Source organism: Pseudonocardia hydrocarbonoxydans, from assembly GCF_006539565.1.
In the GTDB taxonomy this organism is placed as follows: Bacteria; Actinomycetota; Actinomycetes; order Mycobacteriales; family Pseudonocardiaceae; genus Pseudonocardia; species Pseudonocardia hydrocarbonoxydans.
Window position 1 is genome coordinate 1 of record NZ_BJNG01000020.1, and the last position, 111,049, is coordinate 111,049.

A 111,049-nucleotide genomic window follows, 5' to 3' on the forward strand; every position below is an offset into this window, starting at 1 on the left:
GGGGGTGAAGCAGATCAGGTTTGTCGAAGAGGTTCGCGCAGGGGTTCTGTCAGGTCCGCGAGGCCCGATCAGGCGCTCGGTGGGGCAGCTGAATGTGCCCCAGACAGGCCTACCTCGCGGGCCAGGCCGCAACCACAGCGGACACCTGGGCATGAAGTGCGCACGACGGTGGCCAGATGTTTCGGGGTCACGCTGGGGTCACCGGCACCGATCTGGTGGTCTTCACCCGGAGCACCGATAGGACACCCACAGGTGAGTTTGTGCAATGCCTTGACCGGCTTGCCACTCGATCATCATGTTTGCGCAGTTCAGGACGCACGAGAGGGGTTCAGGTGGTGCCCCCGGCAGGATTCGAACCTGCGGCACCCGCTTTAGGAGAGCGGTGCTCTATCCCCTGAGCTACGAGGGCGGCGGATCGATCGTAGTGCCCCGTCGTCCGGCCCCGGCCACCCGATGCGGGCACGCGGAGACCTCCGGGTCACGACCGGCCGGATCGGGTCGACAGGCGCCCCCCGGCCGGGCAGGGTTCCGGTCGTGAAGATCCTGGTCCGTGCGCTGGTGGTCCTCGGGGTGCTGGTGCTCGTGGCCGCGCTGGTGGTCGTGTGGACGGTGCGGCAGCCGTTCCCGCAGGTCGACGGCGAGGTGGCGCTGCCGGGGCTGTCGGCCGAGGTGACCGTGCGGCGCGACGCCGCGGGCGTGCCGCACATCTACGCCGACACCAGCGCCGACCTGTTCGCCGCGCAGGGCTACGTGCACGCGCAGGACCGGTTCTGGGAGATGGACGTGCGGCGGCACACGACCGCCGGGCGCCTCTCGGAGCTGTTCGGGGAGGCCACGCTCACCGAGGACCGGGTGATCCGGACGATGGGCTGGCGGCGGGTGGCCGAGCAGGAGCTCCCGCTGCTCGACCCGCGGACCCGCGCGTACCTCGACGCGTACGCGACGGGCGTCAACGCCTGGCTCGCCCAGCACGACGACGCCCGGGAGCGGGCGCTGGAGTACGTGGTGCTCGGGCTGACCGGCGTCACCACCGAACCGGAGCCGTGGACGGCGCTGGACTCGCTGGCCTGGCTCAAGGCGATGGCCTGGGACCTGCGCACCAACCTCCCCGACGAGCTCGCCCGCAGCGCCGCCGCCGACACCCTGCCGCCCGAGCGGGTCGCGCAGCTCTACCCGGAGTACCCGTTCGACCGGCACCCGACGATCGTCGAGGGCACCGGCGACGGCCCGGGGCCCGGACCCGCCGTCGTCCCGGCCGGGCTGGGCGAGCTCGGCGACGCCCTGGACGCGGTCCCGGCGACGATCGGCGCGGAGGGCGGCGGCATCGGCTCGAACTCCTGGGTGATCGCGGGCGAGCACACCGCGTCGGGGCGGCCGCTGCTGGCCAACGACCCGCACCTCGGCTCGTCGCTGCCCTCGGTGTGGCACCAGGTCGGGCTGCACTGCCGGGTGGTCGGGGAGGCGTGCCCGTTCGACGTCACCGGCTTCTCCTTCTCCGGGCTGCCCGGCGTCGTCATCGGGCACAACGACCGCATCGCCTGGGGCTTCACCAACCTCGGTCCCGACGTCATGGACCTCAGCCTGGAGCGCGTCGACGACACCACCTACGAGCGCCTCGGGGCCCGTGTCCCGCTGGATACCCGCGTCGAGCGGATCGAGGTGGCGGGCGGCGAGCCGGTGGAGCTGACGGTCCGGTCCACCGACGCCGGACCGATCGTCTCCGACGTGCTGGCAGACGGCGTCGCGGGCCCGGACGGGTCGAACGCGGTGGCGCTGCGCTGGACCGCGCTGGAGCCCGGCCGCACCGCCGACTCGCTGTTCGCGCTCAACACCGCGCGCGACTGGCCGCAGTTCCGCGAGGCGCTGCGGACCTTCGACGTGCCGGGCCAGAACGTCGTCTACGCCGACGTCGACGGCAACATCGGCTACCAGGCCACCGGCCGCGTCCCGATCCGCGCCTCGGGCGACGGACGCGCGCCCGCGCCGGGCTGGACCGGTGCGCACGCGTGGACCGGCTCGATCCCCTACGACGCGATGCCGTATGTCCTCAACCCGCCCGAGGGGTACGTCGTCACGGCCAACAACGCCGTCGTCGACCCGGCCGCCTACGGCACCGCGCTCACCTACGACTGGTCGCGCGGTTACCGCGCCCAGCGGATCCGCGACCTGCTCGACACCGAGATCGCCCGCGGCCCCGTCGACGTCGCGACGATGGGCCGGGTGCAGTTCGACAGCCGCGTCGCGTTCGCCGACGACCTGGTGCCCGCCGTGGCCCGCGTCGACGACTCGCCCGCGGCCGATCTCCTGCGCGGCTGGGACGGCACGCACGGCGCCGACTCCGCCCCGGCCGCCTACGCCGAGGCCGTCTGGCGTCACCTGCTGCTGCGCACGTTCGACGACGAGCTCACCGGCGACGCGCGCCCGGGGGGCGGCGACCGCTGGTTCGAGGTGGTGCGCGCGCTGCTGACCACGCCCGAGGACCCGTTCTGGGACGACGTCACCACGCCCGCCCGCGAGACCCGCGACGACATGCTCCGCGCCGCGGTCGCCGACGCCAACGCCGAGCTCACCGAACGGCTCGGGGCCGACCCGCAGTCGTGGCGCTGGGGCGACCTGCACCGGCTCGAACTCACCCACGCCACGCTCGGCACCTCGGGCGTCGCGCCGATCGAGTGGCTGTTCAACCGCGGCCCGTACCCGGTCGGCGGCACCCGTGACGCCGTCGACGCGACGTCGTGGAACGCCCAGGTCGGCTACGAGGTGACCGCCGTGCCGTCCATGCGGATGATCGTCGACCTGGCCGATCCCGGCGCGTCGCGCTGGGTCGACCACACCGGCGTGTCCGGGCACGCCTTCCACGAGCACTACGCCGACCAGACCGGGACCTGGTCGCGCGGGGAGACCCTGCCGATGCACGATCCGACGGCGCGACACACCCTGGTGCTGCGGCGGTGAGGTTCACCGCCGTCACCGCCGACGCCGGGCGCGGGCGGATCGCGATCCCCGTGCCGTTCGACCCGGACGGGACGTGGGGCGCCAAGCCGGTGCACCGCGTGCACGGCACCGTCGACGGCTGCGGTGTGCGCGCCGTCGTCGAGGCCGACGGCGACGGGTGGCGGATCGTCATGGGCCCGGCGTGGAACCCGGGGATCGCACCCGGGCGCACGGTGGAGGTCGAGCTCGCACCGGAGGGCCCGCAGCGCGGCGACCTCGCCCCGGACCTCGCCGCCGCGCTGGCGGCGAACCCGGCGGCCGGGGCGTTCTTCGACTCGCTGGCGCAGTTCTACCGCCGCGCCTACCTGCGCTGGATCGACGGCACGAGGCGCCGCCCCGACGAGCGGGTGCGGCGCATCGCCCACGTCGTGGAGCTGCTGGAACAGGGGATCAAGGAGCGGCCGAGAGGGTGACCCGGTGCTCGCGGCGCGCCGCCAGCGCCGCGTCGGTGTCCTGCGTGACCAGCTCGGCGTTGATCTGCGCCGCGGCCCACATGCCGGCCGCCGCGGCCGTCACGACCTGCGTCATCGGCTCCGCGACGTTGCCCGCGGCCCACACGCCCGGCACCGACGTGCGGCCGGTCGGGTCGGTGACCACCCGCGTCGCGATCGCCGTGCCGCCCATCTCGACGTCGGCGGTCTCGACGCCGAGCGCGGCGAGCAGCCCGTCCGTCGCCCGGACGAACCCGGCGGTGAACACCGCCTCGCGGGCCACGACGGTGCCGTCGGCGAGCCGCACGCCGGTGAGCCGGTCGTCGGCGACGACCACCCCGGCGACGCGGCCGGCCACGACCCCGATCCCGCGCGCGGCCAGGCGCTCCCACTCCTCGTCGGTGGGCTCGACGGCGTCGTTGAGGAACAGCGTGACGTCGGCCGACCACTGCCGGATCAGCAGCGCGTGGTGCACCGCCAGCGGGCCGGTCGCGAGCACGCCGAGCGCGCGGTCGCGCACCTCGTGACCGTGGCAGTAGGGGCAGTGCAGGACGTCGCGGCCCCAGCGCTCGCGCAGCCCGTCGATGTCGGGGAGCTCGTCGACGACCCCGGTCGTGACGAGCACGGCCCGCGCGCCGACCGTGGACCCGTCGGCGAGGGTGGCGGCGAAACCGGGCGCGAGTGCCGTCACCGTGCCCTCGACGATCTCGCCGCCGTACCCGCGCACCTCCGCGCGCCCGGCCGCCAGCAGCTCGGCGGGCGGCACCCCGTCGCGGGTGAGGAAGCCGTGCACGCCCGCGGCCGGGGCGTTGCGCGGCTCCCCGGCGTCCACGACCAGCACGCGGCGCCGCGCCCGGGCCAGTGTCAGCGCCGCGCTCAGCCCGGCGGCCCCGCCGCCCACCACCAGTACGTCGTATGTCGTCATGCCACGACCTTGCCCCTGATCCGCGGATCCGACAAGCAATGTTGCCGCTATGGCAAGATGGCGCCATGTCCGACGACGACGTGCTCACCGAGGTCGGCCCCCGGCTGCGACGGCTGCGCCGCCAGCGGGGCGTCACGCTCGCGGGTCTGGCCGAGCTCACCGGCATCTCGGTGAGCACCCTGTCGCGGCTGGAGTCCGGGGGCAGACGGCCCAGCCTGGAGCTGCTGCTGCCGATCGCGCGGGCGCACCGGGTGCCGCTCGACGAGCTGGTCGGCGCGCCGCCGGTCGACGACCCGCGGGTGCGGCTGGAGCCGTTCGAGCGGGGCGGGGTCGTGTTCCAGGCCCTGACGCTGCAGACCGGGCCGCTGCAGGCCTACCGGATGACGATCCCGGCCGACTCGCCGCGTTCGGAGCCCGATCCCCGCACCCACGAGGGCTACGAGTGGCTCTACGTCCTCAGTGGACGGTTGCGGGTGATCCTGGCCGAGCACGACTTCGTGATGCGCGCGGGGGAGGCCGCGGAGTTCGACACCCGGCTGCCGCACTGGTTCGGCCGCGCCGACGACCGGGCCGTGGAGATGCTCAGCCTGTTCGGCAAGCAGGGGGAGAAGATGCACGTGCGCGCCTCACCCCGGCGGCGATCGGCGTGAGCGCAGGGTGAGCACCGTGATCTCCGGCGGGGAGCCGACGCGCACCGGCGGCCCCCAGAACCCGGTGCCGCGCGTGACGTAGAGCCACGTCGGGCCGACGCGCACGAGCCCGGCCAGCACCGGCTGGTCGACGAGCGCCACCTGGGTGAGCGGCCACAGCTGCCCGCCGTGGGTGTGCCCGGAGATCTGCAGGTCGACGCCCGCGGCCACGGCCCGGTCGACCATCACCGGCTGGTGGCACAGCAGCACCACCGGCTGCTCGGGGTCGCGGCCGGCGAGCGCCGCGTCGAGGTCGAAGCCGTGTCCGGGCACGCCCGACGCCGCCGCGGTGCGGTCGTCGCAGCCCGCGAGGTGCAGCACGGCGTCGCCGCGGCGGATCTCCTCGCGCTCGTTGCGCAGCACCCGGATGCCCAGCGTCGGCAGGAACGCCACCCACTCCGCGGCGCCGGAGTAGTACTCGTGGTTGCCGGTGACGAAGTAGGTGGGTGCGGCGATGTCGGCCAGCGGCGCGGCGTAGCCCCCCAGCTCCTCGACGCTGCCGTCGACGAGGTCGCCGACCACCGCGACGACGTCCGGTGCCGCCCCGTTGATCATCGCGACGAACCCCGCGGCGTCGGCCCCGTCGACGAGCGGGCCGAGGTGGATGTCGGAGATCGCGGCGATGGTGAAGCCGTCGAAGGCGGGGTCGAGGCGGTCGAGCAGCACCTCGCGGCGCTCCACGCGCGGCTGCCGGGCCACGATCGCGCCGTGGGTGACGGCGCCGACGGCCGTCACCGCGGCCGCCCCGGCGATCACCCGCGCGAGGAACTTGCGGCGCTCCGGCGACGGGCGGCCGCGCACGAACCGGACGGCGAGCCGTACCAGCTCGCCGAGCGCGAGCACCATCCCGACGTAGACCAGCAGCGCGAACCAGAACCAGCCCAGGTAGTGCAGCGGGCGGGCCGTGTCCGGCGGGAGCGCGGTGCGCGTGAGCAGCGCACCGGCCACGGCGAGCCCCAGCACGGCGACGACCGCCGCTCCCACCCGCCGGGCGCGGCGGCCGTCGGTCACGTCGTGCACGGCCCGGCGGTAGACGTACAGGTGCAGCAGGGCGACGAGCACCAGCACGAACGCGACGTAACCCACCGGCCGATCCTGCCCGTCGATCACCGGGGTCGTAGCGTCGGGGCATGACCGAGACACCCACCGTCGCACTGCTCGGAACCGGGATCATGGGGGCGGGCATGGGCCTGAACATCCTCGCCGCCGAGCTCCCGCTGCGCGTCTGGAACCGCACCGCCGACAAGGCGCTCGCCCTCGGTGAGGCCGGGGCCACCGTCGCGGAGACCCCGGCCGAGGCCGTCGCGGGCGCCGACGTGATCGTCACGATGCTCGGCGACGGGTCCCACGTCCGCGAGGTGATGGAGCGGGCCGAGCCCACGTCGGGCCAGGTCTGGGCCCAGATGACGACCGCGGGCGCCGACCAGACCGCGCTGCTCGCGATCGCGTCGGAGCGCGGGCTGCGGTTCGTCGACGCCCCCGTGGTGGGCACCCGCGCCCCCGCGGAGTCGGGTCAGCTGCTGGTGCTCGCGGCCGGGTCGCCCGAGGCCCGCGCGGCGGTCCAGCCGGTGTTCGACGCCGTCGGCCGGGAGACGCGCTGGGTCGCCGACACCGCCACCGGGCTCGCGGCGAGCCGGCTCAAGCTCGTCGTCAACAGCTGGGTGCTGGCGATCACCGCGGCGACCGGCGAGGCCGTCGCGCTGGCGGAGGGGCTGGGCGTCGACCCCCAGGCGTTCCTCGACGCCGTCGGCGGCGGCCCGCTCGACCTGCCCTACCTGCAGGCCAAGGCGAAGGCGATCCGCGCGCGGGACTGGACGCCGAGCTTCTCGGTGGCCAACGCGGCCAAGGACGGCGACCTCATCACCGCCGCCGCGCAGGAGGCCGGGATCCGGCTCGACGTGGCCCCCGCGGCCGCCGCCCGTTTCCGTCGCGCGGCCGATGCCGGGCACGGCGACGACGACATGGCGGCCGGATACCTGGCGTCGTTCTAGGTGTCTCTCAGCCGGGTCTCAGACACGGCGTCCAGACTGGCCGTCATGCGCATCCTCGTGGTCGACGACGATCGGGCCGTGCGCGACTCGCTGCGGCGGTCACTGGCGTTCAACGGCTACCAGGTCGACCTGGCCGAGGACGGTCAGGCGGCCCTCGACGCCGTCGAGCAGCAGCGCCCGGACGCGATGGTGCTCGACGTGATGATGCCGCGCCTGGACGGCCTGGAGGTGTGCCGGCGACTGCGCAGCGCGGGGGACACGCTGCCGATCCTGGTGCTCACCGCCCGCGACGCGGTGTCCGACCGCGTCTCCGGGCTCGACGCGGGCGCCGACGACTACCTGCCCAAGCCCTTCGCGCTGGAGGAGCTGCTGGCCCGATTGCGCGCCCTGCTGCGCCGCCGCACGCCCGAGGACGTCGCCGCCGCGGCCGGGCAGAGCGCGGTGCTGGAGTTCGCCGACCTGTCGCTGGACCCCGACACCCGTGACGTCCGCCGCGGCGAGCGCCCGATCAGCCTCACCCGCACCGAGTTCTCGCTGCTGGAGCTGCTGCTCGCGCACCCGCGCCGGGTGCTCTCGCGCGGCCAGATCCTCGAGCAGGTGTGGGGCTACGACTTCCCGACCACCGGCAACGCGCTGGAGGTCTACATCGGCTACCTGCGCCGCAAGACCGAGGCCGACGGCGAGCCCCGGCTCATCCACACCGTGCGCGGCGTCGGGTACGTGCTGCGCGACACCCCGCCGTGAGCACCCGGCCCGACGGGTCGACCCCGCGCGTCGAGATGCTCGACCGGTTCTCCCTGCGCTCCCGGATCGGCATCCTCGCGGCGCTGGTGGCGGCGATGGCGGTCGTGCTCGTCTCGCTCGCCGCGTTCCTCACGGTGCGGTCCAACATCCTCGCCACGCTCGACAGCAACCTGTTCCAGCGCGCCGTCGCCGCCGCACAGAGCGAGCTCGCCGACCCGCTGCAGCTGTCCACCATCCCGCCCGAGGTGATGGGCGCGGGCGACATCCGGATCGCCCTGCTCGCCGCGAACGGCAGCGCGCAGTCCGCGGAGGGGCAGCTCTCGGCGCCGCCGATCGAGGGGCCGGAGCTCGACGTCGCGCGCGGCCTCGCCGCGTCGTCGGTGCGCACGGCGTCGATCGACCGCGACCCCTACCGCGTCGTCGCCGTCCAGGCGGGCCCCGGCCGCGCGCTGGTGATGGGGCAGCGGCTCGACCCGACCCAGCAGGTGCTGACCCGCCTCGCGTTCGCGCTGCCCCTCGTCGGGCTGGTGGGGGTGGCGGTGGCCGGGGTGGCCGGGATCGCGGTGGCCCGGGCCGGGCTGCGGCCGGTGCAGCGGCTGACCTCGGCGACCGAGCGGGTGGCGGCCACCGGCGACCTGCGCCCCATCCCCGTCGACGGCGCCGACGAGCTGGCCCGGCTGACCATCAGCTTCAACGAGATGCTCGGGACGCTCGCGGCGTCGCAGGAGCAGCAACGGCGCCTCGTCGCCGACGCCGGGCACGAGCTGCGCACCCCGCTGACGTCGATGCGCACCAACCTGGAGCTGCTGGCCGCCGCCGACCGCCCCGGCGCGCCGACGCTGCCCGACTCCGACCGCGCGGAGATCCTCACCGACGTCCACGCGCAGGTCGAGGAGCTCTCCACGCTGGTGGGCGACCTCGTCGAGCTGGCCCGCGACGACGCCCCGCTCACGGTGCACGAGCCGGTGGAGCTGACCGACGTCGTCGAACGGGCGCTGGAGCGGGTGAAGCGGCGCGCGGGGGACGTGCGCTTCGACGCGACGCTGGTGCCGTGGACGCTGATGGGCGACGCGACGGCGCTGGAGCGCGCGGTGTTGAACCTGCTGGACAACGCGGTCAAGTGGAGCCCCGCCGGTGGCACGGTGACGGTGCGGATGCGCCCGCTCGACGGGTGGTCGGTGCTGCTGGAGGTGGCCGACGAGGGTCCGGGCATCGCCGAGCAGGACCTCCCGCGCGTGTTCGACCGCTTCTACCGCGCCGACCGCGCCCGCACCATGCCCGGGTCGGGGCTCGGGCTGGCGATCGTGCGGCAGGTCGCGGTGCGTCACCTCGGCGCGGTGTGGGCGGGCCGGGCCGCCGGGGGCGGCGCGCTGCTCGCGTTGCGGCTGCCCGGCCGCTCCCCGGGACGGGTCCCGCCGGGCGGGCAGTAGCGTCCGGCCCGTCCTACGCTGGCGGGGCGGGTCCGCGTCCGGCGAGCCCCCCGATCGTGGTGAGGTCATGTCCAACGACACCCCCGGCTCCGACGGCGAGCCCCGCCCGGACCGCTCGGCCGAGACGACCTTCCACCCGCGGCCCGCCGACGTCGACCCCGCCGCGCGGCCGACCGCCCAGCACGACCCGGGGACCCGGCCCGACGAGGGGACCCGGCACGACCCTGCGACCCGGCACGACCCTGCGACCCGGCACGACCCGGCGGCCCAGCGGGACCAGGGGACGCCCTTCGACCCGGCGACCGGCAAGCCCGCCGGCGGCGGGTACGGCGGCGCGGCGTCGACCGCGCAGTACGGGGCGCCGTCCGCGCAGTACGGGACGGGGACGGGGCAGTACGGGCCGGGCCAGTACGGGACGGGGCAGTGGGGGCCCGGGGCGGGGCGGTACGCGCCCCCCGGATCCGGCGGGGGGCAGGGGACGCCGGCCGGCCACGGCGCCGGTGGCTTCGGCGGCTCCCCCGGGGGCGGCTCCTACGGAAGCGGCTCGTACGGCGGGCAGCCCGGGGGCGCCCAGGGCGGCACCGGGGTGCACGGCAGCGGCGCCTACCCGCCGTACGGCGGATCGGCGCAGCCCGGGCCGGCCCCGCGGGAGGGGCGGCGCACCGGCCGGGGCGCGCTCCTCGCGGTCGGGCTGGTCGCCGCGCTGCTCGGCGGCGGGGTGGGCGGTGCCGTCGGCAGCACGCTGAACGCGTCCGGCGGGAGCGGCGGGTCGGCCGGGGTGCTGAACTCGCCCCTGCCCGCCCCCGACCCCTCGACGACCCCGCTCGGCCCGGTGGAGGCGGTGGCGCAGCGGGTGCTGCCGTCCGTCGTCCGGCTGCTGGTGCAGGGTCCGGCCTCGTCCGGGGAGGGCTCGGGCATGGTGCTCTCCGGCGACGGCCTGATCCTCACCAACAACCACGTGGTGGAGGCGGCCTCCGGCGGCGGCTCGATCCTGGCGGTGTTCCAGGACGGCACCACCGCCCCGGCCGACGTCGTCGGGCTCGACCCGGGTTCCGACCTCGCGGTGATCCGCGCCCGCGGCGTGTCCGGCCTGACGCCGATCGAGTTCGGCGACTCCGACGCGGTGCGGGTCGGGCAGCAGGTCGTCGCGTTCGGCTCGCCGCTGGGCCTGGGCGGCACGGTGACGACCGGGATCGTCAGCGCCGTCGACCGGGCGGTGAGCGTGGGGGAGGGGTCCGGGGCCAGCGAGGCCACGGTGCTCAGCGCCCTGCAGACCGACGCCGCGATCAACCCGGGCAACTCCGGCGGTCCGCTGACCGACCTGCAGGGCCGCGTCGTCGGGATCAACTCGGTGATCGCCACGACCGGCGCGGAGGGCGGCTCGATCGGCGTCGGGTTCGCGATCCCGGTCAACCAGGCCCGCCGCACCGCGCAGGAGCTGGAGACCACCGGCCGTGCCACCCGCGCGATCCTCGGGGCGGGGGTCAACGCCGGGTCGGCGCAGGAGCTCAACGGCGCGGTGCTCAACAGCATCGTCCCCGGCGGCCCGGCCGAGCAGGCGGGGATCCGGCAGGGCCAGGTCGTCACGCGCGTCGGCGACCGGGTGGTGACCAACGGCAACGACCTGATCGCCGCCATCCGCGAGAACGCACCCGGTGACCTGGTGACGCTGGTCGTCGACGGGCAGCCGGTCGACGTCACCCTCGGGGCCGAGACCGGCTGATCGCTGCGTTCGGTAGTGCCCCGATCGGCGCAATGCGGACGATCGGGTGGTCCTGGTATGGGCGCGTCGACCCTGCTCACACACGGTCGTGCCCGCGTTGGGCCCCTGGGGTGGTGATCCATCCGGGGGTTGCGTGTTCGGTACCGGGATGGTCTGGTGTCAGCCGGTCCCCCCGTGGTGCCCCGCGTTGCGGGACCAGCGGGCCGCGCCGGTGCCGACACCCCCTCCCGGCATCGGCGTGGCCCCGCGCCCCCCACGCGGCGCCCGGCCAGCGGGATCATCGATCGGCCGGGCCGCTACGGTGATCCCATGGAAATGGCGCCACCCCAGATCGGTCGGGCCCTGGTCGTGATCGTCGACGACCGTGTGAGCCACGGTGAGCGCGAGGACACCATCGGGCCGCTGGTCACCGAACTGCTCGAGGAGGCCCGGCTCGTCGTCGACGCGGTCGTGGTCGTGCCGGGCGACCCGGTGGCCATCCGCAACGCCCTCAACACCGCGGTGATCGGCGGTGTCGACCTCGTCGTCACCGTCGGGGGCACCGGGGTGTCGCCGCGCGACGTCACCGCCGACGCCACCGCGGGCGTCCTCGACCGGCCGATCCCGGGCATCGCCGAGGCCATCCGCGCGTCCGGCCTGGCGGCGGGTGCCGTCGACGCGGGGCTCTCGCGCGGGCTGGTCGGGGTCTCCGGCAGCACGTTGGTGGTGAACCTCGCGCCGTCGCGCGCCGCCGTCCGCGACGGGATGGCCACCCTCACGCCGCTGGTCGCGCACGTGATCGCCGAGCTCTCCGGCCTCGACGACTGACACGACCGTGCCCGACGTCGCCCCGCCCGACCCCGCCGACCGTCCGGAGGGCGGCGGGGCCACCGACGACGGGCCGCCCGACGGTGCGATACCGGAGGACGGGCCGCCCGCCGCCCCGCTGCCGGACGCCGTGCGCCGACGCCTCGCGGCGGTGTTCGGCGACGCCCTTCCCGACACCACCGGTGACGAGCGCGACCCCGCCCCCGACGGCAACGACGCCCGGCTGCTCGCCGACCGGCCCCCGCACCACGACCGGTGAGCGGCGTCAGCGCTGCTGCTGCGCGCGCAGGAGGTCGCGGATCTCGGCGAGCAGCTCGACGTCGGTCGGCTCGGCCGGGCCGGGCTCCTCGCCCTTCTTGCGGCGCTCCTTGAGGGTGTTGAGCGGCAGCACGATCACGAAGTAGACGACCGCGGCCACGATCAGGAAGTTGATCGCCGCGGTGATCACGGCGGAGAAGTCGATGTAGGTGCTCTCCTTGCCGGGGACGATCGGGAAGCCCAGGCCGGTGCTCTCCGGCGGTGACACCGCGTTGATGAGCGGCTGCACGATGCCCGCGGTGAACGCCGAGACGATCGCGGCGAAGGCGGTGCCGATGACGACGGCGACCGCGAGGTCGACGACGTTGCCGCGCAGGATGAAGTCCTTGAATCCCTTGAGCATCAGCGCAGTGTAACGGCGACCTGGTCGGACAACGCGGCGGCGGCGACCCGCGTGGCGACCCCGCGGGGCATCGAGACCAGTACCAGCGGACCGGGCAGCACGGTGACCACCTCGGCGTCGGAGGCGAGCACGAGCGGCTCGCCCGCCCGCTCGCCGAGCGTGACGACGTCGACGCGGCGGCCCGCGACCAGCAGCGGGGCGACGTCGGGGTCGGCCAGGCGGACGGGCACCGCGGCGGCGTCGCCGGGCAGCGCGGCGCCGCCGGTGAGCCGGGCGTCGGTGAGCGGCTCGCCCGCCCGCGCCGCGCCCACCAGCACCCGCCCCGCCGCGTCGGCGACGGCCGGCACGGCCCCGGCGGGGACGAGCTCCGGCGGCCACTCGCGGACGGTGAGCGCCACGGCGTCCAGCGTGGAGCCCGCCGCGAGGTCGGCCGCGGCCACGACGACCGGGGTGCCGCGGGCCTGCGGGGCCAGGGCGAGGGCCAGCGCGAGCGCCGTGAGGAGCCCCGCCCCGGCGCGCCGCAGCAGCGTGGTGCGCCGCCAGCCGGGTGCGGACAGCGGGAGCCGGAGGCGCCGGGCCGGGTCGTCGGTCATGCCGACGACGCTAGGGCGGGATCAGCCCCGCCGGGCGACGGTCACCGAGCCTGTGGACGGAGCGACCGCGATGTGGACAACTCAGGTCTTGGCGGCCGCCGCGGCGGGGGTGCCGGCGGAGGATGAGCCGGTGTCCTTCTTGCTGCTCTTCTCCGCGGGCTTCTTCTCGCCGCCGCCCTTGTCGGCCGAGCCCGAGCTCTCGCCGGAGGAGGCGGCGGGCTTGGACTCGCCGTTCGGCACGGCGCCGGACCGGCTGTCGGTGCGGTAGAAGCCGCTGCCCTTGAACACGATCCCGACGGAGGAGAAGACCTTGCGCAACGGACCCGAGCACTGCGGGCACTCGGTGAGCGACGCGTCGGAGAACGACTGCACGGCCTCGAACCGGTGGTCGCAGCTGGTGCAGGCGTACTGGTAGGTGGGCACGCTCGTGGTCCTTCCGGGGGCGTCCTTGGCACTCTCACGCACTGAGTGCCAGCATAACCCGGCGGGGTCAGCCGTTCTTCCCGAGAGGTGTGAGCCCGGCGCGCGGCAGCAGCGCGGCCGACACCGGATGGTCGTACGGCTCGGCGGGCAGGGCGTCCACCAGCTCGTCGTCGTCCAGCACGACGACGATCGGCACACCCGCGGTCACCAGCGGCAACGTCCGGTCGTAGTAGCCCCTGCCCCGGCCCAGGCGGGCCCCGTCCCGGTCGGCGGCCAGTGCGGGCACGAGCAGCAGCCGGGCCGCGGTGACGGCGCCGGGCCCCCGTCGCGGACCGGACGGTTCGCGCAGGCCGATCGGGCCGGGGGCGAGCGAGCCGGGACCGGTGTAGGAGGCCCAGTCGAGCGGGCCCGGCGCGTCCGGCACCACCGGCAGCAGCACCTCGTGACCTGTGGCGCGCAGCTGCTCGACGCCCTCGGGCGACCACGGCTCGGTGCCGACCGGGAGGTAGGCGCACACCGGGCCGCCGGTCGACGCGGCGAGGGCGAGCGCGTGGCGGGTGAGGTCGGCGGCGCGGGCGGCGCGGGCCCCGGGGTCCAGTGCCCGGCGCGAGTCCAGGATCCGGTCCCGCCACGCCTGTTTGGTGAACCGGCGATGATCGTCGCTGCGTGCCGTCACACGGGCACGCTACCGGCGCGGATAAGGTTCGTGCCCATGACAGCGACGCCCCAGCCAGCGACGCCCCCCACGACGACGCCCCGGACGACGGCGCCCTTCCGATCGGCGGTGGTCCCCGCCGCGGGCCTGGGCACCCGGTTCCTGCCCACGACCAAGACCGTGCCCAAGGAGCTGCTGCCCGTCGTCGACACCCCGGGCATCGAGCTCGTGGCCGCGGAGGCCGCCGAGGCCGGTGCCGAGCAGCTGCTCATCGTCACCTCGCCGGGCAAGGACGCCGTCGCGGCGCACTTCGCCGACTCCTCCGAGCTGGAGAAGACCCTCGCCGCCCGCGGCAAGGAGAAGCTGGTGGCGAAGGTGCGCCGGGCGCACGAGCTGCTCGCCGTCCGCACCGTCACGCAGGACGAGCCGTTGGGACTGGGCCACGCCATCGGCTGCGTCCGCGGCGCGCTGGCCGACGACGAGCAGGCCTTCGCGGTGCTGCTGCCCGACGACCTGGTGCTGCCCACGGGCGTCCTGAGCCGGATGGCCGCGGTGCGCGAGCAGTTCGGCGGGAGCGTGCTCTGCGCGTTCGACATCCCGCGGGAGGAGATCTCCGCCTACGGCGTCTTCGACGTCAGCGACACCGAGGACCCGGACGTCAAGCAGGTCCACGGGATGGTCGAGAAGCCCGCCGCCGCCGACGCCCCCTCCACCTACGCCGCCGCCGGGCGCTACCTGCTCGACGTCGCGGTGTTCGACGCGATCGACCGCATCACCCCCGGCGCGGGCGGCGAGCTGCAGATCACCGACGCCATCGCGCTGCTGATCTCCGAGGGCCACCCGGTGCACGTGGTCGTCCACCGCGGTGGCCGTCACGACCTCGGCAACCCCGGCAGCTACGTCCGCGCGTTCGTCGACTTCGCCCTGGAGCACCCCGACTACGGCCCCGAGCTGCGCACCTGGCTGGCCGCGCGCCTGGCGGACTGATTCCGATGCGCACGGTCGACGAGCAGCTCACGCGGATCCTCGACGGGGTGGTCCGCCCGGCACCGGTGCGGGTGTCGATCTCCGAGGCGTACGGACTGCGGTGCGCGGAGGAGGTGGTCGTGTCGCGGCCCCTGCCCGGTTTCGACCAGGCGGCCGTCGACGGCTACGCGGTGCGCAGCGTCGACCTGGTCGGCGCGTCGGAGCAGGAGCCCGCGTCGCTGCCCGTGGTGGGCGAGATCCCGGCCGGGTCGCGGCAGCCGCTGCGCCTGCAGCCGGGCCAGGCCGTGCGCGTCGTCGCCGGGGCCCCGCTGCCCACCCTCGCCGACGCCGTCGTCCCGCTGGGCTACACCGACGGCGGGTCCGCACGGCTCGTCGCGACGCGCGGCGTGCCGTCGGCGGCGTTCGTCCGGCGCGTGGGCGAGGACGTCCAGCCCGGTGACGTGGCGGTGCGCCGGGACGCCGTCGTCGGCCCGACGCAGGTGGGCCTGCTGGCCGCGGCGGGCCGCGACAAGCTGCTCGTGCACCCCCGGCCCCGGGTGTCGATCATCTCGGTGGGCGACGAGCTGGTCGACGTCGCGCGCACCCCGGGCGCCGGCCAGGTCGCCGACATCTGCTCGCACGCGCTCTCGGCCGCGGCCCGCGACGCGGGGGCCGACACCGGGCGGGCCGGGCTGGTCCGCGGCGACGCCCGGGAGATCGGCGCGGCGATGCAGGACCGGCTGCCGTTCAGCGACGTCATCGTGGTGTGCGGGGCGGCGGGCGGGCACGCCGGGGCCGAGGTGCACGCGGCGCTGTCGGGCCTGGGCGATCTCGACGCCACCCGCGTCGCGATGCACCCCGGTTCGTCGCAGGCCTTCGGCCGCCTGGGCCCGGACGCCGTGCCCACCTTCCTGTTCCCGTCGCACCCGGCCACCGCGCTGCTGCTGTTCGAGGTGTTCGTGCGGCCGCTGCTGCGCGCGGCCCTGGGCCGCTCCGACCCGTTCCGGCGCACCATGACCGCGCGCCTGACCTCGCCGATCTCCTCGCGACCCGGGCGGCGCGGCTACCTGCGTGCGCGGCTGCTGCGCGAACAGGCGACCGGTGAGTACCTCGTGCAGCCGCTTGGCACCTCGGGCACGCACCTGCTGTCGTCGCTGGGGGAGTCGAACGGGCTGATCGTCGTGGGCGAGGACGTCACCGAGGCCACCGTCGACGAGGTCGTCACCGTCGCGTTCCTGCCCGCGCCGTCCTGATGGCCGCTCCGTTCCCGGCCGGGGGACGGCATCCGGGCTGGCCCGCCCGCCTCGGCGCGCTGCGGGTCGGGTCGGGGGTGGTGGCGCTGCGTCCGGTGCGGCTGCGCGACGGCCCGGCGTGGTCGGCGCTGCGCCTGCGCGACGAGGCGCACCTGGCGCCGTGGGAGCCGACGATGCCGGGCACCTGGGCCCAGCGGCACTCGTCGGCGGAGTGGCCGGGGCGCTGGATGCTGCTGCGGTCGGCGGCCCGCAAGGGCACCGCGCTGCCGTTCGCGATCACCGTCGACGGCCGACTCGCCGGGCACGTCATGATCGGCAACGTGGTGCGCGAGCCGCTGCTCTCGGCCTACGTCGGCTACTGGTGCGACCGGAGCCTCACGGGGTCGGGCGTGACGACGGCGGCCGTCGCGCTCGCCGTCGACCACTGCCTGGGGGCGGCGGGGCTGCACCGCATCGAGGCGACGGTCCGGCCGGAGAACGTCGCGAGCCGCCGGGTGCTGGAGAAGCTGGGCTTCCGCGAGGAGGGGATCTTCCGGCGCTACCTCGACGTCGACGGGGCCTGGCGCGACCATCTCTGCTACGCGATGACCGCCGAGGAGGTCCCGGCGGGCGGGCTGGCCGGACGGCTGGTGTCGACCGGGCGCGCGCAGCGGGCCTGATCACCCACACGAGCCACTCCGGCCACTGCCGTCCCTGGAGTGAACCTGGCGGTCACGGCGCGTCGTTGCCCGGATCCGCAGGCTTCCCTCACTACCGTGGTGCCCGGGAGCGATCTTGGGCCGGGGAGGGTCCCGGGTCGCCCCTCGCGCCGACGGGGAGGAGACCGCCAGTGCCCAGCTCGCTGATCTTCGTCGGGCTGGTCGTGCTGTGGCTGCTGATCCTCGTCCCCGCGGTCGCGCGACACCAGCAGGAGGTGGCCCGGCCCAGCTACGCCGCCCTCTCCGGGCGGGTGCTCGACCGGCCGCAGCGCCGGTACCGGATCCAGGAGGTGGACGACGTGGACGAGTCCGACGACGCACGCGGCACGACCCGGCTCGAGGAGGCCACGCGGATCCCCGCGGCACGCCCGGCCCCCGACGCCGAGGACGCGGTCGGCACCGACGGGTACGACGACGACGAGTACGACGGGTACGGGGACGAGGCCTACGACGACGGCTGGGAGCGCCCGGCCCCGCGCTACCGCCCCGGCCGCGGCGGCTTCGACCCCGAGGCGGCGGCGATCACCGCCCGCGCCCGCTACGCCTTCCGGCAGCGCGTGGTGCTCGGGCTGCTCGTCGTCACCGTGGTGTCGGCGGTGGTCGCCCTGGTCGCCGTGCCGGCGCTGTGGTGGCCGGCGGGCGTCGCCGGGACCGCGCTCGTCGGGTACCTGGTCTACCTGCGCCGCCAGGTCCGGATGGAGGAGGCGATCCGCCGCCGCCGCGCGGCGCGGATGGCCGGCACCCGCCGTCCGCAGGCGGCCGACGACCCGGAGCTCGACGAGTGGGCCCGCCGCGGCCGCGACGCCTCGCGCCCGGCCGAGCACGACGTCGACGACGACCTCGACGGCGATGACGACGACGACCTCGTGGACGAGCCCGAGGCCGTCGACGACGACCCGGACCGCGTCACGGGCACCGGCGAGCCGATCGGGCCCCTGCGCGTCACCGGGGCCGACGCGGCCGAGAGGCCGGCCCTCCCGCGGCTCACTCCGGCCCCGCCGCCCCCGCTCCCGGCGGGCACGACGGTCGTCGGCGACGACCTCGACGACCCCGACCTGCACGACCTCGCGGGCCCCGTCCGGCCCGACTACCGCCGTGCGGCGGGCGAGTGAGCGGCTGGTAGGGTTTTCCAGGTCCGCTCCGGCGGGCATCGGGGCTGTGGCGCAATTGGTAGCGCGCTTCGTTCGCATCGAAGAGGTCAGGGGTTCGATTCCCCTCAGCTCCACCCCACGAACGGCCTGGTCAGAAGCTTACTTGCGAGCTTCCGGCCAGGCCGTTCGTCGTTGCAGCACCCCGTGAGGCATCAGAAAGGCATCAGCGCCTCTGCTCAGCAGCCAGCCGAAGCAGCGCGATGCTTGCCGAGGTCCACAACGATCGATGCACAGGTCGGGCATACCGACCACCCCATCGCCGCCGGCTGTGCGGCCTTCGCCATGGGCGTGACGTCCGCGCCGAGCAGTTCAGCAATGACCTGAGGCCGACGCGCGAGGTGTCGAGGCTTCATCTCGACCTGGTCGGGCGCGCTCTTGCCCCCGGCGGCCAGGTAGCGCGCGAGCCGGTTGAAGTTGCCGGGGTTGTAGTCCGACGACCTGGGGTTGGCGTTGAACACTGTCCGGAAACCGGGCTTCTCACCATTCTCGTCGGTGAGTCGCGGGTCGTCGCAGGTGAGGTGAATCGAGTCGGTGCCCTCGTCGTACCAGACGTAGACCGGGTACTTGCCGCCGCCGAGCACTACGTAGTTTCCGTTCCCATTGGTCATGGCTGTCCGTCCCTCTCTGTAGGGGCACGCCTCTCTGTAGACGTGAGTCGCCAAGGCGACCAACTGTGAGGTCGCTCGATTCGGTCGGACTGTTACCGCTGGGGGCGCTCGACGATCATGCGGGCACCTGCGCCCCCGCAGGCCCGTCGTCCGGGTCGTCGGGTTCCTCGTCGTCGAGTGCCCGCAGGATGCGCGTCGGGTCCTCGGTGCGGCGCGTGTAGAGGTCGAGCGTCGTCGACGAGCGTTCGTGCCCCATGACCCGCTGCACCATGTTCGGCGGCACCCCGTCGTCGACGAGCCATGTGGCGTAGGAGTGGCGGAGGTCGTGGAACCGCAGCCCACCGGCGCACTCGCGGGCGACGTGGCGCACCGCGGCCGGTTCGTCGTCGAACAGACGCCGGTGACGCTTCCCGGCGTCGTCGGTCCATCGCGCGGCGAACAGTTCACCGTCGGGGGTGACGGACCCGAGCTGCCCGGCCCGCACCAGAGCCGGCCGCCACACGCGAGACCGGAACAGCGTCCGGCGCAGTGCCCCTCCGACCTCGTTGGCGAAGATCATGTCTCCTTCGCCGAGCGGGTACCGCTCCCGGTGCTCGCGCAGGATGGTCGTCAGCCAGCCCGGCAGCGGGACCGACCGGCGCCCGGCCGTCGACTTGGGGAACGGCTTGAACGAGGTGTGTCCGGCGACCTCGATCACGGTCCGGATCACGCGCAGCGTCCCGCGGTCGAGGTCGAGCGCGTCGGCACACAGCCCGGCTGCCTCACCCCAGCGCAGCCCGCAGCCGCCCGCCACGGCGACGATCCCGCGATGCCGGTCCGGGACGACCGGGAGCAGCCGTCGACGGAAGGAGTTACGGTCGATGACCTGGTCGTCGGTGTCGCGGCGGCGACGCCGGGGCACCTTGACCTCCTCACACGGGTTGAAGGGGATCAGCCGGTTCCGGACAGCGGAGCGCATGACGGCGCTGGTCAACCGACGGCACTCGGCGACGGTGGCCGGTGACAGCCGGGCGCTCAGGCCGGTGATCCATGTCTGCACGGCCATGTGGTCGATCTTGGCGAGCTGCCATGAGCCCCACTGCGCGAGCACGTGCGTCCGCATGATCGACGCGTCGCGCGCGAGCGTGGTGGCCTCGTTGTTCCACGACGCCATCCAGGCCCGGGCGTGCTCGCCGAAGGTGACCCGACCCGCATGCGGGGAGACGTACGCGCCGCTGCTGGTCGTCGCGGTCATCTGGGCTAGGAACACCGTCGCCTCACGCTTGGTGCCGAACGTCTTGGACGTCTGGCGTCCGGCCGGGTCGCGCCAGTAGGCCCGCCAGTTGCCCGCGGCGGTCTTGCGGATGCCCCCGGCCATCACGCGGCCGCCCGTCCGTCGAGCCACGCGTGCAGGCGTTTGCGCGGGATCAGCCAGCGTCGCCCGATCCGCTCGGCCGGGATCACCCCGTCGCGGACGTACTGGTAGGCCACGCCGCGCGAGAGGTTGAGCAGGTACGCCACCTCGTCGACGGTGTAGGTCAGGCGCGCGGTGTCGATGACGGTGCTGCGGTGGGCGGTCATGACGTCCTCCTTCTCGTGTTGATGCGGTGCTGCCGGTTGCGTTCGGCGATGGCGGCGGCCAACTCGCGTTCTCCCTCGTCGCGGTGGCCGAAGCGGACGGGTTGCCAGTCGTTGACGACCACGACGGTGTCGAGGTCGACGAGGTGGCCGTTGGGATCGGTATCGAGCGCGGCCAGGTCCTCGCGCAGGCGCCAGAGCCGTCGGTCGGCGCGCATGGCCCGGAAGGTCGTCGAGTAACGCTGGCTCTTGGTGAGGAAGTGGCCGCGAAAGCCGAGCATGTGCGCCCAGCGGCGCAGGTTCAGGCCCTCGTAGGCCGGTAGGGCGCCGAGGTCCCAGGCGGTGGCGATCATCGCCCGGTGGTGGGTGCTGACGTCGAGCAGCGGGATGTGCAGCTCGTCGCGGATGGGACGGTCGGCGCCGTCGGTGGCGCCGGTGCCCTTGGTGGCGTACTTGGCGATGTAGCCGGCCAGTGCGGCATCGGTGATGGCGCCGGTGTCGGGGTCCTCGATCTCCCGGGCCGCCGAGGGGGTGACGGGTCGGACGTCGACCTGTCCGCCCCAGTGCAGCGTCAGCGTGGTCCCGTCGGGTCGGGTGGTGGTGACGGACGCCGAGGCTGCCGCGTGCAGGACCGCATCACGCAGCGCGTGGTCGTCGAGGCCGGGCGGGCAGGGGTCGGCGGCGCCCTCGGGTCCGTCGATGCGGATGACGGCGTGGAAGTGGACCAGGCCGCGTCGTTGGTACTCCGCGACCTTGGCGTAGGACAGTCGCGCGTGGTCGCGGAACTCGCGGACGGGGACGCCGAGCAGCGCGGCGAGGCGTCGGCGCAGGGTGCGGGCGAAGCGGTCCCAGAGCTGCCCGGCATGGGCCTGCCAGAGGACGGCGCCGGTGTAGTCGTAGGTGTCGGGGTCGAGCGCGGTCCCGGGCCGTGGGTCGTCGGCGTGGTGGTGTTCCCCGCACGGGCACGGGATGACGAGCCCGCGCGGTGAGACGCGGCGGGTGTGGACCGGCCCGAAGGTGGGCGCGGTGAGGGTGACGAACGCGCGGGGCCGGTCGGTGACGGTGGCCGGGACGCCCTTGGTGTCGTCCCCGGCGAGTCCGGCGCGCAGGAGGTGGAACGCGTCGGCGGCGTAGCGGTCCGAGCAGGCCGGGCAGACCGACTCCCGCCGGTTGCCGCAGGGGGCGAGGATGTCGCCGGAGCGCTCGAGCAGGACGGCGCCGTCGCGGTCGAGGACGGCGGACCCGCCGCGCAGGTGGATCGGTGCGGCGCATCCGCCGGTGGCCTGGACCTGGGCGCGCCAGGTGGTGAAGTCGGCGGAGCGCAGGCGGTGGGAGATCTGGGCATCGGTGGGTGTCTGGGTCGTGGTCACCAGTACTCCTTCTCGGTCTCGACGATCACGTCGGTAGGGGTGAAGTCGTGGTGGCGGGCGAGCTTGTGCGCGGCGCGGCGGTAGCTCGACGCCGTGCCGATGACGTCGCCGTGTTCGGTCTCGACGTAGTAGGTGCCGCCGCCGAACTCGCGGCCCCGGTTGCGGATGACGGTCCCGGAGAAGTCCCCGGCACCGCAGGTGACCAGGCCCTTTCCTACGGCGACGATGTCGACGTGGACCGGCCCCGACCGCTGACGAGCGGGTGCGTCGGTGGGGCCGACCGGTGAGGCCGGGAGGCGGTGCAGCGCGGCCCACCGGTTGGCCATGTCCCGGGTCGTGCGGGGCACCAGGATCGCGGCCGCGGGGCCGTCGTGGCTGCCGGTGGTGACGTGGTGCCCGCCGCCCGGGCGCAGGTGCCGCGAGTCGAGCAGCTGCCGCACTGTGTCCTGCTCGTAGCGGGGCACGGGTTCGACGGCGTGGTTGTCCCCGGCGACGCGGCGCATGACCCGTTCGGCCGGTCCGACCAGGACATAACCGGGTTCGGTGGCAAGGCGGATGACCGAGGCGACCAGCTCGACGTCGTTCGTCGCGGCGTCGGCCGGGCCGGTGGAGTCTGACGGGGCGGGTGCCGGTTCGGCGCCGAACAGCGCCCCCTGCCCGTGCATGCCGGTGGTGGTCATCGGGTCCACCACCAGTGCATGCCGGCCTCGGTGGCCCACTCGCGCGCCAGGGCGCGGGTCAGGTGCAGCTCCGCGAGCGCGGCGGCGATGACGGCCACGGCGAGTTGTCCTGAGCCGGTGCCGAACCACCACCAGCAGCCGGCCACGACGAGGACCAGGGCGACGGTGACCTTGAGCCAGGTGAGTGCGGCCCAGACGGTGGCGTCCCACATCACGCGACCTCGATCCGGAACGGCGCCCGATGAACCGGGCGGGAGAGGGCGGTGCGGTCGGCCGTGGTGAGCAGGTGCGGCGCATGCTCGGCGCGCCAGCGAACCGCGGTGACGGCGTCCGCCCGGTCCTCCCGCTGCTCGCGGAGCCACCGCGTGCCGTGCCGGAGCACCAGGGCGAGCACGACGAGCAGTGCGGCCCCGAGCAGGACGGCCGTGACGGTGTGCTCGACGGCCGGGACGACCGCCGAGGCGACGGCGAGCGCGCAGGGCACGGTCAGGACGGCCGTGATGGCGTTCGCCTCGCGGGTCCGCCGGGTCGTGAACGTGTGATCGGTGGTGCTCATGACGCGTACTCCTCTCCGTCGTCGTCCTGGTCGTCGTCGGTGTCGTCGGGGCTGGTGGGCAGAGCGGTCAGGTAGCGCGTCCCAGGGGTCGACCGGGACACGAGCTCGTCGATGTCGCGGTCGGTGACCAGGCCCGCGCGGAAGCGGATCGGGGCGCGGGTCAGGTCGTCGATCACGAACCCGATACCCGCGTGATCCGGGCCGCCGGGGATCTGGTCGGCGAGTGCTCCGCGGTCGCGCGCCCCGTCGCCCAGGGCCATGTCGACGTGGCTGGCGGCGGTGACGGCGAGGCAGACGCGGACGGTGAACAGGTCACGGACGTCGACGACGTCCTTGGTGGGCTCCTGGACGTAGCCCCACACGGTGTGGTCGGCGGCCCGGCCCTGGGTCAGCACCTCCGAGAGCAGTCGCAGGCTCTCGCGGACCTCGTGGCGGTCGCCGTAGGCGGTGAGCATCGCCATCTCGTCGATGACCAGCAGCTCCCACGGGGTCTCGCGGGTGATCTCCGCCTGGCGGATCTCGTCGGCTCGCATCTGCTCCTGGCGGGACTTCATGGAGTCGCGGAAGTCGGTCAGCAGCTCCACGGCGTCGGCGCCGGTGGTGGCCCAGCGGTGGTAGAGCGCGGAGGCGCGGTCGGTCTCGGTGCCGCCCTTGAGGTCGACGACCCACAGCCGCACGAGCCCGTCGCGGATCATCGGTGCGAGCGCCCGCCAGGGGTTGTAGATCAGGCTCGACTTGCCGCCTCCGGTGCGGCCGACGACGAGCCAGTGCTGCCCGCGTGACGGGAGCCGGAACGGCGCGCCGGTCTCGGTGTCGCCGACGTCGAGCCCGGACAGGTCGATCTCTTCGACGGTCGTCGGCATCGTGGTGGCCGGGATGATCGAGGTGAACGGCATGCGCCGCTCGATCACCAGGGCGAGGACGCCGGGTCGTGCCCGGGTGACGCTCACCCGGTGGGCGCCGAGCGCGTCGGCCAGGGCCGGGGCGTGCTCGGTGAACATGTCGGCGTGCTGTCCGCGGACCATCCGGACCCGCAACAGGTCGATCGACGGGGTCACTGCGCGGACCCGAAGGATGCGGGGAACCAGCGGCCGACCGGTGCCGTGCTGGTGGCGGGTCAGTTCGCAGTCCGCGAGCAGCCCGGCCCAGCGCCGGCCGCGGTAGGCGGTCCAGCGTCGCCAGCCGGATCGGATACGCGGCGCGATGAAGCGGTCGTAGGAGGGTGGGTGTGCGCGCCACCAGACCAGCAGCGCGACCGGGACGACGGCGACGGCGAAGCCGCCGAGGGTCGGTCCCCACCAGTGCAGCGCCGCGACGATGGCGGCGGGGATGAGCAGGAACAGCGGGTGGCGGGCGAGCCAGGCCATGGCGCGCAGTTCGCCACCGGTGGAGCGGGTCGAGGGGCGAGCGGCGACGGTGGCGTTGTTGTGGTGGCGGTAGCGGATCGTGGGCATGACGTTTCCTCACAGGAATGGATGAATGGAACGGGCCGGGACGCGGCGTGTGTTTCGCGTGCGTCCCGGCCCGAGTCGGTGCTAGTGCCGTGGTGCGGCGGTTCAGTTCTTGCGTAGTGCGGGGCGTGCGGCGTCGAGCATCGTGGTGACCTTGGCGACGTCGCGGGCGAGGTTGTCGTGGGTCTTGCGGAACGATCCGCGCCGGATCGGAATGCCGCGCATCGCTTCGCGCAGTTCCCGCATGGCGCTGTCGAGTTCGTCGATGATCCGGTCGGTGTGCTGGGACATGTCAGCGCCTCCAGTCCTTCACGATGAGTTCCGGCTCGAATCGCTTGGCCTGCGAGGACACGATTCGCAACGAGCTGCGGCAGCGCTTCACCGAGGACCGCACCTCGTCGGCGGTGGCGATCGTCCAGTGCCGCGACTCGCGGCCACGCCAGTTGTCGTCGGCCGACTTGGACAGCCGCTCGGCTTCGGCGAGGACGTCGCCGACGTGCTGGAGCGCGGTCCAGAACTCGCCGAACCGGGCGAGGGCGCGACGGTTGGCCCGGCGCTTCTGCCAGGCCCGTCCGGCCCGGACCCCGTTGCCGACGCTGGTCATGGTCGCCATGGCTCAGACCCCCTTCCGGATCGCGATCTGCGCCAGGCGCAGGCCCTCCGCGACCCCGGCCCGCCAGGCGCGTTCGGTGGCCTGCAGCTCGATCTGCCCGCGCGACCAGGTCTTGCGCTCGCGCTCCAGGCGTCGGACCAGACGGCGGACCCCGGTCATCGAGCCGCCGCGTGTGTGCATGGTTGCTGTGCTCATCACTGCCTCATCTCCAGGAGCGCCATGGCGGCGTCCTCGTCGTCGACACCGGGGTCGGTGTCGCTGTCGGTGCTTCCGTGGCCGTCGCATTCGGTGCATTCACAGGTGCCGTCGCACACGGTGCAGTCGGTTCCGCGGTAGTCGGTCTCGGGCGTGTCGGGGAAGTAGCCGTAGCCGCTGCACGCGTCGCAGATCCCCGATCCCGCGCAGCCGTCGCAGGTCGTCACTTCCGGTTCCTCTCCGTCCATTCGGCGAGGGTCGCAGGCGATTCGGTCAAGCCCGCCCACTCGTCGCCGGTCAGGGCGTAGTAGCGGACGTCCTCACCGCGGATCATCAGATACACGGTCTGGTCGACTTGCAGAGTTTCGATGCTCACGTGTTCGACGGTCTCGCCGAGATCGTCGAACCGACGAGCAGGAATTGCGTTCATCGTTGTCCCTCCTCGGTCGAATCGGCCGGTCCGGCGGTTGCCGGGCCGGTTTCAGGCATGGGTGTAGCCACTGTGGAATTCTCAAAGAACGGCCGGCGCCCGGAATGGTGCGCGGCGACGAGCTCCGCCGTCGGCGGGTCGAACTAGTGGAGCAGGTGGTGCGACTACTGGTCCTTGGAACGCGGCGCGGGCGCGCTGGCAGGGGCGAGGCTCTGCGCCCGGAACGCGATCCCGGCCGTGACCCGACCGGCGTTCTCGATCCGGTAGGGCGAGATGGTCGGGTTGATCAGGACCACGCGGGCGCCCTCGTCGACACCCGCGCCCGGGTCGTCGATCAGGGTCACGGAGATCTCCTCGCCCTTCTGCGGGCGCTCCCCGGCTGCCGGGACCACCTTGGCGAACAGCGCCACCGTGAACACGGGCCGCCCGTCGCGGTCGACCGCCGGGATCCACTGGCCGCCGTCGCCCTGCTTCATCTTCGGCGCGGGCGGCTCGACGACCGTCAGCTTGTAGTTCCCGAGGTCCACCCGGATGTTCTGCATGTCTCCTCCTCCTGGTCGGTGCTGCCTGACACAAGGAAGCTAGCAGTTGATAGGTAACCAGCGCAACTGTTAGGTTCACGATTGCACACGCTGCCGCTGTGAGCTGCGAAAACACGGCGCGGCGTGCCTGGTAGCCCTTGGTAGGGCCTGCTAGCGTTGTCACCCATACCCGACAACCGATGAGGTGAGTCCGACGCCCGACGTGACACCGCGCCAGCCGCTGGCCAGGGGAGAGGCGCTGCACGTCCAGATCGCGCGCCAGGTCCGCAACGACATCGCGGCCGGTCGTCTGCGGGACGGGACTGTCCTGCCGGCCACCCGCGCGCTCGCCACCGAGTGGGGCGTCAGCGTCTTCACGATCACCGAGGCCATGAAGCTCTTGGCAGCCGAGGGCGTCGTGATCAGCGAGTCGCGGTCCAAGCGGGTGGTCCGCGCGCCGGACCACGTCCGGTCGGAACCGGTGCGGCACCGCACCACGCACGCCGTGCTGGTGGGCGGCTACGCGGGCAGCGGGAAGTCCGAGTTCTCCCGCATCATCGCCCGCGAGACCGGCTGGCCCCTGCTGGACAAGGACACGCTCACCCGGCCCGTCGTCGAACGCGCGCTGGAAGCGCTCGGCCTCTCGCCCAACGACCGTGAGTCCGAGGGCTACCGGTCGGAGATCCGGCCCCGTGAGTACGAGGCGCTTGCTGCGGCCACTCGCGAGAACCTCCAGTGCGGCAACAGCGTCATCGCCACGGCGCCGTTCCTGCTCGAGTTCGGCGACGAGGCCTGGCTGACCCGGACCGCCGACGAGTACGAGTCGCTGGGCGCCACCCTCGACGTCGTGTGGCTCTACTGCGATCCACGCACGATGTACACCTACCTACGCCGCCGCGGAGCAGCCCGAGACGCCGCGAAGCTCACCGACTGGCAGGACTACGTCACGGGCATCGACACCGACTTCCGTCCCAAGGTGCCGCACACCGTCGTGGAGAACTGCTCGGACAGTCCACCACTCCAGGAGCAGGCGAAGGCCCTACTCAGCCGCCTGGACGCCGGATGAGGTGGGGTGTGGTCCTCTACGGGCCACCCGCGTCCGGCAAGGACACCGTCACATGCGAGCTGGTCGCGCTCGATGCGCGGTTCCGGCAGTTCCGCCGGCTCAAGTGCGGCGCAGGCAGGACCGACGGGTACCGGGTCGTTGACGCAGCGCAGATGCAAGCGGTGTCCGACGATCTCGTGTGGACCAACGAGCGATACGGCGCGGTCTACGCCGTGGATCGGGCCGGGCTCATCGACGCGCTCGGCGAGGGTGTGCCGGTCGTCCACCTGGGCCAGCCCGAGGCGGTCGCGGCCGTGTGCAACGCCGTCGACGACGTCCAGTGGCTCGTCGTGGCGCTCTGGTGCGATCGCGACACCGCACGCGACCGACTGCGCAGCCGGGGGAGTGCAGACGTCGACGAGCGCCTGGACGTGTGGGACCAGACCCCGACGCTTCCGCCGCCCGCGTGCACGATCAATACCGGCCTCGTGAGCCCGTCCGCCGTTGCCCAGCTCATCGCAGACGCCGTCACTGCCCGGGCCGCATCGTCAAGCATCAGCCGAGATTGCGCCGAGGCGAGCCCGCGGCCCTGACGTGCAGCGACGGCGTGCTGTGTCGAGACTTTCCCTACTTGTTCAAGGCGGCGCCGTGCCGGCGCCGCGCGGCGCTGTGTCCGACGCTGCCGCAAGCGCTCGCGCCGGGGCGTGCGGCCTCCGGCCGGTCCCCGCGCGGCGCGCGGCTGCATGTGCGCCGCGTCGCCGTTCTGCCCGAAGGGAATGCCTGGGCCTTCACCTGCTGTCGTCAAGCATGTTTGTTTCAGTGTGCCGACCACATCCTCCTCAGTCACCCAGATGCCACAAGCCCCTGTGCTGTTGCAAATTGACGAAACTTGCGCAGTCCAACGGCGATATTCGTGCGGACCGGCACGTTGCGCATATGCCCCATCGTGATTGTAGTCGCAATCACTATGGTGACGCAGCGCTAGTGTCGTTAATGTCCGATTCGCCCGATCGGCGGTCGCATGTTTCGTCACTTGCTGCAAACGTCAGGTCTGCGCTACGTAATCTCGCGTACCTGTCCGGCAAGGCCGACGAGTGGGGACCTATCGCTCGCCGGATCAATTCTAGGGGGAACATGATGACGTACCTGCGACGAATGTACGCGATTGGAGCGATTTGCGCTTCGCTCCTAGGTCTTGGTTTCGTGACTGCAACGCAAGCTGCAGCCATTGAGTCATCACCATCCGCGGCAACGATCCAAGGCGGAGCCGCTCAAAGTGTCGCCATGATGTACGAAATGTACTACGAGGACTACTTCTTCACCGAGGGAAACTGCGAAGCGCGCGGTAACGCAATCATTGACCCCGCCAGTCCGGGGCACATCCCGGGCGCCATCGCATACACCTGCATTCTGCATGCCGGTGACGCGAAGTGGTCGATGTACATCCTCTGGGCCTGACGTACGCTCGTGCCGACTACGTGACCCGAGAGTTGTATTCGCTGCAACTCTCGGGTCACGCCAGTCTGTCGATAAGGCTATGTGGGGTAGGGTGGTTGAAGACTGACGAATCGGAGGTAAGCCAACGTGGGTGCTAGCGACTTCGTACTTGAAGCGAACCAACAAGTTGTGACCTACGGACGAATCGAGTGGAGAGTAGAAGAAGGGCCGCTGCTACATGTCGCCGTCTGGCCCTCTCTGACAACTGTGCGTGTCGATGGAGGATCCGTTAGGCTCTCCCGCACGGAAAGTCTCGATGGCGATTCGGGCGATCATCTTGTTTGCGTCTCAGGACTCTGGAATCCGTCTGGATTGATAGAAGTAGAAGACGTCGAGGTCGTCCCTGAGGTGCCGGTGATCCCTGCTGCCTGGGCAGATAGGGAATGTCTCGAAAGGGTGGCAACGCTGGGCGATGAAGAAGTTGCTGCTGTCTATGGATCAGCGCGAGAGAGTGCATGCGGATTGAGCCTTGCCACTGCTGGCAGTCGGTCACATTTGATGGTGATCAAAGTTCTGCACGTCTGCTCGGATCTTGCGACTTGGCACGAGCTGCAGGGTCGTCAGTTTATGTCGTTGGCTCCAGCCATTTTCCCACAATCGGTCAAGCCTTCTTCTCCTGCATTTGTTGCGCCACCGGCGGAACTGGCGGCCGTCGGACTAGCTGAGAGCAAATTGTAGTTGTGGACCGGAGGGCATCGCGACCAGTGCAATGGCAGGTCAGCCTGCTCATCGCGGCATATGCGCTGGTCAGGCGCAGCTCACCAACAACTGTTGACGGCTGGGGCAGGCTGGGGGCATGGCTGAGCCGAATCCAACGTCGGGCATGACTTCCACCGAGCTGATGGACCACGTGCTCTCGCGCGTCGCCAACGTGGAGGCTGCTGCCGACCCGCCGGGCAACGAGTGGAACTTCGCACTCGGCGCGCTGTTCGCGCTGTGCAACATGGGCCACTTCGACCAGGAGACGATCGGCAAGTACGAGGCACGCATCCAGGCCGAGGCGAACCGGATCAACGCGGCGCCAAAATGACCATGCCCTCGCCGGGCGGCAGGTCTCCGGGATGGCCGGGCAAGGACGCGAGCGAACGAGGGTGGGGGAGGCAGGGTGCGGCATCCCATCGACCTCCCGAAGGGCTACCACACGACGGCCCGACGGCAGGCTTCACGAGGCAGGGGTCGGGACGGTCGAGGGCTGCCGCCGGGCCGTCGCGCGGTCGGGCGTTGCCAGGTCGACGGGATGCCGCACGAGCCCCAGCGTTTCGAGATCCTCGTGGTCCAGAGGCAGCGAAAAGGCAGCACGAGCGGCAGCACGCCGCCGCACACCGCGACACGGAGCAGCACGGCGACCAGCGCAGATGACCCGCCGAAGCAGCAGCCCGAGCGGTGGACGCGCGTTCGCATCGAAGAGGTCAGGGGTTCGATTCCCCTCAGCTCCACCCCCACGACCGGCCTGGTCGGGCGCTCGTCCGCGAGCCTCCGGCCGGGCCGTTCGTCGTTGCGGCCGCCTGGTCCGTGCCGTTCGTGCCGGTGAGCCGGGAGGGCCCGGTCGGCCCGTCGGCATCCCCGCGACGAGCGGGGCCGGCGTTGCGCTCGTCGCGGGATGGTGGGACCGTGGCCTGCTGCCGAATGACGGCAGAGGCACGTGGCCGGGGACACCTGCGACCAGTCCCGGGCTCCGCGACATCCTCGCCTCCGGGTGTGGCCCGCGCAGGGGCGATGAGCTGGGTCGGCGGGCCGAGGCAGAGTGACGAGGGCGCGATGCTGGTCTACCGGTCGGACGATCTGGGTGAGACCGAGGAGTTCCTCAGCGCCAACTACGCGCCGATGCGCATCGGCAGCGGCACCGACGGCCCGTCACCGGCGACGATCGTGCGCTCCGCGGCCGAGTCGCTCAGCATCGACCATCTCGACCTCCGGTTCTCGATGCACTACGAAGCCGCCCCGTTGGGCAAGATCTGCCTGTGCGACATCGAATCGGGTCGGGTACTGGACCATTCCGTCGGTAATGGTCCTGCGGAGTCGTTCGGCCCCGGCCGGCTGTTCTCCCTCGCCCCGCCGGACCGTCCCTACGTGGGCACGATCGACCGGGCGAGATATTCGATCGTGATGTTCGACCCGGCGCTGCTCGACGAGCTCGTCGTGAGCGCGACGGCAACGAACGGGTGCGGTTGCTCGACCACCATCCGGTCAGCGAGGCGGCCGCCCGGCGGCTGCGCGACGCGATCCGTCACGTCGACCGGCACATCCTGACCGACCCCGAGGTCGCCCGGGTACCGCTCGTCGTCGCCTCGGCACTGCGGCACGTGGCCGCCTGCGTGCTGGCCACCTTCCCGCACAGCGGCGTCCGCGAGGAGTCGGCGGGCGACCGGCGTGACTCGCGGCCCGCCACGATCCACCGGGCGGCCGCCTACATCGAGGCGCACGCCGACACCGACATCGCCCCCGCCGACATCGCCGCCGCCGCACACATCAGCGTCCGGGCCCTGCACATCGGTTTCCGCCGCCACCTCGGCACGACGCCGATGGGCTACCTGCGCACGGTGCGCATGGCACACGCCCGCCGTGATCTGCTGGCGGCGGATCCCGCCGCCGGCGACACGGTCTCCGGTATCGCCTCCCGGTGGGGGTTCCACCACCACGGCCGGTTCGGCGCCACCTACCGGCGCATCTACGGGGAGCTACCCGTTCAGACCCTGTTCCGATGACCGGACCGCGCCCGGGGACGGCGACGTCCCTACGTGGACAGCCATCGCGTCGCTGTCCGGATAGTCGCCACCCGGGCCCGTGACTAGCGTCGGGTCGTCACGACTCCGTGCGGAGTCGGTCGGTCGTCGAACCGGAGGGACCGCGCCCCATGCAGATCGACACGGCCGTGCCGTCCCCGGACGAGCAGTCGCCGCTGCGCATGCTCGCCCAGCACCACTGTGACGCCCAGCACCACTGTGACGCCCAGCACCACTGTGACGCCCAGCACCACTGCGACGCCCAGCACCACTGCGACGCCCAGCACCACTGCGACACGCAGACCGCCGCCGAGCTGCGCTCGGCGAACGCCCGCCTCACCGAGGTCAACGGCAGGCTGCGGAGGACCGTGCACGAGCTGGAAGTGCGGCGGCAGGTGCACGACGCCTACAGCGCCGCGGCGGCCGCGGGCACGGGGGAGGCCGGGGTGGTCGACGCGTTGCACCGGCTCACCGGGCTCCCGGCCGCGGCGGAGGACCGGTTCGGCAACGTGATCGCGTGGGCGGGCCCGGGTCGTCCCGATCCCCACCCGCGGTGGTCCGCAGGGCGGCGCGGCGAGCTGGTCGCCGACGCCGGACGCGTTCCGGGCCCCCTGCGCAGGGGCGGGCGGCTGATCTCGCTGGCCCGCTCCCGCGACGACGTGCTCGGCGCGTTGGTGCTGGTCGACCCGCACCGCAGGGCCGACGAGCACGCCCTGTTCGCGCTGGAGCAGGGCACCGGCATGCTCTGCGCCGAGCTGGCCCACCAGCAGAGCCTGGCCGAGAACGAGCTGCGGCTGCACCGCGACGTCGTCGAGGACCTGCTGTCGGGCACTGACGGGGCCAGCGCACTGTCGCGGGCGCGGGCGCTGGGCCACGACCTGACGCCCGAGCACCGGGTCGCGGTGATCCGGTGGCCGGGTGCGGCAGGCGAGGAGGTGCTGGCGCGCACCGTCCGGCATGCCGTAGCCCGCGTGTTCGACGCCCGCGTGCTGCTGGCGCTGCGCCCGGACGGCGTCGTGCTCATCGTGCCGCAGCGGGAACCCGACGTGGACGGCCGCCGATGGGGCGCGGTGCACACCGTCATGGCCCGGACCGTGCACGGGGTTGCTGGGGCCATCGGCGTCGGTGGGCCCTGCACCGGCCCGGCGCAGGTCCCCAGGTCCTACACCCAGGCGACCCGCGCGCTCGGCGTGCGGCTCAGCTCGTCGGCCCCCGCGGGAGTGACCCTCCACGACCGGCTGGGCATCTACCGGCTACTGGTGTCCGACGGCAACGACGACGAGGTCCGGCGCTATGTGCAGGAGTGGCTCGGCCCGCTGTTGGCCTACGACGCGTCGAACCGGTCCGATCTGGTGCGGCGGCAACTACGACGCCACCGCTCGGGCGCTGGTCATCCACCGCAGCACCCTGCGCTACCGGCTGCGCCGGATCCGCGAGATCAGCGACCTCGACATCGGTGAGGTGAACGTCCGCCTCAACCTGCACATCGCGACCCGCGCCCACAACGTCCTGCAGGGCCTCCCCTGAACCGGGCAGGACCGCCGGCCGGTGGCTGGCCCGCGTTCCCGCGGGCCCGACCGGTGTCAGAGCAGCGTGCGGGTGAGCAGGCGCTTCCACCGCGCGAGGTGCGGCTCGGTGAGCGGGTCGCGGTCGTGCAGGGCGTAGGTGAGTGCGACCCCGCGCATGCTGGTGAAGACCAGGTCCCGGACGTCGGCGAACTCCGGGTGGCCCGACAGCACCGGACCGTACATCGTGTCGACGGCCTTCTCGATCGTCCGCAGCAGCCTGCGCTCGGCCTCGAGGAGCGCGGTGCGCAGGTCCGGGTCGGTGCGCGCGGCCGTCCACAGCTCCATGGCGGCCCAGAAGTAGGGCTGGCGGAAGGTCTCCCACAGCAGGTCGGTGGCCAGGTCGATGCGCTCGGCGCCGCTCGCCCGCCCGTGCGGGGACCGGGCGATCCAGTCGTCCATCTCGGCCACGCGTTCCTGCACCAGGTGCTGCGCGGCCGCGATCAGCAGCTCCTCCCGGGACGGGAAGTGGTGCAGCAGCCTGCCGCGTGACACCCCGGCGCGGGTCTGGATCGCGACGGTGCTGGTGCGGTGGTACCCGTCGGTGACCAGGCCGTCGATCGCGGCGTCGAGGATCAGGGAACGGCTGTCGGCCGTGCGCTGGCCCTGGGTGCGCGGCGGGCGTCGGTCCGGTGCGGCCACGCCCGTGACGGTAACGGAGCAGCCGGGGCTCAGAAGGCCTCGGTCGTGCGCACCGTCATCACGTGCATGGTCCGCTCACCCGCGTGGGCGTCGCGGCCGTGCAGGAAGCGGTAGTTGTCCATGACGAGCAGCTCGCCCGCCTCCAGCCGGAACCGTGCCGCGCACTCCTGGGCGGTGGCGAGCACGTCGGCGTAGTCGTCGAGGTGGGCGAGGTGGGCGTCCCAGCGGGGCTCGCGGGGCACCGGCAGGGCGTAGTCGCTCGCCCGCACGGCGCGCCGGCCGCGACGGGTGTGCTCCACCAGCCCGCGGACCAGGGGAGTGAGCGGCACCGAGTGCGGGCGAGCGGCCCAGCCGCCGAAGAAGTCGACGTCGCAGGTGGTGAGGAACGCGTGCAGCTCCGGGCGGGCCGCGCGCAGCGCCTCGACGAGGCCGTACCCGTCGATCAGCACCGAGTCGCCCCCGCGCGGGGCGGGCCGGGTGCAGAGCATGAACAGGTAGTCCTCGTCGGGGTCGCGCAGCCGCACCGCACGGCCGTGTACGTCGACGGTGACGGTGGCGCCGTCGCTGTGCAGCGACAGGGTGTCGGCGTCGACGCCGTGCTGCACGCGGATGCCGAACAGCTCGCGTAGCCGGGCGCCCAGCAACTGCCCGGCCGCGGTGACCAGCTCCTCCGGGTCGTCGCCGCGGTCGGTGAGGATCACGGCCCCGTCCCGCTGCAGGACCGCGCGCGCGTCGGCGTCGTCGACCCGGGCGGGGACGACGCCGAGCGGCGCGAGCAGCTCCTTGAGCTCGGGTCGCACGGTGCCGCGACGCCGGCCCTTCCCGTCGGTGGTCGCCACGACGCCTCCTCTGTGTTGTTGCCGATTACCTGCACATGCAGGTTAGTGCGGCCCGATCGGCTCGCGGAAGGCCTTCCCGCCGCTCCAACGCCGCTCCAGCGCCCGCCCGGCCACGGTGACGACGAACGCGACGCCCACGATGGCCACCGCGGGCGCCAGTACCAGCCCTGGCCGGAGGAACAGGTACGGGCGGGCCTCGTCGAGCATCGCGCCCCACTCGGCGGTCGGCGGCTGCGGCCCGAGACCGAGGAACGACAGCCCGGCGATCGTCAGCAGGGTGGAGGCGAAGCGCAGGAACGCGTGCGCGGTGAGCGGGCGGATCGCGTTGGGCAGGACGTGGCGGAACACGATGCGCCCGGGCCCGGCGCCCAGCGCCGTGGCGCTGCGGACGTAGCCGGTGCCGGCCTCGCGCACCGTCAGCCCGAGGGCGAGGCGGGCGAACGGGGTCCAGCCCGTGGCGACCACGGCGATCAGCAGCGTCAGGGGGCCGGGGGAGAGCAGGGTCGTGAGCACCAGGGCGAACACGATCGACGGCACGGCCACCAGCACGTCGACGACGCGCACACCGCGACGGCGACCACGGTGAACCCCACCGACAGGCGGGTGCCCGCGGCGAGGCGGGCGAACACGTCGCGGCCCAGGTGGTCGGTGCCCAGCGGGTGGGCCGGGGACGGCGGGGCGAACCGGTTCGCGAGGTCGTTGCCCACGGCGTCGAGCGGGAGCAGGGCCGCGACCAGCAGCACGGCGGCCAGCGCGCCCAGCGCCACCGCGGGGGCGCGGCGCCTCACCGGGCCGCCCGGCGGGCGACCGGGTCGATCGCGAGCTGCCCGAGCTCGGTGACGATCGTGACCAGCACCGCGATCGTCACCAGGACCAGCAGCCCGCCCTGCACCGTCGGCAGGTCCTGGGCCAGGACGGCGTCGTAGAGCAGCCGGCCCAGGCCGGGCACGGCGAACACCACCTCCACCACCACCGACCCGCCCAGCAGCCCCGCGAAGAAGGTGCCCGACAGCGCCGTCACCGACGTCAACGACCGGCGTGCGGCGTGCACCCACAACAGCCGCCGCTCGGTGAACCCGCGCGCCCTGGCGGCACGCACGTGCAGGGCGCCCAGCACGTCGGCGGTCTCGGCGCGGGTGAGCTGGGCGGCGAGCGCCGCCGGGAACAGCGCGAGCGTGACGACCGGCAGCACGGCGGCCGCCGGGGTGCCCCACCCGGCCGCGGGCAGCAGGGGCAGCGCGACCGCGAACACCAGCACCAGCAGCGGGGCGAGGATGAACTCGGGGACCGCGGCGCCCAGCACCGACAGCGTCGTGACCGTCCGGTCGACCGGACCGCCGGGCCGCCGGGCCGCGGCGACCCCCGCGGGGATCCCGACGAGCCCGGCGAGCAGCAGCGCCGCGGCCGTGACCAGCGCCGACACCCCGAGCGCCGCGACGAGCTGCGGGGCCACGGCGGTGCGGGTGGAGAACGACAGCCCGAGGTCACCGCGCAGCACCGAGCCCAGCCACAGCAGGTACTGCTGCCACAGCGGGCCGTCGAGCCCGAGCTCGCGGGTCACGCGCTCGGTGACCGCCGGGTCGGGCACCGAGTCGGCGATGCGCGCCCGCAGCACCGTGCGGGTGGTGTCGAGGCCGGACGCGCGGGGCAGCAGGAACACCAGTGCCGAGGTGCCCAGCAGGACCAGGGGCAGCGGGAGCAGGCGCCTGCCGAGGGTGCCCGACACGTCAGCCCGTTCGGGCCAGCTCCGGGGTGACCAGCACCCGCCCGCTCGGGTCGGCGACGAAGCCGGTGACGCCGCGGGTCGCCGAGCTGTCCACGGTGTGCACCAGCGGCACGCCGACGTCGCCGTCCGCCAGCAGCTGCGCCGCCCGGGCGAACACCTCCTGCCGCTGCGCCACGTCGGTGACGTCGACCAGGCCGTCGACCAGCGCGTCGAACTCCGGGGAGCAGTACCGGTTGAGGTTGTAGGTGCCCGCGCAGCCGTAGTCGCTGCGCAGCACCCCGGCCGCGTCGGGCAGGTCGGTGAGCAGGTTGCGCGAGAGCAGCAGCATGTCGTAGCGCCCGGCGAGCACCTCGGGCTCCTGCGCGGCGTAGTCGCCGATCTCGATCTCGGCGGTGATGCCGGCCTCGGCCAGCATCGCCTGGACGGCGGTGGCCAGCGTCGGGAGCTCGGGCCGGTTCGGGTAGGTCCACAGCCGCACGGTGAGCGGGGAGTCCGGCCCGAAGCCGGCCTGCGCGAGCAGCGCCGCGGCCGCGGCCGGGTCGGCCGCCGGGGCCGGGCCGTCGGCACCCCACGGCACCGCGGGGCCGAAGATCTCCGACGCGGGCAGCGCCGAACCGGCCAGCGCCTGCTCGCCGAGCGCGGTGCGGTCGACGGCCAGTGCGACGGCCCGCCGGACCGCCGCATCGGCGAACGGCGGCGCGGACTGGTTGAGGTACAGGCTCGCCGTACGGGGCGTCGGGACCGTCTGCACCTGCACGTCCGGGGCGGCCTGCAGCTCCAGCACGGCGGGCTCGGGCAGGCCGAGCACGATGTCGACGTCGCCGGCGCGGAAGGCCAGTGCCCGGGCGGAGGGGTCGGGCAGGTAGCGCGCGGTCACCGTCGCCACCTGGGCCCGCTCGCCCCAGTACTGCTCGAAGCGCTCCAGCGTGATGCCCTGCGCCGGGTCCGCCGCGGTGATCCGCAGCAGGCCGGTGCCGGTGCCGACGACCGTGGGCGGGCCGCCCGCGGAGTAGGCGGACGGGGCGAGGACCGCGGTGCCCGGGGCGCTCAGGCGCAGCGGCAGGATCGGGTCCGGCGCGGCGGTGCGCACCACCACGGCGTCGCCGTCGGCCGTGGTGGTGATCCCGGCGCCCGCGACGGCCCGCGGCGGCGCGGCGGCCCCGGTGACGTAGCCCAGCGCGTTCACGACGGCGTCGGCCGTCAGGGGTGTGCCGTCGTGGAAGACCACGCCGGGGCGCAGGGTGAAGCGCCAGGTGGTGGGGTCGGTCTGCGACCACTCGGTGGCCAGGCCCGGCTGCGGCTGCCGGTCGGCGTCCAGGCCCACGAGGGTCTCGGTGGCGCCGAGCTGGGTGAGCAGGAAGGCGTCGTCGGTGTCGATCGCGAGGCCCGAACGCGGCGGGAACGGCAGGCCGATGGTCACCGCGCCGTCGGGGACGGCGACGCCGCTCGACGCCGGCGCGGCGCCGCCGCACGCGGTGAGCAGGCAGGCCAGCAGGACCAGGGCGCAGGCCCGGGCTCGGATCGGGTGCACGCGGTGCCTGCCTCTCACGGGGAACGGGGTCGGCGGATTCTGTGGTCACCGCGCCGCCGAGGTCAACGCTTGTGATTATCCTCCTGCATCAGGTACCGAAGTGCTAATGCATGTATTCGGCAATGCGAATGAGTGGTGATCGTGGACGTGGCGCACCGCCGCTCCGGCTTCGGGTCGCTGCCCGCCGTCATGCGCCTGCTCGTGGCCACCCAGCTGGCCTTCAACGTGGGCTTCTACATGGTCGTGCCCTACCTCGCGGTGCACCTGGCGACCGATCTGGCGCTGGCCGGCGGGCTGGTGGGGCTGGTGCTGGGGCTGCGCACCTTCAGCCAGCAGGGCCTGTTCGTCGTCGGCGGCACCCTGGCCGACAGGTGGGGCGCGAAGCCGGTGATCCTGGCCGGGTGCGCGCTGCGCGTCGCGGGGTTCGGGCTGCTCGGCGTCGCGACCACGCTGCCCGGCGTGCTCGCCGGGGCCCTGCTGACGGGGTTCGCGGCCGCGCTGTTCTCCCCGGCCGTCGAGTCCGCGCTGGCCAGGGAGGCGGGCGAGCTGCCGGTCGGCGGGCCGACCCGGGCGGAGGTGTTCGCGATGTTCGCCGTCAGCGGGCAGGTCGGCACGGTGGTCGGGCCGCTGGTCGGGGCGGCCCTGCTGCTCGTCGACTTCGGCCTGGCCTGCGCCGTCGCCGCGGCGGCGTTCGTGCTGATCGGGCTGGCGCACCTGGCGTGGCTGCCGCGCCGCGCCGCCGCGCACGCCGGCGAGCCGGTGCTCGACGGATGGGCCGAGGTGCTGCGCAACCGCCGCTTCCTGGCCTTCGCCGCGGGCTACTCCGGCTACCTGCTCTGCTACAACCAGCTCTACCTGGCGCTGCCCGTCGAGCTGGAGCGCGGCACCGGCGGGCAGGCCGCGCTGGGCTGGCTGTTCGCGCTGGCCGCGGTGCTGGTGATCGGCGGGCAGGTGCCGACCACCCGCTGGGCGCGCCGCCGCCCGCCCGGGCAGCCGATCGTCCTGGGCTTCGGGCTGATGTCCGCCGCCGCCCTCCTCGTCGCGCTGGCGCTGCCCGCCGCCCCCGCCGGGGTGTGGCCCGCGGTCGGCTTCGTCGTCCTGCTCACCGCGGGGCAGATGCTGGCCGGGCCCATCGCCCAGGCGTTGGTGCCGGTGCTGGCCGCCGAGCGCAGGCTGGGGGCGTACTTCGGGGTGCTCGCCTCCGCGGGCGGCGTCGCGGTGCTGGTCGGCAGCACCGTCGTCGGCGCCCTGCTCGACCCCGCGACCGCCCCTCCGGTGGTGGCGTGGCTGGTGCTCGCCGCCGTGCCGATGGCCAGTGCGCTGGTGATCGGGCTGCTGGCCCGCCGCGGTGCGCTGAACGGGTGAGCGGGTTGCGCCTGACCGCCCGCTCTAGTCTCCCCGGGATGACGACCCTGCGCCGGGCACTGGTCCTGGCCGCGATCGCGATCCTCGCCGCCCTGCTGGCCGGCCTCGCCGTGCTCGACCCGTTCCACCTGCGGCACGCGCAGTGGTTCGTCGCCGCGACGGTGCTGGCGACGATCGTGCTGGTCACGCTCACGCTCGCCGTCGCCGTCCGGATCTATGCGCTCCGGGTGCTCGTGCTGGTCGTCGGCGGGATCGGGGCCGTCGGCTGGGCGGCGGTGGCCTACCTGACCATCGGCCTCGACGACGAGCGCGGCGCGGTCGCGGAGGTGGCGTCGGGGGACCGGCGGCTGGTGGTGCTGGAGGGCGAGCCGTTCACGATCGACACGGTGTTCCGGGTGGTGCTGCGGTCGGGCGCCGGGCCGTTCGAGCAGGAGTCGCCGGTGTGGCTGGGCGAGCCGGAGGGGGCGGCGCCGGACGAGGTGTCCTTCCGCGGCGCCGACGAGGTGGCGGTCCGCACCGGCGGCTGCGTGCTGGTCTCGCGGGTCGAGCCGGTGACGTTGCTGGTCGACCCCGTCCACCGGGGCACCGCCGGCTGCTGATCACAGCGGGCCGGTCACGGCTGGGCCTCCGCGATGCTGGTGGGCGGCACCAGCCCGGCGTCACCGGGCTGCAGGACGACCATCACGAACCGCACCGGCTCGTCCCCCCCGCCGGCGTAGCGGTGCGGGGCGTGGGCCTGGAACATCACGGTGTCGCCCGCGTCCAGCTCGTGGGCGGCGGTGCCGACCCGCAGGTCCAGGCGGCCCGACCGCACCGTCAGGACCTCCACGGTGCCCATCGGGTGCGCCTCGCCGTCGAACCCGTCGCCGGGCTGCAGCGTCCAGTCCCACAGCTCGACGACGTCGGGCGGGTCGGTGCCGATCCGGAACACCGCGCTGCTGCCCGCGGCGCTGCTCCACAGGGTGGCGGCCTCGGCGGCGCGGCGCACGACCACCCGCGGGGCGCCGTCGCCGTCGACCAGCGACGCGACGCCCACCCGCAGCGCCGCGGCCAGCGCGACCAGCGTGCCGATGCTCGGGTTCCCCCGCGCGGTCTCGATCTGGATCACCGTGCCGCGGCTGACGCCGGACGCGGCGGCGAGCGCGTCGATCGTCATGCGGCGCTGCTGCCGCAGCGCGCGGACGTTGCGGCCGACCGCGGCGGCGACGTCGTCGGGGGACTGCATGGCGAGCATTATGCAGTACTTCTTCGGACACTCTGATGTACTTTCGGGGCATGTCCGTGGCCTTCGCCCTGCCTGCCGCCGTCACCTACGGCATCGCCGACTTCGCCGGCGGCCTGGCGACCCGACGGGCGGGTGTCCTGGGCGTCACGGCGGGCGCGCAGCTGGTCGGCCTGGTCGCGCTGGTCCCGGCCGTGCTGCTGGTGCCGGGCGCGCCGACGGGTGCGGCGCTGGGGACCGGGGCGCTGGCGGGGATCGCCGGGGCGTCGGGCCTGCTGCTGTACTTCCGCGGCCTCGCCGTCGGGCCGATGGGCGTCGTCGCGCCGCTGTCGGCGGTGGTCGGGGCCGGGTTGCCGCTGCTGGTCGGGCTGGCGGGCGGGGAGCGGCTCGGCGCCGCGACCGTGGCCGGGCTGGCCACGGCCCTCGTCGCGATCGTGCTGGCGACGGCGGGCACCCGCGACGCGGTGGCCGTGCGCGGCGTGCTGCTCGGGCTGGGCGCCGGGGTGGGGTTCGGGCTGTTCTTCGTCGGCCTCGACGCCACGCCGCCCGGCTCGGGGCTGTGGCCGCTGCTGGCCGGTCGGGCGGTGTCGGTGGCACTGCTCGGGGCGCTGGTGGTGGGACTCGGGGCCGGAACGGGAGGGACTCGCGGGGCGTGGGGGCTGGTCGTGCTCAGCGGGCTGTTCGACTCGGCCGCCAACGTCCTGTTCCTGCTGGCCACCCGCACCGGCGACCTGGGCGTCAGTGCGGTGCTGGTGTCGCTCTACCCGGTCGTGGTGGTGCTGCTCGCCCGGATCGTGCTGCACGAGCGGCTGACCCGGGCGCAGCTGGCCTCCGCCGGCCTCGCGCTGACGGCGAGCGCGCTGCTGTCACTGGGCGCGCCATGAGGGCAGCCAGAGCTGGGCGTCCCACATCTCCTGCGTGATCGGCACGCCGTTCATGATCGGCCAGAGCCACGCGAAGTTGGCGACGACCAGCCCCACCCACAGCCCGACCAGCAGCACCCCGGTCTGGCGGCGCTCGCGCGGGGCGTCGGCGCGGCCGAGGATCTCGCCCATCACGAGCACCGTGCCCAGCACCAGGAACGGGACCACCGGGGCCATGTAGAAGAAGTACATCTGGCGGTCGATGTTGACGAACCACGGCAGGATGCCCGCGCCGTAGCCGACGAGGACCGCGGCGTAGCGCCAGTCGTGCCGGGTGGCGACGCGCCAGACCGCGAGCCCCAGCACCGCGAACGCGGGCCACCACAGCGCCGGGGTGCCGAGGAGCATGACGGCGCTGACGCAGTCGCCGGTGCCGCAGCCGCCGACCTGCTCGCCGGAGGCGAAGTAGTAGAGCATCGGGCGCAGCCCCATCGGCCACGTCCACGGCTTGGACTCCCACGGGTGCTCGCCGCTCACCGCGGTGGTGAGCCCGGCGTGGAACTCCAGCACCTGGCTGCTGTAGTAGGCGAGCGCGCGCAGCGGGGCGGGCAGGAAGCCCGGGCCGCCCTCGGCGTAGCGGTCGATCGCGGTCTCGCTGCCGAACCACGCCCACCAGCCCGACAGGTAGGCGAGCACCGGCACCACGGCCAGCGCCCACAGCGCGGGGCCCAGGTCGCGCACCACCGTGCCCCGCCACGGGTGCCGCACGCCCGCGGAGCGCCGGGCCGTGAGGTCCCAGACCACGGCCAGGACGGCGAACGCGGCCAGCCAGTACAGCCCCGACCACTTCACCGCGCAGCCCAGCCCGAGCAGCACCCCGGTGGCCAGGCGCCACCAGCGCCAGCCCAGCCGCGGGCCGTACGGGGTGTCGTCGATCCGCCCCTGGGCGACGGCGAGCGCCATCCGCTCGCGCACGTCGTCGCGGTCACGGACCAGGGTGGCGAACGCGGCGAGGACGAACAGCGCCGCGAACGAGTCGAGCATGCCCATCCGCGACTGCACGTGCGACAGGCCGTCGCCGATCAGCAGCACGCCCGCGACCGCGCCGAGCAGCGTCGAGCGGGTGAGCCGCCGCGCCACCCGCACGATCAGCAGGACGGCCAGCACGCCGGAGAACGCCGACGCCGCGCGCCAGCCGAACCCGTCGTAGCCGAAGGCCAGCTCGCCCAGCGCGATGAGCTGCTTGCCCAGCGGCGGGTGCACGATCAGCTCGAAGCCCGGGTTGTCCTCGACGCCGCCGTTGCGCAGCATCTGCCAGGCCTGCGGCACGTAGTGCTTCTCGTCGAAGACCGGCGTGCCGCCGTCGGTGACCCGCCCGAGGTCGTGGAACCGGACCACCAGCGCCACCAGCGCCAGCCCGATCGCGACCACCCAGCCGCGCAGCCGGTCGGTGGGCGGCGGGGCACCGAGGAGCGCGGGCGTCAGCGGGGGCGCGGGCGTCAGCGGCGGTTCGGGGCCGAGGGGGACGCTGCCCGGCGTCGGCGTCCGGTCCTCGACCGGCACCGTCGCCACGCGGGTCCGCGCGGCGAGGGAGCGGTCGGTCACCGGCCCGATGGTAGGCCGCTCGTAGGGTGGGTCACATGCCGACCGACGCCGAACCACCCGGGATGCTGGTCGTGGCGGCCACTCCGCTCGGTGACGCGCGCGACGCGTCGGCGCGGCTGCGGGAGGCGATCGCCGGTGCCGACGTCGTCGCCGCCGAGGACACGCGCCGCTTCCGGTCGCTCGCCGCGGCGCTCGGCGTCGCCGTCGGCGGGAAGGTGATCAGCCACTACGACGCCGTCGAGACCTCCCGCCTGCCCGGCCTGCTCGACGACGTGCGCGCCGGGCGCACCGTGCTGCTCGTGTCCGACGCCGGGATGCCCGCGGTGTCCGACCCCGGCTACCGGCTCGTCGCGGCGGCCGCCGACGAGGGGCTGCCGGTCACCTGCCTGCCGGGGCCCTCGGCCGTCACGACCGCGCTGGTGCTCTCCGGGCTGCCGGTGGAGCGGTTCTGCTTCGAGGGCTTCGCGCCGCGCCGGGGCGGGGAGCGCACGCGCTGGCTGACGACGCTGCTCGCCGAGCCCCGCGCCGTGGTGTTCTTCGAGTCGCCGCACCGCCTGGCCGACACCCTCGCCGCCGCCGTCGACGTGCTGGGCCCCGACCGCCGCGCCGCGGTCTGCCGGGAGCTGACCAAGAAGCACGAGGAGGTGCTGCGCGGCCCGCTCGCGGAGCTGGCGGCGTGGGCGCGGGAGGGGCCGGTGCGCGGGGAGATCACGGTGGTGCTGGCCGGCGCCGCCCCGTCGGCCGCGCCGACGGTGGAGTCGCTGGTCGACGCGGTGGCCGAGCGGGTGGCCGACGGCGAGCGGCTCAAGGACGCCGTCGCCGCCGTGGCCGTGGCGGCCGGGGTGGCCAAACGCGACCTGTACGAAGCGGCACTGGCCGCCCGCACCTGACCCCCGCCCCCCCGCCCCCCCCGGGTTGCAGTGGGGTGGCTTCACTCCAACCCGGTTGCAGTAGAGCCACCCCACTGCAACCGGGGCGCGGGCGGGCCGGGGGGGGCGTGTCGGTCAGGTGCCCGCGGTCGGGGCCACGGCCGGGCGACGGGCGGGGGACAGCACCCGGCGGGCCACCGGCTCCACCACGCGGGCGGCGACCGGGCCGATCACCGCCATCAGCAGGACGTAGGTGGTGGCCAGGGCGGCGAGCCGGTCGTCGACGGCGGCGTAGCTCACCGCCAGCCCGGCGATGACGATGGAGAACTCGCCACGCGCGACGAGCGCGGCTCCGGCCCGGGCGCGGCCGAGCGGGCCGATGCCCTGCCGCCGGGCGGCCCACCAGCCCGTCGCGATCTTGGTGACGGTGGTGGAGACGGCGAGCACGACGGCCCAGCCGAGCATGGCGGGGATCGTGGAGGGGTCGGTGTTGAGCCCGAACACGACGAAGAACACCGCGGCGAACAGGTCGCGCAGCGGTTCGAGCAGCTTCGTGGCGTTCTCCGCGGTGGACCCGGAGATCGCGATGCCGAGCAGGAACGCCCCCACCGCGGCCGAGACCTGCATGGCCTGGGCGAACCCGGCGACGAGCAGCGCGAGCCCGAGCACCTTGAGCAGGAAGACCTCGCGGTCCGGGGAGTCGACGAGCGCGGAGACGTAGCGGCCGTAGCGCAGCGCCACCAGCAGCACGACGGCCAGCACCGCCACCGAGACCCCGACGGCGGTGAGCCCGCCGACCAGCGACACCCCGATCAGCACCGCGGTGAGGATCGGCAGGTAGACGGCCATGACGAGGTCCTCGAACACGAGGATCGACAGCACGACCGGGGTCTCGCGGTTGCCCAGGCGGCCCAGGTCGCCGAGCACCTTGGCGATGATCCCGGACGAGGAGATGTAGGTGACGCCGCCGAGCACCAGCGCCCCGACCGGCCCCCACCCCAGCACCAGTGCCACGGCGACGCCCGGTGCGGCGTTGAGCACGATGTCGAGCAGCCCGGCCGTCCAGGACCGCTTCAGCCCGGTGACGAGCTCGGCCGCGGAGTACTCCAGCCCGAGCAGCAGGAGCAGCAGCACGACGCCGACCTCACCGGCCAGGGTCGTGAACTCCTCGATGCCGCCGAGCGGGACGATCCCGCCGTTGCCGAAGGCGAGGCCGCCGACCAGGTAGAGCGGGATCGGCGAGAGCCCGATCCGGCCGGCGAGGCGGCCCAGCAGCCCGAGCACGAAGAAGACGGCGCCGAGCTCCAGCAGGTGCAGGGCCGATTCCTCCACGGGTCAGCCCTTCTTCAGGATCGCGACGGCGTCGTCGAGCCCTTCCGTCGTGCCGACGGTGACCATCAGGTCGCCGGCGGTCAGGGTGAAGTCCGGCCCGGGGGACGGATGGACCTGGCCCGCGCGCATCACCGCGACGACGGACACCCCGGTGCGCGTGCGTAGGGCGGTGTCGCCCAGCGTGCGCCCGTCGAACGGCGGCCCGACCGGGATCTGCCGGGTGTGGATCCCCGGCAGCTCGGCGTGCTCCTCGCGCAGCTGCGCGACGAGCTGGGGCGCGCCCAGGAGGTTGGCCAGCGCGGCGGCCTCGTCCGCGGACAGCCCGATCTCGGCGAGGCAGGCGTCCGGGTCGTCCTCGTGGGAGACGATCAGCTCGATCTTGCCGTCGCGGTGCGTCACCACGCCGACGCGCCGCCCACCGCGCAGCGCGAAGTCCTTGCGTACCCCGATCCCCGGGAGCGGGGTCACCTCGACGTTCACGGCGCCCACGATAACCGCCGTACACTGCGCGACATGCGCGTCGTCATGTTGGAGGCCCCGCAGGCGCTGCTCGACGAGCGCCGCCGGCTGGGCCTCGACGGCCGCGACGAGATGTGGGACGGAGTGCTGCACGTGGTCCCACCGGCCGGAGGACCGCACCAGGGTCTGAGCAGTGAGTTCTTCGGGATGATGTTCGGTGTGGCGAAGGCCCGCGGGCTGGTGCCCCGGATGGAGACCGGCCTGTTCCGCACCGCCGACGACTATCGCGTGCCCGACCAGCTCTACTGCCGCCCCGAGCACCTCAGCGACCGCGGCGCCGAGGGTGCCGAGCTCGTCGTGGAGGTCCGCTCCGAGGACGACGAGACCTACCGCAAGCTGCCGTTCTTCGCCGCCCTGGGCGTCCGCGAGGTGCTGGTGCTGCACCCGACGCCGCGCCGGGCCGAGCTGTACCGCCTGGTCGAGGACCGGTTGCTGCCCGTCCAGGCCGACGCGGCCGGGGAGCTGGCCTCCGACGTCCTCGGTGTGCGGGTCCGGGCCGTGCCCGACGCCCTGCGGCTGACCTGGGACGGCGGGTCCGCCGACGTGTGACACCGTGCGCCGCACGGTTGGGCGGCGGTGGATCACGGGTAGAGGTGTTCATGACGTCACCCCACGTCCTGGTCCTGTTCGGCGCGTCCGGCGACCTGGCGAAGCGCAAGCTGTTCCCCGGCCTGTTCCGCCTGCACTGCTCGGGCCTGCTCCCCGACGTCCGGATCATCGGCACCGGGCGCCACTCCCCGGGCTCCGACGAGGAGTTCCGCGCGTCCGTCGAGCCCGAGGACGCGGGCGAGGGATGGGCGGAGTTCGCCGAGGGCGTCCGGTTCGTCGTCTCCTCCGCGGACGACGGCGACGAGCTCGCGGCCGCCGTCGAGCAGGCGGAGAAGGAGCTCGGCGGCGGCGACGTGCGGCGGCTGCTCTACCTCTCGGTGCCCCCGTCGGCGATGGAACCGATGATCGCCATGCTCGACGCGACCGGCCTCGCGCAGCGCGCGCACCTGGTGCTGGAGAAGCCGTTCGGCAGCGACCTGGACTCGGCGCGCTCGCTCAACCGGGCCGTCCTGGGCACCTTCGCCGAGGACGACGTCTTCCGCATCGACCACTTCCTGGGCAAGGAGTCGGTGCAGAACATCCTCGCGCTGCGCTTCGGCAACGGGCTGATGGAGCCGGTCTGGAACGCCCGGCACGTGGCCTACGTCCAGATCGACGTGCCCGAGGAGATCGGGATCGAGGGCCGGGCGTCGTTCATGGAGTCCACCGGCACGTTCCGCGACATGATCTCCACGCACCTGTTCCAGCTGCTGGGGTTCGTTGCGCTGGAGCCCCCGCCCGCCCTCGACGCCGGCGCGCTGCACGAGCGCAAGGCCGAGGTGTTCGGCGCGGTCCGGCCGCTGGACCCGGAGCGGGTCGTGTTCGGGCAGTACGCGGGCTACCGCGACGAGGACGGCGTCGACGACGACTCGCGCGTCGAGACGTTCGTGGCGATCGAGGCGTTCGTCGACAACCCGCGGTGGGAGGGCGTGCCGTTCCTGCTGCGCACCGGCAAGTGCCTGGGCGCGACCCGGCGGACGATCACGCTCGGATTCCGCGAGCCGCCGCTGGCGATGTTCGCGGGGGAGACCGGCGGCGCCCCGAACGAGCTGGTGCTGGAGCTGACCGACTCCCCGCGCATCTCCCTCGACATCCGCACCAAGACCCCGGGCCCGGACCTCGCACTCGAGCCGCACACCCTCTCGGTGCGCTTCGGCGGGGAGGACTCGCTCGAGGCCTACGAGAAGCTGCTGCTCGACGCGATGGCCGGTGACCACACGCTGTTCACCAGCACCCGCGAGGTCGAGCGGCTGTGGGAGCTGTGCGATCCGGTGCTGGCCGACCCGCCCACCGCCCAGGTCTACGAGCCCGGGTCCTGGGGGCCGCAGGAGGCGCTCGACCTGGCCGGGGAGCGCGGCTGGCGGCTGCCGGGATGACCGACCTCCCGATCGCCGAGCACGGGCTGGTCGGCGACCTGCGCTCGGCCGCGCTGGTGGGCACCGACGGCACCGTCGACTGGTTCTGCCCCGGCCGCTTCGACGCGCCCAGCGTGTTCGCCGCCGTCCTCGACACCGAGCGCGGTGGGCACTGGACGATGGCCCCGACCTGCGAGGTCGCCTCGCGCACCCAGTTCTACTACCCGGACTCCGCGGTGCTGGTCACCCGCTTCCTCACCGAGCACGGGATCGTCGAGTGCCAGGACTTCATGCCGGTCGGCGACGGGCCGCAGCAGCTGGTGCGGCGGGTGCGCAACGTCCGCGGCGAGGTCGTGATGCGCACCGCCGTCGCGCCGCGTCCCGGGTACGGGCGCGAACGGGCCGTGGCGAAGGACGTGCCCGGCGGCGTCCTGTTCACCTCCGACGACCTGGTGCTCACGCTCGGCGCGTCGGTCGACCTGACGGCGGGCGACGCCGACGCGTCCGGGGAGTTCCGGCTCGCGGCGGGGGAGGGCGCGCTGTTCGTGCTGACCGTCGGGGACCCGGCGGACGAGGTGCCCGACGACCTCACGCCGTCCGGCGTCGACGGGCTGTTCGCCGCCACCCTGGAGTTCTGGCGCGACTGGCTCGCGACCTCGACCTACACCGGGCGCTGGCGCGAGATGGTGCACCGCTCGGCGATCACGCTGAAGCTGCTCACCCACGAGCCGACCGGCGCGATCGTCGCCGCGCCCACGATGGGCCTGCCCGAGGAGATCGGCGGCGAGCGCAACTGGGACTACCGCTACGTCTGGCTGCGCGACGCCGCGTTCTCGCTGTACGCGTTGCTGCGCATGGGGTTCACCCGCGAGGCGGACGCGTTCGTCGGCTGGCTGACCGACCGCTTCACCGAGCCCCGCGACGGCGAACGCGGCCCGCTGCGCGTGCTGTACACCATCGACGGCGACCCGCCGCCCGCCGAGACCGGGCTCGACCACCTGGACGGCTACCGCGGCTCCGCACCGGTGCTGGCCGGCAACGGGGCGGGCGACCAGCTCCAGCTCGACGTCTACGGCGAGATCATCGACTCGATCTACCTCTACGACAAGTACGGCGCCGGGATCTCCCACGACGACTGGGAGAACCTGTGCACGGTGATCGACTGGCTGCGGGAGCACTGGGACCAGCCCGACGAGGGCATCTGGGAGACCCGCGGCGGGCGCGGCGACCACGTCCACTCGCGGCTGATGTGCTGGGTCGCGCTGGAGCGCATGATCCGCATGGCGCGCCGCCGCGGCCTGCCCGGCGACCTCACCGGCTGGACCACCACCCGCGACGCGATCTACCACCAGATCATGGACCGCGGCTGGGACGCCGAGCGCGCCACCTTCGTGCAGCGCTACGGCGCCGCGACCCTCGACGCATCGGTGCTGCTCATGCCGATGGTCAAGTTCGTGGCCCCGACCGAGCCCCGGTTCGCCTCGACGCTGCGCGCGATCGAGGAGGAGCTCGTCGTCGACACGCTGGTGTTCCGCTACGACGCCCCGGACGGCATCGACGGCGACGAGGGCACGTTCTCGATGTGCTCGTTCTGGTACGTCGAGGCGCTCACCCGGGCCGGTCGGCTGCCGGAGGCGCGGGTGGCGCTGGAGAAGATGTTCACCTACGCCAACCACCTCGGGCTCTACGCCGAGGAGATCGGCCTGACCGGCGACCAGCTCGGCAACTTCCCCCAGGCGTTCACGCACCTGTCGCTGATCAGCGCGGCGATCAACCTGGACCGGGCGCTGGGCTGAGTCACCCCGACCGCCGCGCCCGGTAGGCCGCGGCGGCGACCCGGTTGCCGCAGGCGGTGCTGCAGAAGCGGCGCGAGCGGTTGCGGGAGAGGTCGACCACGACCCCCTCGCAGGTGTCGTCGGCGCAGACCGCCAGCCGCCCCAGCTCGTCGGCGCGGATGACGTCGACCATCGCCATCGCGGTCTCCACCGCGATCCGGTCGGCCAGCGGAGCGGCGGCGTCGGTGGCGTGCAGGTGGTAGTCCCAGCCGTCGTGGCGGACCAGCTGCGGGCGGGCGTCGCGCTCGGCCAGCGTGCGGTTGACCAGCCGCACCGCGGTGTCGCGGTCGGCGGTGAGCAGCTCGCGCAGGGGGCCGCGCAGGGCCCGGACGGCCGCGAGCTCGGCGGCGTCGCGGGCGTGCGCGCCGGTGTAGCGGAACTCGGTGTAGAACGCGTCGAGTTCCGCGACGGTCGTCAACGTGTCGGGCTCCAGCGCGGAGTTCGCGAGGACCGCAGCGGCCTGCAACGCCATGTCCGTATCATGGGTGAAGACCACGTTGACACCTTACGGCACGACACCTAGCGTCATGACCCATGACGACGTTGGCACATGACGATCCCGTGCGGCTCACCTCGGGGCTCGGGCTGGCCGTGGTGTCGGCGGCGTCGTTCGGGCTGTCCGGGCCGCTGGCGCGCGGGCTGCTGGACGCGGGCTGGTCGGCGGCCGCGGCGGTGGCCGTCCGGGTGCTGCTCGCGGCGCTGGTGCTGGTGCCGGTCGCGCTGCGCCTGCTGCGCGGCCGGTGGTCGGTGGTCCGCCGCCACGCCGGGCTGGTCGTCTCCTTCGGGCTGCTCGCCGTCGCGGGCTGCCAGCTCGCGTACTTCAACGCCGTGGCGCACATGGAGGTCGGGGTCGCGCTGCTCATCGAGTACACGGCGCCGGTGGCGGTGGTGCTGTGGCTCTGGCTGCGGCAGGGGCAGCGGCCGGGCCGGTTGACGGCGCTGGGCGCCGTGCTCGGGGCCGCCGGTCTCGTCCTGGTGCTCGACGTGCTGTCCGGGGCCGACGTCAGCGTCGTCGGGGTCCTGTGGGCGCTGGGGGCGATGCTGGGCGCGGCGTCCTACTTCGTGCTCTCCGCCCGCGAGGCGGAGGGCCTGCCCGCGGTCGTGCTGGCCGCGGGCGGGCTGCTGGTCGGCGGCGTCGCGCTGCTCGTCGCCGGGGCGCTGGGGATCCTGCCGTTCGCGGTGTCGGCGGCACCGGTGGCGTTCAGCGGGTTCGCGCTGCCGTGGTGGGCGCCGGTGCTCGCGCTCGGCCTCGTCACCGCCGCGCTCGCCTACGTCACCGGCATCGCGGCCACCCGCAGGCTCGGCTCGCGGCTGGCGTCGTTCGTCGCGCTGGGGGAGGTGCTCGCCGCGCTGCTGTTCGCCTGGGTGCTGCTGGCGCAGGCCCCGTCGGGGATCCAGCTGCTCGGCGGCGCGCTGATCCTGGGCGGGGTCGTGGTGGTGCGGGCGGGGGAGCCGCGGGCCGTCGCGGTGCCCGCCGGTCCGGCGTGACGCGTCAGGCCCGGGCGCGGGAGCGCCAGAGCAGCCACACGAAGTACGGCGTGCCGATCACCGCGGTGAGCAGGCCCGCCGGCAGCTGGGCCGGGGCGATGACCGCCCGGCCCAGCAGGTCGGCCAGGCACACCAGCACCGCGCCCAGCAGCATCGCCACCGGCACGACGCGAGTGTGCCGCGAGCCGACCAGCGCGCGGGCGGCGTGCGGGGCGACCAGGCCGACGAACGAGATCACCCCGACCGCGGCCACGGCGGCGGCGGTGAGCAGCGCGGCCACCGTCAGCAGCGCCAGACGGGTGCGGCCCAGCGCGATGCCCAGCACGCGCGGGGTGTCGTCGTCGAGCGCCATCAGGTCGAGCTCCGCGCGCGCCCGGGCCAGCAGCACGGTGGCCAGTACGAGCGCGACCAGCACCGGGACGAGATGGACGAACGTCCGCCCGTAGGTGGAGCCGGACAGCCAGGTCAGCGCCTTGGTCTCGTTGAACGGGTCGGTCTGCACGATGAGCACGGTGATCAGTGACAGCGTCCCGTAGGAGACCCCGACGCCGATGAGCACGAGCCGGTCCGAGGCCAGCCCGCCGCGGGCGGCGAGGCCGAACACCAGCGCGCACGCGGCCAGCGCCCCGGCCGCGGTGACCCCGGCCAGCGCCCAGGTGCCGACGGTGGGCACCAGCGTGATCGCCGCGACGGCGGCCAGCCCGGCCCCGCCGCTGACGCCGAGCAGCCCCGGGTCGGCCAGCGGGTTGCGGCACACCGCCTGGACCGCCGTGCCGGCCAGCGCCAGCGCCGCCCCGGCCAGCAGCGCCGCGAGCACCCGCGGCACCCGGGTGTCCAGCACGAACGTCGTGACCCGCCCGCCGCGCCCGGCCAGCCAGTTGAGCACGTCGCCGCCGAGCAGGGTGGCGTCGCCGAGCAGCAGCGCCCCGGCCGCGACACCGGCGGTGAGCAGCACCAGGACCACCACGACGACGGTGAACGTGCGCCGGTCGCGCAGCCGCGCCGACCGCGCGGACGGCGCGTGGCGGACCGGACCGGAGTCACGGAACCGCTGGGCCAGCAGCACCAGCACGACCGCGCCGAACACCGTGGTGACGACGCCGGTGGGCACCTCCACGCCGGCCTGCCCGCCGAGCGCGGCGCGCACCACGACGTCGGCGCCGAGCACGACCGCGACCCCGGCCAGCGCCGAGAACGGCACCAGCACCCGGTGCCGGTGCAGCCCGGGCACCAGTGGGGCCAGGATCCGCACGACCGCGGGCGCGCACAGCCCGACGAAGCCGACGGGCCCCGCCACGGTGACCGCCGCGGCCGAGAGCAGCGCCGCCAGCACCACGGCCGCCACGCGCGTGCGGCGTACCGGCACGCCGAGCACCTGGGCGGTGTCGTCGCCCAGGCCCAGCACGTCGAGGCGGCGTCCCAGCAGGACCAGCACCGCGATGCCCAGTGCCACCACGGGTGCGGCCTGCCCGACCGCCGACAGCCCGGTCTGGGCCAGCGACCCGCTGCCCCACGCGTAGAGCCCAGCGGTCTCCTGCGCGAACAGCAGCAGCAGGACGGTGGTCAGGGCGTAGAGCGCGAGCGAGACCGCCGACCCGGCCAGCACCAGGCGGGTCGGCGCCGAGCCGCCGCCCGCGGAGAGCGCGAGCACCAGCCCGGCCGCGGCCAGGCCCCCGGCGAAGGCCAGCAGCCCGGAGGCGTAGAACGGCAGGCTCAGCCCGACCGCGGCCACCGCCACCACCGCCAGGTGCGCGCCGGCGTTGACCCCGAGGGTGTCCGGGGCGGCCAGCGAGTTGCGCGCGATCGACTGCAGCGCCGCCCCCGCCGCACCCAGCGCCGCCCCGACGACGAGCCCGGCGAGTAGCCGCGGCAGCCGCGACGCGACCACCACGGCCGCGGCCTGGTCGGTGCCGCCGCCGGTGAGCAGCGCCCACAGGTCGGCGGCGTCCACCGCGGCCGTGCCCTGCGTGAGGTGCACGGCCGCGATCAGCACGACCAGGGCGGTGCCCGCGACGGCGGCTCCGGTGACCCGCAGCGGCCGGGCCGGCGCCGGGGCCGCCTGCGCGGGAGCGCTGGGGGCGAGCGTCACGTCAGCCGGTCACCGCGGCGACCACGGCGTCGACGTAGGCCTGCATCGAGGCGGGCCCGCCGAACATCCAGATGCCGTCGGGCAGCCGGGTGACGTTGCCCGCCCGGACGAACGGCAGCGACTCCCACACGGCGTTCCCGGTGAGGGTCTCGGTGATCGGGTCCGGGGTGACGGCGGCGTTGTCGTAGTAGAGGTACTCCACGTCGCCCAGAGCGGTCAGGCCCTCGACGTCGGTGGAGGCCAGGCCGTAGTCCGGGTCGCCCTCGATCGTCCAGGCGCTGGGCAGCCCGAGCTCGGCGGCCACCGCCCCGGCCAGGGAGCCGCCGGTGAACGGGCGGATGGAGAGCTGCCCGCCGTCGACGTAGGCGTCGGAGAACGCCATCGGCCGGCCCTCCAGCCCGGCGGCGCTGATCGCCGCGGCCCCCTCGGCGAGCTTCGCGTCGAAGTCGGCCAGCAGGGTCGCCGCGGCGTCCTGGGTGCCGGTGGCCTGCGCGACCAGGTCGACGTTGGCGCGCATCCGCCCGATCGGGTCGGTGGCGTCGGCGGAGCGGACGAGCAGCACCGGCGCGACCGTCTCCAGCTGCGCGACCGCCGCCTCGGGCAGGTCGGTGGTGGCGACGACGAGGTCCGGGTCGAGCGCGGCGATCGACTCGACGCTGGGCTCCCCGCGCACCCCGACGTCGGTGACCTCGCCGGTCAGCGGCGCGGACTGCACCCAGTTGCCGTACCCCTCGACGTCGGCCACGCCGACCGGCATCACGCCGAGGGAGACCAGGTGCTCGACGACGTTCCACTCCAGGCCGACCGTGCGCTCGGCGGGGCCGTCGAGCACGACCTGCTGCCCGCGGGCGTCGGTCAGCGTGATCTGCTCACCGGTGGGGGCGGCGGCGTCGGGGGTCGCGGCCGGTTCGGTGGTGCCGCACGCGGCCAGCGCCAGCACGGTGGCCGCGAGCAGCGGCAGGGACCAGTTCCGAGTGGTGCGTCTCATCGCATCGCCTTTCGTTCCGTGTGCCGGCCGATCGGCCGGGTGCGCAGGGCCCCGGTGACGGGGTCGTGGTCGATCTCCACGCGGATGCCGTAGGCGGCCGACAGGAGCTCGGTGGTCAGGACGTCCGCGGGGGCCCCGACGGCCCGCACGCGGCCCTCGGCGAGCAGGGCGATCTCGTTCGCGACGGCCGCGGCCTGGTCGAGGTCGTGCAGGACGACCCCGACCGCCACGCCGTCGTCGTCGGCGAGGTCGCGCAGCAGGTCCAGGATCTCGACCTGGTAGCGCAGGTCGAGGTGGTTGGTGGGCTCGTCGAGCAGCAGCACGCCGGTGTCCTGGGTCAGGCACCCGGCCAGCCAGACGCGCTGCAGCTGGCCGCCGGACAGCTCGTCGACCGGGCGCTCGGCGAGGTCGAGCACACGGGTCATGGTCATGGCGCGCTCGACCACGGCCCGGCCGTCCGGGTCGGCGCCGCGCCACCGTCCGCGGTAGGGATGGCGGCCGAACCCGACGACGTCGCGCACCGACAGCCCGGTGGGCACCGGGCGGCTCTGGGCCAGCAGGGTGACCCGGCGGGCGAAGTCGCGGCGGGTCAGCGCGAGCGCGTCGGTGCCTGCGCCGAGCGTGACGGCCCCCGCGGCCGGGTGGTGCAACCGGGCCAGCGCGCGCAGCAGCGTCGACTTGCCGCTGCCGTTGGGCCCGACCAGGGCGCAGACCCGGCCGGGGGTGATCTCCACGTCGGCGCCGTGCACGACCGGGACGCCGTGGTAACCCAGATGGAGGCCGAGGCCCTGCAGTCCGGAACGGTCGGTGAGCACGGCTCAGGATAGGCACACCTCAGTGCAGGTGACGAGACCCTCTCCTGTGACGAGGTCCGGCCGGGTCGGCCGCACGGAACCGCGTTGCCGCCCGGGCCTAGGCTTCCCACATGAGTTCCCACGTGCTGACCGCCGTGGCCTGGCCCTACGCCAACGGCCCGCGGCACATCGGTCACGTCAGCGGTTTCGGCGTGCCCTCCGACGTCTTCTCGCGCTACCGGCGGATGGTCGGCGACGACGTGCTGATGGTCAGCGGCACCGACGAGCACGGCACCCCGATCCAGGTGCAGGCCGACGCCGAGGGGCTAACCCCCCGCCAGCTCGCCGACAAGTACAACCGCGTGATCGTCGAGGACCTGCACGGCCTGGGCCTGTCCTACGACCTGTTCACGCGCACCACGACGTCGAACCACTACGAGGTCGTCCAGCAGCTGTTCCTCGCGCTGCACCGCAACGGCTACGTCTTCACCCGGAAGGCGATGGGCGCGATCAGCCCGTCGACGGGGCGGACGCTGCCCGACCGCTACGTCGAGGGCACCTGCCCGATCTGCGGCTACGAGCACGCGCGCGGCGACCAGTGCGACAACTGCGGCAACCAGCTCGACCCGGCCGACCTGAAGAACCCGCGGTCGAAGATCAACGGCGAGACGCCGCTGTTCGTCGAGACCGAGCACTTCTTCCTCGACCTGCCCGCGTTCGCCGAGTCGCTGGGGTCGTGGCTGTCCACGCGCACCGACTGGCGCCCCAACGTGCTGAAGTTCTCGGCCAACCTGGCCGCCGACCTCAAGCCGCGCGCCATCACCCGCGACCTGGACTGGGGCGTCCCGATCCCGCTCGACGGCTGGCGCGACCAGCCCATGAAGCGGCTCTACGTCTGGTTCGACGCGGTGATCGGCTACCTGTCCGCGTCGGTGGAGTGGGCCCGGCGCGGCCCGGACCCCGACGCCTGGAAGAAGTGGTGGACCGACCCGGCGGCCCAGGCCTACTACTTCATGGGCAAGGACAACATCGTCTTCCACTCCGTCATCTGGCCCGCGCTGCTGCTGGGCCAGAACGGCGCGGGCGACAAGGGCGGCACGCCGGGCGCGTTCGGCACGCTGAACCTGCCCGACGAGATCGTGTCCTCGGAGTTCCTGACGATGAGCGGCTCGAAGTTCTCGACCAGCCGCGGCACGGTCATCTACGTGACCGACTTCCTGCGTGACTTCGGCCCCGACGCGCTGCGCTACTTCATCTCCGTGGCCGGCCCGGAGAACCAGGACACCGACTTCACCTGGGACGAGTTCGTCCGCCGCACCAACTTCGAGCTGGCCAACGAGTGGGGCAACCTCGTCAACCGCTCGATCTCGATGGCGCACAAGAACGTGGGTGCGATCCCCAAGCCCACGGCGCCCACCGATGCCGACGCCGAGCTGCTCGCCGCGTCGCGGGCCGGGTTCGACACCGTCGGTGCGCTGCTGGCCCGCAACCGGTTCAAGCAGGCCTCCGGCGAGGCGATGCGGATCGTCACGCTCGCCAACCGCTACCTGTCCGACCAGGAGCCGTGGAAGCGCAAGGACGACCCCGACCGGCGCGACACGATCCTGCACACCGCGCTGCAGGTCGTGCAGGACGCCAACACCCTGCTCACCCCGTTCCTGCCGCACGCCGCGCAGCAGGTGCACGAGGCGCTGGGCGGCTCCGGGGTGTGGGCGGCGCAGCCGTCCGTGGAGATCGTGCCCGAGCTCGGGGAGGGCCCCGAGTACCCCGTGCTCACCGGCGACTACGCGGGGGAGCAGGCCACCTGGGCGAGCACCCCGATCGAGGTGGGCCGGCCCCTGGAGAAGCCGACGCCGATCTTCACCAAGCTCGACCCGAAGCTGGGCGAGACGGGCCCGGAGTGGGCCCCGATCGCGCCGTGAGCCCCTCGCCTGCCGGGGTGGGGCGGTGAGCGGGCACGGGCGGCGGGCCGCACCGGACCCGCCCGAGCCCCTGGGCGTCCCCACTGTCGACGCGCACACCCATCTCGACGCCTGCGGCTGCACCGACGCCGCTTCCGTCCGGGCGGCGATGGACCGGGCCGCGGCGGTCAACGTCACGCGGGCCGTCACCATCGCCGACGACCTGGACGGGGCCCGGTTCGCCGTGCGTGCCGCGCACTGGGACGACCGCGTGCACGCCGCCGTCGCCCTGCACCCGACGCGCACCGCCGCCGTCACCGACGCGGACCGCGCCGAGATCGAGGCGCTCGCGCGCGACCCCCGCGTCGTCGCGGTGGGGGAGACCGGCCTGGACCACCACTGGGAGTACTCCCCGCACGAGGCCCAGGAGCGCGAGTTCCGGTGGCACATCGACCTCGCCAAGCGGCTGGGCAAGCCGCTGATGATCCACGACCGCGACGCCCACGCCGACGTGCTGCGCGTGCTCCGCGAGGAGGGGGCACCGGGGACGGTGGTGTTCCACTGCTTCTCCGGCGACGCGGCGATGGCGCGCGAGTGCGTCGACGCCGGGTACGTGCTGTCCTTCGCCGGGCCGGTCACGTTCCGGAACGCGCGCGACCTGCAGGAGGCCGCGGTGCTGGTGCCCGAGGACTCCTTCCTCGTCGAGACCGACGCGCCGTTCCTGACCCCGCACCCGCACCGCGGCCGCGCCAACGAGCCCTACTGCCTGCCCTGGACGGTGCGCGCCGTCGCGTCGCTGCGCGGGGTGGACGCCGACGCCGTCGCCGACGCGGCCCGCCGCAACGCCGAGCGGGTGTTCGGCATCGGCGACACGCGCCGGGCGTCGGAATCCGTCCGCTGAGCTGTCATCCGTCGCGTCGGACGGCACGCCCGGCGTAGGGGATGCACGTTCGGCGTAGGAGGAGGGCCGCTCGGCGCTCACGGTGTGTCGCGACACGACCCGCGCACTCACCGCCCGTTACGGTTCCGTGATCGCTCAGCCGGGGTGGGAACGCTCCCCAGCACAGCGGTCGCGGTGGTCCGGGGCGCTCCCCCAGCACGATGCCCCTGGGCCACCGCGACCGGTGGTCCCTCCCACGCCCGGGTCCGTCGAGGTCAGGATCGGTGTTGGTCGACGTCTCCGCGCGCGCGCGTCGCCGTGCCGCTCTCGCCCGGGTGGGCGAGTTCGTGCCCTCGGATCCGGTACGGGTCGGCGATCCCGGCTCGCCGCCGCTGGACGACGCCCGCTGGTTCGGCACCGCCGAGGACTTCCCGGCCCCCTCGGCCGTCCCCGCCGCCGAGCGGTGGCCCGCCGAGCCCGCCTTCGGCCGCCCGGAGCGCATGCGCCGGCTCGGCATCCCCGAGGTCGAGAGCCTGCCGCCGACCGGTCCGGTCGCCCTGGTCGAGCGGGAGTGGGCCGAGCCGGAGTGGGACGCCGAGGACGCGACCGGTGCCATCCCGCGCGTCCCGGCCACCGACCCGCCGTCGGACGACCTGTTCTCCGACGACCACACCGGCCCGCTGCGCGTCGCCGTACCGCCGGCCGTCGATGACGACGACGAGCCGCACACCGAGCGGTTCGCCGCGATCGCGCCCGAGCCCGCCCCCGCTCCCGTCCCCGTGCCCGCCCCCCGCCGGGCGCGGGCCGCGGGTCTCGGCGTCCGGGCCACCGTGCTCGCGGTCCTGATCGCCCTCGTCGGCGGCGGGGCGGGCGCGCTGGCGATGGACAAGGCCGTCGTGCTCTCCGTCGACGGTCAGGAGCGCACGCTGCACACCTTCGCGGGCGACGTCGCCGGGGCGCTGGCCGCCGCGGGGCTGCGCCCCGGCCCGCAGGACCGCGTGCAGCCCGCGCCGGCCACCGACGTCGCCGACGGTGACTACATCATCGTCAACCGCGCCCGTCCGCTCACGCTCGTCGAGGGCGGGCAGGAGCGCCAGGTGTGGACCACCGCGGCGTCGGTGCAGGACGCGCTGTCCGACCTCGGGATGTCCGTCACGCCCATCCAGATGTCGATGTCCCCGGACGCCGCGATCCCGCTCGGCGGGCTCGCGCTCGAGCTGAGCGTGCCCCGCGGGGTCACGCTCGCCGACGGAGCGAACCCCCAGGTGGCGCTGTCCACGACGGCGGGCACCGTGGCCGGGCTGCTCGCCGAGCAGGGCGTCACGCTGGGGCCCGACGACGTCGCGGTCCCCAGCCCCGACACCGTCCTCGCCGAGGGCACCGCGGTGCAGATCGTCCGCAACGGCGAGGGCGAGGTCATCGAGACCCGCGAGATCGCGCCGCCCGAGGAGATCGTCGAGGACCCGGAGATGCCGCGCGGCGAGCGCGAGGTCGTCGACCCGGGCCGCCCCGGCGAGCGCACCGCGGTCGTGCGGATCTACGTGCAGAACGGCCAGGAGGTGCGCCGCGAGCAGGTGCGCGCCGGGTCGACCACGCCGCCGTCGCCGCGGATCGTGAAGGTCGGCACCAACGACGACGTGCCGCAGCCCCCGGCGGCGCCTGCGGTCACCGACGCCGTGTGGGACCGGCTCGCCCAGTGCGAGGCCACCGGCAACTGGGCGATCAACACCGGCAACGGCTACTACGGCGGGCTGCAGTTCAACCGGCAGACCTGGAACGCCTACGGCGGCGACCAGTACGCCGACCTGCCCCACCAGGCCAGCCGCGAGGAGCAGATCGCGGTGGCCACCCGGCTCCGCGACGACCGCGGCGGCTACGGGGCCTGGCCCGCCTGCTCCCGCAAGCTCGGCCTTCCCCGATGATCGACGGGTGACCGACCCTTCCGCCCGGCTGCTCGGACCCGCGGAGGTACGCGCCCTGGCCCACGAGCTGGGGCTGCGGCCCACCAAGAAGCTCGGGCAGAACTTCGTGCACGACCCCAACACGGTGCGCCGCATCGTGCGGGCCGCGGAGCTCGCGCCCGACGACGTCGTGGTGGAGGTCGGTCCCGGGCTCGGGTCGCTGACGCTGGCCCTGCTGCCCGCCGTGGCCGCCGTGCACGCCGTCGAGATCGACCCGGTGCTCGCCGCGCGGCTGCCCGTCACGGTCGCCGACCGCGCCCCCGCGCTGGCCGACCGGCTCACCGTCGTCGGCGCCGACGCCCTGCGGGTCGCCGCCGCGCAGCTCCCGGGCGCCACCGCGCTGGTCGCGAACCTGCCCTACAACGTCGGGGTGCCCGTCGTGCTGCACCTCCTCGCCGAGCTGCCCGCGCTGCGGCGCGGGCTGGTGATGGTGCAGGCCGAGGTGGCCGAGCGGCTGGCCGCCGCGCCGGGCAGCCGGGCCTACGGGGTGCCGAGCGCGAAACTGGCCTGGTACGCCGCGGCCCGGCGGGTGGGCCCGGTGCCGCGCGCGGTGTTCTGGCCGGTGCCCGGCGTCGACTCCGGGCTGCTGGCCTTCGACCGCCGCGACCCCCCACCCGGCGACCGTGACGCCGTGTTCGCCCTGGTCGACGCCGCGTTCGCCCAGCGCCGCAAGGCGTTGCGCAGCGGGCTGGCCGGCTGGGCGGGGTCGCCCGCGGCGGCCGAGGAGGCGTTGCGCCGGGCCGGGATCGACCCGATGACCCGCGCCGAGCGGCTCGGCATCGACGACTTCGCCCGCCTGGCCGCCGCGCGGTAGGACGGGCACGACGGGCCGGCGCGGGACGCACGTAGGGTTGTCCGGTGCCCCCCGCCGCCCCGCCCTCGGTCACCGTGCGGGTCCCTGCCAAGATCAACCTGCATCTGGCCGTGGGCCAGCTGCGCGCCGACGGCTTCCACGACCTGGTCACGGTCTTCCACGCGGTGAGCCTGTTCGACGAGGTGACCGTGGCCCACGGCGACGGGCCGGGCATCGAGGTGTTCGGCGAGGGCGTCACCGAGGTGCCCGCCGACGAGACGAACCTGGCCTGGCGCGCGGTGCAGCGCCTCGCCGAGCAGGCCGGGCACGAACCCGACGTCCGGCTGGTGCTGCGCAAGGGCATCCCGGTGGCCGGGGGCATGGCCGGGGGCAGCGCCGACGCCGCGGCCGCGCTGGTCGGGCTCTCCGCGCTCTGGAAGCTCGACCTCACCCGCGACGAGCTCGCCCCGATCGCCGCCGAGCTGGGCAGCGACGTCACCTTCGCGCTCTACGGCGGCACGGCGCTGGGCACCGGGCGCGGCGAGCGGATCGTGCCGGTGCTGTCGCGGCACCCGCAGCACTGGGTGATCGCGCTGCACCGCGGCGGGTTGTCGACGCCGAAGGTGTTCGGCGAGCTCGACCGCCTCCGGGCGGGTGCCGACCCCGTCGACCGCCCGGTCGAGCCGGTGCTGGAGGCCATCGCCGGGGGCGACCCGCGGCAGCTCGCGCTGTCGCTGGGCAACGACCTGCAGGCCGCGGCCGTCAGCATGGTCCCCGACCTGCGGCGCACGCTGCGTGCGGGCGTCGACGCCGGCGCGCTGGCCGGGGTCGTCTCCGGCTCCGGGCCCACGTGCGCGTTCCTGTGCTCCGGCGCCGACGCCGCGATGGACGTCGCCACCGAGCTGGCCGGGCTCGGCGTGTGCCGCACGGTGCGCGTCGCGCACGGGCCGGTGCCGGGGGCCAAGATCATCGAGAACGCAGAGTGATCGACAACCAGGAAGCGGCGGGACGCGGCTGATGCCACCCAGGGCCCAGAACCTCGTGAACCTCGAGGCGGTCACGGCGCACGTGCCGGGCGACGCCTCGCGGGTGCTGCTCGACGCCGTGTCGCTCGGCGTGGAGCGCGGCGAGCGGATCGGCGTCGTCGGCCTCAACGGCGGCGGCAAGACCACGCTGCTCGACATCGTCACCGGGGTCCGCGCGCCCGACGGCGGCCGCGTCAGCCGCGTCGGCGGGCTCAACCTGGCCCACCTCGTGCAGGGCGACGCGCTGCCGCAGGGCGCCCGCGTCCGCGACGTCGTGCTCGCGCACTGGGAGGGGGCGGCCGACCACGAGTGGGCCGCCGACGCCAAGGTGCGCGACGTCCTCGACGGCCTGGGCATCGGCGATCTCGACCGCACCACCGACGGCCTGTCCGGCGGCGAGAAGCGCCGCGTCGCCCTCGCCGCCGCGCTCGTCGGCGACCCCGACCTCGTCGTCCTCGACGAGCCCACCAACCACCTCGACGTCGAGGGCATCACCTGGCTCGCCGGGCACCTCATCGCGCGTCGCTGCGGCGTGCTGGTCGTCACGCACGACCGCTGGTTCCTCGACGCGGTGTGCACGCGCACCTGGGAGGTCGCGGGCGGCCGGGTGGAGAGCTACCTCGGCGGCTACGCCGACTGGATCTACGCCCGCGCCGAGCGCACCCGGCAGGCCGACTCCGCGGAGGCCAAGCGGCAGAACCTGGCGCGCAAGGAGCTGGCCTGGCTGCGGCGCGGCCCGCCCGCGCGGACGTCGAAGCCGCGGTACCGGATCGAGGCCGCCGAGGCCCTCATCGCCGACGTGCCGCCGCCGCGCAACACCGTCGAGCTGCTCGGGTTCGCCACCAACCGCCTCGGCAAGACGGTGCTGGAGCTGGAGGACGCCACCGCCCGCGTGGGCGAGCGCGTGCTGCTCGACCGCGTCACCTGGCGACTGGGCCCCGGTGACCGGATCGGGATCGTCGGCGTCAACGGCTCGGGCAAGACCACGCTGCTGCGCACGCTCACCGGCGAGCGCCCGCTCGACGGCGGACGGCTGGTCACCGGCACCACGGTGCAGCTCGCGGAGCTGTCCCAGGAGCTGGTCGACCTGCCGAAGGACATGCGCGTGCTGGAGGCCACCGAGCAGGTGGCCAAGTACGTGAAGCTCGGCAAGCTGGAGCTGACGGCGAGCTCGGTGCTGGAGCGGCTCGGGTTCCCCGCCGCGCGGCAGTGGACGCCGGTCGGCGACCTCTCCGGTGGCGAGCGCCGCCGCCTGCAGCTCACCCGGCTGCTGATGGCCGAGCCCAACGTCCTGCTGCTCGACGAGCCGACGAACGACCTCGACGTCGACACCCTGGCCCGCCTGGAGGACCTCCTCGACGGCTGGCCGGGCACGCTCGTCGTCGTCAGCCACGACCGGTATCTGCTCGAACGCGCCACCGACACCGTGGTCGCGCTGTTCGGCGACGGCAGGATCACGCACCTGCCCGGCGGCATCGAGGAGTACCTGGCGCGGCGCGCCCGGCAGGGCGACCAGCTCAACGGGCTGACGGCGACGTCCTCCTCCGCGCCGGCCACCCGCCCGCCGTCGAGCGCCGCCGACCAGCGTGCGGCCCGCAAGGAGCTGCAGCGCATCGAACGCCGGATGACGGCGCTGACGGCGCGGCAGGGGAAGCTGCACGCGGCGCTGGCCGAGGCCGCCACCGACCCCGACCGCCTGCTGACGCTGAACGCGGAGCTCAAGGACGTCGACGCGGAGATCGAGACGGTGGAGCAGGCCTGGCTGGAGGCGGCGGAGCTGGCGGAGGGCTGATCAGGCGCTCTCCCGCTGGAACGTGCGCACCCCCCAGAACAGCGAGACGGCCGCGAGCAGGACGGCCACGACGATGCCGACGAGCGCGGTGGCCGTGAACAGGTCGCCGACGAACACCGCGCGCGTGGCGTCGACGACGTAGACGAACGGGTTGGCGCGCGACAGCGCGAACAGCCACGGCGGCGCGATCGTCATCGGCAGCAGGATGCCCGAGAGCAGGAGCAGCGGCAGGAACACCGACTGCACGATGGGCACGAACGCGTCCTCGCTCTTGACCCGCAGTGCGAGCGCGTAGGAGGCGCAGGACGCGGCGAACCCGAGCACGGCCACCAGCGCCAGCCCGACCAGCACGCCGCCGACCGGGGCGCGCAGGCCGAACGGGATCGCCACGACCGTCAGCAGGATGCCCTGGGTCAGCAGGACCGCGGTCTCCTTCAAGGCCCGGCCCAGCAGCAGCGCGACGCGGCTGACCGGCGTCACCTGCATCCGCTCGACCACACCGGCCTTGAACTCGGTGAGGATCGAGAAGCCGACGAACAGCCCGCCGAACAGGCCGAGCTGGATGAGCAGCGCCGGGACCAGCACCTGCCAGGCGTCACCGGCCGGGAAGCCGGGGGTGTTCTGCACGATCGGGATGAGCAGCGGCCCGAACAGCGCGAGGTAGAGGAAGGGCTGGACGATGCCGATGACCACCCAGAACGGGTTGCGCAGCGACTGCTTCATGGAGCGCTGGAAGATCAGCCAGGTCTCGGTGATCACGATCGGGCCTCCGCGGGTTCCGGGGCTTCCTCGTCGCGCAGGGACCGGCCGGTCAGGGTCAGGAACACGTCGTCGAGGCTCGGGCGCCGCACCTCGACCGCGGTCATCGCGATGCCGGCCGCGTCGAGCTCGCGCAGCAGGGCGGGCAGCACGCGCGCGCCGTCCTCCACCCGGAACCGCACGACCGAGCCCTCGACGGCCACCTCGGACCCGATCCGCCCGGCCAGCTCGGCGGTGCGTCCGGGATCGGTGGAGTCGACGACGACGAGGTCGCCGGACACGCGGCGCTTGAGCGCGTCGGGGGTGCCCTCGGCGACGATCCGGCCCCGGTCGATGACCAGGATCCGGTCGCACAGGGCGTCGGCCTCGTCCAGGTAGTGCGTCGTGAGGAACAGCGTGGTGCCGCGCTCGGCGTGCAGCCCGCGGATGTGGCCCCACAGGTTGGCGCGGCTCTGCGGGTCCAGGCCGGTGGAGGGCTCGTCGAGGAACAGGAGCGTGGGCAGGTGCATGAGGCCCATCGCGATGTCCAGGCGCCTGCGCTGCCCGCCGGACAGGGTGTTGACGATGCGGTCGTCGAGGCCGGTGAGGTCGAGGGCGCCGATCAGCTCGGCCGCCCGCTTCGCCGACTCGGCCGCGGTGAGGCCGTAGAAGCGGCCCTGCAGGACCAGTTCCTCGCCGACGGGGCAGTCCGGCCCGGCGCCGCCGTTCTGGCCGACGTAGCCGATCCTGCGGCGGACCTGGACCGGCTCGGTGAGCAGGTCGTGCCCGGCGACCGTCGCCGTGCCGGCCGTCGGGTGGATCAGCGTGGTGAGCATCCGGAGGGTGGTGGACTTGCCGGCGCCGTTGGGCCCCAGGAAGCCGACCAGCTCGCCGGGGGAGACGTCGATGTCGACACCGGAGACGGCCTCGACCGCCCCGCGCCGGGTGTGGAAGGTGCGGGCGAGCCCGCGTGCGTGGATCACCCGACCAGAGTGGCCCCGATTCCGGTCAGCCGTCGACCGCAATCCCGCCGAGATCCGCGAGCAGCAGCGCCTCGGCCAGCACGCCGCGCCCGAACATGCCCAGGTCCAGGCTCTCGTCGATGCCGTGCCAGCGGCTGGCCGGGTCCCCGACGCCGGTCACGAGCACCGCCGCGCCCGGGAACGTGCGCGCGAACTCGGCGATGAACGGGATCGAGCCGCCGATCCCGGTCTCGACCGCGTCGGTGCCGAAGGCGTGGGCGAAGCTGCGGCGCGCGGCGTCGTAGGCGGCGCCGGTGGCGTCGATGCTGAACGGCTCGGCCGTGCCGTGGTGCGGGCGGACGTCGACGTGCGCGCCCCACGGCACGTGCGCCCGCAGGTGCTCGGTGAGCGCGTCGCGGGCCTTGGCGGCGTCGTCGCCGGGGGCCAGGCGCAGGCTGACGGCGGCGCGGGCGCGGGGGAGGAGAACGTTGGAGGACTCGTCGACGCGCGGGGCGTCGATGCCCAGCACCGCGGCGGCCGGCTTGTTCCACGCCCGCTCGGGGATGGTGCCGCAGCCGATGAGCTCGACGCCGTCGAGCAGCCCGACGTCGGAGCGGAAGGTCGCCTCGTCGAACTCGGGGGCCTGCGACGTGCCGTGCACGAGTCCCGGGACGGCGACCTCGCCGTGCTCGTCGTGCAGGCTCGCCAGCGTGCGGCACAGCGCGGTGAGGGCGTCGCCGACCGGCCCACCGTACACCCCGGAGTGCACGGGCCGCTCCAGCATCGACACCTCGATCACCACGTCGACCAGCCCGCGCAGGCTGGTGGTGAGCGCGGGGACGTCGACGGCGGGGTTGGCGGCGTCGGCGATGACGATGACGTCGCAGGCCAGGGCGTCGTGGTGCGCGCGCAGCAGCGCCGGGAGGGTGGGGGAGCCGGACTCCTCCTCGCCCTCGACGAACAGGGTCACCCCGACCGGGGGCCGCCCGTCGTAGGCGCGCAGGACCGCGAGGTGGGTCATCACGCCGGCCTTGTCGTCGGCGGCGCCGCGCCCGTAGAGGCGACCGGCGCGCTCGGTGGGCTCGAACGGTGGGCTGGTCCAGTGCTCGTCGCCGCCGGTGGGCTGCACGTCATGGTGGGCGTAGAGGAGCACGGTCGGCGCGCCGGCGGGGGCGGGCCAGTGCGCGAGCACGGCGGGCGCACCGCCCTCGGCCTCGATCAGCGAGACGTCCGCGGCCCCGGCGGCGCGCGCCAGCTCGGCCACGGCGTCGGCGCTGCGGCGGGTGTCGTCGGCGTGGGCGGGATCGGCCCAGATGCTCGGGATGCGCACGAGCCGTTCGAGATCGGCCCGCGCGCCCGGCAGGGCGGCCTCCACGGCGGTGGTGACGGGGGAGGGTGGCAGCGCGGCGTCGGACACGGCCGCGATGGTAGTGACACCCGTCCGCGGCCGGGTGGCGTGCACGGTCCGGCCTGGTGCACGCGGTCCGGTCCGCGGCGCCGCCGCGCCGGGGGTCCGGCCCATGGGCGCCGCCGCGCCGGGGCCGGCCGCGGGGTCGGGCGCCCGCCACGCCGGGGGGCCGGGCCGCGGGATCGGGCCCGCCGCGCACCGTTCGGCTCCGCGCGCATGGTCGAGCGTGCGCGCGGGGCTACGACGGTGCGCGTGGCGGGGCGGCGGGCTGGTGCGGCGGGCAGGTGCGCCGGGCTGGTGCGGCGGGGTGGCGACCGGCCCGGCGCGCCCCGTCCCGGCCCCGCGCGCACCCTCCGCCCCCCGCGCACCGTCCGGCCCCGCGCGCACCCTCGGGCCCCGCGCGCACCCTCCAGCCCTCCCGCGCACCGTCGAGCATGCGCGCGGGCCCACACGGTGCGCGTCCGTAGCACGACGGATCTCCGGCGGGGCCCGCAGCACGTAGGCTCGCCGATATGTCCCGGTTCCTGGCGATGTTGCTGGAGTCCGCCGCCGGCTCCCCCCGCGCGATGACGACGGGGGAGCCCAAGGCCCCCGTCCGGCGTCCCTGGCCGGAGGTGCACGACCACGCCCGCCGGATGGCCGGTGCGCTGCGCGCCGAGGTCCGGCCCGGCTCGGCGGTGGGGGTGCTCGCGGGCGAGCCTGCGGCGATCGCCCCCGCCGCGCAGGCGGTGTGGCTGTGCGGGGGCAGCGTCACGATGCTGCACCAGCCCACCGCCCGCACCGACCTGGCCGCGTGGGCGCAGGACACCGTCACCGTCCTGGGCATGATCGACGCGGAGCTGGTGCTGCTCGGCGCCCCCTTCGACGCCCTCGCCCCGGTCCTCACCGAGCGCGGGATCGCCTTCCGCACCATCGACTCCCTCGACGGCGACCCGGTCACGCCCGACGCGGAGGTCTCCGGCGAGGGCGACACCGCGCTGCTGCAGCTCACCAGCGGGTCCACCGCGGAGCCCAAGGCCGTCCGGATCACCCACGGCAACCTGTTCGCCAACATCACCGGCATGGTCACCGCGGCGCAGCTCGACATCGAACGTGACGTGATGGTGTCGTGGCTGCCGCTGTTTCACGACATGGGCATGGTCGGGTTCCTGACGATCCCGATGGCCACCGGCCTGGAGCTGGTCACCGTCACGCCCGTCGACTTCCTCACCCGGCCGCTGCTGTGGGCCGAGCTGATCTCGAAGTACGGCGGCACGGTCACCGCGGCCCCGAACTTCGCCTACGCCGTGCTCGGGCGCCAGCTCGCCCGCGCCGACGGCCCGCTCGACCTGTCGTCGCTGCGCATCGCGCTCAACGGCGCCGAGCCGATCGACCCCGACGCCGTCGACGGCTTCGTCGCGGCGGGCGCCCTGTTCGGGCTGCGGCCCGACGCCGTCCTCGCCGCCTACGGCATGGCCGAGACGGCGCTCGGGGTGTCGTTCGCGCCGATCGACACCGGTCTGCAGGTCGACCACGTCGACGCCGACCAGCTCGAGGCGCACCGCCGCGCCGCCCCCGCGACCTACGGCCCGACGCGCCGGTTCCCGAAGCTGGGTCCCCCGCTGCCCGGGATCGAGGTGCGGATCGTCGGCGAGGACGGCGCGGTGCTCGGGGAGCGCGAGGTGGGCGTGATCGGCCTGCGCGGGGAGTCGGTGACCCCGGGCTACCTCACCGTCGACGGCCCGCTCGCCACCCGCGACGCCGACGGCTGGCTCGACACCGGCGACGAGGGCTACCTCGCCGACGGGCAGGTCGTCGTCTGCGGACGGCGCAAGGACGTGATCATCATGGGGGGCCGCAACATCTACCCCACCGACATCGAGCGCGCCGCGGCCGACGCCTCCGACGTGCGTGCGGGCAACGTCGTGGCCGTGCGGGTGTTCGCAGGCGGCGAGGGCGGGCGGCACCGCGAGTCGTTCCTGGTCGCCGTCGAGTCGCGGAAGGCGGGCGACCCGGAGGCGGAGAAGGTCATCCGCAAGGACGTCACCGCGCGGGTCGTCTCCGCGGTCGGGGTGCGGCCCGCGGAGGTGGTGGTGCTCGGCCCGGGGAGCCTGCCCAAGACCCCGTCCGGCAAGCTCCGCCGCTCGGCGACGGGCGACCTGCTGCGCGCCCGCGTCTGACGCCGGTTGGCGCGCCGGAGGCGGATCAGCCGGAGAGTGCGTGGAACCGGTTCTGCGCCGCTTCGAGGCCGTTCTCCAGCAGGGCCTCGGTGGCGTCGGCGGCGAGGTCGACCGCGAAACCGAGCTCCTTGTTCTCCGCGCCGGAGAACCGCTTGAGCACGTAGTCGGCCGGGTCCTGGCGGCCGGGCGGGCGGCCGATGCCGAAGCGGACCCGCAGGTAGTCGCGCGTGCCGAGCGAGGAGGAGACCGACCGCAGCCCGTTGTGCCCGCCCTCGCCGCCGCCGCGCTTGAGGCGGACGACGCCGAAGGCGAGGTCGAGCTCGTCGTGGACCACCACGACGTCCTCGACGGGCACCGAGAAGTACTTCGCGAGGTTGGCCACCGGCCCGCCGCTCACGTTCATGTACGTGCGCGGCTTGGCCAGCACGACCCGCCGGCCCGCGAGCCGGCCCTCCAGGACGTCGGCGTTGCTGCGGTGCCGGGAGAACCGGCCACCGCCGGCCCGCGTCGCCAGGAGGTCGACGACGCGGAAGCCGACGTTGTGCCGGGTCTCGGCGTAGTCCGGGCCGGGGTTGCCGAGCCCGACCACCAGGGCGGGGCCCGGCACCACGGCTCAGCTCTCCGCGGAGTCCGAGTCGCCCTCGGACTTCTCGTCCGACGACTCGTCGGAGGCGGCGTCCTCGGTCTCCGGCGCGTCCTCGACGACGCCGGCGCCCTCGGCGTCGACCTCGGCCTCCATGTCCTCCTCGGTCGGCGCGGCGTTGACGTTCACGACCAGCGCCTCCGGGTCGGTACGGAGGTCGGTGTTGGCGGGCATGGTGATCGACCCCGCGAGGATCTGCGTGCCGATCGCGAGCCCCTCGACGGAGACCTCGACCCACTCGGGGATCGACGAGACGTCGGCCTCGACCTCGAGGGTGTTGAGCTCCTGGGTGACCAGGCTGCCCGGGGCCGCGCTGCCGGTGATGTGCACGCCCACGTCGACGACGACCTTCTCGCCGCGGCGGATGACCAGCAGGTCGACGTGCTCGATGTAGGGCCGGATGGGGTGCTGCACGACCGTCTTGGTCAGTGCGAGCTGCGGGGCGCCGTCGATGTTGATGGTGACGACGGCGTTGCGGCCCTGCTCGCGGACGATCCGCTTGAACTCCAGCTCGGGGAGCGAGAGGTGCTGCGGGTCGGTGCCGTGCCCGTAGAGCACGGCGGGGATCTTGCCCGCGCGACGGGTACGGCGGGCAGCGCCCTTGCCGAACTCGGTGCGGGTCTCGGCGTCGATACGGGCCTCGGCCACGGTGGTACTCCTCGGTCGGTCTGCGTGTGTGAGACGCGCGGCGAGGCTCACCGGACGGACCGGGCCTGCGTCGATCACGGCGGGCTAGAACAACACCCGCCCTCGCCGCGGAACTGCAGAGAACGATACGCCGGGGGTGCCCGCCGCCGGCGCGCGGGTCAGGCGTTGCCGTCGAACAGGCTGGTGACCGAGCCGTCGTCGAACACCTGGTGGATGGCCTGGGCCAGCAGCGGGGCGATGGACAGCACGGTCATCGCCGGGAAGCGCTTCTCGTCGGGGATCGGGAGGGTGTCGGTGAAGACCACCTCGCGCGCGCCGCAGTTGGCCAGCCGCTCGGTGGCCGGGCCGGAGAGCACCCCGTGCGTGGCGGCCACGATCACGTCGCGGGCGCCCTGGTTCAGCAGCGCCTCGACGGCCTTGGCCACGGTGCCGCCGGTGTCGATCATGTCGTCGATGACGACACAGGTGCGGCCGTGGATGTCGCCGACGACGCGGTTGGCGACGGCCTCGTTGGGCTTGCGCGGGTCGCGGGTCTTGTGGATGAACGCCAGCGGGGTGCCGCCGAGGGTCTCCGCCCAGCGCTCGGCGAGGCGGACGCGGCCGGAGTCGGGGGAGACGACGGCGAGCTCGCGGTCGGCGTAGGTGCGTTTGATGTACTCGGCGAGCACCGGCAGCGCGAAGAGGTGATCGACCGGGCCGTCGAAGAAGCCCTGGATCTGGGCGGTGTGCAGGTCGACGGTGAGGATCCGGTCGGCGCCCGCGACGAGGAACATGTCGGCGATCAGGCGCGCGGAGATGGGCTCGCGGCCGCGGTGCTTCTTGTCCTGGCGCGCGTAGCCCCAGAACGGCATGACGACCGTGATCCGCTTGGCCGACCCGCGCTTGAGCGCGTCGACCATGATCAGCTGCTCCATGATCTGGTCGTTGATCGGCGCCGAGTGGCTCTGCAGCACGAACGCGTCGCAGCCGCGGACGGACTCCTCGAAGCGGACGAAGATCTCCCCGTTGGCGAACGAGTACGCCGACTGCGGCGTGATCGTCACGTCCAGGTGCTTGGCGACCTGCTCGGCGAGCTCGGGGTGGGCCCGCCCGGAGAAGAGCATCAGGTTCTTCTTGGGCGTTGCCGACATGGCGCTCACCGCTGGGTGCCTCCGTTGGTCGAGATCGTGACCGAGGCCGCACGGGCGGCGGCCTCGGCGGCCGGGGTGTCGGGCCGCTTGCGCCCGACCCACCCGTCGATGGTCCGCTGTGACCCGGCCGACACCGCCAGCGCCCCCGGTGGGACGTCTTCGCGGACGACGGTGCCGGCGCCGGTGTAGGCCCCGTCGCCGACCTGGACCGGGGCGACGAAGGTGTTGTCCGAGCCGGTCCGGACGTGCGATCCGACGGTGGTGCGCCGCTTGCGCACGCCGTCGTAGTTGACGAACACCGAGCCGGCCCCGATGTTGCTGTGCTCGCCGATCGTGGCGTCGCCGACGTAGGTCAGGTGCGGCACCTTGGAGCCCGCGCCGATGTCGGAGTTCTTCACCTCGACGAACGTGCCGATCTTGCCGCGCTCGCCCAGGTGCGCGCCGGGGCGCAGGTAGGCGAACGGCCCGACCGACGCGCCCGGGCCGATCACCGCCTCGCTGCCGTGGGTGCGGACGACGGTGGCGCCCGCCCCGACCTCGCACGCCGTGAGCGTGGTGTCCGGGCCGATCTGCGCGCCACCGGCCACCGAGGTGACGCCGTGCAGCTGCGTGCCCGGGAGCAGGGTGACGTCGGGTGCGAGCCGCACCTGGACGTCGACCCAGGTGGTGGCCGGGTCGACGACGGTGACGCCCTCGCGCATCCAGTGCTCCAGCCGCCGCCGGTTGAGCTCGGCGCGCAGTGCGGCCAGCTGGACGCGGTCGTTGACGCCGGCGACCTGCCAGGCGTCGGCGCAGACGACGGCACCCGCGTCCGCCCCGTCGGCCCTGGCCAGCGCGACGAGGTCGGTGAGGTAGAGCTCGCCCTGGCTGTTGACGGTCTTTAGGCGCGGCAGCCCCGAGCGCAGGAACGCGGCGTCGAACACGTAGACCCCGGAGTTGACCTCGCGGACCGCGCGCTGCTCCGGTGTGGCGTCGCGCTCCTCGACGATCCCGGTGACCGAGCCGTCGGGCGCGCGCAGCACCCGGCCGTAGCCGGTGGGGTCGGGGGCCTGCGTGGTGAGCACGGTGACCGCGGCGCCGTTGCGGTGGTGCTCGTCGAGCAGCGCGCGCACGGTGGCCGGCTCGAGCAGCGGGACGTCGCCGCTGGTGACCAGGACGGGCCCGGTGAGGTCGTCCGGCAGTGCGGTGAGCCCGCAGGCCACGGCGTGCCCGGTGCCCAGCTGGCTCTCCTGCACCGCGGTGTGCACGGGGCGGCCCAGCTCGGCGCCGAGCTCGTCGACGGCGGCGGTGACCTGCTCGCGGTCGTGGCCCGCCACGACCACCAGGTGCGCGGGATCCACCGCGGCGACGGCGTGCACGGCGTGCCCCAGCAGCGCGCGCCCGCCGATGGCGTGCAGCACCTTGGACGTCGCCGAGCGCATCCGGGTGCCCCGGCCCGCGGCCAGGACGACGGCGGTGGCCGGGGGGACGGGGTCGGGCATGGGAGCGGCTCCCTGGTCGACTGGCGTCCCGGTCCGGGGCCGCGCGGCGGCGCCGGACCGGAGTACCGGGGAATCCTACGTCGTGGCCCGCGCGGTCCCCGGGGCTCCCGGGTGGCGGCACCGGGTGATCGCCGCGATGCCGGGAGTAACCCACGAGGGGGAGGCGTCGTTGGGTCGATCGGACGCGCGGCACGACGAACCGGCCCGCGAGGTACACGGGTGAGGGACGTCGATGGGTGCGCACAGCAGGGGCGTTTCGTATCGGGCACGGACCGCGGTGGCGCTTCTCGTCGCCGGGGTGAGCGCGTTCGGGCTGGTCGGCACGGCGACGGCGGGCGAGGGCACGGTCGACGGCACGCCGTGCTCGGAGTACGCCCGCGCCTGCGTCGACATCGACTCGCGGCAGGCGTGGCTGATCGACGACGGCGAGGTCGTCCGCGGGCCGGTGCCGGTGAGCACCGGCGGCGAGGGCCGGGAGACCCCGCGCGGTGCGTTCTCCGTGGAGTGGAAGAACAAGAACCACCGCAGCGCCGAGTTCAACGGGGCGCCGATGCCGTTCGCCGTGTTCTTCGCCGCGGGCGGCATCGCCTTCCACGAGGGCAACCTGCACACCCCCTCGGCCGGCTGCGTGCGGATGTCCTACGACGACGCCGAGGCGTGGTTCGAGTTCCTGCAGCCCGGCGACGCCGTCGAGGTCCGCTGAGGAGAGGTCCGCCGAGGACGACCTGACCGTTCGGCGGGTCCTGCGCGCCGGTCACCGGAGCGCGGAGACGTCCGCACCGAACGGCCGTATCCATCACCCGTTCGCCGTCCGGCCGGGACCGGTCGTCTCACGGTGTGTGAGGCGGCGAATGTTGGCGGCGTCCGAGGGGTTGTCACCACGAGACGTCTACGAGCACCGGAGGTTCTTCCATGCCCACGCGCAGCGCCCGGACCGCCTGGAACGGCACTCTCGAGCAGGGGGCCGGGCAGGTGGAGCTCAGCAGCAGCAAGGTCGGCACCTACGACGTGAGCTTCCCGAAGCGCGCGGCGGACGAGGCCGGGGGCACCACCAGCCCCGAGGAGCTCATCGCGGCGGCGCACTCCTCCTGCTACGCGATGCAGCTCTCGGCGTTCATCGCCGAGGCCGGCGGCACGCCGCAGTCACTCGACGTGACCGCCGACGTCACCCTCGGGCCGGACGAGGCCAACGGCGGGTTCGCCATCAGCTCCATCGCGCTCACCGTGCGCGGTGAGGTCGAGGGTCTCGACGCGGCGGGCTTCGAGGCCGCGGCGCAGAAGGCCAAGGACGGCTGCCCGGTCAGCAAGGCGCTCGCCGGCACGACGATCACGCTGGACGCCGGGCTCGAGTGAGGCCGGTCATCACGAAGGGACGCACGATGAGGTGCACGGGTAACGGTCGGCCGGAGCCGACGCCGCCGCCACCGCCGAACGGCCGCTGAGCGGCGGGGCGGGACCGACGAAAGGGCGGACGACCACGGTCGTCCGCCCTTCGTCGTGTGCGGGGTCGGGAGGCCGCTCCGCCGCCAGGATTCGAACCTGGACCTACTGAACCAAAATCAGCAGTGCTGCCCTTACACCACGGCGGACAGGCCTCCATCCTGGCACGCGGGCTCACCCGGACGCCGGAGGCCGTCACTCCGGGCGCCCGCCGGTCGCGGGTGATTTGCCGGGTGTTCCCGTCACGGGTGCTGCGCCCTCCCGGCCCGGCACCTACCCTCGACGTGCGCAGGCCCGCCGTCCGGCGCCTCCGCGGCCCAGTCCCCGTCCCGAGGAGCCCGATGTCGATCACTGCCGAGGCCGTACCCGATCCGTTGCGGAAGGGCCCCAACCCCGTGCTCGGGGGGCAGCGCACCCGGTTCCAGCACGCGATGATCTACGTCTTCGTCGGTGGGCCGATGCTGGCGCTCGTCGCGGCGGTGCCCCTGGCGTGGGGCTGGGGTGTCGGCTGGCACGATCTCGCGCTGCTCGCGGGCTTCTACACCCTCGCGGTGCTCGGGATCACCGTCGGGTTCCACCGGCACTTCACCCACAAGTCGTTCAAGGCGAAGCCGTGGCTGCGGGTGCTGCTGGCGATCACCGGCTCGCTGGCCGTGCAGGGCAACGTCTTCAACTGGGTGGCCGACCACCGCCGTCACCACGCGTTCTCCGACAAGGAGGGCGACCCGCACTCGCCGTGGGCGTTCGGCACCTCGCCCGCCGCCGTCGCCAAGGGCTTCCTGCACGCGCACATGGGCTGGTTCTTCGACCGCAACGAGACCAACCACTCGCGGTTCATCCCCGACCTGCTGGCCGACCGGGCGCTCCGCGGCGTCGCCCGCACGTTCGGGCTGTGGGTGGCGGTGAGCCTGCTGCTCCCGGCCGTCATCGGCGGGCTGGTGACGTGGTCGTGGCAGGGTGCGCTCACCGGCTTCTTCTGGGGCGGCCTGGTGCGCCTGGCGGTCTCCAACCACGTCACGTGGTCGATCAACTCGATCTGTCACATGGTCGGCAGGCGGCCGTTCCGCTCGCGGGACCGCTCCCGCAACTTCTGGCCGCTCGCGGTGCTGTCGATGGGGGAGTCCTGGCACAACCTGCACCACGCCGACCCCACCTGCGCCCGGCACGGCGTGCTGCCCGGCCAGATCGACGTCTCGGCGCGGGTGATCTGGCTGTTCGAACGCGCGGGCTGGGCCTCCGACGTCCGCTGGCCCACCCCCGGACGTCTGGCGAAGCTGGCGAGCCGCTGAGCGTCACCGCTGGTCCGCGGCGTCGCCCGTCCGTGGAAGACTGACCGCCGTGCTCAGCCTCATGCCCGAGCGGCTCGACCGGATGCTGCTCCTGGGTGCCCACTGCGACGACATCGCCATCGGCGCCGGAGGGGCGCTGCTGGAGCTGTGCCGCTCGCACCCCGGTATCGCGGTGTCCGCGCTCGTGCTCACCGGCGGGGGGTCGTTGCGCGAGGAGGAGGAGCGGGCCGCGCTCGCCGCGTTCTGCCCGGGCGCCCGCCTGGAGGTGGCGGTGCTCGACCTCCCCGACGGCCGCGTCCCCACCCGCTGGGAACGGGCGAAGCTCGCCCTGGAGGAGCTGCGCGCCCACGGTGAGCCGGAGCTGATCTTCGCGCCGTCGCCGCACGACGCCCACCAGGACCACCGCACCCTCGCCGAGCTGGTGCCCACGGTGTTCCGCGACCACCTCGCGCTGGGCTACGAGATCCTCAAGTGGGACGGCGACCTGCGCCAGCCCACCGCGTACCTGCCGCTCGCCGAGCCGGTGCTGCGGGAGAAGGTCGCGAAGCTGCACGAGCACTACGGCAGCCAGCGCGACCGCAGCTGGTTCGACCCCGAGACCTTCGCGGGCCTGGCCCGGATCCGCGGCGTGCAGTGCCACGCCCGCTACGCCGAGGCGTTCCACGTGTCCAAGCTCGTGCTCGGCGTGGCCCCGCTGACGGGCGCCGACCCCGTCGACTAGCAACCGGCCGGCACTGGACGCGGTGCCGCCGGTTCGCTAGGACGGACCGCATGTGCCGCAACATCCGGACCCTGCACAACTTCGAGCCGCCGGCCACCGCCACCGAGGTGCACGGTGCCGCGCTGCAGTACGTCCGCAAGATCTCCGGGTCGGCGAAGCCGTCGGCGGCCAACTCCGAGGCCTTCGCCCGGGCCGTCGCCGCGGTCGAGTCGGCCACCCGTGACCTGCTCGACGCGCTCGTCACCTCCGCCCCGCCCAAGGACCGCGAGGTCGAGGCGGCGAAGGCGCGGGAGCGGGCCGCGGTGCGCTACGCCCGCTGAGGCCCGGCGGACGGCGAACGGCCCGCCCGGGGACTCCGGACGGGCCGCTCGCGGTGGTTCCTACTGGTCGAGCTGGACCGCCAGGTCGGTGACGTCGTAGTCCAGGGTGCCGATGTCGGTGGCACCGCCGGTCAGGACGTCGACGACCCACAGGTGACGCTCGCCGTCGACCTCGACGGTGGCGAAGGCGGTGTTGCCGTCGGCCACGCCGTCGGTGAGCGAGGTGTAGATGTCGAAGCCCACGTCGGAGCCGATGTCGGCGGGCAGCGAGCCGGTCGGGGCCAGCGTGCCGGCGTTGGCCGGGGACTGGACGGCCACGCGGTCGAGCGTGGTGTCGAGGTCGAACAGCGTCGTCGCGGTGCCCGCGTCGAGGTCGTTGTTGGTGTACGCGGCGCCGTTGACGCCCAGCGCGGGCACGGTGCCGGTGGCCGGGGCGACCGCCGGGTTGGTCAGCGGGGTGTCGGCGACGGTGGCGGCCAGCGGGGTGGTCGCGAAGGGCTGGCGCAGGTTCTGGCCGGTGTCGGACAGGATGCGCAGCGCGTTGGCGGCCGGGTTGAAGTCGACCGCGAAGTCGTCGCCCACCAGCGCGACGGTGAGCTGGCCGATCAGCTCGGAGTCGGCGTTCTCGTCGTCGATGAGGTAGAGGCCGCCGAGGTCGCCGACGCCGTAGAGCCCGCCGTCCTGGACGCGGTAGTCGATGCCGACCAGGCGCGAGTCCTTGTCGAGCGGGACCTCGCCGATCTCGTAGACCGAGCCGGCGTCGGTGGTGTCGAAGCCGACCAGGGTGGAGCCGTCGACGAGGCCGACCGCGTGCAGGCCCTTGCCGGGCGCGCCCTTGTCGTCGGTGGCGAACGCGGCGGGCGCGATCACGGCGGCGCTGACGGTGGTGATCGCGGCGGCCGCGATCAGTGCGCGACGGAAGGTCGTCGACATCTGCTACCTCTCTCGAAGGTCCGTGGCGGCCGACTGACGACCCTCCGTTCGGCCCAACGAGTCACGCAGCGTGAGGTGACGAACCGGACACTTAGTTCACAGCGGGTCGATGCGCAGGATGCGGTCGTCGCTGCCGTTGGAGGTGCTGACCAGAAGTGCGCCGTCCGGGGCCAGGCGCACCGCGCGCAGCCGGCCGTAGGTGCCGTCGAGCGCCTCGGGCACCGCGACCTCGGCGACGGCCGCGCCCTGCGGCGTCATGAACAGCAGCTTCTCGCCGCGCAGCGCGCCGACGACCAGCGTGCCGTCCAGGTCGCCCCACTGCCCGCCGTCCAGGAAGGCCGCACCCGAGAGGGCCTCGACGGGGCTGCCCGAGCTCCAGGCGGCGGGGACGGCGTCGGGGAAGCGGTCGAGGTCGGTCATCGGGACCGACTCGTCGTATCCGCCCACCGTGCCGCCCTGTGACGGGTCCCAGCCGTAGTTGCCGCCGGGGCGCAGGAGGTTGACCTCGTCGTCGGTGCTCGGGCCGTGCTCGGCGGTCCACACCTCGCCATCGGCGTCGACGGCGACGCCCTGCACGTTGCGGTGGCCGTAGGTGTAGATCAGCCGCTGGGCCGGGTCGTCGGCGTCGGCGAACGGGTTGCCCTCGACGGGGCCGCCGGTGGCGAGGTCGACGCGCAGCACCTTGCCGCCCAGCGACGACAGGTCCTGCGGGATCGCGCCGCGGGCGGTGTCACCCGTGCCGACCAGCAGCGCGCCGTCGGCGGCGAGGGTGGGGCGGCAGCCGGAGTGGCGGCCCGAGGGGTTGATCGGCAGGCCGCCCAGCAGCGGGTCGGCGACCCGGGAGGCCGCGGCGCCGTCGGCGGACAGCTCCCACGTCACCAGGCGGACGTCGGTGGGGGTGCCGCCCTCGACGTGGGTCTGGCAGGTGGTGAACAGGCGGGTCTGCGCGAAGTCGGGGTGCACCACCATCCCGAGCAGGCCGCCCTCGCCCTCGGCGAGCAGGTCGGAGAAGTCGGCGTCGACCGGCGTGACGGACGCGCCGGCCGTGGCGCCCGACAGCAGGCTCAGCCGGCCGTCGCGCTCGGTGACGAGCACCCGGCCGTCGGGCAGCACGCCGACGTCCCAGGGGTTGGCGAACCCGCCCGCCACCTCGCTGACGGACAGCTCGGGGGTGCCGGTGCGGACCGGGTCGGGCCCGCCCTCGGTACCGCCCGGCGCGCTGCCCGCGCCACCCCCCGCGACCGACTCCGGTGACGGGCCGGCGCAGCCGACCAGGACCAGGGCGGCGGCCACGGCCACCGCTGCACTCGCACGCCGCATGCCGGCCATCCTGCCCGCGGCCGGGTGAGGGCGCCGTACGGGGCCGGGACCGGATACCGTCGCCGGGTGGAGCAGCCCAGCTATCTCCGGTTCCCCCACCTGCGGGGCGACACGCTCGTCCTGACGGCCGAGGACGACGTCTGGACGGTCCCGCTGGCCGGCGGCCGCGCCCACCGGATCACCGCCGACGCCGCGCCCGTCGCGAACCCGCGGATCTCCCCGGACGGCACGCGCGTCGCCTGGACGTCGTGGCGCGAGGGCGGGCCCGACGTGTTCGTCACCGCGCTCGACGGCGGCGTCGCGCGGCGGCTGACCTGGTGGGGCGATCCGCGGGCCCGCAACCTCGGCTGGGCCTCCGACGACGAGGTCCTCGGCGTCACCTCGACCGGCTACCACTCCCCGCGCCGCACGTTCGCCTTCGCGATCCCGGCGGCCGGGGGCGCGCCGCGGCCGCTGCCCGTCGGGCCGGTCGGCGACCTGGTGTCCGACGGACCGGGCACGCTGCTGCTCAGCGTCCTGTCCCGGGAACCGGCCTGGTGGAAGCGCTACCGCGGCGGCACCGTGGGCCGTCTGTGGTGGGACGCCGCGGCCACCGGGCAGTTCGTGCGGGTCGCGGCCGAGGTCGACGGGCAGATCGAGTCGCCGATGCTGGTGGGCGGGCGGATCGCGTTCGTCGCCGACCACGAGGGCTGGGGCAACCTCTACTCGATCGCCCCCAACGGCACCGACCTGCGCCGCCACACCGACCACGGGGGCCAGGGCGCGCCCGCGTTCTACGTCCGCCACGCCACCGCCGACGCCGGGCGCGTGGTGTACGAGTCGGGCGGGCGGCTGTGGGTGCTCGACTCCCTCGACGCCGACCCGCGCCCGATCGACGTCCGGCTGGGCGGGCCGCGCACCGCCCGCGAGCCCTACCGCGTCTCCGGCCGCGTCGACGTCGCCGTGCCCGACCGGACCGGGCGCACCAGCATCGCGCTGGTCCGCGGCACCGTGCACCGGCTCACCCACCGCGACGGCCCGGCGCGCACGCTGCTCGCCGAGCCCGGCGCCCGGGCCCGGCTGGCGCGGCCGCTGGGCGTCGACCGCGCGGTGTGGGTCGACGACGTGCTCGGCGAGGAGGCGGTGTGCGTCGCGCCGCTCGATCCCCACCTGGGCGGCGAACCCCGCCGCAGCGGGGCGGGGGAGCTGGGCCGGGTGCTGGAGCTGGAGCCCTCGCCCGACGGCGGGCGGGTCGCGCTGGCCACCCACGACGGGCGGCTGCTGCTGCTCGACGCCGCGTCCGGGGAGCTGAGCGAGCTCGCCCGCAGCGCGGAGGGCGTCGAGTTCTCCGGGCTGGCCTGGTCGCCCGACAGCGCGTGGCTGGCGTTCGCCGAGCCGGTCGAGCAGCTGCTCACGCGGATCGTGCTGGCCCGCGTCGCCGACGGCGAGCTGGTGCCGGTCACGCCGTCGCGGTTCCTCGACGAGGAGCCCGCCTTCACCCTCGACGGCCGCTACCTGGCGTTCCTGTCCCGGCGCAGCTTCGACCCGATCTACGACGAGCACTCCTTCGACCTCACCTTCCCCGCGTCGTGGCGGCCCTTCCTGGTGCCGCTGGCCGCGCGCACGCCGTCGCCGTTCGGGGCGAGCCCCGACGGCCGCCCGGTCGGCCCCGCCGACGAGGGCCCGGCCGACCCGCCCGCCCCCGCCCCGGACGACCCGTCCTCGCCCGACGCCACGGCCGTGCCCGCCGCCCCCGACGACGCCGCGCCCGAGGTGGTCGTCGACGTCGAGGGGCTGGCCGGGCGGGTCGTCCCGGTGCCGGTGGTGGAGGCTCGCTACAGCGCACTGAGGGCGGGCAAGGACTGCCTGCTGTGGCTGCGCAGCCCCGTCAACGGGGTGCTCGGCGACGGGCGCGCGGGCACGTCGGAGAAGCCGCGGCGGACCGTGCTGGAGCGCTTCGACCTGGTGCGCCGCAAGCTCGACGTGATCGCCGACGCCGTCGACGGGTACGCGGTCAGCGGCGACGGCACCCGGCTGCTGGTCCGCGACGGCTCGACGCTGCGCGTGCTGCGCACCGACCGGTCCGGCTCCGGCGCCCCCGACACCGACGGCGCCGACGAGTACGAGGTCGACCTGTCGCGGCTGGCCGTGACCGTCGACCCGACGGCGTCCTGGCGGCAGATGTTCGACGAGGCCGCGCGCCTGATGCGCGACCACTTCTGGACCGCCGACATGGGCGACGTCGACTGGGCCGCCGAGCGGGAGCGCTACCGCCCGCTCGTCGACGCCGTCGGCAGCCACGACGACCTCGTCGACCTGCTGTGGGAGCTCCACGGCGAGCTGGGCTCCTCGCACGCCTACGTCCGCCCCCGGGCCCACCCCGCCGGTGACGTCCCGGCGTTCCTCGGGGCCGACCTCTCCGCCGCCGCCGACGGCTGGCGCGTCGAGCGCGTCCTGCCGCCGGAGACCTCGGCGCCCGGCGCACGCAGCCCGCTGGCCTCGCCCGGCGTCGACGTGCGGGCCGGGGACGTGCTGCTGGAGGTGGCCGGGCGCCCGGTCGACCCCGTCGCCGGGCCCGCGCCGCTGCTGGCCGGCCGGGCCGACACGCTCACCGAGATCACCGTGCGCTCCGGTGACGACGTGCGCCGCGTCGTCGTGCGGCCGCTGCCCGACGAGACCCAGCTGCGCTACCAGGACTGGGTGGCCGGGCGGCGCGCGTACGTCACCGAGCGCTCCGGCGGGCGCCTGGGCTACCTGCACGTGCCCGACATGATGGCGCCGGGCTGGGCCCAGCTGCACCGCGACCTGAGCCGCGAGATCACCCGCGACGGGCTCGTGCTCGACGTCCGGATCAACGGCGGCGGGCACACCAGCCAGCTCGTCGTGGAGAAGCTGGCCCGGCGCGTCACGGCCTGGACGATCGCCCGGCACCGCCCGCCGCGGACCTACCCGGTGGACGCCCCCCGCGGGCCCGTCGTCGCCGTCACCGACGAGCTCGCGGGCTCCGACGGCGACATCGTCACCGTCGCGCTCAAGCGCCGCGGCATCGCCACCGTGGTGGGCGTGCGCACCTGGGGCGGGGTGATCGGGATCGACAGCCGCTACCGGCTCGTCGACGGGACGGGGGTGACGCAGCCGCGCTACTCGCACTGGTTCGACGACCTCGGCTGGGACGTGGAGAACTACGGCGTCGAACCCGACGTCGAGGTGGTCGTCACCCCGCAGGACTGGGCGGCCGGGCGCGACCCGCAGCTCGACCGGGCCGTGGACCTGGCGCTGGAGGCCCTCGACCGCACCCCGCCGGTGCAGCCGCCGGACGTCACCACCCGTCCCAGCCGCCGCCGCCCCGCCCTCCCTCCCCGCACCTGACGCCCCACCCCGCGAGTCCCCCTTATCTCGTCCGCGAGTCCCCGTTTCCCCGTCCGCGAGTCCCCCGTTCTCCGCCCGCGAGTCGTCGGCTCCGGGCGCGGCGAAGGGGGGCGGCCGGGCGGCCGGTCGACGTCCGGGGCGGAGTTCCGCCGCCCGGACCCGGCTCGGCGCCCAGGCGTAGGCTGGTCGTGAGACCCCGACCCGGGCCATCTGTCCCGGGAAGGGGTCTGTTCCGCGTGCGTCCACCCGCCTCGAAGGGGTACCCGAGAACCGTGGCCAAGCTCGCCGGTCTGCTCCGCACCGTCCTGCACGACTCCGACCTCCGCGCCGTCCTCGACGCCGCCCGCGCCGTCCGCGGCGACGACGTCCCGGCCCTGCGCGTCGAGGGCCCGGCCGCGCTGCGCCCGTTCCTGGCGGCCGGGTTCGGCGAGGCCGGCCGCACGGTGCTGGCCGTCACCGCCACCGACCGCGAGGCCGAGGACCTCGGCGCCGCGCTGGCCGACCTGATCGACGCCGACGCCGTGGCGGTGCTGCCGAGCTGGGAGACCCTGCCGCACGAGCGCCTCTCGCCGCGGCCCGACACCGTCGGTCGTCGCCTGTCGATCTTCCGCAGGCTGGCCGACCCGGCGACGGCGCCGCGCGTGCTGGTCACCGCCGCCCGCAGCCTCATCCAGCCGATCGCGCCCGGCCTGGGCCGGCTGGAACCGGTGCTGCTGCGCGCCGGGGACACCACCGACTTCGACGCCCTGCTGGAGCGCCTGGTCGAGCTGGCCTACACGCGGGTGGAGATGGTCACCGCGCGCGGGGAGTTCGCGGTCCGCGGCGGCATCGTCGACGTCTTCCCGCCCACCGCCGAGCACCCGCTGCGTGTGGAGTTCTGGGGTGACGAGGTGAGCGAGCTGCGCACGTTCTCCGTCGCCGACCAGCGCTCGGTGGCCCCCGTCGACGAGCTGTACGCGCCGGGCTGCCGGGAGCTGCTGCTCACCGCGCCGGTGCGCGAGCGGGCCGCGGCGCTGGCGACGGTCCACGAGAACAACCCGCCGCTGCGCGAGCTGCTCGACCACCTGGCGCAGGGGATCCCGTCCGAGGGCATGGAGTCGCTGGTCCCGGTGCTGACCGGCGGCGAGCTGGAGCTGCTCACCGACCTGCTCCCGCCCGACGCGCTGGTGCTCGTCGCCGACCCCGAGCGCGTCCGCACCCGCAGCGCCGACCTCGTGCGCACCGGGCAGGAGTTCCTGGAGGCCTCCTGGTTCGCCGCCTCCACCGGCGCCGACGCCCCGATCGACGTCGGCGCGTCGGCCTACCGCGACCTGAACGACGTGCTGCACCACGCGTCGGCCACCGGGCACCCGGTCGTCACGTTCAGCCCGCTGCTGTCCGGCCGGGACGACGCGCTCGCCCCGCCCGTCCACGAGGTGGAGTCCTACCGCGGCGACACCGACCGCGCCCTGGTCGACCTGCGCGCCCACGTGGCGAGCGGCGGCACCGCGGTGCTCGTCGTCGGCGGCCACGGCACCGCGCAGCGCAGCCTGGAGCAGCTGAAGGAGGCCGACGTCGCGGCCACGCTCGTCGACGAGCTGACCGAGGACCCCGAGAAGGGGCTCGTCACCGTCACCTGCGGGCGGATCGTGCAGGGCTTCACCGCCGGCCCGCTGGTGCTGCTGACCGAGGCCGACCTCACCGGCAACCGCGCCGCCGCCACCGCCCCGACGAAGATGCCGAGCAAGCGGCGCAACACCGTCGACCTGGTGACGCTCAAGCCCGGCGACCACGTCGTGCACTCCCAGCACGGCATCGGGAAGTTCGTGGAGATGAGGGAGCGCACGGTCGGCGGGGCCACCCGCGAGTACCTCGTGCTGGAGTACGCGAGCTCCAAGCGCGGCCAGCCCGCCGACCGGCTGTTCGTCCCCACCGACTCCCTCGACGAGATCAGCCGCTACGTCGGCGGCGAGATCCCGACGCTGAACAAGCTCGGCGGCGGCGACTGGGCCAAGACCAAGGGCCGCGCCCGTAAGGCCGTCCGGCAGATCGCGGCGCAGCTCGTGCAGCTCTACGCGGCGCGCCAGTCCGCGCCCGGCCACGCGTTCGCCAAGGACAGCCCGTGGCAGCGCGAGATGGAGGACGCTTTCCCCTACACCGAGACGCCCGACCAGCTCGCGGCGATCGACGAGGTGAAGGCCGACATGGAGCGCCCGGTCCCGATGGACCGCGTGATCTCCGGCGACGTCGGCTTCGGCAAGACCGAGATCGCGGTGCGCGCGGCGTTCAAGGCGGTGCAGGACGGCAAGCAGGTGGCGGTCCTCGTCCCGACGACGCTGCTCGCCACCCAGCACCTCGACACGTTCACCGAGCGGATGCGCGCGTTCCCGGTGACGGTGCGGGGGCTGTCGCGGTTCACCGACAACGCCGAGGCGAAGGAGACGATCACCGGGCTCGCCGACGGCACCGTCGACGTCGTCGTGGGCACGCACCGGCTGCTGCAGAGCGGCGTGCGGTGGAAGGACCTGGGCCTGGTCATCGTCGACGAGGAGCAGCGCTTCGGCGTGGAGCACAAGGAGCACATCACCGCGCTGCGCACCCACGTCGACGTGCTGACGCTGTCGGCCACGCCGATCCCGCGCACGCTGGAGATGAGCCTGGCCGGCATCCGCGAGATGTCGACGATCACGACCCCGCCCGAGGACCGCCACCCCACGCTCACCTACGTCGGGGCCTACGACACCAAGCAGGTGGCCGCGGCGATCCGGCGCGAGCTGCTGCGCGACGGGCAGGTGTTCTACGTCCACAACCGCGTGTCGACGATCGACAAGGCGGCGAAGACGATCCGCGACCTCGTCCCCGAGGCCCGGATCGCCGTGGCGCACGGGCAGATGAACGAGGACCTGCTCGAGCGGACCGTCAACGGCTTCTGGCACAACGAGTTCGACGTGCTGGTCTGCACCACGATCGTCGAGAACGGCCTCGACATCTCCAACGCCAACACCCTGATCGTCGAGCGCTCGGACACCCTCGGGCTCTCCCAGCTGCACCAGCTCCGCGGCCGCGTCGGCCGCGGGCGCGAGCGCGGGTACGCCTACTTCCTGTTCCCGCCCGAGCACCCGCTCACCGAGACCGCGCACGACCGGCTCGCCACCATCGCCCAGCACTCCGAGCTTGGCGCGGGCGCGGCCGTCGCGATGAAGGACCTGGAGATCCGGGGCGCGGGCAACATCCTGGGCGCCGAGCAGTCCGGGCACATCGCGGGCGTCGGGTTCGACCTCTACATCCGGCTGGTCGGCGAGGCCGTCGCGGCGTTCCGGCAGCAGGCCGGGGCCGGGGCGGGTGAGGAGGACGAGCCGCTCACCGAGGTGCGCGTCGACCTGCCGATCGACGCCCACGTGCCGCACGACTACGTGACGGGCGAGCGGTTGCGCCTGGAGGTCTACCGCAAGATCGCCGAGGCGGGCGACGCCGACGCGCTCGACCGGATCGTCGAGGAGCTGACCGACCGCTACGGCGAGCCGCCGCAGCCGGTGCGCAACCTGCTGGCGGTCGCCGCGTTCCGGCAGACCTGCCGCGCGCTGGGCGTCGGCGAGGTCGCGGTGGCGGGCAACGGGATCCGGGTCGGCCCGGTCGACCTCCTCGACTCCGGGCAGCTGCGGCTGAACCGGCTCTACCCGAAGTCGCAGTACAAGGCGGCCGCACGGGCCGTCCTCGTGCCGAAGCCGGTGGCCGGTGGCCGGATCGGCGGAGCGCCGCTGCGTGACGTCGAGCTTCTGGAGTGGTGCACCCGGCTGGTGCACGACCTCGTCACCCCGGCGACGGCCCCGGCCGCCGGGTAACGCTGCGGGACGGGGGGCGAGAACACAGGCGGGACCGGGGCCGGATCGTGGCGCACCGGCCGATCCGCAGCCCCGGGAGGACCCCGTGAACGGCACGCCACCGCCCGCCCAGCCCTCCGGCCGGCCCGGATCCCCTCCCGGCTACGGACCCTGGCCCGGTCACGCGGCCCCTCCCGGTCACGGCGCGCAGCCCGGTCACGGCGCTGCCCGGCCGGCCTACGGTCCGCCGCCCGGCGGTGTTCCCGCGTACGGCGCCGCGCCCGCCGGATACCCCCAGCCCGGTCACGCGCAGCCCGGCTACCCCCAGCCCGGTTACGCGCCCCCCGGCTATCCGCAGCCCGGCCTCGGCGGTTCGTCGGCCGGCGCCGGCTACGCCGACTGGGGCCGCCGCGTCCTCGCCCTGTTGATCGACGGGGCGATCCCGGCGGCGGTGGTCCTGCTGGTGGTCCTGCCGCTGACGGTCATCGGCGACCTCGCCCTGCTGCTGACCGTCGGCGGGGTCGCCTACCTGGCTGTGTTCGCGTTCGCCATCTGGAACAGCGGCTACCGCCAGGGCACCACCGGTCAGAGCATCGGGAAGAAGGTCATCGGCATCCGGCTCGTCCGGGCGCAGGACCGGCAGCCGGTGGGGTTCGGACCGGCCGTCGGCCGCCAGCTGCTGCACGTCGTCGATGCGATCCCGTTCTACCTCGGCTACCTGTGGCCGCTGTGGGACGACCGGAAGCAGACGTTCGCCGACAAGATCTGCGACACCGTCGTGGTACCCGCCGACCGCTGACCACCTCCACCCGCGTCTCGTGGGCGGGAAACCCGCGACTCGCGGGCGGAAATCGGGGGACTCGCGGGGGCGTGAGAGGGTGGGCGCCGTGCGTAGGCAGGTGGGACGGGTCGTGGCCGCGGTGGCGGTCGTGGGCGCGATGGTCAGCGGGTGCGGCACCGGTCCGAGCCAGGCGGGCTCGGCGGCGATCGTCGGCTCCGAGGCGATCGCTCTGGGCACGGTGCAGGACCAGATCGCGATCGCGCTGGGCCCGGACAAGGCGGAGGCGGTGCAGGGCCGCAACCAGGGCGCGGGCGGTGGTTACGGGCCGTCGCAGGTTGCCCGCGAGATCGTCACGAGCGCGATCCTCGGCGACCTCCTGGACCGCCGCACCGCCGAGGAGGGCATCGTGATCAGCGACGCCGACCTCGACGCGGCGCTGGCCACGGCCGGCAGCCCCGAGGACCTGGCCCGCTCCTCGCTCTACACCCCCGAGGTGCAGCGCGAGAAGATCCGCGACGACCTGGCCGCCGCCGCGCTGGCCGCGCGCTACGTCGACCGCCTCGCCGTCACCCTCGAGTTCGTCGCCGTCCCGTCGGAGGAGGAGGCGATCGGGGCCGCGCGGGCCGTGGTCGCCGGCGGGGCCGACGCCGAGGCCGTGTTCGCCGGGGCCCCCGCCGAGCAGCGCGCCCAGCAGGTGCGGGCCGGCGACAACGCGGCGCTGGCCACGTCGTTCGCGTTCGGCACCGAGGCCGGCTCGGTCGTCGTGCTGCGCCCCGCGCAGGACGGCGCGCCGTGGACCGTCATCCGGATCCTGGACCGCACCACCGACCTGCCCCCCGAGGGCCCGGCCGCGGTCGACCGCCTCTCGCAGACCGACCTCCAGCTCATCGGCTACCGCCTGCTCCAGCCCGACGCCCAGGAGCTGGGGGTGCAGGTCAACCCCCGGTTCGGGGTGTGGGACCCGATCCAGCTCGCCGTCGTCGGGCAGGAGCAGACGGCCGGCACCATCCTGTCGCCCGCCTCGCCGTGACCGACTCCCCGCTGCTGCACGCCGTCGAGGTGATGGACCGGCTGCGCTCGCCCGGCGGCTGTCCCTGGGACGCCGAGCAGACCCACGCCTCGCTGCTGCAGTACCTGGTCGAGGAGTGCTACGAGCTGTACCAGGCGGTCGAGGACGGCGACCGCGCCGCGATCCGCGAGGAGCTGGGCGACGTCCTGCTGCAGGTCCTGTTCCACGCCCGCGTGGCCGCCGAGGGGCCCGAGCCGTTCACCATCGACGACGTCGCGGCCGACCTCGTCGCGAAGCTGGTCGGGCGGCACCCGCACGTGTTCGCGGGCACGGAGCGCGTCGACACCGCGGAGCGGCAGGAGCACCGCTGGGAGGAGCTCAAGCGGGCGGAGAAGCAGCGGGAGTCCAGCGTCGACGGGGTCGCCACCGCGCAGCCCGCGATCGCGCTCGCCGCGAAGCTCGCGGGGCGCACCTCGCGTGCCGGGCTGCCGCCGGAGCTGCTGCCGTCCGGGAGCGGCGTGGGGGAGCAGCTGTTCGCGCTCGCCGCCCGCGCGAAGCTCGCCGGGATCGACCCCGAGGCCGAGCTGCGCACCACCGCCCGCCGCTTCGACGCCGACGTGCGCGCCGCGGAGTCCGCCGCCCGCGACGCCGGTCTCGACCCCCACGCCCTCGACGAGCAGGCGTGGCTGCGGTTCTGGCCCGGTCGCTGATCCGCCGCCCGGCCCCCGGGACCGGGCTAGTCTGGACGCGGTGAACCGCCGTCCCGTCCGTCGTTCCGCCGCCGGGGTGCTCGCCGCGCTCGTCGCGTCCGCCGTGGTGATCGCGTTCCTGGTCGCCGTCGTCGTCGGCGCGCAGGGGGAGCGTGGCCGCGGCGGGGACGGGCTGGTCGCCGCCGACGTCGACCGCGACACCCCCGTCGCCCAGGACGCCCCGCTGCCCGCGGACGTCGACCTCGGCAGCTGGGCGGAGGCGACCGCCGAGCGCACCGGCGTCCCCTCGCGCGCGGTGCGGGCCTACGGCGCGGCGGAGCTGGCGCAACGCGCCGACACCCCGGACTGCCGGCTGTCCTGGACGACGCTGGCCGCCGTCGCCCGCGTCGAGTCCGACCACGGGAACCTGGGCCGGTCGAGCCTGGGCGCCGACGGGGTGCCGAGCCCGCGGATCGTCGGGGTGCCCCTCGACGGCTCCGACGGCGTCCGCGAGATCCTCGACACCGACGGCGGCGCGCTCGACGGCGACACCGTGCACGACCGCGCCGTCGGACCGCTGCAGTTCCTGCCGACGACCTGGGAGCTGTACGGCGCCGACGGCGACGGCGACGGCGTGCGCGACCCCCACCAGATCGACGACGCCGCCCGCGGTGCCGCCGCCTACCTGTGCGCCGACGGCCGCGACACCGCCGACGGCGCCGGATGGTGGGACGGCGTGCTCACCTACAACCGCTCCGGCGAGTACGCCCGGCTGGTCTGGGCCGCGGCCGACCGCTACGCGAACGCCGCTCAGGCCTCCAACAGCGACTGACCCCAGTACCCGCCCCCGCCCAGCCCCGCGGGGCAGGCGAACACGGCCGACCCGGTGTGCTCGATGTACTCCATGAGCACGTCGGCGTCGGCCAGCGCGCGCTGCATGGGCACGAACTGGGCCTGCGGGTCGCGCATGAACGCCACGAAGAACAGGCCGGCGTCCAGGTGGCCCTGGCCGTCGCTGCCGTCGACGAAGTTGTAGCCGCGGCGCAGGATCTTCACCCCGCCCAGCGCCTGCGCCGACGCCAGCCGGATGTGCGCGTTCTGCGCGATCCGCGGCTCGCCGGTCCCGTCGACGGCGGCGTAGTCGGCGAGGTCGAACTCGGCCGTGCCGCCCAGCGGCGCCCCCACCCCCTTGGTCCGCCCGATGATCGTCTCCTGCTCGGCCAGCGACGTGCGGTCCCAGATCTCCACGTGCATCCGGATCCGCCGGGCCACCAGGTAGGTGCCGCCGTCGAGCCAGGCCGGTCCGTCGCCGGGGGCCACCCACACCTGCTCGCGCAGGTCGTCGGGGTCCTCGGCCTTGACGTTGTGGGTGCCGTCCTTGAACCCGAACAGGTTGCGCGGGGTGGCCTGCGACGTCGACGTCGAGGACGTGCGCCCGAACCCGAGCTGGGACCACCGCACCGCCGTGACGCCGAACCCCATACGCACGAGGTTGCGCACGGCGTGCACGGCGACCTGGGGGTCGTCGGAGCAGGCCTGGACGCACAGGTCGCCGCCGGAGAGCGCGGGATCGAGCTGGTCGCCGCGGAACGGCGGCAGCGCGGCCAGCGCGGGCGGCACCAGCGAGGGGTCCAGACCGAGCTTCGCGAACAGCGACGCCCCCACGCCGAAGGTGAGGGTGAGCGCCGCCGGCGGGAGGCCGAGTGCCTCCCCGGTGTCGTCGGGAGGGGAGTTCGGGTTGCCGCCGGTGGCCCCGCCCGGGGTGGTCTCCGCGCCCGCGGTCATCCGTTCGGCGGCCGCGGTCCAGCGCCGCAGCAGGTCCGCCACCTCCGCGCGGTCGGCGGTCACCACGTCGAGGCTGACGAAGTGCAGGCGGTCCTGGGCCGGGGTGACGATCCCGGCCTGGTGCTCGCCGCGGAACGGCACGACCCCGTCCGGCACGGGGGTCGCGGCGGGCGCACCGCACGCGGCACCCAGCGCGCCCATCCCGACCGCGGCGGCCCCGGCCCCCAGCAGCCTGCGCCGGGACAGCGTCATGCGGACACGACCCCGGCCACCTGGCTCACCGGCTCGCCCAGCGCGTCGACCGCGTCGGACATGGCGCGGACGTCGTCGGGGGTCAGCGCGGTGTAGAGCACGAACCCGTCGCCGTCGCGGTAGTCCTCCAGCAGCGCGTCGACGGCGGCGAAGCGCTCGTCGAGCAGCGCGCCGAGCTCGGGATCGCGCTCGTCGATCACCGGGCGCAGCGCCGCGACGGCGCCCCGCGACCCGTCGACGTTGGCGCGGAAGTCCCACAGGTCGGTGTGCGAGTAGCGGTTCTCCTCACCGGTGATCTTGCCGGTGGCGACCTCGTCGAGGAGTTCCTTCGCGCCGTTGGCCAGGCTCAGCGGCGTCAGCTCGACGGTCGGCACGCGGCCGGCGAGCTCGGTGATGTCGGCCATCAGCCGGTCGGCGACCGCGGCGGAGTCGGGCTGCAGCCCGTCCTGCCACAGGTCGCGCTCCAGGCGGTGGAAGCCGGTGAACTCGACGCCGGGCTCCCCGTCGTCGCGCCCGTCGATGCGGGGGTCGAGGTCGCCGAAGGACTCCGCGACCGGCTCGATGCGCTCCCAGTAGGTGCGGGCGACCGGGTACAGCGCCTGCGCGCCCGCGACGTCGCCGGCCTTGACCGCGTCGGTGAACTCCTGCGTCCTGGGCACCAGCGCCTCGACCTGGGAGGCCACGTAGCGGGCGTACCCGGCGGTGGCCTCGGCGAGCCGGGTGTCGGTGTCGACGGAGCGCTGCGCCGAGCCGGTGACGGTGAACGCGCCGCGGATGCCGTCGCCGACCATGCCGGGCTTGCACGCGGTCTCGTACACGCCGCCGTCGGGGACCTCGACGATCAGCTGCCGGCTGAGCCCCGGGCCGATGTTCTCGACCTCGCCCATGATCCGGCCGCCGGTGGCGTACAGGTAGAACTCGGTGACCGTGGAGCCGGTGTTGGTGATGTCGAAGGAGATCGTGCCGGCCGCCGCCTCGGTGGCGCCGAGCTCGCAGGCGTCGTCGGAGGCCGTCACGCTGATCGGCCCGCCCTCCCCGGTGTCGGGTGCGGGGGCGGTGCTGACGCAGCCGGTGAGGGCGAGGCCGGCCACCGAGAGCCCGGCGAGGGCGAGGGTCGTGCGGGACATGGTTCTCCTCATGCGGACGGTGCGGTGGCGACGGCCCGGGAGGGCCGCAGGAACAGGGGGAGCACCACGGCGACGTAGGCGACCCAGACGATCGCCTCCAGCACCGTGGTCGCCGGGGAGAAGTTGAAGACCCCCTTGAGCAGCACGCCGTACCAGGAGTCCGGCGGGACCGCGCTGCTGACGTCGAAGGCGAGTGTGGTCAGGCCGGGCAGGATCCCGGCCTCCTGCAGGTCGTGGACGCCGTAGGCCAGGATCCCGGCGGCGACGAGGATCAGCAGCACACCGGTGACGGTGAAGAACCGGCCCATGTTCAGGGTGACGGCGCCGCGGTAGACCAGGTAGGCGATGGCGACGGCGATCGCGATGCCGGCGAGGAAGCCGATGAGCGGGCCCGTGGTCTCGCCCGCCGCCTGCGCGGCGGCGAAGAAGAAGAACGCCGTCTCCAGCCCCTCGCGCCCGACCGCCAGCGCCGCCATGACGACGACCGCTCCGGACCCCATCTGCAGCGCGCCCTCCAGCCGCCCACGCAGCTCACCCGAGATCGACCGCGCCGCCCCGCGCATCCAGAAGATCATCCAGGTGACGAACCCCACCGCGACGATGGACAGGACGCCGCCGAAGGTCTCCTGCGCCTCGAACGTCAGCGCCTGCCGGGTGAGGGTGAGGACGAACGTCACACCCACGCTGACGGCCACCGCGATCCCGACCCCGAGCCACACCTTGGGCAGGGCGCCGCGCCGGTCGGTGCGCACCAGGAACGCGACGAGGATGCTCACGACGAGCGCGGCCTCGAGGCCCTCGCGCAGCCCGATCAGCAGATTGCCGAGCAGCATGTCGCCGTCCTCCCCGAAGCCAGGTGAGCCTCAGTAGAGGCAGGGGGAGGCTAGCTTGCCCGGCGCGCCGGGGGAAGACCACGTTTCCGCAGGTCAGCGGCGTTTTCGGTGCGTTGGTCCGGTAGGTCGGATCGGTCCGGGTCGGGGAACCGGGTCAGTCGTCCTCGAGTGCCATGCGCGCCCGGACCTCGCCCAGCGCCTCCTGGTACTCCGGCCGGGGGTCCATCGCGGCGGCCATCTTCAGCTGCGCGTGCGCCTCGGGGAGTCGGCCCTGGCGGTGCAGCGCCTTGCCCAGCGCGAACCGGGCGTAGTGGTCGGTGGGGTCGAGGTCGAGCACCCGGACGAACGCCTGCTCGGCCCTCGTGAGCTGCGCCGAGTTGAGGTAGGCGCGCCCGGCCAGCAGCTGCACCGACGCGTCGTCGGGTTGGCTGTCCAGCACCGGGGCGAGCGCCTGCAGGGCGTCGAGGGGACGGCTGCGCGCCACCAGCATCTCGGCGCGCCGGAACGAGGCGAAGAGGTCGGGACCCGTCATGGTCGCTCCCACGTTAAAGCGTGCGGACCCGCCCGTCGACACCTGCGCGGGATACCGCGCCGGCCCGACTACCCTGACCGCGGAACCCCGGAACACTGCATGGAGCGGAGCACTGGTGGCGGTCATCGAGCAGGTCGGCGCACGGGAGATCCTCGACTCGCGGGGCAACCCCACGGTCGAGGTCGAGGTGTCCCTGGAGGACGGCACGCTGGGCCGCGCCGCGGTCCCGTCGGGCGCGTCCACGGGCGAGCACGAGGCGGTCGAGCTGCGCGACGGCGACCCGCTGCGCTTCGGCGGCAAGGGCGTCGAGAAGGCCGTGCAGAACGTCCTCGACGTCATCGCCCCCGAGCTGAAGGACATGGAGGCCGTCGACCAGCGGCTCATCGACCAGGTCCTGCTCGACCTCGACGGCACGCCCGACAAGTCCAAGCTGGGCGCCAACGCCATCCTCGGCGTCTCGCTCGCGGTCGCCAAGGCCGCCGCGGAGTCCTCCGGGCTCGATCTCTACCGCTACCTCGGCGGGGCGGGCGCGCACGTGCTGCCGGTGCCGATGATGAACATCATCAACGGCGGCGCGCACGCCGACAGCTCCGTCGACGTCCAGGAGTTCATGATCGCCCCGGTGGGCGCGGAGTCCTTCCGGGAGGCCCTGCGCTGGGGGGCCGAGGTCTACGCCTCGCTCAAGTCGGTGCTCAAGAAGAAGGGCCTGGCCACCGGCCTGGGCGACGAGGGCGGCTTCGCCCCCGACCTGCCCGGCACCCGCGCCGCGCTCGACCTGATCGCCGAGGCCGTCGAGAAGACCGGCTACACCCTGGGCCGCGACATCGTGCTCGCGCTCGACGTGGCCGCCACCGAGTTCCACAACGAGGGCGTCTACTCCTACGAGGGCCGCAGGCTCTCGTCGGCGCAGATGTCGGACGCCTACGCCGAGCTGGTCGGCGCCTACCCGCTGGTGTCCATCGAGGACCCGCTCGACGAGGACGACTGGGACGGCTGGGTCGCGCTCACCGAGGCGATCGGCGACAAGGTCCAGCTCGTCGGCGACGACCTGTTCGTCACCAACCCCGAGCGGCTCGAGGAGGGCATCACCCGCGGCGCGGCCAACGCGCTGCTGGTGAAGGTCAACCAGATCGGCACGCTGTCGGAGACCCTCGACGCCGTCGCGCTCGCCCACATGTCCGGCTACCGCTGCATGATGAGCCACCGCTCGGGCGAGACCGAGGACACCACGATCGCCGACCTCGCCGTCGCCACCGGCTGCGGGCAGATCAAGACCGGGGCCCCGGCCCGCTCGGAGCGCGTGGCCAAGTACAACCAGCTGCTGCGCATCGAGGAGTTCCTGGGCGACGCCGCGCGCTACGCGGGCGACCTGGCCTTCCCCCGCTTCACCCCCACGGCGGGGGCCTGACCCCCATGCCCCGCGAGTCGGGACATCCGTGCGACCGAGTCGTGCGGTGCGTGCGAGCAGGCGGCTGAGGCGTGCCCGACGAGCGCACCCGGACGCGCCGTCCCGCCCCGCCGTCGGGCGCGGGTGGCGGCGCGGCCCGGCGCCGCGTCCGTGAGCCGCAGCTGACGAAGGTCCGCTCGCGCGCGGGCACCGTCGTCGCCGCGACGACCGGGCTGCTCGGCGTGTCCTCGACCCGCCGGGCCGCCGTGCTGGCGATCGTCGTGTGCGCGCTCGCGCTCACCGTCGCCGTCCCGCTGCGCAACTACGTCGCCCAGCAGCAGGAGCTCGCGGCCGTCACCGCACAGCAGGAGGCGCTGGCCGCGGAGGTCGGCGAGCTGTCCCGGGAGAGCGCGCGACTGTCCGATCCCGACGTCACGGCGGCGGAGGCGCGGTCGCGGCTGGGCTACGTCGCGCCGGGGGAGACCCCCTACGTCGTGCAGCTCCCGCCCGACCCGGCCGCCGACGTCGTGCCCGACCCGTTCCGCGACGAGCCGTGGTACCGGCGGCTGTGGCGCGACACCACCGAAGGACCCGCATGACCGGCATCTCCGACGCCGACGCAGCCGCGGTGGCGGCCCAGCTCGGCCGGGCCCCGCGGGCGGTGCGCGACGTCGCGCACCGCTGCCCGTGCGCGCTCCCGTCGGTGGTGCAGACCGCCCCCCGGCTGGAGGACGGCACGCCGTTCCCGACGCTCTACTACCTGACGTGCTCGCGGCTGAACTCGCGCATCGGCAGCCTGGAGGCCGACGGCCGGATGCGCGAGATGCAGGACCGCCTGGCCGAGGACCCCGAGCTCGCCGCGGCCTACCGGCGGGCCCACGACGCCTACCTGGCCGAGCGCGACGCGATCGAGTCGCTGGGCACGGCGGTGAGCGCGGGCGGGATGCCCGACCGCGTCAAGTGCCTGCACGTCCACGTCGCGCACGCGCTGGCCGCGGGCCCGGGCGTCAACCCCTTCGGCGACGAGGCCCTGGCCGAACTGGGCGACTGGTGGGCCGCGGGTCCCTGCGCCTGACGCACGGACCCGCGATGTCGGTCGCACGGATGTCCCGACTCGCGGGTCAGGGGGTGGGGGTGACCCGGGCGGTGAGGGCGTCGATGTGGGCCTCCGCGGGCAGCGTGCCGGGCGTCCGCCATGGCCCGTCGGGCAGGAACCGGCTCGCGACGAACGCCCGGCCCACCTCCTCGGGGGCGAACCGCAGCAGCAGGCTGCCCTGCAGGCACAGGGCGAGCATCTCCGACAGCCGCCGGGCCCGTCGCTCCTCGCGGCTGCGCAGCTCGATCCGCAGCTCGTGGACGGCGCGGTCGAACCACTCGTCGGCGCCCGCGGCCAGGTCGATCTCGGCGAGCACCGCGTCGAGCGAGTCGGGTTCGCGGGTGACCGCGCGCAGGACGTCGAGGGCGGTGACGTTGCCCGAGCCCTCCCAGATGGAGTTGAGCGGGGCCTCGCGGTAGAGCCGCGGCATCCCCGACTCCTCGACGTACCCGTTGCCGCCCAGGCACTCCAGCGCCTCGGCGACCGCGGCCGGCGCCCGCTTGCACACCAGGTACTTCGACGCGGGCAGGGCCAGGCGCAGGAAGTCGCGCTCGCCGCGGTCGACGGCCCCGGCCAGGCGCATCCCCAGCGCGGTGGCGGCCTCGGACTCCAGCGCCAGATCCGCGATCACCGCCTGCATGAGCGGCGTCTCGCCGATGACCGAGCCGAACGCGCGGCGGTGCGCGACGTGGTGGGCGGCCTCCGTCAGCGCCGCCCGGATCACCGCCGCGGAGCCGAGCACGCAGTCCAGGCGCGTCATCGACACCATCTCGATGATCGTCGCGACGCCGCGCCCCTCGTCGCCGAGCCGCCAGCCGGTGGCGCCGGTGTACTCGATCTCGGCCGAGGCGTTGGAGCGGTTGCCCAGCTTGTCCTTGAGGCGCTGCAGCCGGATCGCGTTGCGCGCCCCGTCGGGCAGGACCCGGGGCAGGACGAAGCAGGTGAGGCCGCCGGGGGCCTGCGCGAGCGTCAGGAAGACGTCGTTCATCGGGGCGGAGGTGAACCACTTGTGCCCGGTGAGCCGGTAGGTGCCGTCGGCGCCGGGGACGGCCGTGGTGGAGCCCGCGCGGACGTCGGACCCGCCCTGCTTCTCGGTCATCGACATGCCGGCGAGCAGCCCCGCCTTGCGCGAGGGCTCGGCGAGCCCGAACTGGTAGTGCGGGGTCTGCAGCCCGGGAAGGTAGGCGGCGGCGAGGACGGGGTCGGCGCGCAGGGCGGGGACCGCGGCGTAGGTCATCGAGATCGGGCAGCAGTGCCCGGCCTCCAGCTGGCTCATCAGGTAGAAGCCCGCCGCGCGGGCCACGTGCGCGCCCTCGCCCGGCCCGGCCAGCCACGGCCGGCCGTGCAGCCCCCAGCCGACGGACTTCCCCATCAGCCAGTGCCACGACGGGTGGTAGTCGACCTCGTCGACGCGGTGGCCGTAGCGGTCGTGGGTGCGCAGCACCGGGGGGTGGGTGTCGGCGAGGCGGGCGTGCTCCCGTGCCTCCGGTGAGGCGACGAGCGCGGCGAGCGTGCCGAGATGGGCCAGCGCGTCGCCCGCGCCCTCCCGGGTGACGGCGTCGGTGAGCGCGGGGTCGCAGGCCAGTGCGTCGAAACCGGCGAGCGGGGGCGGCTGGTTCTCGACGACGTGCGTGGCGCCGTCGGCCGGCCGGGGCCGGTCGTCGGTCGGGGTGTGCTGGGCGGGGACCCGCACGGCCCGGTCGCTGCGCGTGGCCATGACGAGAGGGTAGTCGCGACGGGGCCGTCCCGTACGGTGATCGCGCCGGAAACGAACCTGGGGAGCGTGCATGTCGCGAGTGGCCGCCATCGACTGCGGGACGAACTCGATCCGCCTGCTCGTCGCCGACGCCTCCCCGGACGGGTCGCTGCGCGACGTGCACCGCGAGATGCGGATCGTCCGGCTCGGCCAGGGCGTCGACGCCAGCGGCGTGCTGGCCCCCGAGGCGCTGGAGCGCACCCGGGTGGCGCTGGCCGACTACACCGCAGTGCTGCGCCGCAAGGGGGTCGAGCGGGTCCGGATGGTCGCCACCTCCGCCACCCGCGACGCGGCCAACCGCGACGACTTCTTCGGCATGGTCCGCGACACCCTCGGCGTCGACGCCGAGGTGATCTCCGGTGACGAGGAGGCCGCGCTGTCCTTCGTCGGGGCGGTCGGCGACCTGGACGCCGAGGACGGCCCGTTCGTCGTCGTCGACGTGGGCGGCGGCTCCACCGAGCTGGTCGTCGGCGCGCTGGTCGACGGGTCGGCGCAGGTCAGCGCCGCGCGCTCGGTCGACGTCGGGTCGGTGCGCATCACCGAGCGCTGTCTGCACGGCGACCCGCCCACCGCCGACGAGGTCGCGGAGGCGCGGACAGTGGCCGCCGGGATCCTCGACGAGGCGTTCGCCGCCGTCGACGTCACCGGGGTGCGCACCTGGGTCGGCGTCGCGGGCACGATCACCACGCTGTCGGCGGTGGCGCTCGGGCTCGACGAGTACGACCCGGCCGCCGTGCACCTGTCCCGGCTCACCGGCGACGACCTGCACCGCGTCGCGGACGAGCTGCTCGGGGCCTCCCGGGAGGAACGCGGCCGGTACGGCGCGATCCACCCCGGCCGCATCGACGTCATCGGGGGCGGCGCGCTGATCGTCGAGGTGCTGGCCGCGGAGCTGCGCGAGCGGGCCGGCATCACCGAGCTGGTCGTCAGCGAGCACGACATCCTCGACGGGATCGCCCGCTCGATCCTGTGAACGTCGCCGGCTTCCCGACCCTGGCCGCGCTCGACGCCGCCGTCACCGGCTGCCGGGCCTGCCCGCGGCTGGTGCAGTGGCGCGAGCGGGTGGCGCGGGAGAAGCGGGCGGCGTTCCGCGACGAGGAGTACTGGGGGCGCCCGGTGCCCGGCCTCGGCCCGGCCGACGCGCGGCTGCTGGTCGTCGGGCTCGCCCCGGCCGCGCACGGGGCCAACCGCACCGGCCGGATGTTCACCGGCGACCGGTCCGGCGACGTGCTGTTCGCCGCGCTGCACGCCGTCGGCCTGGCCAACCAGCCCACGGCCGTGCACCGCGACGACGGCCTGGAGCTGCACGGGGTCCGGATCACCGCGCCCGTGCACTGCGCACCGCCGGACAACAAGCCGACACCGCAGGAGCGCGACACCTGCGGGGCCTGGCTGCGCGCGGAGCTGGCGCTGCTGCGGCCCCGCGCCGTCGTGGTGCTCGGCGGGTTCGGCTGGCAGGCGCTGCTGCCGGTGCTGGCCGGGGCGGGCTGGACGGTGCCGCGTCCCCGGCCGCGGTTCGGGCACGGGGTGCAGGTGGAGCTCGCGGGCCCGTGGCCGCTGCGGGTGTTCGGCTGCTACCACGTGAGCCAGCAGAACACCTTCACCGGACGGCTCACCCCGGCGATGCTGGAGGAGGTCCTGCGGGCGGCGGCGCGGGCGGCGGGGCTGCACGCCACCTGAAACCGCAGGTCGACGACGGCCCGCGCGCCCGCTCGGGCTCCTGTTCGACCGTCACGGCCGTCACGCCCCGACCGCGGGTAAAACCCCGGTGAGAGTGGGAACATGAGGTCATGGGCAACACCAGGATCGTCGTGGTCGGTGGCGGGTACGTCGGGATGTACACGGCGCTGCGACTGCAGAAGAAGCTGCGCCGTTCCGAGGCCGAGATCACCGTGATCGACCCGCAGCCCCACATGACCTACCAGCCCTTCCTCCCGGAGGCGGCGGCCGGCTCGATCGAGCCCCGGCACGTGGTGGTGCCGTTGCGCAAGGTGCTGCAGAAGTGCCACCACCTCACCGGCCGGGTCACCCGGATCGACCACGCGCAGCGCGAGGTCACGGCCGAGCTGGCCGCCGGGCATGTCACGACCGTCGGCTACGACGTGCTGGTCGTGGCGCCCGGCTCGGTCGCGCGCACCCTGCCCATCCCGGGGCTGGCCGAGTGCGGCATCGCGTTCAAGACCGTCGGCGAGGCCATCTACCTGCGCAACCACGTGCTCTCGCGGCTCGACGCGGCCGCCACCACGATCGACCCCGCGCTGCGGCGCCGGCTGCTCACCTTCCTCGTCGTCGGCGGCGGCTACGCCGGGATCGAGGCGCTCGCGGAGCTCGCCGACATGGCCCGCTACGCCAGCCGCTACTACGAGACGATCCACCGCGAGGACATCCGCTGGATCCTCGTCGAGGCGGCCGGGCGGATCATGCCCGAGGTGGGCCCGAAGATGGGCCGCTACACCGTCGAGCGGCTGCTCGACGCCGACATCGAGGTCAACCTCGACACCCGCGTGAAGACGCTGGAGGGCGGCCACGTCGTCCTCGACGACGGCCAGTCCTTCGACACCGACACGATCATCTGGACCGCGGGCGTCAAGCCCAACCCGATGCTGGAGAACACCGACCTGCCGCGTGACGAGCGCGGGCGCGTCGTGTGCTCGGCCGAGCTGCAGGTCGAGGGCATGCCCGGGGTCTTCTGCGCGGGCGACTGCGCCTCGGTGCCGGACCTGTCCAAGGACGACCCGGACGCCAAGACCAGCCCGTCGGCCCAGCACGCCGTCCGGCAGGCCAAGACGCTGGCCGACAACATCGTCGCGCACATCCGGCAGCGGCCGCTGAAGCAGTACAAGCACAACTACGCGGGATCCGTCGCCAGCCTCGGGCTCTACAAGGGCGTCGCGGAGATCTACGGGATCAAGCTGCGCGGCATCGTCGCCTGGTTCATGCACCGCACCTACCACGTGAGCCGGATGCCCACCTGGAACCGTCGGATCCGCATCGTCTTCGACTGGACCGGGGCGCTGTTCCTGGGCCGTGAGGTCGTGTCGCTGGGCCAGATCAACGACCCGCGCGCCGACTTCCACCGGGTCGCGGGCAGCGACCGGCCCCGGTCGGAGCGCGCGAACCCACCGGTCGGCGACGGCCAGGAGGAGCGGGTCCCCGCGGAGACACGCGCCTCCTGAGCCGGTTCACGGCGCGTAGGTCGCGAGCTCGTCGAGGATCTGCCCGGCCGCGATCGGGCCGATGCCCAGGTACCACAGGTCGTCGGAGACCTCGTGCGCGTCGCCGGACCGCACGGCGGCGAGCCGCGACCACAGCGGCCCGCCGAGCACCGTCGCGGCGTCGGTGGCGCCCTCGTCACCGAAGGTCGAGTAGAACACCAGGTCGCCCTCGGCCCGGCCGATCTCCTCGGCGCTCACCTCGGTGAAGGTCTCGGCCACCTGCTGGGCCTGCGGCCTGCCGAACCCGCCGTCCTCCAGGACGGTGCCGATGAAGGAGGCCTCGCCGTAGAGCCGGATGGACTCTCCGGTGAAGCGGACCATGCTCACCGCGAGCTGTGACGGGTCGCCGAACCGGGCGCCGGTCTGCTGCGCCTTCGCCCGGTACTCAGCCATCGCGGCGTCGGCCTCCGCCACCCGGCCCAGCGCCTCCCCGGCCAGCGCGACGTTCTCCCGCCACGCGACGCCGACCCGCTCGGCCATGACGGTCGGCGCGATGGCGTCGAGCCGGTCGTAGATGTCCTCGTGCCGGCTCTTGTTGGTGAGGATCAGGTCGGGTGCGAGCGCGGCGATCGCCTCCAGGTCGGGTTGCTGGATCGTGCCGACCTGCTCGACGCCGTCGAGCCGGTCGCCCAGGTAGGACTGCAGCGTGCCGGTGGCGTCGGCGGCGACGGCGCCGGCGGGCGTCACGCCCAGCGCGAGCACGGTGTCCAGCTCGCCGGTGTCGAGGACGACGACCCGCTCCGGCGTACCGGCGATCTCCGCGGTCCCCATCGCGTGGGTGACCGTCCTGGTCCCGTCGGCGGGGGACGGCGCGGCACCGGGCCCGCCGCACGCGGCCATGGCGGCCGTGATCAGCACAGCGGCGGTGACCGCGGTGAGCGGGCGTCGCACCATTTCGCACTCCTTAGTTGAGGCTAGCCTTTGTCAGGGGAGGCTAGGTGATGGCACGGCCCGGGGTACAGCGGCCAGGGGCGTCGGGTCCCCCAGGCGCCCCCCGCACGCCCTACTCTGGTCCCGGGCCCCCGTAGCCCAACCGGCAGAGGCAGGCCCCTTAAAAGGGTTCGAGTGCGGGTTCGAATCCCGCCGGGGGCACCGCCCGCATCCGGCAGGGCCGGCTGCCGGCCGGCACCGCCGTGCCCGGTCCGCAGGCCGTCAGGCCCGGCGCAACGAGGTGTCCAGGGCCGCCATCAGCCGGGCGACGCGGCCCGTGCCGTCCGGTGCGGGCGGATACCGCCGCAGGACCTCCACGAGGACCGGGGACGCGCGCAGCCGGTCCCGCTCGATCCGCCGGTCACCCAGCCGCGGCGCGTCGTCGGCCGCCAGCTCCGCCGCCCGGGCGGCGTGCGCGGCGGCGCGCAGGATGTGGCCCACCTGGGTGGCCTGGGCGATCGGGTGCAGGTAGGCGGCGGCCGCGGCGTCGCCTGCGGCGTGGGCCGCGTGTCTCGCGGCCCCGGTCGTCGCGGCCTTCGCGGCCCGGTGGGCGTCGAGGGCGGTGACGCGTTGCCGCATCGACCGCTCCGCGCCGGTCGCGAACGCCCACGCCGCCTGCGTCGCGGCGCGCGGCCTGCCGTCGTCGGGGTGCTCCGCCTCGAAGAGCGGGAGCACGTCCTGCGCGCTCTCGGCCGCGTAGCGCGCGACCACCCGCAGCTCCTCCAGGGTCAGCGGGAGGTCCCCCGGTCCGATCCGCGCCACGTCGACATCGTGCCACCGGTCACCGATGAGTCCGGCCGGCCCGCGTCGTCCTACGGGCGGATGTGGCTCGACGACGGGGACCGCGTCCGGGAACACCTTCGTCGACCGAGGAGCCACCGTGACCCAGTACCTGCTCTCCCTCCCGCACGACTCCGAGGAGGAGCCCACCATGGCCACCATGGACCCGGCGGAGCTCGAGGCGGTCATGGCCGCCACCGGCGCGTTCATGGAGGAGCTCACCTCGTCGGGGGTGTTCGTCTTCGCCGGGGGCCTGCACCCGCCGTCGAGCGCGATCACGGTCGACGGGACCGACGGCGACCCCACCGCCCGGCCCGGCCCGTTCACCCGGGCCCCCGAGTACCTCGGGGGCCTGTGGGTGATCGAGGTGCCCGACGAGGACGCCGCGGTCGGGTGGGCCACGAAGGCCGCGCGGGCGTTGCGCGCCCGGATCGAGGTGCGGGCGTTCCAGACGGTCCCGCAGGGCTGAGGATCGCTCCGGGAAACGGCCCCGGACGTCACGCCGGGCGCCGCACCCGGAACCGCAGCATCGTCACCGGGCCGGCCGACCGGGTCTCGAACGGTTCGAGGTCGATCCGGCCGAGGCCCGGGGGCGAGAACCGCACGCCGTCGCCGAGGAGCACCGGCAGGACGTAGACCAGGACCTCGTCGACGAGCCCGGCACGCAGGCACTGGCCGGCCAGGTCCGCCCCGAGGATCTCCAGGTTCTTCTCCCGGGCGGCGGCACGCGCGACGGCGACGGCCTCGTCGAGACCGCAGGACAGGAACGTGACCCCCGGCTCGGGCTCGGCGGGCGGGTGGTGGGTCAGCACGAACACCGGGCCGCCGTCGTAGTCGGTCCCCTCGGCGTCCGCCCGCATCCGCCTGCCGACCTCGTGCGTGCCCCGCCCGGCCAGCATGGCCCCGGTGGCCTGCATGACCTCGGGGAACGCGTCGCCGTCCAGGTGCTCGAAGATCCAGCCCATCGCGTGGTCCGGGCCGGCGATGAAGCCGTCCAGCGACATCGCCCGGTTCACGACGACCTGGCCGGGTCCGGTGTCGGTTCCGCTCATGCCGGTGTTGACCCGGTTCAGGCCGAGAAGTCATCGGTCGCCCGGGTCAGGACAGCCGCCCGGCGAGCACCGCGACGCCGGGTCCGTCGAGCGCGTCGAGGCCGGCGGCCCGGCCCGACGCGACCAGCAGCAGGTCGGTGTCCGGGCCGCGCAGCTCGGGGCCGGTGCCGAGGGTCCAACCGGTGTCGGCCGAGACCAGCCGCAGCCCGGCGAGCCGGCGCGGCCCGCCCATGAACCGGCTGGTGGCCACGTACGCCAGGCTCGCGGCGACCACCTCCGGCGGCGAGGCGTAGGGCAGGCCGAGCGGGCGCGCGATGTCCTGGGCGTGGATGACGAGGTCCATCAGGGGGTCCATCGGCACACTGCCCGGGAAGCGGCGGGCGGAGTCGGCGCTCGCCCGCAGCTGCGCCACCAGCTCGGCCGTCGAGTACGCCGCCGCCCGCTGCGCGGCCATCTGGACCTCCATGCGGTCGAAGTCCCCGCGGGCCCGCACCGCGGCCACGACGAGCCCCGGCACGGTGATCCGGGTGGTGGTGGTGAGGTGGGCGACGACGTCGCGGACGGTCCAGGCCGCGCACAGCGACGGCGTCCGCCACTGCGGGTCGGTCAGGCCGTCGACGAGGTCGGCGAGGCGGCGGCGCTCGTCCGCGACGGCGGCGTCGACGGCGGCCCGGGGCAGCGTCGGAGGGGTGCGAGGGGTCATGGGAGTAGGACCCCGGCCGGGCGCCGGAGTCATCGCGCTCACCAGACGACGTCGAGCGACTCCAGGCCGCGGAAGAAGTAGCTGGCGATGTAGACCGGCTCGTACCCGGGGGCCAGCGACATCCCGGGCAGCCGCCGCATCAGGTGCTCCAGCGCCACCCGGATCTCCGCGCGGGCCATCGGCGCGCCCGGGCACACGTGCAGCCCGCGTCCGAACGCCAGGTGCTCGCGGACGTTGGGGCGGTCCAGGTCGACGGCGTCGGGATCGGGGAACACCGTCTCGTCGCGGTTGCCGGAACCGAACAGCAGCAGCAGGGGGGTGCCCGCCGGGAGGTCGGTGCCGCCGAGGGTCGTGTCGCGGGTCGTGATCCGGAACAGGCCGCGGTGCGGGGCGTCGCGGCGCAGCACCTCCTCGGTGGCGCGCGGGATCGTCTTCACCGGGTCGGCCAGCACCCGCTCGCGGATCGAGGGATCGGCCAGCACCGCGTACATCGTCGAGGTGATCGCGTCGCGTGTGGTGTCGAAGCCGGCGACACGGGCGGCGCCCCGCACGATGCACTGCGTGTACTCGTCGGGCAGGCCGGGGTAGCCGTTCGCGCCGTGGATCAGGTCGGAGAGCAGGTCCTCGCGGGGGCGCGCGCGGCGCTCGTCGATCAGCGCCTGCAGGTAGCGGGTGTACTCGCCCATCCGCTCGGCCGAGGCGAGGTGCGCCTCCACGGGGGCCAGCGGGTTCCACAGCGTGGTCTGGTCGTCGGTCCACACCTGGATCTGCGCGGTGTCCTCGGCGGGGAAACCGATGATCGCGCTGATCACCGTCTGCACGAACGGGACCGCGTAGTCGCCGACGAGGTCCGCCCGGCCGTCGGGGAAGGCGTCGATCAGGGCGTCGGCGGTCTCGTGCATCGTCGGCAGCATCGCCCGCACGCGCGGCCCGGTGAACCCGGCGTCGAACACGCGGCGGATCGGGGTGTGCGCGGGCTCGTCCTCGTTGACCACGGCGTTGGTCTCCGGCACGTTCCCGCGCCGCAGCACCTCGACGACCTCGGGCGCGTTCGCGTAGATCTTCGGAACGGCCGGGGCGGAGGAGTAGGTGGCCGGGTCGTCGATGACGGTGCGCAGGTCGGCGTACCGGGTCACCATGTACGCGCCCAGCGTCGGGCTCATACGGGGCGGGTGGGCGCGCGCGGCGCGGTAGAACAGGTGCGGGTCCTCCCGGTGCGGCGACACCAGCGGGTTGAAGTCGAGCTCGGCGGCGGTCACCCGGCCGACGCTAGGTGTGGCGTGGGTCACGGTCGATCCGCGCGGCGCACCCGGCCGCTCCGATCAGCGCACCGCCCGCAGCGTGTGCGAGGGCGGGCGGCCGTAGCGGGCACGGTAGGCCGCGCCGAACCGCCCGAGGTGCGTGAAGCCCCACCGGTGGGCGACCTCGGCCACCGAGCAGCGCGCCGGGTCGGCGGCCACCAGGTCGAGGTGGGCCCGCTCCAGCCGGATCCGGCGCAGGTGCGCGGTCGGGGCGACGCCGAGGTGCCGCGCGAAGCCGGCCTGCAGCCCGCGGGTGGTCAGGCCGACCCGCCGGGCCAGGTCGGCGACGGTCCACGGGTGCTCGGGCGTCGCCTCCAGCAGCTCCACGGCGTGGCGGACGGTCGCGGGCCGCGGTGCGGCCGGCCGTCGGGCGAGCAGGTCGCGCCACGGGTGGTCGGCGGCGTAGAGGAAGCCCGCGACGACGCCGTGCGCCAGCGGCCGGGCGACGACCGGGCGCCCCAGGGGCCCGTCCGGTTCCTCCACGAGATCCACCAGGGACCGGGCCAGGCCCCACCACTGCCGTCCGGGGCCGCTGAGCAGGTCGAGCCGCGACGCCAGGGCGACGGTCGAGCGGACCGGCCGGTCGATCAGCTCCTCCAGCGTCTCCTCCAGCACGCTGCGCCCGATCTTCAGGCCGAACAGCCGCCCGCCGCCCGCCCAGCCGTGCAGCCGGGTGCGCCCGTCGGGCCGGTACACCGCGGCCGTGCCCGGGTCGGCGCAGACGTCGGCGTGCCCGGTCCAGGTGCGCAGCTCGCCGTCGAGCGGGACGTTGACCTCGTAGCCGGTCTCCAGCTCGCCGGTCTCGACGCGGACCTCGCCGCTGTAGGCGAGCAGCCCGGCCGAGACCGGGCCGAGCGTGACGGCCGAGAGCGACATCGCGAACTCGCCCGGGTCGTGCGCGACGGTCAGGCGGTGGGGGAAGTAGACGCGGCCGCACTCGGCCCGGGCCCGCGCCTGGTCCGTAGTGGTGATCGACGTGCTCGGCACCGTCGCCTCCGCAGGGTCGCCGACCAGCCTGCCGCCCGGCGGCCGGAGGTCAACGGCGGCGTTCCGCGGAGGCGAACGGGTCGGGAGTGCCGTCCTCGACGATCCGCCAGAAGTCCCACCACACCGCGGGCGGCCCCTGGGTCCACTCGACCTGGGTGAGCAGGATGCCCGTGACGCCCGTCCCGGGATGGTGGTGCCAGGAGGTGCCGAGGCCGCCGTCCCAGCCGTAGCGGCCGTCGGCGCGCACCGCCACCCCGAACCCCCAGCCGAACCCGTCGTCGAGGAACACGCCGTCGCCCTGGCCGGGTTCGAGCTGGTCGCGCGTCATCTCCGCGACGGCCGCGCGGGGGAGCAGGTCGCCAGTGCGCAGCGCCTCGTCGAAGGCCAGGTAGTCGTCCACGGTCGACACCAGCCCGCCCGCGCCCTGCGGGAACTCCGGCGGCCGGCTCCACGCGCCCGTCGCGGGCTCGTCGGAGACCTCCCCGCCGGGCCGGTACAGCGTGGCCAGCCGGTGGATCGAGCTCGCCGGGACGTGGAACCCGGTGTCGCGCATGCCCAGCGGGCCCAGGACGCGGTCGTGCAGCAGCTCGGGCAGCGAGGCGCCGGCCGCGCGGGCCAGCAGCACGCCCAGCACGTCGGACCCGGTGCCGTACATCCACCGCTCGCCCGGCTGGTGCAGCAGCGGGAGGGTCGCGAAGCGGCGCAGCCACTCGTCCGGCGCGGGCGGGGCCTGCGTCCCGGGGGCGCCCTGGCCGAGGTGCAGGTCGTCGGCGGCGCGCTGGACCGGGTACGTGCCGGGCGGGGCCGGGACGATGCCGAAGCCGAGCCGGAAGGTCAGCAGGTCGCGGACGGTGATCGGCCGGTGGGCGGGGACGGTGTCGTCGAGCCCGGCGTCGAGGCGGCGCAGGACGCGGCGGTCGGCGAGCTCGGGCAGCAGCCGGTCGACGGGCTCGTCGAGGCCGATCAGGCCGTCGTCGACGAGCAGCAGCGCCGCCGCGGCGACGATCGGCTTGGTCATCGAGCTGATGCGGAAGATCGAGTCGCGCTCGACCGGCGGGCCGCCGACGCGCAGCCGGCCGGAGATCTCAACCCGGACGTCGCCGTCCCGGGCGACGAGGGCGACGAGGCCGGGGATCTCACCGGAGTCGACGTGCCGGGCGAGGGTGGAGAGGTCGGTGGGGGTCACCCCGGTGGTGACGGGTGGGGGCGGCGGAACTCATCGGCCCGGACGGTGCCGGGGCGCGACGAGGTCAGTCCGCGCCACATCCCTGCCCGTCGCCGTCGCGGTCCAGAGCGGATCGGTATCCGGGCTCGCCGACGCGGATGGGCGCGGCGCCCGCGGCCCGGACGGCGTCGCAGTTCGCGTAGTAGACCTCGGCCGGCTCCGGCTCCGGCCCCGGTTCCGGCTCGGGCGCCCGCGCGGTCGTGCGGGTGGGTTCGGGCGCGGGAGCCGGACGGCGGGTCTCGGCAGGCGCGACACGGGCCGGGTCTCCGGCGCTGTCACGATCGGGATCGGGAGCCGCCGTCGCCCGGCTCGTCGCGGCGGCCGCGCGCGGCGCGGTCGTGCCCGCCGCGGTGGTCGGCGGGAGCGCGACGACCGGGACGGCCGCCGGACGGGTGCCCACCTCCGTCGAGTCGTCGGGGCCGCCACCGACCCCGATACCGACCGCGACCAGCAGCACCACGCCCCCCACGATCCACAGCGGCTTGCGGCTGCGTCGCGCACCGGCCGGCGCGGGTCCGCGGCCACCCGGTCCCCTCGGGGCCGGTGCGGGGCCGGATCCGCCCGGCCCGGGCCGACCGCCCGGCCGCGCCGGGACCGGCAGGGGCAGCGGAGCGGGCGGCAGCACGGCCGTCCCGTCCCGGGCCACCTCCGGCAGGTACACCTGCACCTCGACCAGCCCCCGCCGCCCGTGCACCACCATCGCGACGCAGCCGGGCCGCCCACCCCGGCGCTGGACGTCGAACACGTGCGGCGCGTACCGCTCCGACATCAGCACGGTGAGGATCCCGACCCGTCGCCCGTCGACCCGGACCTCGATCACCCGCCGCCCGCGGGGGCCGGTGACGAACCCCAGCTCGGCGGCCACGCGCCGGGGCCGCCCGTCCGCCCGTGGGGCCCAGCGCGCCAGGTCGGCCTGGTGGTGCTCCTCCCCGGTGACGACGACCTTGTGCTCCGGCTCGAGCATCGACAGGCCCTGCGCCGAGTTCTCCATGTTCCCCCCACACGTGCGACGACCACACGTACTTCGGGCGAACGCGGAAGGCGTTACCGGGCGAGCTTGCGGCTGATCACCAGACGCTGGATCTGATTGGTGCCCTCGAAGATCTGCATGATCTTGGCCTCGCGCATGTACCGCTCGACGGGGAAGTCGCGGGTGTAGCCGTAGCCGCCCAGCACCTGCACCGCGTCGGTGGTGACCTTCATGGCGGCGTCCGTGGCCACCAGCTTCGCGACGCTCGCCTGGCGCGAGTAGTCGCGCCCGGCGTCGCGGCGGCGGGCGGCGTCGAGGTAGGTGGCGCGGGCGGAGTCGACGGCGGCCGCCATGTCGGCGAGCAGGAAGCCCAGCCCCTGGTGGTCGATGATCTTCTTCCCGAACGCGCTGCGCTCGTGGGCGTAGTCGACGGCCGCATCCAGCGCCGACTGGGCGAGCCCGGTGGCCACCGCGGCGATCCCGAGACGTCCGGAGTCGAGCGCGGAGAACGCGATCGGCAGGCCGTCGCCCTCCTTGCCGATGAGTCGGTCGCCCTCGATGACGGCGCCGTCCCAGTTCGCGGTGACGGTGGGGATCGCGTGCAGCCCCATCTTCTCCTCCGGCTTCCCGAAGGAGAGTCCGTCGGCCTGCCCCGGCGCGAGGAAGCAGGAGATCCCGCGGCTGCCGGAGCCGGTGCGGGCGAACAGGGCGTAGAAGTCGACGATCCCGCCGTGGGTGATCCACGCCTTCGTCCCGGTGATCCGGTAGCCGGCGTCGACCTTCTCCGCCTTGCAGACCAGCGCCGCCGCGTCGGAGCCGGCCTGCGGCTCGGACAGCGAGTACCCGCCGACCAGCTCCCCGGCGAGCATCCGCGGGAGCCACGTCTCCTGCTGCGCGGGGGTGCCGAACGCGGCGAGCGGGTGGCAGGACAGGCCGTGCACCGACAGCGCGACCGCCACGGCGGCCCAGCGCGCGGCGAACTCCTCCAGCACCTGCAGGTACACCTCGTAGGGCTGCCCGCCGCCGCCGTGCTCCTCGGGGTAGGGCAGGCCCATCAGCCCGGCCTCGGCGAGGGTGTCGAACAGGCCCTCGGGGTAGGTCTCGGCCTTCTCGTGCTCCTCGACCCGTGGGGCCAGCTCCTTGTCGGCGATGTCGCGGACGAGGGCGAGCAGGTCCTGCGCCTCCTGGGTGGGCAGCAGGCGGTCGACGGCCATGGCGGGACTCCCTCGGTACTGTGAGCGGTACGTGAGTACCGGTTAGGGTAGTCGACATGGGAGCGGCGCGGCGCACCGAACTGTTCGACGACCTCGTCACCCTGCTGCTCGACGAGGGCTTCGCCCACCTCACCCTCGACGACCTCGCCGCCCGGCTGCGCTGCTCCAAGCGCACCCTCTACGCGCTGGCCGGCAGCAAGGAGCAGCTCGTCCGGTCCGCGGTGGTGCACTTCTTCCGCGGTGCCACCGAGCGGGTGGAGGCGTCGGTGACCGGCGAGCCGGCCGAACAGGTGGGCGCCTACCTGCGAGCGGTCGCCCGGGAGCTGTCGACGGCGTCGGCCGCCTTCTTCGACGACGTCGCCGCCTTCCCGCCCGCCGCCGAGGTCTACGAGCGCAACACGCGCGCCGCCGCCCGGCGGGTGCAGCAGCTCGTCGACGCCGGGGTGGCCGGGGGCGCGTTCCGGCCGGTGCACGCGGGCTTCGTCGGCGACGTCGTGAGCGCCGCGATGGTCCGCATCCAGCGGCGGGAGGTGGCGGAGGGCACGGCCCTGGAGGACGCGGCGGCCTACGAGGCACTGGCCGACCTCCTCCTGCACGGCCTCACCCGCCGCTGACACCCCCGCTCGCACACACCCTCGCGGGCCCGCACACAGGGCCGGACCCGTGTGCCGGCCACCGGACCTGTGTGCGAGCCCCCGGGGAATGCGGCACCGGGGCACCTACGCCAGTGCGAGGAGGAGCTCGCAGAGTTCCTCCGGCCGGTTCTCCGGGACCATGTGGGTGGTCGCGATCTCGTGGTAGCGCCAGGCGTCCGAGGTGCGGGCGCGGGCGGCGGAGGCGTCGAACAGCGTGCCGTTCGGATCCTGCGTGGCCCGGATGTAGGTGAGCCCGACCCCGCGCCTCTCGACCGGCACCGAGACCCGGACGGGCTCGGTGAGCGTGCGCATCGGCTGCGCGTGGCGGCGCGGGTTGGAGCGGGCGGCGACGATCGGGTCGTCGAAGGTGCGGATGCCCGCGGGCACCGTCGGCGGGGCGTCGGGGGAGTCGTCGCCGAGCGCGCCGCCGGTCAGCGACCGCACGCTGTCGCCGTCGTCGGGGACGAAGGCGTCGAGGTAGACGAGCTCACGGACGCGGTCGGCGACCAGCTCCATCGCCCCGGTGACCACCATGCCGCCGTAGGAGAAGCCGAGCAGCACCGCGTCGTCGACGTCGTCGTAGTGCAGCACGTTGACGACGTCGCGCACGTGCAGCGACAGGTCGACGTGCGGCCCGGTGAGGTGGCTGCGCTCGCCGAGCCCGGTGAGGCTCGGCGTCAGCGCCTCGTGGCCGGCCGCGTTGAGCAGCCTGCGCACGGCCCGGAACCCGTAGGAGCCGCCCCACGCGCCGTGCACGAGGACGAACGTGGCCATGTCAGCGGGCGGGCGCGCCCGCGTCCCGGACGCCGGCCGGGTCGGCCGCGGTGCGCGCGGCCAGCGGGCCCTTGGTGCGCCGCTGCAGCCACCGGCGCCCGGTGTGCAGGGCCTTGCTGACGGTGTTCGGCCCGCGCCGGGCCTCGATGAGGTCGCCGACCTTGCCGAGCAGGAAGCCGGCCACCGGAGCGCCGACGGCCAGGATCAGCCACATCCGCAGCCTGCGCGAGAAGAATGCCCACATGCGGGCAGACCCTAGCCGCGCACCGCGGGCGGACGCCGCCGGTACTGCCACCGGCCTCGTCCGGCGTACCCTCGTAGGGGTGGCGGGTGACCGCTCGCCCCTGGTGGGGCTGCTGATCTACCTACTCGTCGCAGTGGCACCGACCCTCGTCCTGTGGGTCACACTGCGGCTGCTGCCCCGTGCGGTCGGCGCGGTGCTCGAGCGCCGCCGCCGTCCGTCGCCCGGCCCGTCGTTCGAGCAGGTGGTGGCCGACGTGCGCCGGCTGCGGCGCGAGGTCCGCGCCGGTCGGCCGGGCTCGCACGTGCGCCAGGTCGCCGTGTTCTCCGCCTACGACGACGTGCTGCTGCAGCTGTGCGCGGTCGTCGGCGTGCCCGACCCGCCCCTGGCGACCGCCGACGGGCGCGACCGCGCGTTCGCCCGGCTGCTCACCGAGGCCGCGCTGGAGGAGGCGGGGGTGGCGCTGGACCCGCCGCGCGGCGGTGCGG

114 protein-coding genes, 4 tRNA genes and 1 pseudogene (1 of these 119 cut by a window edge) are annotated in these 111,049 nt (G+C 74.4%); 58 read left to right on the top strand and 61 right to left on the bottom strand.

Annotated elements, in window-relative coordinates; all coding sequences use genetic code 11:
- Positions 1-333: 333 nt before the first annotated feature.
- A tRNA-Arg gene (locus PHY01_RS13855) sits at positions 334-409 on the bottom strand.
- Positions 410-534: 125 nt separating this feature from the next.
- On the opposite strand from PHY01_RS13855, the gene PHY01_RS13860 reads away from it, so the two are divergent.
- Both PHY01_RS13860 and PHY01_RS27605 read left to right on the top strand, forming a co-directional pair.
- The gene (locus tag PHY01_RS13860; protein WP_218030149.1) at positions 535-2,955 is read left to right on the top strand and encodes a penicillin acylase family protein; all 2,421 of its coding nucleotides are present in this window, start codon (positions 535-537) and stop codon (positions 2,953-2,955) included.
- Positions 2,952-3,407, top strand: a complete 456-nt coding sequence (locus PHY01_RS27605; protein WP_246085887.1) for a YdeI/OmpD-associated family protein — start codon at positions 2,952-2,954, stop codon at positions 3,405-3,407. Before PHY01_RS13860 ends, PHY01_RS27605 begins: the two co-directional genes overlap by 4 nt.
- On the opposite strand, the gene PHY01_RS13870 is transcribed toward PHY01_RS27605, so the two are convergent.
- Positions 3,385-4,350, bottom strand: a complete 966-nt coding sequence (locus PHY01_RS13870; RefSeq protein WP_141279064.1) for an NAD(P)/FAD-dependent oxidoreductase — start codon at positions 4,348-4,350, stop codon at positions 3,385-3,387. The two genes, PHY01_RS27605 and PHY01_RS13870, sit on opposite strands and share 23 nt — an antisense overlap.
- A 65-nt stretch (positions 4,351-4,415) precedes the next feature.
- Here PHY01_RS13870 and PHY01_RS13875 point away from each other — a divergent pair, with 65 nt between their 5' ends.
- Entirely contained in the window at positions 4,416-5,000 is a 585-nt protein-coding gene (locus tag PHY01_RS13875; RefSeq protein WP_141279065.1) for a helix-turn-helix domain-containing protein, read from the top strand.
- On the opposite strand, the gene PHY01_RS13880 is transcribed toward PHY01_RS13875, so the two are convergent.
- Positions 4,977-6,125, bottom strand: a complete 1,149-nt coding sequence (locus PHY01_RS13880) for a metallophosphoesterase (RefSeq protein ID WP_141279066.1) — start codon at positions 6,123-6,125, stop codon at positions 4,977-4,979. The two genes, PHY01_RS13875 and PHY01_RS13880, sit on opposite strands and share 24 nt — an antisense overlap.
- 44 nt (positions 6,126-6,169) lie before the next feature.
- Here PHY01_RS13880 and PHY01_RS13885 point away from each other — a divergent pair, with 44 nt between their 5' ends.
- From PHY01_RS13885 to PHY01_RS13910, 6 genes are all read left to right on the top strand, one after another.
- Positions 6,170-7,030, top strand: coding sequence for an NAD(P)-dependent oxidoreductase (locus PHY01_RS13885; RefSeq protein ID WP_141279067.1), 861 nt, complete (start codon positions 6,170-6,172; stop codon positions 7,028-7,030).
- A 45-nt stretch (positions 7,031-7,075) separates the two neighbouring features.
- Entirely contained in the window at positions 7,076-7,774 is a 699-nt protein-coding gene (locus PHY01_RS13890) for a response regulator transcription factor (protein WP_141279068.1), read from the top strand.
- Positions 7,771-9,204: a sensor histidine kinase gene (locus tag PHY01_RS13895; protein ID WP_440590666.1), complete on the top strand. Its 1,434-nt coding sequence runs from the start codon at positions 7,771-7,773 to the stop codon at positions 9,202-9,204. The genes PHY01_RS13890 and PHY01_RS13895 overlap by 4 nt, the downstream gene beginning before the upstream one ends.
- Before the next feature lie 67 nt (positions 9,205-9,271).
- A complete protein-coding gene (locus PHY01_RS13900; protein ID WP_141279069.1) occupies positions 9,272-10,927 on the top strand; it encodes a S1C family serine protease in 1,656 nt (551 codons plus the stop codon).
- A gap of 315 nt (positions 10,928-11,242) precedes the next feature.
- The gene (locus PHY01_RS13905) at positions 11,243-11,734 is read left to right on the top strand and encodes a MogA/MoaB family molybdenum cofactor biosynthesis protein (protein WP_370467273.1); all 492 of its coding nucleotides are present in this window, start codon (positions 11,243-11,245) and stop codon (positions 11,732-11,734) included.
- A gap of 7 nt (positions 11,735-11,741) precedes the next feature.
- A complete protein-coding gene (locus PHY01_RS13910; protein ID WP_141279071.1) occupies positions 11,742-11,993 on the top strand; it encodes a hypothetical protein in 252 nt (83 codons plus the stop codon).
- Between the two features lie 6 nt (positions 11,994-11,999).
- Here PHY01_RS13910 and mscL read toward each other — a convergent pair whose 3' ends face one another.
- The 4 genes from mscL to PHY01_RS13930 form a co-directional block, all read right to left on the bottom strand.
- The gene (mscL, locus tag PHY01_RS13915; RefSeq protein WP_141279072.1) at positions 12,000-12,395 is read right to left on the bottom strand and encodes a large conductance mechanosensitive channel protein MscL; all 396 of its coding nucleotides are present in this window, start codon (positions 12,393-12,395) and stop codon (positions 12,000-12,002) included.
- Positions 12,395-12,988: an SAF domain-containing protein gene (locus PHY01_RS13920; protein WP_141279073.1), complete on the bottom strand. Its 594-nt coding sequence runs from the start codon at positions 12,986-12,988 to the stop codon at positions 12,395-12,397. Before PHY01_RS13920 ends, mscL begins: the two co-directional genes overlap by 1 nt.
- 81 nt (positions 12,989-13,069) lie before the next feature.
- Positions 13,070-13,411, bottom strand: coding sequence for an FmdB family zinc ribbon protein (locus PHY01_RS13925; RefSeq protein ID WP_141279074.1), 342 nt, complete (start codon positions 13,409-13,411; stop codon positions 13,070-13,072).
- 67 nt (positions 13,412-13,478) lie between these two features.
- Entirely contained in the window at positions 13,479-14,087 is a 609-nt protein-coding gene (locus PHY01_RS13930) for a 5-formyltetrahydrofolate cyclo-ligase (RefSeq protein ID WP_141279075.1), read from the bottom strand.
- 36 nt (positions 14,088-14,123) lie between these two features.
- Between PHY01_RS13930 and PHY01_RS13935 the strand changes: the two genes are divergently transcribed.
- The 5 genes from PHY01_RS13935 (at position 14,124) to PHY01_RS13955 (ending at position 18,208) form a co-directional block, all read left to right on the top strand.
- Positions 14,124-15,053, top strand: a complete 930-nt coding sequence (locus PHY01_RS13935; protein ID WP_141279076.1) for a UTP--glucose-1-phosphate uridylyltransferase — start codon at positions 14,124-14,126, stop codon at positions 15,051-15,053.
- 5 nt (positions 15,054-15,058) lie between these two features.
- Complete coding sequence (gene glp / locus PHY01_RS13940; RefSeq protein WP_141279077.1) at positions 15,059-16,285, top strand: molybdotransferase-like divisome protein Glp; 1,227 nt, start codon at positions 15,059-15,061, stop codon at positions 16,283-16,285.
- Entirely contained in the window at positions 16,285-16,944 is a 660-nt protein-coding gene (locus tag PHY01_RS13945; protein WP_141279078.1) for a GNAT family N-acetyltransferase, read from the top strand. Before glp ends, PHY01_RS13945 begins: the two co-directional genes overlap by 1 nt.
- A 170-nt stretch (positions 16,945-17,114) precedes the next feature.
- Positions 17,115-18,095 (top strand): divisome protein SepX/GlpR, encoded by a 981-nt coding sequence (gene sepX / locus PHY01_RS13950; RefSeq protein WP_141279079.1) that lies wholly within the window; start codon positions 17,115-17,117, stop codon positions 18,093-18,095.
- A gap of 40 nt (positions 18,096-18,135) precedes the next feature.
- Positions 18,136-18,208: transfer RNA gene (locus PHY01_RS13955), tRNA-Ala, on the top strand.
- 102 nt (positions 18,209-18,310) lie between these two features.
- On the opposite strand, the gene PHY01_RS13960 is transcribed toward PHY01_RS13955, so the two are convergent.
- The 14 genes from PHY01_RS13960 to PHY01_RS14025 form a co-directional block, all read right to left on the bottom strand.
- The gene (locus PHY01_RS13960) at positions 18,311-18,742 is read right to left on the bottom strand and encodes a hypothetical protein (protein WP_141279080.1); all 432 of its coding nucleotides are present in this window, start codon (positions 18,740-18,742) and stop codon (positions 18,311-18,313) included.
- Positions 18,743-18,857: 115 nt separating this feature from the next.
- Positions 18,858-20,126 (bottom strand): tyrosine-type recombinase/integrase, encoded by a 1,269-nt coding sequence (locus tag PHY01_RS13965; RefSeq protein WP_170183810.1) that lies wholly within the window; start codon positions 20,124-20,126, stop codon positions 18,858-18,860.
- On the bottom strand, positions 20,099-20,302 hold the full coding sequence (locus tag PHY01_RS13970) for a helix-turn-helix domain-containing protein (protein ID WP_141279082.1): 204 nt from the start codon (positions 20,300-20,302) through the stop codon (positions 20,099-20,101). The genes PHY01_RS13965 and PHY01_RS13970 overlap by 28 nt, the downstream gene beginning before the upstream one ends.
- Positions 20,299-21,669, bottom strand: a complete 1,371-nt coding sequence (locus tag PHY01_RS13975; RefSeq protein ID WP_141279083.1) for a replication initiator — start codon at positions 21,667-21,669, stop codon at positions 20,299-20,301. The genes PHY01_RS13970 and PHY01_RS13975 overlap by 4 nt, the downstream gene beginning before the upstream one ends.
- Positions 21,666-22,349: a hypothetical protein gene (locus PHY01_RS13980; RefSeq protein WP_141279084.1), complete on the bottom strand. Its 684-nt coding sequence runs from the start codon at positions 22,347-22,349 to the stop codon at positions 21,666-21,668. The genes PHY01_RS13975 and PHY01_RS13980 overlap by 4 nt, the downstream gene beginning before the upstream one ends.
- Entirely contained in the window at positions 22,346-22,561 is a 216-nt protein-coding gene (locus PHY01_RS13985; RefSeq protein ID WP_141279085.1) for a hypothetical protein, read from the bottom strand. The genes PHY01_RS13980 and PHY01_RS13985 overlap by 4 nt, the downstream gene beginning before the upstream one ends.
- Positions 22,561-22,905, bottom strand: a complete 345-nt coding sequence (locus tag PHY01_RS13990; RefSeq protein WP_141279086.1) for a hypothetical protein — start codon at positions 22,903-22,905, stop codon at positions 22,561-22,563. Before PHY01_RS13990 ends, PHY01_RS13985 begins: the two co-directional genes overlap by 1 nt.
- Positions 22,902-24,359, bottom strand: a complete 1,458-nt coding sequence (locus tag PHY01_RS13995; protein WP_141279087.1) for an FtsK/SpoIIIE domain-containing protein — start codon at positions 24,357-24,359, stop codon at positions 22,902-22,904. Before PHY01_RS13995 ends, PHY01_RS13990 begins: the two co-directional genes overlap by 4 nt.
- 102 nt (positions 24,360-24,461) lie before the next feature.
- On the bottom strand, positions 24,462-24,647 hold the full coding sequence (locus PHY01_RS14000; RefSeq protein WP_141279088.1) for a hypothetical protein: 186 nt from the start codon (positions 24,645-24,647) through the stop codon (positions 24,462-24,464).
- A 1-nt stretch (position 24,648) separates the two neighbouring features.
- The gene (locus PHY01_RS14005; RefSeq protein ID WP_141279089.1) at positions 24,649-24,969 is read right to left on the bottom strand and encodes a hypothetical protein; all 321 of its coding nucleotides are present in this window, start codon (positions 24,967-24,969) and stop codon (positions 24,649-24,651) included.
- 3 nt (positions 24,970-24,972) lie between these two features.
- The gene (locus tag PHY01_RS14010) at positions 24,973-25,164 is read right to left on the bottom strand and encodes a hypothetical protein (protein WP_141279090.1); all 192 of its coding nucleotides are present in this window, start codon (positions 25,162-25,164) and stop codon (positions 24,973-24,975) included.
- A complete protein-coding gene (locus tag PHY01_RS14015; protein ID WP_170183811.1) occupies positions 25,164-25,391 on the bottom strand; it encodes a hypothetical protein in 228 nt (75 codons plus the stop codon). The genes PHY01_RS14010 and PHY01_RS14015 overlap by 1 nt, the downstream gene beginning before the upstream one ends.
- The gene (locus PHY01_RS14020) at positions 25,388-25,594 is read right to left on the bottom strand and encodes a hypothetical protein (RefSeq protein WP_141279092.1); all 207 of its coding nucleotides are present in this window, start codon (positions 25,592-25,594) and stop codon (positions 25,388-25,390) included. Before PHY01_RS14020 ends, PHY01_RS14015 begins: the two co-directional genes overlap by 4 nt.
- A gap of 164 nt (positions 25,595-25,758) precedes the next feature.
- On the bottom strand, positions 25,759-26,136 hold the full coding sequence (locus PHY01_RS14025; protein ID WP_141279093.1) for a hypothetical protein: 378 nt from the start codon (positions 26,134-26,136) through the stop codon (positions 25,759-25,761).
- Positions 26,137-26,320: 184 nt separating this feature from the next.
- Between PHY01_RS14025 and PHY01_RS14030 the strand changes: the two genes are divergently transcribed.
- The 9 genes and pseudogenes from PHY01_RS14030 (at position 26,321) to PHY01_RS28225 (ending at position 32,907) form a co-directional block, all read left to right on the top strand.
- Positions 26,321-27,181, top strand: coding sequence for a P-loop nucleotide/nucleoside kinase family protein (locus PHY01_RS14030; protein WP_246085888.1), 861 nt, complete (start codon positions 26,321-26,323; stop codon positions 27,179-27,181).
- Positions 27,182-27,189: 8 nt separating this feature from the next.
- On the top strand, positions 27,190-27,753 hold the full coding sequence (locus PHY01_RS14035) for a DEAD/DEAH box helicase family protein (RefSeq protein WP_218030150.1): 564 nt from the start codon (positions 27,190-27,192) through the stop codon (positions 27,751-27,753).
- Positions 27,754-28,456: 703 nt separating this feature from the next.
- A complete protein-coding gene (locus PHY01_RS26490) occupies positions 28,457-28,618 on the top strand; it encodes a hypothetical protein (protein ID WP_170183812.1) in 162 nt (53 codons plus the stop codon).
- Between the two features lie 126 nt (positions 28,619-28,744).
- On the top strand, positions 28,745-29,335 hold the full coding sequence (locus PHY01_RS14040; protein ID WP_141279095.1) for a hypothetical protein: 591 nt from the start codon (positions 28,745-28,747) through the stop codon (positions 29,333-29,335).
- A 145-nt stretch (positions 29,336-29,480) separates the two neighbouring features.
- Positions 29,481-29,687 carry a hypothetical protein gene (locus PHY01_RS14045; RefSeq protein ID WP_141279096.1) on the top strand — a complete coding sequence of 69 codons (207 nt, stop codon included), beginning with the start codon at positions 29,481-29,483 and terminating at the stop codon, positions 29,685-29,687.
- A 728-nt stretch (positions 29,688-30,415) separates the two neighbouring features.
- Positions 30,416-30,907: a hypothetical protein gene (locus tag PHY01_RS27610; protein ID WP_246085889.1), complete on the top strand. Its 492-nt coding sequence runs from the start codon at positions 30,416-30,418 to the stop codon at positions 30,905-30,907.
- Positions 30,820-31,362, top strand: a complete 543-nt coding sequence (locus PHY01_RS27615; RefSeq protein ID WP_246085890.1) for a helix-turn-helix transcriptional regulator — start codon at positions 30,820-30,822, stop codon at positions 31,360-31,362. The genes PHY01_RS27610 and PHY01_RS27615 overlap by 88 nt, the downstream gene beginning before the upstream one ends.
- 758 nt (positions 31,363-32,120) lie before the next feature.
- Positions 32,121-32,558: pseudogene (locus PHY01_RS28220) on the top strand (CdaR family protein); the annotation flags it as partial.
- Between the two features lie 115 nt (positions 32,559-32,673).
- Positions 32,674-32,907, top strand: coding sequence for a helix-turn-helix domain-containing protein (locus tag PHY01_RS28225; protein ID WP_141279097.1), 234 nt, complete (start codon positions 32,674-32,676; stop codon positions 32,905-32,907).
- Between the two features lie 56 nt (positions 32,908-32,963).
- On the opposite strand, the gene PHY01_RS14065 is transcribed toward PHY01_RS28225, so the two are convergent.
- Genes PHY01_RS14065 through PHY01_RS14090 form a run of 6 tightly spaced genes read right to left on the bottom strand, consistent with a single transcriptional unit; the run spans position 32,964 to position 37,683 of the window.
- Positions 32,964-33,587, bottom strand: coding sequence for a TetR/AcrR family transcriptional regulator (locus PHY01_RS14065; RefSeq protein WP_141279098.1), 624 nt, complete (start codon positions 33,585-33,587; stop codon positions 32,964-32,966).
- A gap of 29 nt (positions 33,588-33,616) precedes the next feature.
- Entirely contained in the window at positions 33,617-34,426 is an 810-nt protein-coding gene (locus tag PHY01_RS14070) for a TauD/TfdA family dioxygenase (RefSeq protein ID WP_141279099.1), read from the bottom strand.
- A 42-nt stretch (positions 34,427-34,468) separates the two neighbouring features.
- Complete coding sequence (locus PHY01_RS14075; protein WP_141279100.1) at positions 34,469-34,990, bottom strand: ABC transporter permease; 522 nt, start codon at positions 34,988-34,990, stop codon at positions 34,469-34,471.
- A complete protein-coding gene (locus PHY01_RS14080) occupies positions 34,906-35,214 on the bottom strand; it encodes a hypothetical protein (RefSeq protein ID WP_141279101.1) in 309 nt (102 codons plus the stop codon). The genes PHY01_RS14075 and PHY01_RS14080 overlap by 85 nt, the downstream gene beginning before the upstream one ends.
- Entirely contained in the window at positions 35,211-36,152 is a 942-nt protein-coding gene (locus tag PHY01_RS14085) for an ABC transporter permease (protein WP_141279102.1), read from the bottom strand. The genes PHY01_RS14080 and PHY01_RS14085 overlap by 4 nt, the downstream gene beginning before the upstream one ends.
- A 1-nt stretch (position 36,153) precedes the next feature.
- Complete coding sequence (locus PHY01_RS14090) at positions 36,154-37,683, bottom strand: ABC transporter substrate-binding protein (RefSeq protein WP_246085891.1); 1,530 nt, start codon at positions 37,681-37,683, stop codon at positions 36,154-36,156.
- Positions 37,684-37,824: 141 nt separating this feature from the next.
- Between PHY01_RS14090 and PHY01_RS14095 the strand changes: the two genes are divergently transcribed.
- Both PHY01_RS14095 and PHY01_RS14100 read left to right on the top strand, forming a co-directional pair.
- Positions 37,825-39,048 (top strand): MFS transporter, encoded by a 1,224-nt coding sequence (locus tag PHY01_RS14095; RefSeq protein WP_246085892.1) that lies wholly within the window; start codon positions 37,825-37,827, stop codon positions 39,046-39,048.
- Positions 39,049-39,086: 38 nt separating this feature from the next.
- Positions 39,087-39,647, top strand: coding sequence for a hypothetical protein (locus PHY01_RS14100; protein ID WP_141279104.1), 561 nt, complete (start codon positions 39,087-39,089; stop codon positions 39,645-39,647).
- A 14-nt stretch (positions 39,648-39,661) separates the two neighbouring features.
- On the opposite strand, the gene PHY01_RS14105 is transcribed toward PHY01_RS14100, so the two are convergent.
- Positions 39,662-40,273, bottom strand: coding sequence for a helix-turn-helix domain-containing protein (locus PHY01_RS14105; RefSeq protein ID WP_141279105.1), 612 nt, complete (start codon positions 40,271-40,273; stop codon positions 39,662-39,664).
- A 50-nt stretch (positions 40,274-40,323) separates the two neighbouring features.
- Here PHY01_RS14105 and PHY01_RS14110 point away from each other — a divergent pair, with 50 nt between their 5' ends.
- Positions 40,324-41,154, top strand: a complete 831-nt coding sequence (locus PHY01_RS14110) for an EamA family transporter (RefSeq protein ID WP_141279106.1) — start codon at positions 40,324-40,326, stop codon at positions 41,152-41,154.
- Here the strand turns inward: PHY01_RS14110 and PHY01_RS14115 are convergent.
- A complete protein-coding gene (locus tag PHY01_RS14115; protein ID WP_170183816.1) occupies positions 41,137-42,696 on the bottom strand; it encodes a dolichyl-phosphate-mannose--protein mannosyltransferase in 1,560 nt (519 codons plus the stop codon). The genes PHY01_RS14110 and PHY01_RS14115 overlap by 18 nt on opposite strands.
- A gap of 77 nt (positions 42,697-42,773) precedes the next feature.
- On the opposite strand from PHY01_RS14115, the gene rsmI reads away from it, so the two are divergent.
- Entirely contained in the window at positions 42,774-43,628 is an 855-nt protein-coding gene (rsmI, locus tag PHY01_RS14120) for a 16S rRNA (cytidine(1402)-2'-O)-methyltransferase (RefSeq protein ID WP_141279107.1), read from the top strand.
- 114 nt (positions 43,629-43,742) lie between these two features.
- Here the strand turns inward: rsmI and PHY01_RS14125 are convergent, their stop codons facing one another.
- Both PHY01_RS14125 and PHY01_RS14130 read right to left on the bottom strand, forming a co-directional pair.
- Positions 43,743-44,939, bottom strand: coding sequence for a cation:proton antiporter (locus PHY01_RS14125; RefSeq protein ID WP_141279108.1), 1,197 nt, complete (start codon positions 44,937-44,939; stop codon positions 43,743-43,745).
- Between the two features lie 3 nt (positions 44,940-44,942).
- Positions 44,943-45,419, bottom strand: a complete 477-nt coding sequence (locus tag PHY01_RS14130; protein WP_141279109.1) for a cation:proton antiporter regulatory subunit — start codon at positions 45,417-45,419, stop codon at positions 44,943-44,945.
- A gap of 33 nt (positions 45,420-45,452) precedes the next feature.
- Here PHY01_RS14130 and PHY01_RS14135 point away from each other — a divergent pair, with 33 nt between their 5' ends.
- The 3 genes from PHY01_RS14135 to PHY01_RS14145 are packed head-to-tail and all read left to right on the top strand — an operon-like array spanning position 45,453 to position 49,197.
- The gene (locus tag PHY01_RS14135; protein WP_141279110.1) at positions 45,453-46,007 is read left to right on the top strand and encodes a Uma2 family endonuclease; all 555 of its coding nucleotides are present in this window, start codon (positions 45,453-45,455) and stop codon (positions 46,005-46,007) included.
- A 50-nt stretch (positions 46,008-46,057) separates the two neighbouring features.
- A complete protein-coding gene (gene zwf, locus PHY01_RS14140) occupies positions 46,058-47,422 on the top strand; it encodes a glucose-6-phosphate dehydrogenase (protein ID WP_141279111.1) in 1,365 nt (454 codons plus the stop codon).
- Positions 47,419-49,197 (top strand): glycoside hydrolase family 15 protein, encoded by a 1,779-nt coding sequence (locus PHY01_RS14145; protein ID WP_141279112.1) that lies wholly within the window; start codon positions 47,419-47,421, stop codon positions 49,195-49,197. The genes zwf and PHY01_RS14145 overlap by 4 nt, the downstream gene beginning before the upstream one ends.
- Position 49,198: 1 nt before the next feature.
- Here PHY01_RS14145 and PHY01_RS14150 read toward each other — a convergent pair whose 3' ends face one another.
- Entirely contained in the window at positions 49,199-49,708 is a 510-nt protein-coding gene (locus PHY01_RS14150; protein ID WP_246085893.1) for a CGNR zinc finger domain-containing protein, read from the bottom strand.
- A gap of 62 nt (positions 49,709-49,770) precedes the next feature.
- Here PHY01_RS14150 and PHY01_RS14155 point away from each other — a divergent pair, with 62 nt between their 5' ends.
- Complete coding sequence (locus PHY01_RS14155; RefSeq protein ID WP_141279114.1) at positions 49,771-50,724, top strand: EamA family transporter; 954 nt, start codon at positions 49,771-49,773, stop codon at positions 50,722-50,724.
- A 4-nt stretch (positions 50,725-50,728) separates the two neighbouring features.
- Here the strand turns inward: PHY01_RS14155 and PHY01_RS14160 are convergent, their stop codons facing one another.
- Genes PHY01_RS14160 through PHY01_RS14170 form a run of 3 tightly spaced genes read right to left on the bottom strand, consistent with a single transcriptional unit; the run spans position 50,729 to position 54,616 of the window.
- Positions 50,729-52,813 (bottom strand): iron ABC transporter permease, encoded by a 2,085-nt coding sequence (locus PHY01_RS14160; protein ID WP_141279115.1) that lies wholly within the window; start codon positions 52,811-52,813, stop codon positions 50,729-50,731.
- Between the two features lies 1 nt (position 52,814).
- The gene (locus PHY01_RS14165) at positions 52,815-53,801 is read right to left on the bottom strand and encodes an iron-siderophore ABC transporter substrate-binding protein (RefSeq protein ID WP_141279116.1); all 987 of its coding nucleotides are present in this window, start codon (positions 53,799-53,801) and stop codon (positions 52,815-52,817) included.
- Positions 53,798-54,616, bottom strand: coding sequence for an ABC transporter ATP-binding protein (locus tag PHY01_RS14170; protein WP_246085894.1), 819 nt, complete (start codon positions 54,614-54,616; stop codon positions 53,798-53,800). Before PHY01_RS14170 ends, PHY01_RS14165 begins: the two co-directional genes overlap by 4 nt.
- 110 nt (positions 54,617-54,726) lie before the next feature.
- Here PHY01_RS14170 and metG point away from each other — a divergent pair, with 110 nt between their 5' ends.
- The 6 genes from metG to PHY01_RS14200 all read left to right on the top strand — a co-directional run bounded on the left by metG (position 54,727) and on the right by PHY01_RS14200 (position 62,947).
- A complete protein-coding gene (metG, locus tag PHY01_RS14175) occupies positions 54,727-56,517 on the top strand; it encodes a methionine--tRNA ligase (protein ID WP_141279117.1) in 1,791 nt (596 codons plus the stop codon).
- A 25-nt stretch (positions 56,518-56,542) separates the two neighbouring features.
- Positions 56,543-57,397: a TatD family hydrolase gene (locus PHY01_RS14180; RefSeq protein ID WP_141279118.1), complete on the top strand. Its 855-nt coding sequence runs from the start codon at positions 56,543-56,545 to the stop codon at positions 57,395-57,397.
- 263 nt (positions 57,398-57,660) lie between these two features.
- Positions 57,661-59,298, top strand: coding sequence for a resuscitation-promoting factor (locus tag PHY01_RS27955; protein ID WP_141279119.1), 1,638 nt, complete (start codon positions 57,661-57,663; stop codon positions 59,296-59,298).
- Positions 59,299-59,305: 7 nt separating this feature from the next.
- Positions 59,306-60,151, top strand: coding sequence for a 16S rRNA (adenine(1518)-N(6)/adenine(1519)-N(6))-dimethyltransferase RsmA (gene rsmA, locus PHY01_RS14190; protein ID WP_141279120.1), 846 nt, complete (start codon positions 59,306-59,308; stop codon positions 60,149-60,151).
- Between the two features lie 44 nt (positions 60,152-60,195).
- Positions 60,196-61,116 carry a 4-(cytidine 5'-diphospho)-2-C-methyl-D-erythritol kinase gene (locus tag PHY01_RS14195; protein ID WP_141279121.1) on the top strand — a complete coding sequence of 307 codons (921 nt, stop codon included), beginning with the start codon at positions 60,196-60,198 and terminating at the stop codon, positions 61,114-61,116.
- A gap of 31 nt (positions 61,117-61,147) precedes the next feature.
- On the top strand, positions 61,148-62,947 hold the full coding sequence (locus PHY01_RS14200) for an ABC-F family ATP-binding cassette domain-containing protein (RefSeq protein ID WP_141279122.1): 1,800 nt from the start codon (positions 61,148-61,150) through the stop codon (positions 62,945-62,947).
- On the opposite strand, the gene PHY01_RS14205 is transcribed toward PHY01_RS14200, so the two are convergent.
- From PHY01_RS14205 to PHY01_RS14215, 3 genes are read right to left on the bottom strand one after another with little or no spacing between them, the layout of a single operon-like run.
- The gene (locus tag PHY01_RS14205; RefSeq protein WP_141279123.1) at positions 62,948-63,706 is read right to left on the bottom strand and encodes an ABC transporter permease; all 759 of its coding nucleotides are present in this window, start codon (positions 63,704-63,706) and stop codon (positions 62,948-62,950) included.
- Positions 63,703-64,668: an ATP-binding cassette domain-containing protein gene (locus PHY01_RS14210; RefSeq protein WP_141279124.1), complete on the bottom strand. Its 966-nt coding sequence runs from the start codon at positions 64,666-64,668 to the stop codon at positions 63,703-63,705. Before PHY01_RS14210 ends, PHY01_RS14205 begins: the two co-directional genes overlap by 4 nt.
- A 25-nt stretch (positions 64,669-64,693) precedes the next feature.
- Positions 64,694-66,064, bottom strand: coding sequence for a dipeptidase (locus PHY01_RS14215; RefSeq protein ID WP_246085895.1), 1,371 nt, complete (start codon positions 66,062-66,064; stop codon positions 64,694-64,696).
- Positions 66,065-66,567: 503 nt separating this feature from the next.
- Between PHY01_RS14215 and PHY01_RS14220 the strand changes: the two genes are divergently transcribed.
- Positions 66,568-68,214: a fatty acyl-AMP ligase gene (locus PHY01_RS14220; protein ID WP_141279126.1), complete on the top strand. Its 1,647-nt coding sequence runs from the start codon at positions 66,568-66,570 to the stop codon at positions 68,212-68,214.
- A gap of 25 nt (positions 68,215-68,239) precedes the next feature.
- Here PHY01_RS14220 and pth read toward each other — a convergent pair whose 3' ends face one another.
- The 4 genes from pth to glmU all read right to left on the bottom strand — a co-directional run bounded on the left by pth (position 68,240) and on the right by glmU (position 72,116).
- Positions 68,240-68,821 carry an aminoacyl-tRNA hydrolase gene (pth, locus tag PHY01_RS14225; RefSeq protein ID WP_141279127.1) on the bottom strand — a complete coding sequence of 194 codons (582 nt, stop codon included), beginning with the start codon at positions 68,819-68,821 and terminating at the stop codon, positions 68,240-68,242.
- A 6-nt stretch (positions 68,822-68,827) separates the two neighbouring features.
- On the bottom strand, positions 68,828-69,505 hold the full coding sequence (locus PHY01_RS14230) for a 50S ribosomal protein L25/general stress protein Ctc (RefSeq protein ID WP_141279128.1): 678 nt from the start codon (positions 69,503-69,505) through the stop codon (positions 68,828-68,830).
- A gap of 158 nt (positions 69,506-69,663) precedes the next feature.
- Positions 69,664-70,644, bottom strand: a complete 981-nt coding sequence (locus PHY01_RS14235; RefSeq protein ID WP_502266615.1) for a ribose-phosphate diphosphokinase — start codon at positions 70,642-70,644, stop codon at positions 69,664-69,666.
- Positions 70,641-72,116 (bottom strand): bifunctional UDP-N-acetylglucosamine diphosphorylase/glucosamine-1-phosphate N-acetyltransferase GlmU, encoded by a 1,476-nt coding sequence (glmU, locus tag PHY01_RS14240; protein WP_141279130.1) that lies wholly within the window; start codon positions 72,114-72,116, stop codon positions 70,641-70,643. The genes PHY01_RS14235 and glmU overlap by 4 nt, the downstream gene beginning before the upstream one ends.
- A 277-nt stretch (positions 72,117-72,393) precedes the next feature.
- Here glmU and PHY01_RS14245 point away from each other — a divergent pair, with 277 nt between their 5' ends.
- Entirely contained in the window at positions 72,394-72,819 is a 426-nt protein-coding gene (locus PHY01_RS14245) for a L,D-transpeptidase (RefSeq protein WP_246085896.1), read from the top strand.
- Between the two features lie 209 nt (positions 72,820-73,028).
- Positions 73,029-73,469, top strand: a complete 441-nt coding sequence (locus tag PHY01_RS14250) for an OsmC family peroxiredoxin (RefSeq protein WP_141279132.1) — start codon at positions 73,029-73,031, stop codon at positions 73,467-73,469.
- Between the two features lie 165 nt (positions 73,470-73,634).
- Here PHY01_RS14250 and PHY01_RS14255 read toward each other — a convergent pair.
- A tRNA-Gln gene (locus PHY01_RS14255) sits at positions 73,635-73,705 on the bottom strand.
- Positions 73,706-73,897: 192 nt separating this feature from the next.
- On the opposite strand from PHY01_RS14255, the gene PHY01_RS14260 reads away from it, so the two are divergent.
- From PHY01_RS14260 to PHY01_RS14270, 3 genes are read left to right on the top strand one after another with little or no spacing between them, the layout of a single operon-like run.
- Complete coding sequence (locus tag PHY01_RS14260) at positions 73,898-74,845, top strand: acyl-CoA desaturase (protein ID WP_141279133.1); 948 nt, start codon at positions 73,898-73,900, stop codon at positions 74,843-74,845.
- A 49-nt stretch (positions 74,846-74,894) separates the two neighbouring features.
- Positions 74,895-75,566: a PIG-L deacetylase family protein gene (locus PHY01_RS14265; RefSeq protein ID WP_141279134.1), complete on the top strand. Its 672-nt coding sequence runs from the start codon at positions 74,895-74,897 to the stop codon at positions 75,564-75,566.
- 50 nt (positions 75,567-75,616) lie between these two features.
- A complete protein-coding gene (locus PHY01_RS14270; protein ID WP_141279135.1) occupies positions 75,617-75,886 on the top strand; it encodes a DUF2277 domain-containing protein in 270 nt (89 codons plus the stop codon).
- Positions 75,887-75,946: 60 nt separating this feature from the next.
- Here the strand turns inward: PHY01_RS14270 and PHY01_RS14275 are convergent, their stop codons facing one another.
- Positions 75,947-76,819 (bottom strand): DUF4394 domain-containing protein, encoded by an 873-nt coding sequence (locus PHY01_RS14275; RefSeq protein WP_141279136.1) that lies wholly within the window; start codon positions 76,817-76,819, stop codon positions 75,947-75,949.
- A 96-nt stretch (positions 76,820-76,915) separates the two neighbouring features.
- Positions 76,916-78,139 (bottom strand): PQQ-dependent sugar dehydrogenase, encoded by a 1,224-nt coding sequence (locus tag PHY01_RS14280; RefSeq protein ID WP_141279137.1) that lies wholly within the window; start codon positions 78,137-78,139, stop codon positions 76,916-76,918.
- Positions 78,140-78,205: 66 nt separating this feature from the next.
- On the opposite strand from PHY01_RS14280, the gene PHY01_RS14285 reads away from it, so the two are divergent.
- From PHY01_RS14285 to PHY01_RS14310, 5 genes are all read left to right on the top strand, one after another.
- A complete protein-coding gene (locus PHY01_RS14285; protein ID WP_141279138.1) occupies positions 78,206-81,487 on the top strand; it encodes a S41 family peptidase in 3,282 nt (1,093 codons plus the stop codon).
- Positions 81,488-81,759: 272 nt separating this feature from the next.
- Entirely contained in the window at positions 81,760-85,308 is a 3,549-nt protein-coding gene (mfd, locus tag PHY01_RS14290; protein WP_141279139.1) for a transcription-repair coupling factor, read from the top strand.
- A gap of 85 nt (positions 85,309-85,393) precedes the next feature.
- Entirely contained in the window at positions 85,394-86,086 is a 693-nt protein-coding gene (locus PHY01_RS27960; RefSeq protein ID WP_141279140.1) for an RDD family protein, read from the top strand.
- A 774-nt stretch (positions 86,087-86,860) separates the two neighbouring features.
- Positions 86,861-87,787 carry a nucleoside triphosphate pyrophosphohydrolase gene (locus PHY01_RS14305; RefSeq protein WP_370467266.1) on the top strand — a complete coding sequence of 309 codons (927 nt, stop codon included), beginning with the start codon at positions 86,861-86,863 and terminating at the stop codon, positions 87,785-87,787.
- A 40-nt stretch (positions 87,788-87,827) separates the two neighbouring features.
- Complete coding sequence (locus PHY01_RS14310; RefSeq protein ID WP_246085897.1) at positions 87,828-88,598, top strand: lytic transglycosylase domain-containing protein; 771 nt, start codon at positions 87,828-87,830, stop codon at positions 88,596-88,598.
- Here PHY01_RS14310 and efeB read toward each other — a convergent pair.
- The 4 genes from efeB to PHY01_RS14330 form a co-directional block, all read right to left on the bottom strand.
- Positions 88,577-89,803, bottom strand: a complete 1,227-nt coding sequence (gene efeB, locus PHY01_RS14315) for an iron uptake transporter deferrochelatase/peroxidase subunit (RefSeq protein ID WP_141279142.1) — start codon at positions 89,801-89,803, stop codon at positions 88,577-88,579. The two genes, PHY01_RS14310 and efeB, sit on opposite strands and share 22 nt — an antisense overlap.
- Positions 89,800-90,930: an iron uptake system protein EfeO gene (gene efeO / locus PHY01_RS14320; protein ID WP_141279143.1), complete on the bottom strand. Its 1,131-nt coding sequence runs from the start codon at positions 90,928-90,930 to the stop codon at positions 89,800-89,802. Before efeO ends, efeB begins: the two co-directional genes overlap by 4 nt.
- A gap of 8 nt (positions 90,931-90,938) precedes the next feature.
- Complete coding sequence (efeU, locus tag PHY01_RS14325; protein WP_141279144.1) at positions 90,939-91,763, bottom strand: iron uptake transporter permease EfeU; 825 nt, start codon at positions 91,761-91,763, stop codon at positions 90,939-90,941.
- A gap of 154 nt (positions 91,764-91,917) precedes the next feature.
- Positions 91,918-92,295 carry a tetratricopeptide repeat protein gene (locus tag PHY01_RS14330; RefSeq protein WP_141279145.1) on the bottom strand — a complete coding sequence of 126 codons (378 nt, stop codon included), beginning with the start codon at positions 92,293-92,295 and terminating at the stop codon, positions 91,918-91,920.
- Positions 92,296-92,410: 115 nt separating this feature from the next.
- Between PHY01_RS14330 and eno the strand changes: the two genes are divergently transcribed.
- The 3 genes from eno to PHY01_RS14345 all read left to right on the top strand — a co-directional run bounded on the left by eno (position 92,411) and on the right by PHY01_RS14345 (position 94,757).
- Complete coding sequence (eno, locus tag PHY01_RS14335) at positions 92,411-93,703, top strand: phosphopyruvate hydratase (RefSeq protein WP_141279146.1); 1,293 nt, start codon at positions 92,411-92,413, stop codon at positions 93,701-93,703.
- A 71-nt stretch (positions 93,704-93,774) separates the two neighbouring features.
- The gene (locus tag PHY01_RS14340) at positions 93,775-94,281 is read left to right on the top strand and encodes an FtsB family cell division protein (RefSeq protein WP_141279147.1); all 507 of its coding nucleotides are present in this window, start codon (positions 93,775-93,777) and stop codon (positions 94,279-94,281) included.
- Positions 94,278-94,757, top strand: coding sequence for a DUF501 domain-containing protein (locus tag PHY01_RS14345; RefSeq protein ID WP_141279148.1), 480 nt, complete (start codon positions 94,278-94,280; stop codon positions 94,755-94,757). Before PHY01_RS14340 ends, PHY01_RS14345 begins: the two co-directional genes overlap by 4 nt.
- Positions 94,758-94,803: 46 nt before the next feature.
- Here PHY01_RS14345 and PHY01_RS14350 read toward each other — a convergent pair whose 3' ends face one another.
- A complete protein-coding gene (locus PHY01_RS14350; protein WP_141279149.1) occupies positions 94,804-96,495 on the bottom strand; it encodes an acyl-CoA dehydrogenase family protein in 1,692 nt (563 codons plus the stop codon).
- 70 nt (positions 96,496-96,565) lie between these two features.
- On the opposite strand from PHY01_RS14350, the gene PHY01_RS14355 reads away from it, so the two are divergent.
- From PHY01_RS14355 to PHY01_RS14365, 3 genes are all read left to right on the top strand, one after another.
- Positions 96,566-97,507 carry a Ppx/GppA phosphatase family protein gene (locus PHY01_RS14355; protein WP_141279150.1) on the top strand — a complete coding sequence of 314 codons (942 nt, stop codon included), beginning with the start codon at positions 96,566-96,568 and terminating at the stop codon, positions 97,505-97,507.
- Positions 97,504-98,214 carry a uracil-DNA glycosylase gene (locus PHY01_RS14360; RefSeq protein WP_141279151.1) on the top strand — a complete coding sequence of 237 codons (711 nt, stop codon included), beginning with the start codon at positions 97,504-97,506 and terminating at the stop codon, positions 98,212-98,214. Before PHY01_RS14355 ends, PHY01_RS14360 begins: the two co-directional genes overlap by 4 nt.
- 110 nt (positions 98,215-98,324) lie before the next feature.
- Positions 98,325-99,710 carry an NAD(P)/FAD-dependent oxidoreductase gene (locus tag PHY01_RS14365; RefSeq protein WP_141279152.1) on the top strand — a complete coding sequence of 462 codons (1,386 nt, stop codon included), beginning with the start codon at positions 98,325-98,327 and terminating at the stop codon, positions 99,708-99,710.
- 6 nt (positions 99,711-99,716) lie between these two features.
- Here PHY01_RS14365 and PHY01_RS14370 read toward each other — a convergent pair whose 3' ends face one another.
- Entirely contained in the window at positions 99,717-100,643 is a 927-nt protein-coding gene (locus PHY01_RS14370) for an ABC transporter substrate-binding protein (RefSeq protein ID WP_141279153.1), read from the bottom strand.
- 124 nt (positions 100,644-100,767) lie between these two features.
- Between PHY01_RS14370 and PHY01_RS14375 the strand changes: the two genes are divergently transcribed.
- A tRNA-Leu gene (locus PHY01_RS14375) sits at positions 100,768-100,841 on the top strand.
- Positions 100,842-100,901: 60 nt separating this feature from the next.
- Here the strand turns inward: PHY01_RS14375 and PHY01_RS14380 are convergent.
- Positions 100,902-101,441, bottom strand: coding sequence for a putative immunity protein (locus PHY01_RS14380; protein WP_246085898.1), 540 nt, complete (start codon positions 101,439-101,441; stop codon positions 100,902-100,904).
- A gap of 118 nt (positions 101,442-101,559) precedes the next feature.
- Between PHY01_RS14380 and PHY01_RS14385 the strand changes: the two genes are divergently transcribed.
- The gene (locus PHY01_RS14385; protein WP_141279154.1) at positions 101,560-101,928 is read left to right on the top strand and encodes a YciI family protein; all 369 of its coding nucleotides are present in this window, start codon (positions 101,560-101,562) and stop codon (positions 101,926-101,928) included.
- A gap of 28 nt (positions 101,929-101,956) precedes the next feature.
- On the opposite strand, the gene PHY01_RS14390 is transcribed toward PHY01_RS14385, so the two are convergent.
- The 7 genes from PHY01_RS14390 to PHY01_RS14420 all read right to left on the bottom strand — a co-directional run bounded on the left by PHY01_RS14390 (position 101,957) and on the right by PHY01_RS14420 (position 108,911).
- Positions 101,957-102,511 (bottom strand): dihydrofolate reductase family protein, encoded by a 555-nt coding sequence (locus tag PHY01_RS14390; RefSeq protein ID WP_141279155.1) that lies wholly within the window; start codon positions 102,509-102,511, stop codon positions 101,957-101,959.
- Positions 102,512-102,557: 46 nt separating this feature from the next.
- Positions 102,558-103,214, bottom strand: coding sequence for a maleylpyruvate isomerase family mycothiol-dependent enzyme (locus tag PHY01_RS14395; RefSeq protein ID WP_141279156.1), 657 nt, complete (start codon positions 103,212-103,214; stop codon positions 102,558-102,560).
- 38 nt (positions 103,215-103,252) lie between these two features.
- The gene (locus PHY01_RS14400) at positions 103,253-104,473 is read right to left on the bottom strand and encodes a cytochrome P450 (protein WP_246085899.1); all 1,221 of its coding nucleotides are present in this window, start codon (positions 104,471-104,473) and stop codon (positions 103,253-103,255) included.
- A 63-nt stretch (positions 104,474-104,536) separates the two neighbouring features.
- Positions 104,537-105,502: an AraC family transcriptional regulator gene (locus PHY01_RS14405; protein WP_141279157.1), complete on the bottom strand. Its 966-nt coding sequence runs from the start codon at positions 105,500-105,502 to the stop codon at positions 104,537-104,539.
- A gap of 49 nt (positions 105,503-105,551) precedes the next feature.
- Positions 105,552-106,688 carry a serine hydrolase domain-containing protein gene (locus tag PHY01_RS14410; RefSeq protein ID WP_141279158.1) on the bottom strand — a complete coding sequence of 379 codons (1,137 nt, stop codon included), beginning with the start codon at positions 106,686-106,688 and terminating at the stop codon, positions 105,552-105,554.
- Positions 106,689-106,752: 64 nt separating this feature from the next.
- Positions 106,753-107,718 (bottom strand): excalibur calcium-binding domain-containing protein, encoded by a 966-nt coding sequence (locus PHY01_RS14415; protein ID WP_246085900.1) that lies wholly within the window; start codon positions 107,716-107,718, stop codon positions 106,753-106,755.
- 53 nt (positions 107,719-107,771) lie between these two features.
- Positions 107,772-108,911: an acyl-CoA dehydrogenase family protein gene (locus PHY01_RS14420; RefSeq protein ID WP_141279159.1), complete on the bottom strand. Its 1,140-nt coding sequence runs from the start codon at positions 108,909-108,911 to the stop codon at positions 107,772-107,774.
- Between the two features lie 56 nt (positions 108,912-108,967).
- Here PHY01_RS14420 and PHY01_RS14425 point away from each other — a divergent pair, with 56 nt between their 5' ends.
- Positions 108,968-109,525 (top strand): TetR/AcrR family transcriptional regulator, encoded by a 558-nt coding sequence (locus tag PHY01_RS14425; RefSeq protein WP_141279160.1) that lies wholly within the window; start codon positions 108,968-108,970, stop codon positions 109,523-109,525.
- 105 nt (positions 109,526-109,630) lie between these two features.
- Here the strand turns inward: PHY01_RS14425 and PHY01_RS14430 are convergent, their stop codons facing one another.
- Positions 109,631-110,320: an alpha/beta fold hydrolase gene (locus PHY01_RS14430; RefSeq protein WP_141279161.1), complete on the bottom strand. Its 690-nt coding sequence runs from the start codon at positions 110,318-110,320 to the stop codon at positions 109,631-109,633.
- A gap of 1 nt (position 110,321) precedes the next feature.
- Complete coding sequence (locus PHY01_RS14435; RefSeq protein WP_141279162.1) at positions 110,322-110,564, bottom strand: hypothetical protein; 243 nt, start codon at positions 110,562-110,564, stop codon at positions 110,322-110,324.
- A gap of 79 nt (positions 110,565-110,643) precedes the next feature.
- On the opposite strand from PHY01_RS14435, the gene PHY01_RS14440 reads away from it, so the two are divergent.
- Positions 110,644-111,049, top strand: the 5' portion of a protein-coding gene (locus PHY01_RS14440) for a hypothetical protein (RefSeq protein WP_246085901.1). Its footprint extends 11 nt past the window's final position; only the first 406 of its 417 coding nucleotides appear in the window; the start codon lies at positions 110,644-110,646; its stop codon lies off the right edge, out of view.

Excerpts from the sequence above, each read along its gene's own strand:
- PHY01_RS13870 (WP_141279064.1), bottom strand. The coding sequence starts at position 4,350 with ATGACGACATACGACGTACTGGTGGTGGGCGGCGGGGCCGCCGGGCTG.
- PHY01_RS13875 (WP_141279065.1), top strand. The coding sequence starts at position 4,416 with ATGTCCGACGACGACGTGCTCACCGAGGTCGGCCCCCGGCTGCGACGG.
- PHY01_RS13885 (WP_141279067.1), top strand. The coding sequence starts at position 6,170 with ATGACCGAGACACCCACCGTCGCACTGCTCGGAACCGGGATCATGGGG.
- PHY01_RS13890 (WP_141279068.1), top strand. The coding sequence starts at position 7,076 with ATGCGCATCCTCGTGGTCGACGACGATCGGGCCGTGCGCGACTCGCTG.
- PHY01_RS13900 (WP_141279069.1), top strand. The coding sequence starts at position 9,272 with ATGTCCAACGACACCCCCGGCTCCGACGGCGAGCCCCGCCCGGACCGC.
- PHY01_RS13905 (WP_370467273.1), top strand. The coding sequence starts at position 11,243 with ATGGCGCCACCCCAGATCGGTCGGGCCCTGGTCGTGATCGTCGACGAC.
- mscL (WP_141279072.1), bottom strand. The coding sequence starts at position 12,395 with ATGCTCAAGGGATTCAAGGACTTCATCCTGCGCGGCAACGTCGTCGAC.
- PHY01_RS13920 (WP_141279073.1), bottom strand. The coding sequence starts at position 12,988 with ATGACCGACGACCCGGCCCGGCGCCTCCGGCTCCCGCTGTCCGCACCC.
- PHY01_RS13935 (WP_141279076.1), top strand. The coding sequence starts at position 14,124 with ATGACAGCGACGCCCCAGCCAGCGACGCCCCCCACGACGACGCCCCGG.
- glp (WP_141279077.1), top strand. The coding sequence starts at position 15,059 with ATGCGCACGGTCGACGAGCAGCTCACGCGGATCCTCGACGGGGTGGTC.
- PHY01_RS13945 (WP_141279078.1), top strand. The coding sequence starts at position 16,285 with ATGGCCGCTCCGTTCCCGGCCGGGGGACGGCATCCGGGCTGGCCCGCC.
- PHY01_RS13960 (WP_141279080.1), bottom strand. The coding sequence starts at position 18,742 with ATGACCAATGGGAACGGAAACTACGTAGTGCTCGGCGGCGGCAAGTAC.
- PHY01_RS13970 (WP_141279082.1), bottom strand. The coding sequence starts at position 20,302 with ATGACCGCCCACCGCAGCACCGTCATCGACACCGCGCGCCTGACCTAC.
- PHY01_RS13980 (WP_141279084.1), bottom strand. The coding sequence starts at position 22,349 with ATGACCACCACCGGCATGCACGGGCAGGGGGCGCTGTTCGGCGCCGAA.
- PHY01_RS13985 (WP_141279085.1), bottom strand. The coding sequence starts at position 22,561 with ATGTGGGACGCCACCGTCTGGGCCGCACTCACCTGGCTCAAGGTCACC.
- PHY01_RS13990 (WP_141279086.1), bottom strand. The coding sequence starts at position 22,905 with ATGAGCACCACCGATCACACGTTCACGACCCGGCGGACCCGCGAGGCG.
- PHY01_RS13995 (WP_141279087.1), bottom strand. The coding sequence starts at position 24,359 with ATGCCCACGATCCGCTACCGCCACCACAACAACGCCACCGTCGCCGCT.
- PHY01_RS14000 (WP_141279088.1), bottom strand. The coding sequence starts at position 24,647 with ATGTCCCAGCACACCGACCGGATCATCGACGAACTCGACAGCGCCATG.
- PHY01_RS14005 (WP_141279089.1), bottom strand. The coding sequence starts at position 24,969 with ATGGCGACCATGACCAGCGTCGGCAACGGGGTCCGGGCCGGACGGGCC.
- PHY01_RS14010 (WP_141279090.1), bottom strand. The coding sequence starts at position 25,164 with ATGAGCACAGCAACCATGCACACACGCGGCGGCTCGATGACCGGGGTC.
- PHY01_RS14020 (WP_141279092.1), bottom strand. The coding sequence starts at position 25,594 with ATGAACGCAATTCCTGCTCGTCGGTTCGACGATCTCGGCGAGACCGTC.
- PHY01_RS14025 (WP_141279093.1), bottom strand. The coding sequence starts at position 26,136 with ATGCAGAACATCCGGGTGGACCTCGGGAACTACAAGCTGACGGTCGTC.
- PHY01_RS26490 (WP_170183812.1), top strand. The coding sequence starts at position 28,457 with ATGTACTACGAGGACTACTTCTTCACCGAGGGAAACTGCGAAGCGCGC.
- PHY01_RS14045 (WP_141279096.1), top strand. The coding sequence starts at position 29,481 with ATGACTTCCACCGAGCTGATGGACCACGTGCTCTCGCGCGTCGCCAAC.
- PHY01_RS27610 (WP_246085889.1), top strand. The coding sequence starts at position 30,416 with ATGCTGGTCTACCGGTCGGACGATCTGGGTGAGACCGAGGAGTTCCTC.
- PHY01_RS28225 (WP_141279097.1), top strand. The coding sequence starts at position 32,674 with ATGTGCAGGAGTGGCTCGGCCCGCTGTTGGCCTACGACGCGTCGAACC.
- PHY01_RS14100 (WP_141279104.1), top strand. The coding sequence starts at position 39,087 with ATGACGACCCTGCGCCGGGCACTGGTCCTGGCCGCGATCGCGATCCTC.
- PHY01_RS14105 (WP_141279105.1), bottom strand. The coding sequence starts at position 40,273 with ATGCAGTCCCCCGACGACGTCGCCGCCGCGGTCGGCCGCAACGTCCGC.
- PHY01_RS14110 (WP_141279106.1), top strand. The coding sequence starts at position 40,324 with ATGTCCGTGGCCTTCGCCCTGCCTGCCGCCGTCACCTACGGCATCGCC.
- rsmI (WP_141279107.1), top strand. The coding sequence starts at position 42,774 with ATGCCGACCGACGCCGAACCACCCGGGATGCTGGTCGTGGCGGCCACT.
- PHY01_RS14135 (WP_141279110.1), top strand. The coding sequence starts at position 45,453 with ATGCGCGTCGTCATGTTGGAGGCCCCGCAGGCGCTGCTCGACGAGCGC.
- zwf (WP_141279111.1), top strand. The coding sequence starts at position 46,058 with ATGACGTCACCCCACGTCCTGGTCCTGTTCGGCGCGTCCGGCGACCTG.
- PHY01_RS14145 (WP_141279112.1), top strand. The coding sequence starts at position 47,419 with ATGACCGACCTCCCGATCGCCGAGCACGGGCTGGTCGGCGACCTGCGC.
- PHY01_RS14150 (WP_246085893.1), bottom strand. The coding sequence starts at position 49,708 with ATGGCGTTGCAGGCCGCTGCGGTCCTCGCGAACTCCGCGCTGGAGCCC.
- PHY01_RS14155 (WP_141279114.1), top strand. The coding sequence starts at position 49,771 with ATGACGACGTTGGCACATGACGATCCCGTGCGGCTCACCTCGGGGCTC.
- PHY01_RS14165 (WP_141279116.1), bottom strand. The coding sequence starts at position 53,801 with ATGAGACGCACCACTCGGAACTGGTCCCTGCCGCTGCTCGCGGCCACC.
- metG (WP_141279117.1), top strand. The coding sequence starts at position 54,727 with ATGAGTTCCCACGTGCTGACCGCCGTGGCCTGGCCCTACGCCAACGGC.
- PHY01_RS14200 (WP_141279122.1), top strand. The coding sequence starts at position 61,148 with ATGCCACCCAGGGCCCAGAACCTCGTGAACCTCGAGGCGGTCACGGCG.
- PHY01_RS14220 (WP_141279126.1), top strand. The coding sequence starts at position 66,568 with ATGTCCCGGTTCCTGGCGATGTTGCTGGAGTCCGCCGCCGGCTCCCCC.
- glmU (WP_141279130.1), bottom strand. The coding sequence starts at position 72,116 with ATGCCCGACCCCGTCCCCCCGGCCACCGCCGTCGTCCTGGCCGCGGGC.
- PHY01_RS14250 (WP_141279132.1), top strand. The coding sequence starts at position 73,029 with ATGCCCACGCGCAGCGCCCGGACCGCCTGGAACGGCACTCTCGAGCAG.
- PHY01_RS14260 (WP_141279133.1), top strand. The coding sequence starts at position 73,898 with ATGTCGATCACTGCCGAGGCCGTACCCGATCCGTTGCGGAAGGGCCCC.
- PHY01_RS14270 (WP_141279135.1), top strand. The coding sequence starts at position 75,617 with ATGTGCCGCAACATCCGGACCCTGCACAACTTCGAGCCGCCGGCCACC.
- PHY01_RS14275 (WP_141279136.1), bottom strand. The coding sequence starts at position 76,819 with ATGTCGACGACCTTCCGTCGCGCACTGATCGCGGCCGCCGCGATCACC.
- PHY01_RS14280 (WP_141279137.1), bottom strand. The coding sequence starts at position 78,139 with ATGCGGCGTGCGAGTGCAGCGGTGGCCGTGGCCGCCGCCCTGGTCCTG.
- efeB (WP_141279142.1), bottom strand. The coding sequence starts at position 89,803 with ATGACGCTGTCCCGGCGCAGGCTGCTGGGGGCCGGGGCCGCCGCGGTC.
- efeO (WP_141279143.1), bottom strand. The coding sequence starts at position 90,930 with ATGTCCCGCACGACCCTCGCCCTCGCCGGGCTCTCGGTGGCCGGCCTC.
- efeU (WP_141279144.1), bottom strand. The coding sequence starts at position 91,763 with ATGCTGCTCGGCAATCTGCTGATCGGGCTGCGCGAGGGCCTCGAGGCC.
- PHY01_RS14330 (WP_141279145.1), bottom strand. The coding sequence starts at position 92,295 with ATGACGGGTCCCGACCTCTTCGCCTCGTTCCGGCGCGCCGAGATGCTG.
- PHY01_RS14345 (WP_141279148.1), top strand. The coding sequence starts at position 94,278 with ATGACCGGCATCTCCGACGCCGACGCAGCCGCGGTGGCGGCCCAGCTC.
- PHY01_RS14350 (WP_141279149.1), bottom strand. The coding sequence starts at position 96,495 with ATGGCCACGCGCAGCGACCGGGCCGTGCGGGTCCCCGCCCAGCACACC.
- PHY01_RS14355 (WP_141279150.1), top strand. The coding sequence starts at position 96,566 with ATGTCGCGAGTGGCCGCCATCGACTGCGGGACGAACTCGATCCGCCTG.
- PHY01_RS14365 (WP_141279152.1), top strand. The coding sequence starts at position 98,325 with ATGGGCAACACCAGGATCGTCGTGGTCGGTGGCGGGTACGTCGGGATG.
- PHY01_RS14370 (WP_141279153.1), bottom strand. The coding sequence starts at position 100,643 with ATGGTGCGACGCCCGCTCACCGCGGTCACCGCCGCTGTGCTGATCACG.
- PHY01_RS14390 (WP_141279155.1), bottom strand. The coding sequence starts at position 102,511 with ATGAGCGGAACCGACACCGGACCCGGCCAGGTCGTCGTGAACCGGGCG.
- PHY01_RS14395 (WP_141279156.1), bottom strand. The coding sequence starts at position 103,214 with ATGACCCCTCGCACCCCTCCGACGCTGCCCCGGGCCGCCGTCGACGCC.
- PHY01_RS14415 (WP_246085900.1), bottom strand. The coding sequence starts at position 107,718 with ATGGAGAACTCGGCGCAGGGCCTGTCGATGCTCGAGCCGGAGCACAAG.
- PHY01_RS14420 (WP_141279159.1), bottom strand. The coding sequence starts at position 108,911 with ATGGCCGTCGACCGCCTGCTGCCCACCCAGGAGGCGCAGGACCTGCTC.
- PHY01_RS14425 (WP_141279160.1), top strand. The coding sequence starts at position 108,968 with ATGGGAGCGGCGCGGCGCACCGAACTGTTCGACGACCTCGTCACCCTG.
- PHY01_RS14430 (WP_141279161.1), bottom strand. The coding sequence starts at position 110,320 with ATGGCCACGTTCGTCCTCGTGCACGGCGCGTGGGGCGGCTCCTACGGG.
- PHY01_RS14435 (WP_141279162.1), bottom strand. The coding sequence starts at position 110,564 with ATGTGGGCATTCTTCTCGCGCAGGCTGCGGATGTGGCTGATCCTGGCC.